The following is a 112,738-nucleotide window of genomic DNA, read 5'->3' on the forward strand; positions in this document are numbered from 1 at the left end:
ACGCTGTTGAGTTCTCAAGGAACGGACGCTTCCTTTGGTGCGGAGTCAACCGCGCCCTCCGGGCGTTTAACGTTCAAGGTGTTTCAGTTTTTCGTTTTCCGTGTTTCGCTTTCGCGTTTCCAGCTTAGCACACCGTTTCGGCGGCTTCGCTTTCCTCGCTTTCGGCTTCCACCGCGTTTCCGCGTTTTCCGCCTCCCGGACTCTAGCAGATCTTCCGACCCGCTTTTCATCCGCTGCTTCGTGCTTTCCGCTTTCGAAACTCTCGTTTCTTCCGCTTCCGGCCCGCTGAGCTTAGCAGACCCGTTTTCCCGCCTACCCCGACCTCGCTTGATCACTCTCGCGATGTCGGCGGCCGACGAGCCGCGCGTCGTGCTCCGGATCTCTCCGGCACTCGATGCTTCAACCCTAGCAGGTTTCCCCGGTAAAGCCGAATCACATTCCGAGAATGCGATTCCCAGTAATAAATGGCAGCACAAATAAAACCCCCGGAATTTGGATGATCAAATTCCGCGCGCTTCACAAGGGCTGTGTCGATAACTGGTTACACTGGGTCACACCCACGGAGACACCACAGGGACGGAGCAGCCAAAGGCCGTCCGCTTCAGGATGGATCGTTTGGGGTGTCAGTCGCGATGGGATCGGCCATCGCGCCGGTGTTGAGGGCGCGCCTGTCCGGATCTCCCGAAGTTGCGACTCGTACGAGCTTAAACCACCGTCTTGGACGGGTCAAGCCGGTCCCCTATACCCAGTGAAACGGGTCGGGAACCGGCTCGACGAGTGAACCTTCGGGGTGGCTGACGGTGCATCAACTGCCTTGTGTCAGGCGGTGATCTCCGCTGCGGCAAGGTTGCGCTTGCCGCGGCGCAGGAGGGCCCAGCGGCCGTGCAGCAGGTCGGACGCGGTGATCATCGCGTCCTCGTCGGTCACCTTGGCGTTGTTGAGGTAGGCGCCGCCCTCCTTGATGGTGCGCCGGGCACCGCCCTTGCTCGGGGCGAGGCCGGTGGCCACCAGGGCGTCGATCACCGTCGGGCCCTCGGGCAGTTGTGCGCTGGGGAGTTCGGCGACGGCGGAGCGCAGGGTCGGCTCGTCGAGTGCGGTCAGGTCGCCCTGGCCGAACAGTGCCTTGCTCGCCTCGACGACCGCGACGCACTGGTCGGCGCCGTGGACCAGCGTGGTCAGTTCCTCCGCGAGGGCGCGCTGGCCGATCCGGGCGGCGGGGCGTTCCTCGCTGTCTCGTTCGAGGGTCTCGATCTCCTCGCGCGAGCGGAAGCTGAAGGTGCGCAGGTAGCGCGAGACGTCACGGTCGTCCGAGCCCAGCCAGAACTGGTAGAAGGCGTACGGCGTGGTCAGCTCGGGGTCGAGCCAGACCGTGCCGCCCTCGGTCTTGCCGAACTTGCTGCCGTCGGCCTTGGTGAGCAGGTTGGTGGTCAGCGCGTGCGCCTGGCCGTGCGGGTCGTTGCCGGTGATCCGACGGATCAGGTCCAGGCCGGCGGTGATGTTGCCCCACTGGTCGCTGCCGCCGATCTGGAGCGTGCAGCCGTACCGCTTGTAGAGCTCGACGAAGTCGTAGGACTGGAGCAGCACGTAGCTGAACTCGGTGTAGCTCATGCCCTCGCCGGAGAGGCGGGAGCGCACCGTCTCGCGGGCGAGCATCTGGTTGACGCTGAAGTGCTTGCCGATGTCGCGCAGGTACTCGACGATGCCGAGCTGCGCGATCCAGTCGTGGTTGTTCGCCATCACGGCGGTGTTCGGGTCGGTGCCGTCGAAGTCGAGGAACGCGGAGAGCTGGCCTCGGATCCGGTCGGTCCAGGCCTCGACGGTGGCGACCTCGTTCATCGCGCGCTCGCCCGAGGGCTTGGGGTCGCCGATCAGGCCGGTGGCGCCGCCGACAAGGGCGATCGGTCGGTGGCCGAAGAGCTGGAGTCGGCGCAGCGTCAGGATCTGGGTGAGGTGGCCGACGTGCAGGCTGGCCGCGGTCGGGTCGAACCCGCAATACGCCGTGACGGGACCGTCCGTGAACGCCTTCTTGAGCGCGTCCTCGTCGGTGGTCTGGGCCAGCAGGCCCCGCCACCGCAACTCGTCGACGATGTCCGTCACAGTGCCTGGTCTCCTCGATCGATGCCGATGTGCGGCATGGGGGTGCGGCGTGTGCCGCGAGTGCGGCTGTTGCAGCCGTTACAGGGTGCCCGACGGTCCGCCCTCGGCGCTAACCGCTTTGCCGGGCCGCGCCGGCGTCGGGGTCGGCGGCGGGCTCGGCGGCCGGCTTGGTGGTGCGCTTGCGTGGCTGGTGGGCTCGGTACGGGCTGACCGTCGGGTCGCCCGCGATGTGGAAGCGCCAGGGCTGGGTGGCTCCGCCGCCGCCGACGCCGGTACGTGGGCCGGTGCGGATCGCGGTGCGGGCGGGGGGTGTCCCGTACAGGACGCGGACCGGGCCGGTGGGGTCGCAGACGTCGGTGCCGTCCTGGGTGCGGTCCAGGGCCATCGCCATGGCCAGGCGGGCGGGGCCGGCGGCGAGGTCGGTGTCCTTGCGGGTGGTGGGTCGACGGGCCCGGGCCAGGGCGGTCCCGGTGATGATCTCGCCGGCGCGCAGCAGTACCCCGGATGCGCGCTCGGGTGGGCCGCAGACCAGGTTGGCGCAGTAGTACATGCCGTAGGTGAAGTAGACGTACAGGTGGCCGGGCGGGCCGAACATCGTGGCGTTGCGGGCGGTTTTGCCGCGGTAGGCGTGCGAGCCGGGGTCGTTGGCGCCGTCGTATGCCTCGACCTCGGTCAGCCGTAGTTCGACCGGCCCGGCCTCGGTCTCGTGCACGACGATTCGGCCGAGCAGATCGGCGGCGACGGCCAGGACCGGGCGGTCGAAGAAGGAGCGCGGCAGCGGATCGTTCGGGTCGGCGGTGGGGGCACGCATGACGAGCCAGCTTACGGCCGGGCGCACGTGATGGAATGGGCGGCCGAGACGATCATCGGGGAGGACACATGGTTTTCAAGAAGCTGATGGCGAGCATGGGCGCGGGCGGCGCCTCGGTCGAGACCGAGCTGCACGGTGCGCACACCACGCCGGGCGGTGTGGTCGAGGGACACGTCCGGATCCAGGGCGGCAAGGTCGACCAGCGCATCGAGGGCCTGTATGTCGGGTTCCAGGCGGTCGTCGAGGTGGAGACCCAGGACGGCGAGCAGCGGCGGAACGTGGAGTTCGGCCGGCAGCAGATCGGCGGCGAGTTCGAGCTGCGCGAGGGCACGACGCACGACGTGCAGTTCCGGCTGCCGGTGCCGTGGGAGACGCCGCTGACCACGTTCCGCGGGGTGCAGCTCCGCGGCACCACGGTCGGGGTGCGGACCGAGTTGGCCATCGACCGGGCGATCGACAAGGGCGACCTGGACCCGGTCTCGGTGGACGCGTTCCCGGCGCAGGCGCTGATCCTCGACGCGTTCGGGAATCTGGGTTTCCACTTCAAGGCCGCCGACCTGGAGCAGGGGCACATCCGCGGGGTCGATCAGCGGCTGCCGTTCTACCAGGAGATCGAGTTCGCCCCGCCGCAGGCGTACGCGCGCGGTATCAACGAGGTCGAGCTGACCTTCGTGTCGGCCGAGCACGCGACCGAGGTGATCCTGGAGATCGACAAGAAGGGCGGCGCGCTCTCCGGTGGGAGCGACGCGATCCGGCGGTTCACCGTCGATCACGGTACGGCGCAGCAGACCGACTGGAACGCCTACCTGCACGGCTGGTTCCAGGAGCTCGGTCAGCGCCGCGGCTGGTTCTAGTCCGCGCGTAGTCGGGGACGGGCGGCGGCCCGGGTGTCAGGCGTCCAGGAGCACGCGTACCCGGGCCGCCCAGTCCGCCTCGAACTTCGCCCGGGACAGACCGGTGGCCCTGTCCAGCGCCGCGTCCACGGCGGCGGGCGCCGGGTCGGCGTAGACGGCGGTGACGAAGCCGTACACGGCCAGGCCGCCGCCGAGTTCCTCGATCCGGCGGATCGCGAGGTGGGCGAGTTCGTAGGCGGCGGCGTTGGCGACGGTGTCGGCCTGGTACAGCTCGTTGTCCGTGGGCAGCTTGCCGGTGAACCGGTTCGTGGCGACGTAGGTCCTGGCCTCGTACAGCTCGTCGGTGCCGAGCAGGGTGCGGCCGCGTAGTGCGAGCCAGTCGGCGAAGCCCTCGACGACCCACACGGGTTGGTCCTGGTTGGGCACCTCGGTGCGCAGCGGGGTGACCAGTGCGTGGGCCATCTCGTGGCGCAGCAGTTCGCCCAGGCGTCGGGGGTTGGGCGAGGTGAACCAGCCCGAGGTGGTGTCGAGCACGATCCGCGAGCCGCCGAAGCGGCCCTTGCCGGCCGGGTCGATCGTGCGCAGCGCGTAGGTGAGGCCGGATTCCTCGCCGTGTTCGCCGGTGCGCCCGCCGTACAGCCGGTAGAAGGTGTCGCGGTCGGCGACCGGGACGATGACGAAGCCGGGGGCGGTGCCGGGTGGGCCGCCATCCGCCCATGTCTCGATGTCGGCGCGCGCGGCCTCCTCGGCGTCGTCGGCCAGTTGTTCGGCGCCGGCGGCGGTGGTCGGGTCGGCGAGCACCACGACGTGGTCGCGGCGGACCACGGTCAGGTCGGCCTGGTCCCAGGGCGCGGGATAGTCGCGGGCGTACGCGTAGCCGGCTCCGTCGTAGGGGGTGCCGTCGACGGCCTCGATGACCAGTGGGGCGCCGGGTTCGGCGCGGACCACGGTCCAGCGGTAGCCCTCGCCGACGGTCGCGGTGTCGGCGGCGGAGATGCGGTGGTCGAAGGACACGTCCACGTAGGCGGTGATCCGCTCGCCGGCCCCGGGCATGGTCTGCACCGTCTCGACGCGGTAGCCGAGGTGGTCGAAGGAGACGCGGCCGAGGTTGTGGAACAGGCGCTGCTGGCCGCTGACCAGTTCGGGGATGTGCGGGTCGAGGTCGGCGGTGAAGCCCTGCGCGTCCCGGCCGATCAGGGCCTTGGTGCGGCGGCCGACCAGTTCTTGGATGTCGGAGCTCGCGATGGTGGGACCGTGTGCGGGGGCGACCGGTGTCGCGGTGCCCGGGCGGGGGCCGCCGATCGCGCCGTCGGCGCCGCGCGGCTTGGCGCTGCCCGGGTCGCTGAGGGTGACGCCGAAGACGATCAGCGCGACGAGCGCCAGTACCAGCGCGGTCAGCGGCGCGGCGAGCCGGCGGACGGCGGATCGCGGCCGGGCCGGTGCGGGCCCGGGTGTCGCGCCGTCGGCGCCGCCCGCCCGATCGGCGGGCTCGGCGGATATGCCCGATGAGGCGTCGTCGGCACAATCGCCGGTTTCGTGCGTCGGCTGGGTCACGCCGGATGCCTCCCCCCTGTTGGCGCGAGGATACCTACGTGATCTTCGCCGGTTTGCCGGACGGTGAGAATAGGCTCGTCCGGACGAGGCGCCCGGCAGGCGGCCGGGTGCCGGTGAGCACGAGCGGAGTCTCGCGTGTCCGAGCCCATCAAGCCCTCGATGCCCTACGACTATCTGCCCGAGAAGCCGTCCTTCACGGTCACCAGTGGGGACCTGAGCGATGGTCTGACCCTGCCGACCGCCCAGGTCAGTGGCGTGATGGGCGCGGGCGGCGAGGACGTGTCACCGCAGCTGTCCTGGTCCGGCTTCCCGGCCGGCACCAAGAGCTTCGCGGTGACCTGCTTCGACCCGGACGCGCCCACGCACAGCGGGTTCTGGCACTGGGTCGTGGTGGACGTCCCGGCGGACGTCACCGAGTTGGCGAGCGGCGCGGGCGCGGCCGACGGCAAGGCGCTGCCCTCGGGCGCGTTCCACGTGCGCAACGACACCGGCGGCCCGGGCTACGTGGGCGCGGCGCCGCCGCCGGGGCACTACCCGCACCGGTACGTCTTCACGGTGCACGCGCTGGACGTGGACAAGCTCGGCGTGGACGAGAGCGCGACGCCCGCGTTCGTCGGCTTCAATCTGTTCTCGCACACGCTCGCGCGCGCGGTTCTGGTCAACACGTACGCGCGGTGATCGCCGTGCCGCGGGCCCGCCGTTCACAAACGGCCGGCCCGGCACCGATTCCCGTCCGGTAATTGCGTTGTCCCGGTGATCGATCAAAAGGCACAGTGGTCGAGTTGTCCGTACTGACGGTTCGTCGAGTCGAAGGGTGCGCATGAGCGTCGCAGCACCGCCCCAACGCTGAGCGCGTGGTCGCGCCCGGCCGGTTCGGTGCGCGTCCGGGTGTGCTCGCTTCTCCCCTCGTCGACCAGGTGAGGGGAGGTCGCATGCGGGAGACGTTGGTGCTGAACGCGACGTATCAGCCGCTGGCGACGGTGTCGTTCAAGCGCGCGCTCGTGTTGGTGTTGCAGGAGAAGGCGGTCGTCGAGCATGTCGATCCAGGCCGGGTGGTGCGGGCCTCGACTCTCGAGTTGCCGCTGCCGCGGGTGATCCGGTTGCTCAAGTTCGTCCGGGTACCGTTCCGACAACAGGCCGCTTGGTCTCGCCGGGGCGTGTTGCTCCGGGACAATCGGCGCTGCGCCTACTGCGGTGGGCGGGCGACCACGGTGGACCACGTGCTGCCGCGTTCGCGTGGTGGCGCGGACTCGTGGCTGAACACCGTCGCCGCGTGCGGGAGCGACAATCAGCGCAAGGCGGCCCGGACGCCGGCCGAGGCCGGGATGCGGTTGTTGTTCCAGCCGTACGAGCCGTCGGCGACCCGGGCGCTGGTGCTCGCGTTCGGCGTGGCCGACGTCGAGGGCGCGCAGTGGCTCGCCGAGCCGGCACGGGCGCCGGTGCTCGCGATGGGCGCCTGATCGGCCGCTCGGATGGGTGACGAGGCGTACAGGCCGCCGGGGTTCCTCACCCCGGCGGCCTTCGGCGTTTCGCGGCGTCCCACGGGTGCTTCGGGCGCGGGTGGCGGTCCGGATGTCAGACCGTCTTGCGGACCCAGGCCGCCCAGTCGGCGCGGAGCCGGTCCGGGGTGCTGTCGAAGGCGGCGGTCAGGGCCTCGTCGACGGAGTCGTACCGGCCGGTGACGACGTCCGTGTAGAACGTGCACACCCGTTCCGCGCCGTAGGTCCGGGCCAGGTAGCGCAGCATCAGGTGGGCCAGGTTGTAGGCGGTCTCGACCCGATCCTCGTCGGTGGTCTCGAAGTCGCTCTCGGCGGGCAACTCGCCGGTGAAGCGGCCCCGGTCGATCAGCGCGCGAATATTTTGGGTGATCACCGGCTCCAGCGGCCGGTCGGCCTCCGCCTGCCAGTCGGCGAACCCTTCGGCGAGCCAGGTGGGCAGGTCCGCGGCTCGGGCCGGCCGGGACAGCGGGGCGACCAGGGCGTGTGTCATCTCGTGGCGGAGCAGGATCGGCGCGAAGGCCGGGTCGCTCGCCAGTTGCCCTTCGTCCACCACCATCCGCACGCCGCCGATGGGCCGGTCGGTCCCGGGCAGGCCCAGCGCGTAGCCCGCCGCCCAGTCCTGCACCTCGCCGCTGTTGTACAGCTTGTCGAAGCCGGCCCGCGACGAGGTCAGCACGAGCGCGAAGCCGGGTGAGGTGCCGGGGCCGCCCTTCCACGCGCCGAGCGTGTAGACGGCGGCCCGTTCGGCCAGGTCCGCGTTGCGGCGCAGCGCGGCCGGGTCCGACCCGGAACCGATCAGCACGACGTGCGGGCGCCGTTCGACCCGGATGTCCCACAGGTCCCACGCGGCGGGATACCCGGCGAAGCCGGAGGTGGTGTCGGCGTCGGCCGCGCCGTCGGCGCCGACGAGGGTGCACGGGTCCTCGGGGCCGGCGCAGCGCGCCTTCCAGAGGTAGATCTCCGGGACCGGGCCCAGGTCGACGCCGGTGATGGCGTGCTCGAAGCGCACCTGCGCGGTCACCGTGACCGGCCACGCGGCGGCGGTGCCGGCGTGCTTCGGGTCGGAGCCGTCGGCGGTGACCACCTCCTCGGTGCCCAGGACGCGCCAGCGGGCGGTGTCGAACGGCATCTTGCGCAGGTTGCCGAAGAGTCGGCGCTGACCGTCGACGAGGGCCTTGTCCTGCTGGTCCACGCCGGCCAGGAAGCCCGTCTCGTCCCCGCGTTCGAAGGTTGTCGAGCGGTTCGCGGCCAGGGCCCGCATCCGGGCGGACACGCGCGAGTCGATCCCGTCCGGGGTCGGGGTCGCGGCGGCGCCGGGTGCGCCCGGGACGCGGGAGGCGGTGCGGTCCGGGAGGCGGCCCGGTGTGGGCCGGTCGTGGTCGAGCACCCGTTGGGCCGTGTCGAGTCCGACGAGGCGACCCCCGGCGGACACCGCGCCGACGACGAAGGAGAGCGAGAGCAGGGCGCCCAGCAGGGCGACGCAGATCGCCCACGGTCGGGACCGGCGCGGCTCGACGGCGTCCGGCCACGGCCCGGACGGGTCGCCCGAGCGCACGTCAGTTGCCCACCTTGGTCTTGACGTACTTGGCCCAGTTGCTCTCGAAGGTGTCCCGGTCCTGGCCGGTGGCCTCCTTGAGCGCGGCCTCCAGGGCGGCCGGGGTGGAGTCCTTGTACACCGCGACGACGAAGTCGTCGGCCTTGGCCGCGCCGTACTTCTCCGCGATGTAGCGGATGGCCAGCATGCTGTAGTGGTAGCCGACCGTGGAGGTCTTGGCGTCGGCCGAGTTGACCTCGGTGTCGGTGGGCAACTTGCCGGAGAACTTGCCCGCCCGGACCTGCGCGCGGGCGTCGGGCTGGAACCACTCGGCCAGCGAGAGGTCGGTCCAGGCCAGGTATTCGGCGAAGCCCTCGGAGACCCACAGCGGCGGCCCTTCGCCGCCGCGCTCGAACTCGGCGACCATCGCGTGCCCGAGCTCGTGCCGGAGCAGGTGCATCTGCTGCTCGCCGTCGCCCTTGGCGAACATCTCGTCCGAGCCGTCCAGGGTGATCCGGCTGCCGGCCATCGGCTGGTCGCTGCCGGTGGGGCGGGCGGGCGGCATGGTGCGGCACACCCCGGTGACGTTGGGCAGGTCGTTGCCGGACAGCGCGCGGGTGAAGGTCTCGTGGTCGGGCGTGATGTAGATGACGTAGCGCTGCGGCGTGATGGCCGGGCCCTTCCACACCGCCAGGTTCTTCTTCAGCGCGCTCTCGGCCCGATCGGCCCAGGCGGCGCCCTTGCTCTTGTTCTTCGCCGGTACGGCGACCAGCACGTGCGGGCGTTCGATCAGCGCGAGTTCGTCCTCGTCCCAGGGCGCGGGGTAAGCGTTGCCGCCGCCTCGGGTCGAGCCGCCGGTGATCTTGGTGATCAGCAGCGGTGCGTCCACCGCGGCGCGGGAGAGGGTCCAGATGTAGCGCTCGGCGATCGGCTCGCTGTCCACGCCGGTGATCTGGTGGGCGAACACCACGTTCACGTCACGGGTGAGCGGGCCGGCGTCGGTGCCCGGGTCGATGCTCGCGTTCGGTGGCCGGAACTCGACGCTGGTGAACGGGAAGAGCCGCAGGTTGCCGAACAACCGACGCTGCGCGGCCACGAGTTCGGTGGCGGCGGGGTCGATCCCGGCGACGAACGCGTCGGCGTTGCCGGACTTGAGGGCCTGGGTGCGGTTGTCGGTCAGGAAGGCCACGTCGGACGTCGCGATCCGGGTGACCGGCGGCTTCGTGTCCTCGGGCTTCGCGGAGGTTTCGGCGTCGTTCCGCTCGGCGATGGGCGCGGTGGCCGGGGAGGAGGGTGGGTCGAAGACGCCGCCGACGGCGAGGGACGCGAGCAGCGCCAGGATCGCGACCACGCCGCCGACCGCGGCCAGCCGGCGCCGGCGGGTGTTGCGGCGCTGCTGGTCGGCGGGTGGTACGTACGGGAGGGGGCCGAAGAAGCCGACCTGGGTGGGGAACTCGGGTGCCGCGAGGCCCTGTGGAGGGCCGTAGGGGGTGCCGGCCGGCGGTGCGGCGGGTCTGGGGGGTGCGGCGGGCAGCGCGGGCTCGGTGCGCGCGGTCGGCGCGGCGGGCTCCGCCGGCGCGCTCGGGGATGGGGCCCCGGCGGATATGGCGCCGGCGTCGACACCGTCGCCGCCGGGTATCGCCTCCGGCCGGGGTGCGGAGATCACGTGCCCGGTCGAGGCGGCGGGCGGCGGCGCGACCGTCTCGGACCCGCCGGGCGCCGGCGCGGCCTCGGGCCGGTGCGGCTCGGGCACGGCGGGATCCGCACCGCCGGGCTCCGCCGGTGCGGACGGGCTCGCGGACGGGCGTTCGGACGTGCCCATGTCCGGGCGCTCGGGCCGCTGTTCGGCTTCGGACTCGGTGGGTCCGGTGGTCGAAGCGTCGGTTGGCGGGTGTGTGCCGCCGTCGTTCGCGTTTTTGGGCATGTCGGACATGCCAGTCCTCCCCTGGACCGCCGGCCCGATGATTCCGCCCCCGGCCCCGGATCGGCGATCCGATCATGTGTTCGCCGAGGTTATCGACGTGCCCGGACACCGTCGGCACGGGGTCCGCACGCTGTCGTGTGCGGTGCTCGCGGGTGGTCGGCCGGCCGACTCGGCCCGTACGTAGTCTGCCCAGTCGGCCTCGAACCGAGGCCGGTCGAGTCCGGTCGCCGCCTTGATCGTCTCGTCCGCCGAGGCCGGGTCCGCGTACATGGCGACGACGAACGCGTCGGCCTTGGCGGCCCCGGGCGTGGGCGCGGAGCCGGGCGCAGGGGCGGGCAGTTCGTTGGCGGTCGGCGGTGATTCGCTCACGCGTGCGAGCCGAGGTTATCCGGCTCCCCCGGACCCGTCGAGCCGGTATCGCACGTGGTGACGAGCGGTCGGTCAGGAGGCGGTGCCGGCCTCCACGGTGTCCGTGTCGGGGCCCGGGGTGGGGGTCGGCGTCGGGTCGGACAGGTCGAGGACGTGCCACGAGTCGGGGACCAGGTAGCCGGGCACGTCGTAGGAGGCCATCGGGTCCGCGGCCAGGCCCTCGACGCGCGTGGACGAGCCGTCCGGGTGGGCGAGTTCCTCGGTGTAGCGGAAGTGCAGGTGGCCGTGTGCGGCCAGCGCGGGGCGGTAGGCGTCCACGAGGCGCTGGACGCGGCGCTGGTTGGGCAGGCAGCGCGGGTCGCCCTTGCGGTTGAACTCGGGCGCGGTGCGCAGCGGTTTGTCGTGCGTGAACAGCACGTCGACGGGCGAGGGGTCGGCCAGGATCGCGTCCACGTCGGCGTCCGTGGCCTCCTCCTCGGGGAACCACAGGGCGCCCGCGAAGTCCGGCACCTCGCCGGGCGGGCGGCCCGCACCGCGCCGGAAGCCCTCCTTGCGCAGCGCCCTCTCGTACCGCCGACGCTCCTCGGCGAGCCGCTGTTCGCGATCCAGCGAGAGCGCGCCGCCGAACGCGAGGAAGTTCCTCCCGTGCCAGGACCAGCGGTGTCCGCGCGGCGCGTAGCGCACCCGGGTGCGCACGATCAGGAAACCGTGCTCGTCGCGGTCGTCGCCGTAGGACTCCGTCAGCAGCGAGGTCTTGTCGTGGTTCCCGTCCAGGAAGTACACGTCGATGCCGCGCGAGCGGGCCGAACGGTTGACCGCGTCCAGGTAGCGGACGCCGGACGCCTCGTGCTCCCAGTAGCCGAAGTCGCCGAGCTGGAAGATCAGATCGACGTCGAGCTGCACGGCGGCGTCGAGCAGCCGCCGCACGTGCCCGGTGTTGCCGTGCGTGTCACCGGCCAGCAGGATCCGCATCGTGAGTCCCCGCCCTTCCACCCCGTTTTCGCGTGCGTGTACGCCCGCCCCCGAGGTCCATCATCGGTGATCGGGCGACGACCCGTCCGGGGTATCTCCCCAGGACTCGGGTGTCGGGCCCGGACAGGACCTAGGCGCCGGGGGGTACGAATGGCAGGCCGGGGGGAGCGCCCGCGGTGATGAGGCGGTCCACCGCGGCGTTGTCGAGGTGGTCGGCGACCAGATCGCCCAGCGCGTCCAGGCGGCTCTGCCGGGCCGCCTCGAACGAGGTGTCCGGCGACACGACGAACCGACGGCCCGTCAGCTCGGCCGTCCGGGCCAGGAAAGCGCGGCGGAAGCCGTCGTTCTCCAGCGCGCCGTGCCACAACGTGCCGGTCACCGCGCCGACCCGACAGCCGTCCAGCGCACCGCCGTCGGCGGCGGTGAACAAGGGCTCGCCCGCCTCGACGTCGACGACGCCGTGGTGGATCTCGTACGCGCTCACCGGCTCGCCGTCGGCGAAGCCGCGTGGACGGGCCAGCGTCTTGGCGGCGGCGAAGCGTATCCGGACCGGGAGCAGGCCGAGCCCGGCCACGGTGCCCGCGCGGCTCTCCACGTCGTCGTGGATCTCGTGCCCGAGCATCTGGTAGCCGCCGCAGATCCCGAGCATGGGCCGGCCCTCGGCGGCGCGTCGGGCCAGCGCGGTGTCCAGGCCGCGCTCGCGCAGCCAGGCCAGGTCGGCGACGGTGGCGCGGGTGCCGGGCAGGACCACCAGGTCGGCGTCGGCGATCTCGCCCGGTGTGCTCACGAATCGGACCACGACGCCGGGTTCGACGGAGAGCGCGTCGATGTCGGTGAAGTTGCTGATCCGGGGCAGCCGGACCACCGCGACCCGCAGGACGTCTTCGCCGAGCGGCGGTTCCGGGGTGCCGCGGTCGGCGTCCAGGGCGAGCGAGTCCTCCACGTCCAGCCACAGGCCGCCCAGGAACGGCAGCACGCCCAGGACCGGACGCCCGGTGAGTTCGCGCATCCGGGTCAGCGCCGGGTCGAGCAGCCGGGCGTCGCCACGGAACTTGTTGATCACGAAGCCGCAGACGAGTGCCTGGTCCTCGCGCGAGAGCAGCGCGAGGGTGCCGAAGAAGGACGCGAAGATGCCGCCCCGGTCGATGTCGCCGACCACGAGCACCGGCAGGTTCGCCGCCCGGGCCAGACCCATGTTGGTGATGTCCCGGTCGCGCAGGTTGATCTCGGTGGGGCTGCCCGCGCCCTCGCACACCACCACGTCGTAGCGCGAGCGCAGATCGGCCAGCGACTCGAGCACGGCCTCGAACAGACGCGGCTTCAGGTCGCGGTAGTTCAGCGCGCCGACCTCGGCGATCGGCTTGCCGAGCAGCACGACCTGACTGCTCATCAGCCCACCGGGCTTGAGCAGTACCGGGTTCATCACCGCCTCCGGCTCGATCCGCGCCGCGGCGGCCTGCATCGCCTGCGCGCGCCCGATCTCCGCGCCGTCGGCGGTGACCATCGAGTTGAGCGACATGTTCTGCGCCTTGAACGGCGCGACCTTGACGCCCTCGCGCGCGAGCCGTCGGCACAGTCCGGCGACCACGACGCTCTTGCCCGCGTCGGAGGTGGTGCCGGCCACCAGGAGGGCGCCGTTCATCGGGTTGCCTTTCGGGTACGCGGTGCCGTGCGGCCGGCGACGTCCCGGCCGGTGTCGGCGACGGGGTCGACGATCGGCGCGGCGCGGGTCATCGAGGTGTCCTGCGGGTGCGCCACGCGGCGCGGGCGGCGACGAAGGCGACGGCCATCGCTGCGGCGCCCAGGCCGACGGTCGCGGAGAGCCGGTTGGCGCGATCGATGTCGGTGGGGCTCGGCGGCGGGCCGTCGCCCAGTCGCGGGCGGTCCTCGGTGCGGCCGGCGTAGACGTTGCGACCGCCCAGCGCGACGTCCAGCGCGCCGGCGGCGGAGGCTTCGCAGCGGCCCGCGTTGGGGCTGGGGTGACTGCCGCCGTCACGGCGCAGCACGGCCCACGCGCGGGCCCGGTCGCCGCCGACGACCGGGGCGACGGCGACGGTGAGCAGGCCGGTCAGGCGCGCGGGCAGCCAGTTGGCGGCGTCGTCCAGGCGGGCCGAGGCCCAGCCGAAGTTCTCGTGCCGCGGGGTGTGGTGGCCGACCATCGCGTCGAGGGTGTTGATCGCGCGGTAGCCGAGCAGGCCCGGGATGCCCGCGACGGCGCCCCAGAACAGCGGGGCCACGACGGCGTCGGAGGTGTTCTCGGCGACCGATTCGACCACGGCTCGGGCGATGTCCTTGTCGTCCAGGCGAGCCGGGTCGCGGCCGACTAGGCGGGGCAGCGCGGCCCGGGCTGCGGGCAGGTCGCCGGCCACCAGCGGCGCGGCGATCACTCGGGCCTCGCGACGCAGGGTGGTGCCGCCGAGGACGGCCCACGTGCAGCCGGCGGTGACCGCGATGGTCGCGAGCGGCCGGCCGGCGATCGCGCGGCGCAGCCCCAGGCCGAGGGTGGCGGTGGCACCGACGCACAGCGCGGTGTAGGCGACGCCGCGCGCGCGGTCGTCGGCGTGCATGGCCCGTTCCAGCCGGCCGGCCACGGCGCCGAAGCCGGCCACGGGGTGACCGCGCCGGGGGTCGCCGAAGGCGGCGTCGAGGAGGACGCCTGCGGCGAGGCCGACAGCGGTGGAAGTCGCGTGCGCGGGCATCCCGGCATCGTTTCACGGGGGCGTGACGTCACCTCGACGGGGTGCGACCACCGGGCGCCGGGCTTCGAGGCTCCCGGGCTTCGACGCTCCGGGGTTCCGGAACGACGTGGGACCACGCGTGCGTTGGGCTAGCCCAGCGCCGGTTCCGCGCGGCGCGGCCGGGGCACCAGTTCGCCGCCGCAATTGGGGCACGTGTCGTCCATCGTGGCACTGCACGGTTCGCAGAAGGTGCACTCGTACGAGCAGATCCGAGCCGGGCTCGTCGCGGCGAGCGCCACGTCGCATCGTTCGCACTGCTCGCGCATCTCCAGGGCCATCGGGCCGCCTCCCCGGTAGTGCCGTTCGGGAGGATCAGGGTATCCAAAGCGGCCCTCGCGGCAGCGGCGGAACGACCTCAGAGCAGCAGTCGGACGACCGCGATCAGACCCACCACGACGATCACCGCCCGCAGCACGGTCGGCGGGAGCCGGCGGCCAACCTTGGCGCCGACCTGCCCGCCGATCACCGAGCCGAGCGCGATCAGTAGGACCACCCACCACGCGACGTCGGCGACGAGCATGAACACGATCGCGGCGACGCCGTTGACGATGCCGGCGAGCACGTTCTTGACCGCGTTCATGCGTTGCAGGTTCTCCGCGATGAACACGCCGAACAGCGCGAGCAGCAGCACGCCCTGCGCGGCCCCGAAGTATCCGCCGTAGACGCCGGTCGCGAACACGGCCACCCACAGCAGCACACCGCCGTGGCGGGGGCCCTCCTCGCCCGCTCCGCTGTCGGCACGCCGGGCTGCGAGTCGCTTGGCCAGCCGCGGTTGCAGCACCACCAGCACCAACGCCAGCACGATCAGCGCGGGCACGATCGCCTTGAACGCGTCGTCGGGCAGGGTCAGCAGCAGGATCGCGCCGGCCAGCCCGCCGAGCAGCGAGGCCGCCCCGAGTCGGATCAGCCTGGGCCGCTGGCCCGCGAGTTCGCGGCGGTAGCCGATCGCGCCGCTGATCGACCCGGGTACCAGGCCGATCGTGTTCGACACGTTGGCGGTGACCGGCGAGTAGCCGAAGGCGAGCAGTACCGGGAAGGTGATCAGCGTGCCGGATCCGACCACCGTGTTGATCCCGCCGGCCGCGATGCCCGCGGCGAAGATCGCCAAAGCTTCCAACCAGCCCATGTCCACCCGCTTCGCCGCGATGATCCTGGCGTCGGGAGGACATCGAGCTTCCCCCCGTGGCCGTAACGCCAGTGATCATCGCAGCCCGCGACTCGACCTCAACGTTGTGGTCGGTGACCGCGCTCGATGTGCGGGGGTTCCACGTCGCCGGCCGGCGGGGTGCCGCGGCGCTGCGGCTCGATCGGCGGCTGGGCCGGAATGGTCGGCGGGTCGGCGGGCGGGCGCGGCGGCGTGGAGGCGCCGTTGCCGGCCGGCGGCTTGCGGACCGGCGCCGTGGAGGTACCCGAACCGGGCCAGGCCGGCTCCTCCTCGACCGGCACCTGCGGTACCCGGTGGGCCGGGCCGGAGCCGTTCTGGGACAGGTTGCCGACCGCGTCGCCGATGCCCTCCAGGGCACGGGTGACCTCGCTGGGCAGGATCCACAGCTTGTTGGAGCTGCCCTCGGCGATCTTCGGCAACATCTGGAGGTACTGGTAGGCGAGGAGCTTGTTGTCCACCTCGCCGGCGTGGATCGCCTCGAAGACGGTCTCGATCGCGCGCGCCTCACCCTCGGCCCGGATCACCGCGGCCTGGCGCTCACCCTCGGCGCGCAGCACGGCGGCTTCCTTGTCGCCTTCGGCGGTGAGCACCTGCGAGCGCTGGTGGCCCTCGGCGGTCAGGATCGCCGCGCGCTTGTCCCGCTCGGCGCGCATCTGCTTCTCCATCGAGTCCTGGATGGAGGGCGGCGGCTCGATCGCCTTGAGCTCGACCCGGTTGACCCGGATGCCCCAGCGGCCGGTCGCCTCGTCGAGCACGCCGCGCAGCCCCGCGTTGATCTCCTCGCGCGAGGTGAGCGTCTGTTCGAGGTCCATGCCACCGATGATGTTGCGCAGCGTGGTGATGGTGAGTTGCTCGATCGCCTGGATGTAGTTGGCGATCTCGTAGGTGGCCGCGCGCGGGTCGGTGACCTGGAAGTAGATGACGGTGTCGATCTGAACGACGAGGTTGTCCTCGGTGATCACCGGTTGCGGCGGGAAGGGAACGACCTGTTCACGCAGGTCGATCATCTGCCGGATGCGGTCGATGAACGGTACGAGGATGTTGAGTCCGGCGTGCAGCGTGCGGGTGTAGCGCCCGAATCGCTCCACGATGGCGGCACTCGCCTGGGGGATCACCTTGACCGTCTTGACCAGGGCGACGACCACCAGCAGTACGAGTACGACCAGGACGATGACGGCGGTGGCCTTCACGATCTCTCCCGAGGTCCTGCTTGCCTGTGGCTGCCTTCGAATTCCAAGGCTGGTTCGAGCGTAGGGGTTCGCGGGCCGGCGTGGGGCGTCAACACGGTTGGCGCAACGATCCGGGTCTCACATCACCACGGCGGTCGCGCCCACGATGTCCGCGACGTCCACCCGGCTGCCGGGCTCGAACACGGCGGTCGCGTCCAGGCTGCGGGCGGACCAGACCTCGCCGTTGAGCTTGATCCGGCCACCGTGCTCGTCCACGCGTTCCAGCACCACGGCGCTGGTGCCCTTGAGCGCCTCGATGCCGGTGCGTGCTCCGGGCGTGTTGTCGTGCCGGACCACGATCGGTCGCACGAACACGAGCAGCGCGATCGAGACGACCGCGAACACGACGGACTGGATCAGGAAGTTGCCGCCGAGTCCGGCCGCCGCGGCGGCCGCGGCGGCGCCGACCGCGAACATGCCCATCTCCACGAAGGAGGTGAGCACGCCGAAGATGCCGAACGCCCCGACCGCGATGAGCCACCACATCCATGCGTCCACGTGTTCATCGTAGATCGTGGGCGCGTCGGGCAGCAGGCGGTTCTCGGCCGAAACGATCAGCGCCGAACGCGCGCCCGGGGTCAGCCCTGCGCTTCCGGCGCCTCCGGCATCGGCAGGCCGCGCGCGGACCAACGCCCGTACTGCTGCTCGACGATCAACGGCAGGCCGAAGCAGTGCGAGAGGTTGCGCGAGTTGAGCGTGTCGGCGATCGGGCCGGCCGCGAGCACCCGTCCCTGACTGATCATCAGGATGTGCGTGAAGCCGGGCGGAATCTCCTCGACGTGGTGGCTCACCAGGATCATCGACGGCGCGTACGGGTCGGCGGCCAGCGTGCCGAGCCGGCGGACCAGGTCCTCGCGCCCGCCCAGGTCCAGACCGGCGGCCGGCTCGTCCAGGAGCAGCAGTTCGGGGTCGGTCATCAACGCGCGGGCGATCTGTACCCGCTTGCGCTCGCCCTCGGACAGGGTGCCGAAGCGGCGGTCGACGTATTCGGCCATGCCGAGTTGGTCGAGCAGTCGGCGGGCGCGCTGCTCGTCCTCGGCGTCGTAGCGCTCGTGCCACTTGGCGGTCATCCCGTAGGCCGCGGTGAGCACGATGTCCAGCACCCGCTCGCGCCGGGGCAGCTTGTCGGTGAGCGCGGCCGAGGCCATGCCCACGCGCGGGCGCAGTTCGAACACGTCGACCGTGCCGAGCTTCTCGCCCAGTACCGCGACGGCGCCGGTGGTGGGGAACAGATAGGTGGACGCCAATTGCAACAGGGTGGTCTTGCCCGCGCCGTTGGGTCCGACGACGATCCAGCGTTCGCCTTCCGCGACCGACCAGGTGACCTGGTCCACCAGAGGGCGACCGTCGCGCACCACCGATACGTCAACCAGTTCGAGAACGTCGCTCATCGCCTGCCAGCTCCCCATCGTGCGCTACGCCGCCGGGCGGCATCCCCTTGTGTGGGATCGCCGCCTCGCTCCGTGGTCCGCGTTGTTGCACCCGGTCCGGGAGAAACCTATGACACCGAGCCGCCTCCGGTCGTGTCCGGGAGCGTTGTGACGCCCCTTAGGCTTGTCCGCATGCTTGCCGAACCTCGCTCCGGACTTCTCGTCGCATGGGGCAATGCCCTGTTGGCCGGGCACGTTCCGCCGGACGACGCGGTGTCCGAGATCGTCGGAACGGACGAACCGCATCGGGTGACGGGTGTGCCCGGCGAGAGTGTGCCGGTCGGCCTGTCGCTGGCCCTGGGTCGGCTGCGCGCGCTGGGCGTGACCGGTCTGCGATTGGCCCTGCCGGTGGCGGGCGATCCGCTGGCGCTGCCCGGCCCGCCCGCGTTCAACGACCTCGCCCTGGACGCCGGCGAGACGGCCATCACGGTCGGCGCGCCGGACGTCGCGTACGGCCTGGTGCCCGAGGTGACCCGGCACGGCACCGACGGCGACGCGACGGTGCGGGTCGCGTGGCGCATGCTCGAGGTGAGCGACCGGCCCGCTCAGGGGCCGTTCCTGGCCGAGGCGGAGCGCGAGCTGGCCGAGGCGATGCGGGACGCCGTCGAGGACCTGACCCGGCTCGACGTGGCGGGCAGCGGTCCGGCCGCGCAACGTGCCCTGGCCGGGCTGTACCGCAAGGACTCGGACACCCGGGTCGCGCCGGGGCATCCCGGTCGGGCCGGCCGGGTGCTCGACCAGGCCCGCCGGATCCACGCGGTACTGAGCGTGGCCTGCGCCGAGGACGGCGCGGCGGTCAGCGCGGCCGAGATGTCCGCGCGGCTCGGCGCGCTCGCGCCGCTGGAGCGGGCCTGCCGCCGGGCGATGGTGGCGGCGTACGGCGCGGCCCTGGAGCCCGACCGCGCCTGAGCGGACACGAGACGCGCGCAGCGCGTGGAGCACGCTTCAGCTGCCGCGCTTGCGCTTGGTCTTCGGGTCGAGGCGGCGGAGCATCAGCAGGGCGATCAGGCCGTAGACCGCGATCTGGCCGGCCAGGATGCCGATGTTGCGGTACCAGACCTTCGGGTCGTGCTTCCACAGCGGATCCGGGGACTCGCCGGGTTTGCGCGGCAGTTGGGTGGCCAGATCTATCGTGCTGCCGGCCGCGGCGAAGGCCCAGCGGGCCGGGGCCAGCCAGGAGACCTGCTCGATGCCGGCCTTGCCGTTGAGCGGGAACAGGCCGCCGCACAGCACCACTTGCACGATCGCGATGACCACAAGCAGCGGCATCGCCAGCTCCGCGCTGCCGATCGACGCGGAGACCACCAGGCCCACCGCCATCGCCGCTATCGCGGACAGCACCACCGCGATGCCGATCTCGATGATCGGCGGGCTGATCACCACACCCTCGGCGGGCAACTTCTGACCGACCAGCGCGACCGCGGTGAGCACCACGCCCTGGATCGCGGAGATCAGTCCGAGCACGATGATCTTGGAGCCGAGATAGGCGGACACCGAGAGCCCGGCGCTGCGTTCGCGCCGGTAGATCGCGCGTTCCTTGATCAGCTCGTTGACCGCCGTGGCGGTGCCCATCAGACCGCTGATCACGAACAGCACGAGCAACTTGGTGGTCGCCTCCTGGTTCGAGCCCGGCGGCGATCCCTCCGGGCTGACCAGCTTGCCGGGGATCACCCGGCACAACATCCCCAGGAACAGCGGTGCTATCGCCAACAGCGCCAGGTACTTGCGGTCCGAGGAGATCACCGCGAGGTAGCGCCGGGACAGCGTGGTCAGCTGAGAGAACCAGCCCTGCGGCTTCGGCGGCTTGGCCTGGGGCCGATCGCCCTGCACGGCGTGCGCGCGATCGCGGCCGACCTCTATGTACCGCCCGTACAACTCGGAGCGCCGGAACGGACCCTCGTAGTCGCGGTCCGGCTCGTCGTCGAACATCTTGAAGACCTCGGGCCAGTCGCCCTTGCCGAAGAACGGCAGCGCCTCGTCCGGCGGTCCGAAGAAGGCGATCCGACCGCCCGGGGCGAGCACCAGCACGCGATCGCAGACGTTCAGGCTGCGGGTGCTGTGGGTGACCACGATGACCGTACGGCCGTCGTCGGCGAGTTCGCGCAGCTTCTCCATCACCGAGCGTTCCAGGCCCTCGTCCAGGCCGGACGTCGGCTCGTCCAGGAACAACACGGAGGGCTTGGTGAGCAGTTCGACGGCGACGCTCACCCGCTTGCGCTGACCGCCGGAGAGGCTGCTGACCTTGGTGTCGGCGTACGGCGCCGTGGCGCCGCGCGGCATCTTGTCCAGGCTCAGCTCGCCGATCACCTCCTCGACCCGGCGCTCGCGCTCGGCCGCCTCGGTGTCCTCGGGGAAGCGCAGTTGCGCGGCGTAGCGCAGCGCGGTGCGCGCGGTGAGTTGGGCGTGCAGGATGTCGTCCTGCGGAACCAGGCCGATCCGCTGGCGCAGTTCGGCGTTGTTCGCGTACAGGTCGCGGCCGTCGTAGAGGATCTTGCCGCTGGCGGCTCGCCGGCTGCCGGTGAGCGCGCCGAGCAGGGTGGACTTGCCCGCGCCCGAACCGCCGACGATGGCAAGCAGGTTGCGCTCGGCGAGCGGGAAGGAGACGTTGTCGAGCAGGACCCGCTTGCCCGCCGTGACGGTGAGGTTCTGCACCTCCAGCGAGACCTCGCCGGTGTCGATGAACTCGCGTAGTTCCTGCCCGTCCAGCCGGAACGTGGCGTGCCCGATGCCGACCAGGTCCGCCTCGCCCAGCAGCGCGCGCTCGATCGGCTGACCGTTGAGGAAGGTGCCGTTGTGGCTGCCGAGGTCGACGATCTCGCGCCGGCCGCCGGGCGTGGTGCGCAATTCGGCGTGGTGCCGGGAGACCATCAGGTCGGTGAGCACCAGGTCGTTGTCCAGCGCGCGGCCGATCCGCAGGGTGCGCACCGGGAGCGGGATGACCATGCTCGGCGCCCGGTCCACGCTCGGGCGCGGATCCGCGTGCGGCCCGGCGCCGATCTGCGCGCGGCCCAACGGGCGTGCCGGCTCGGAGACTTGCCGGGGCGGCTCGGGCACATACGGCGGTTCGACCCGGCGCGGGGGTTCGGCGCGGCGCGGCGGCGGTTCGCTCCGGCGCGGCGGCTCGGGGATCTGTACGTGGTCGTGGTGGGCCGGCCGCGGCGGCACCACCTCGGTGACGCTCGACTCCGGGGCCAGGCGCAGCGGGTCGCCGTCGTCCGGGTCGCCGAGCAGCACCTCGCAGCCTCGGCCGACGACCACGCGGTGCACCCGATTGCCGCGCACCCACGAGCCGTTGACGCTGTTGGTGTCGACGAACTCCCAGCCGTCGGGCCCCACCCGCAGGATCGCGTGTTGGCGCGACACCCGGCGGTCGTCGAGCACGATCGCACAGGACGGGTCGCGGCCGACGACGTGTTCCCGCCCGGGATCCAGGATCACGGGTGCTCCGGCGCTGGTGCCGACGGTCAGGTGCGGCACTGCCGGTCCTTCTGGCGTATAGCTGTCCCCCACTCTTCGAGAGTGTAGGGACGCGCGGGCCTCGCGGGCAGCCTTTCTCATCCGGAAGGGCACCGAACCACTCCGAAGGGGGATTACAACATCAACTTCTCCGAATCGGGTGTGATCTCCTCCGATCATCCATCGATCGGATCTTTGCATTCATATCGTCGAGTCGAAGATCTGCCGCAATCGTGACCATCCGCCACTGAAACATGGCCGTGCGTAACCGCCGGTCGGGCGCCGACTTCCGCCGTCCGCACGGGTGGCAGTCCGGCCGAATCCGTTGACGCGCGGGTCGGGGCGCTCGATAGTCGAGTTTGTCCCGCTCAACCGGCAGCCGGGTCGCACGTGACAGGAGCGGTCGTGTCCTGGAACCAGCAGCAGCACAACGCACCGCGGCAACACGATCCGCCTCCGGCCCGACCACCGGCCGGACCCGCCCCCTGGGGCGGCGTGGCGCCCTGGCTGCACGCGCTCGGCGCGGTGCTCGCGGCGTTCGTCGCGATGGCCGTCGCCGCGTGGGTGGCGCTGTGGCTGCTCGGCGCGGACGACCTGGGGTCGGGCACGATGCCCGCGCTGGTCGCGGCGGTGATCGCGCTGGCCGTCGGCGGCACCGTCGACCTCGAGGGGACCGAACAGGGCACCCCTGGCAACGACATCCTCAGCCAACTCACCGGCGACATCTCACTCGCCCAGGGCAGCGGCAAGGTCGACATCATGCTGCTCGGCATCGGCCTGATCGGCGCGCTGGTGCTGGGCTGGTTGTTCCTGCGCCCGCTCCGCCACCGGTTGGTGATCGGCGCGCTGGACCTGGTCGTGCACGGTGTGCGGGTCCTGGTGTTCACCATGGCCGCACTCGGCGTGGTGGTGTCGACGGGTGAACACTCGCTGCCGATCCAGCAGTTCGTCTCTCAGGTCGGCGGCGCCCAGGACCTGATGGGCATCTTCGACCTGGGCGCGGCGGCCAGGTTCGAGACCGACGTGAGCGGCACCCTGGTCTTCGGCGCACTGTGGTTGCTGATCACCCTGGTGGCCGCCGTCGCGGTGTCCGCGCGCGGGCCGCTCCCGCTCAAGTGGCTGCGGCACCGCGCGGTACTGCGGGCCCCGGTCGCCGGTCTGCTCGCGGTGCTGATCACCGCGGTGGTCGCCGGGATCGTGGGCACCCCGTTCGTGGCCGCCGCCGCGCCCGCGCCCAAGCGGATGATCGGCGGCATGTTGTTCGCGCTGCCCAACGCGGTCTGGCTGCTCGCCTCGCTCGGCCTGGGCATCCCGTGGAAGGCCACCAGCAGCGCGCCCACCGAGTTCGGCGGTTTCTCCTTCGGTCTGCCCGGCCCGCTGGGCAAACTGGTCAAGGCCTCCGCCGGGGAGGGCCTGCCGATCCGAATCGACCGGCTGGCGGAGCTGGACTCGCGCGCGTGGTTCGTACCGCTGTTCTCCGCGCTGCTCCTGCTGCTCGGCGCGACCGTGATGGCCATGCGCGCGCCGGCCTCGGTGCGTCCGCATCAGCACGCGTGGCGCTTCGCGGTCGCCCTCGCCGGCGGCCTGCTGGTGATCTCCTACCTGATGGAGCTCCAGCTCAAGGTCGCGGTGACCGTCCTCGGCGGGGTGATGTCCCCGGGCGCGTCGGTGTCGCTGCACGCGGACTACCTGTGGACCGTGCTGCTCGGGCTGCTGTGGGGTGCGTGCGCGGGCTTCATCGGCGGCGCGGTCGCGGACTGGGTGCGCTACCGCAGGACCGACCCCGCCGGCGCGCCGCCGGCCGCGGGTCCGCCGCGACCCACCCACGCCGCGCCGCCCGGCTCGCCTCGGCCGTACCCGCAGGGCGCGCCATACCCGCAGGACCGACCCGCCTCCCGGCCCCCGTCGACACCTCCGCCCGCCCCCGGCGCACCCGCGCCGCCCGGCCCGCCGCACTCGAACAGACCCGCCCCGGCGTACCGCCCGCCGTCCCCGCCCGATCCGCAGGGTCCGACCCGGTCGGGCCCCTGGCCTGGGTAGATCCGACCGGCGCGGGCCCTGCGCCGGTGTTCGTACCGTGGACCGGCGACGCGTGTGCCATCGAACGGCCGGTACCGTGAAGCATCATGAATGCGCCGCGCACTCTTCTCGTCAAGATCTTCGGCAAGGACCGGCCGGGGGTGACGTCGAGCCTCTTCGAGATCCTGGCCGGCCACTCCGTCGAGGTCGTCGACGTCGAGCAGACCGTCACCCGGGGCCGGCTCACGCTGTGCGTCCTGATCACCACGCCGGCCGACGAGGGCCGGCTGCGGGCCGGCGTGCACCGCTGGGCGGACGGCGAGCGGCTGGAGGCGGAGATCCTCTCCGGCGTCGGCGACAACCGCCCGCGCGGCGAGGGCCGCTCGCACGTCACCGTCCTGGGCCACCCGCTGGAGGCCACCGCCTTCGCCGGGATAGCGCACCGGATCGCGGCCACCGGCGCCAACATCGACCGGATCTTCCGCCTCGCCAAGTACCCGGTGACCGCGATCGAGCTCCAGGTCTCCGGCGTCGAGACGGACAAGCTGCGCCTGGAACTGGCCACCGAGGCCGCCGAGCGCCGGGTGGACATCGCGGTCCAGCCCGCCGGGCTGCGCCGCCGGGCCAAGCGGCTGATCGTGATGGACGTCGACTCGACCCTGATCCAGGGCGAGGTGATCGAACTGCTGGCCGAACACGCCGGCTGCCTGGACCAGGTGGCCGAGGTGACCGCCGCCGCGATGCGCGGCGAGTTGGACTTCGCCGAGTCGTTGCACGCTCGGGTGGCACTGCTGGCCGGGCTGGACGAGGACGCCATAGACAAGGTCCGCGAGCAGGTCGTGCTCACCCGCGGCGCGCGCACCCTGGTCCGCACGCTCAAGCGGCTCGGCTACCAGGTGGGCATCGTCTCGGGCGGGTTCACCCAGGTCACCGACGCGCTGGTGGAGCGGCTCGGGCTCGACTACAGCGCGGCCAACACCCTCGAGGTGGTGGACGGCAGGCTCACCGGGCGCGTGGTCGGCGAAATCGTGGACCGGGCGGGCAAGGCCCGACTGCTGCGCCGCTTCGCGGCCGAGGCGGGCGTCCCGCTGACCGCGACGGTGGCCATCGGCGACGGCGCGAACGACCTGGACATGCTCAACGCCGCGGGTCTGGGCGTGGCCTTCAACGCGAAGCCGGTGGTCCGCGAGGCCGCCGACACGGCGGTCAACGTGCCGTTCCTGGACACCGTGCTGTTCCTGCTCGGCGTCACCCGCGACGAGATCGAGGCGGCCGACGCCGCCGACGTGTAGCGCCGAACCGGGACACGCGTCCCGCGACGTCGAACGCCGGACGGGCCGAGTGCGGCCGTCCGGCGTTCGAGGCGGTGCTTCGAGGCGGTGTCTCGAGGCACCGCTTTTTTCGCGGCGGGTCAGGACTCCGGCGTGGTGAACCTGGTCAGGTGCGCCGAGCGCTCCCGAAGATCGGCCCACGGAGTGTGCAGGCTCAGCACCGACACGGCCGAGGTCGGGTACTTCTCCCGGAGCCGGACCAGCGTGTCGTCCTCGCCGCTGCCCGCCAACGCGTTGACCAGCGTGGCCACGCCGGGGTTGTGCCCGATCAGCAGCAGCGTGTCGACCTCGTCGGGGGTCTCCTGGACGAGGTACAGCAGCGCCTGCGCGCTCGCCTCGTACACCCGCTCGTCGTAGATCGTGTGCGGCTTGTGGTCGTAGACCTTGCCCACGAGACGCCAGGTCTCCCGGGTGCGTACGGCCGGCGAGCACACCACCAGATCGGGGGTGATGCCCTGGTCGAGCAGCCGGTGCCCGGTCTCGGCGGCGTCCTTGCGGCCGCGTTCGGCGAGGGGTCGCTCGTGGTCCGGCCCGTCGGGCCACTCGGCCTTCGCGTGCCTCATCACCACAAGATTGCGCTGTCGGTGGGATGCCATGGGTTCAGCCTCTCAGACATCGGCCTTTGTGCACTGCGGGTCGGCGCCTCGGTACACGATTGATTCGGCACCTGGGCACACCATCGACGGGACCGCCGGCGCCGGCCGGATCGCGTCGGTGGAGCCGACACGCACGACGGGTCGGGACCGAGTATCCGGTCCCGACCCGCGCTTTGCTCGGATCTACAGGGTGGTCACCGCCAGGATCCCTCCAGCGGCGGTCCGGTTCGGGTCAGCCGACCGGCGGCTGCGGGATCCGGCGCGACCGGGACACGCCCTCGTCGTATCCGGTCGTCCCCGGGTGCGCCGGCTCGTAGCCCGGCGAGGCGTAGCCGTTCGCCCCGGCGTACGCGGGAACCGGCCGGCCGGCGGGGGCCGGCACCTCGACCGCCTCGTCGCCGTGGTCCATCTGCGGCAGCCAGTTCAGCCAGCGGGGCAGGTACCAGTTGTGGTCGCCGAGCAGGCTCATCACGGCCGGGAGCAGCAGACCGCGGATGATCGTCGCGTCCAGCAGGACCGCGACCGCCAGACCGACACCGAACTGCTTCATCGACTGCATCGACAGGGTGCCGAAGACCGCGAACACCGCGACCATGATCGTCGCCGCACTGGTCACCACGCCCGCGGTGGTGCGGATGCCGTGCGACACGGCCGACTTGGTGTCCATGCCCTTGTCGTAGGCCTCACGGATGCGCGAGACCACGAACACGTGGTAGTCCATCGACAGGCCGAACAGGATCACGAACAGGAACATCGGGATCCAGGAGACGACCGCGCCGGGTGCGTCCGTGCCGACCAGGAAGTCGCCGTAGCCGTGCTGGAAGACCAGCGTCATCACACCGTAGGCGGCACCCACCGACAGCAGGTTGAGCACGATCGCGGTGACGGCGATGGCGATCGAGCGGAACGAGACCAGCATGAGCAGGAAGGCGAAGCCGAGCACGAAGGCGAAGATCGGCAGCCGCGCGTCGGCGAGCTTGTCGTTGAAGTCCTTGGAGCCGGCGGTGTTACCGGTCACCGGGGCGTCCACGCCGTCCAGCTTGCCCAGCGTGTTCGGGATGATCTTGTCGCGCAGCGTGGACAGGGCCTTGTCGCTGGTCGAGTCGTTGCCACTGCCGGCGAGCGGGACCGAGACCTTGAAGACGTTGGTGGTGCCCTGGCGTTCGACCTCGATCGGCTCGTGCATGCGACCGCTGGCGACCGCCTCGCGGCGCAGGTTGTCGAACGCGGCGGCGAGCTTGGGGTCGTCCGGGTTCTGCGCCTTGACCACGATCTGGGCGGGCGCCGGACCACCGGGGAACGCCTTCTCGATGTGCTGGTAGGTCTGCACGATCGACAGCGAGGTCGGCAGTTCCTTGTCGATCGGCAGCTCGGAGGTCTTCATGGCGAACATCGGGACGGTCAGCGCGACGAGCAGACCGCCGGCGAGCACCGTGGTGGCCCTGGGGCGGTTGAGCACGACGCCCAGGATCTTGCCCCAGATCTTGCTGCCCTCGGTGGGACGGCGCATCTTGGCCAGCCCGGGGATCTTGCCCAGGTCGACCCGGTCACCCAGCATCGACAGGATCGCGGGCAGCACGGTGAGCGAACCGAGCACCGCGGTGAGCACGACCAGGATGGTCGCGGAGGCCATCGACTTGAACTCGCTGATGCCGGACAGGAGCAGGCCGGCCATCGCGACCATGACGGTGATGCCGGAGATCAGCACGGACCGGCCGGAGGTGGCGGCGGCGATCCGCAGCGCGGTCTCCGGGTCGCGTCCCTTGGCCCGCTCCTCACGCTCACGGCGCAGGTAGAACATGCAGTAGTCGACGCCGACGGCCAAACCGATCAGCAACATCACCGACTGCGCGTTGTCGCCGACGGGCATCAGGTGGCTGCTCAGCGCGAGCAGGCCGCCGGCCGCGATGAACGCGGTCAACGCGAGGGCCACCGGCAGGAGGGCGGCGACGACGGCGCCGAACGCGACGAGCAGGATGCCGAGCGCGAGCGGAACGGCGGTCCATTCGGCCCGGGTGAAGTCCTTGGCGATGGTGTCCTCGAACCACTTGTCGCCACTGGCGTCACCGAACTGTTCGATCGCCACGTCGGGGTGCGCCTTGCGGGCCTCGGCCACCGCGTCCAGCACGGGCTGGATGTTGTCGACGGCCTTGTCCTCCTCACCCGCCATGTCGAACTGGATGAGCGCCGAGTGCTTGTCCGCGGACAGGCCCCCCTCGGCCTCGTACGGCGAGCGCATGTGCTCCGTCGCCGGACCCTTGTTGCCCTTGATCTGCACGGCGTTGACGCGGTTGATCACGTCGTCGACGGCGGCCCTGAACCTCGGGTCCAGGGCGGGCAGCGTGTCGCTGCGCACCAGCACCATCTCGCCGGCGGGTTCCTTGATCCCCGCCTCGTCGATGATCCGCGCGGCCCGCCCGGACTCCCCCACGCCCTGGTCGACCTTGGTGATCTCCTGCGACCCCGCCATGTTGCCGATGACGACGGCGAGCACCACGAACAGCAGCCACCCGAATACCGCCGTCTTGCGATGCTGTGCACTCCAGCCACCGATCGAGGCGGCGAGATTACGCCTGGATGCCATTGGTCCCCGCTCCTGTGTTCTCCGTCGGCCGAGGGTTTCCTCGACACGGAAAAAGGTATTGGCGGGCAACCGGGGGTCACATCCTGCGGACAGGTGTCTTGATCGGGGGGCAGGCACCCCTGCGTAGTAGGGCTGGCCCTACCCCTGAGAACGAGCCTCGTGGTGACCAGTCGGGGCAAATCGGGATGCGTGTAAGGGGAAGCTTCCGCGATCAATCCGCTGACCTGCGCAAACGCGGGCAACGCCAGTCGGGGGAAGGACACATCGGACGAGGGTCGACACGTGTGCACAACGCCCGGGGCGAGGTGGGGAGTTCCCCACCGCCCGGCCGGCTCCGCGCCGACGGGCGTTCACCCGCCGGGGCACGGCCGCGCCCCGCCGGTCGGTCCGACGGGGCGGGTCTGCGAAACTCGGTCCCATGGCTGCTACATCTGGCGAATCCTCCAAGGAGCGGTACGAGCGGGCCATGGCCGCTCGCAAGGCCCGCGAGGAGCGCACCCACGCGGAGGAAGTCGCGCGGTCGAACGCGCGCAACGAGATCCTCGCCCGCAAGGCCGCCGAGGCCGCCGCGTCCGGCGCGGACGACGAGATCCGCCAGACGGTGCTGGCGCCGCCGGACCCGAACAAATCCTCCGCCAAGCAGCTCGGCGGCATCCTGGGCATCATGCTGCTGATCACCGTGCTGATCGGCATCGCCGCGACGATCGCCGCCGCCACCGGCTGATCGGTTTTCCGTCCGCCCACCCGTGCCGCTCCCGAACAGGGCCGCGGTCCCACCGGCGGCGACGCACCCGTCCCGATCCCGCGGCCCCTACGACACAGCCCGACCGCCGCGACCCTGTCGGGTCGGGCGATCGGGCTGCGGAGTGGATCGGTTGCGCCGCCGAGGATGATGCCCGGCGGCGCGGCCGCGCGGTGATCCGGCTACGCGCCGATGGCGTGCAGGCCGCCGTCGACGTGGATGATCTCGCCGGTGGTCTTGGGGAACCAGTCGGACAGCAGCGCGCACACGCCCCGGGCGGCCGGGTCCGCGTCGCGCAGGTCCCAACCCAGCGGCGCCTTCTCGTTCCAGACACCCTCGAACTTCTCGAAGCCGGGGATGCTGTTCGCGGCCATCGTCTTGACCGGGCCCGAGGAGATCAGGTTGACCCGGATGTTCTTCTCACCCAGGTACTTGGCCAGGTAGCGCGAGGTCGACTCGAGCGCGCCCTTGGCGACACCCATCCAGTCGTAGCCCGGCCACGCCACCTGCGCGTCGAAGTCGAGGCCGACGACCGAGCCGCCGGCGCCCTTGTTCGCCTCGATCAGCGGCAGACAGGCCATCGTCAGCGACTTCAGCGAGTACGCCGAGACCTGCACGGCCGTGGCCACGTCGGCCCACTCGGTGTTGAGGAAGTTGCCCCCGAGCGCGTCCTTGGGTCCGAACGCGATCGAGTGCACGACGCCGTCGAGCGAGGGCACGTGCGCGCGCACGTTGTCCGCGAGCGCCGCGAGGTGTTCGGGGTTCTGCACGTCGAGCTCGATCACCGGGGCCGGCTTGGGCAGCCGGTTCGCGATCCGGTTGACCAGCGAGAGCCGGCCGAATCCGGTCAGTACGACCTCGGCGCCCTCCTCCTGGGCCCGCTTGGCGACGTGGAAGCCGATCGAGGCGTCGGTGATGACGCCGGTGACGAGAATGCGCTTGCCCGCAAGCAGGTCGCCCATGAGTTCAGTGCCCCATTCCAAGTCCGCCGTCCACAGGGATGACGGCTCCGGTGATGTACGACGCGGCGTCCGAGGTCAGGAACTTGACCACGCCGGCGACCTCGTCCACGTCCGCGTACCGCGCGAGCGGGATCTCCTTGAGGATCTGCGCCTTGCGCTCCTCGCCGAGCACCTCGGTCATCGCGGTGTCGACGAAGCCGGGCGCCACCACGTTCGTGGTGATGTTGCGCGACCCCAGCTCGCGCGCGATCGAGCGGGCGAAGCCGACCAGACCGGCCTTGGAGGCCGCGTAGTTGGCCTGGCCCGCCGAGCCGAGCAGCCCGACCACGGACGAGATCAGCACGATGCGACCCTTGCGGGCCCGCAGCATGCCCTTGCTCGCCCGCTTGACCACCCGGAACGTGCCGGTCAGGTTGGTGTCGACGACGCTGGTGAAGTCCTCTTCGCTCATCCGCAGCAACAGCGTGTCGCGGGTGATGCCCGCGTTGGCGATCAGCACCTCGACCGGGCCGTGCGTGGCCTCGATCTCCTTGAACGCCTGCTCGACCTGCTCGCCGTCGGTGATGTCGCACCGCACTCCGAGCAGGCCCTCCGGGGGCTCGCCGGAGCGATACGTGATCGCGACCTTGTCGCCGTCGGCGGCGAAGGCCCGGGCGATGGCCAGGCCGATGCCCCGGTTTCCTCCCGTGACCAGTACGGACCGGCTCAACGGATCACTCCTTTGTCCTCGGACGTCCTGTGGATGCGCGCGCGCAGGCCGTCGGCTTGCGTCACGATGACGCTATCGGGCTACCCCGGGGTAAGGGGAATCCGGTCCGGGACAGCGTCCGCGGACCGATAGTTGTGGGAACCCGACAAGAGCCGGCGGGAAGCGGAATCATCGGCTCCACCGACCGAATCCGGCCGGCCTGCGCGCGGCAGGTTTCGTTCCGGTTGTCCGGGCGCAAGACCCGTCCGACCAGCGGACCGGTCCGACCGGCAGACCGGAATGCCGGCGACGTCGTGTCTGGTTGACTGAACGACGCGAGCCGACAGGCCGAACGTATGGAGGAATGGGTGCCCAACGAGATCGATCCGACGTTCCTCGCCTATCCCCTTCGGGAGCTGGCCGCCGCGGCCCTGTCCCGAGCCGGGGAACTGGGCGCCGAACACGCGGACTTCCGCTTCGAGCGGGTACGAGACGCGTCCTTCCGGTTGCGCGACGGGAAAACCGACTCGGCCGCGGACACCACCGACGTGGGCTTCGCGGTCCGGGTCGTGCACGACGGGGCGTGGGGCTTCGCCGCGGGTGTCGACCTGACCCCGGAAGCGGTGACGTACGTCGCCGAACAGGCCGTCGCGGTGGCCCGGGTGTCCCGCTCGGTGAGCGAGGCGGCCGGGGCGGGAGAGCGCGTCGCGCTGGCCGACGAGCCGGTGCACGCGGACGAGACCTGGATCTCGAAGTACAAGATCAACCCGTTCGACGTACCCGAGGCCGAGCGCATCGGACTGCTCGCGCGGTGGAGTCGGGAGCTGCTCGCCGCCGACGGCGTGGACCACGTGGACGCCACGTGCATGGTGGTGCAGGAGAACAAGTTCTACGCCGACTCGGCCGGCACCACCACCACGCAGCAGCGGATCCGGATACACCCCCAGCTCACCGTGATCGCGGTGGACCGCGACTCCGGCGCGTACGAGACGATGCGCACCGTCGCGCCGCCGGTCGGCCGCGGCTGGGAGTACGTCAAGGGCGAGGGCTGGGACTGGGACGAGGAGCTGGCGTCGCTGCCGGGCCTGCTCGCCGAGCGGCTCAAGGCGCCGAGCGTCGAGGCCGGCGAGTACGACCTGGTGATCGACCCGAGCAACCTGTGGCTGACCATCCACGAGTCGATTGGGCACGCCACCGAGCTGGACCGCGCGCTGGGCTACGAGGCCGCCTACGCGGGCACCTCGTTCGCCACGTTCGACCAGCTCGGCAAGCTCGAGTACGGCTCGCCGGTCATGCACGTCACCGGCGACCGCACCGTGCCGCACGGCCTGGCCACCATCGGCTTCGACGACGAGGGCGTCGCGACGCAGAGCTGGGACCTGGTCACCAACGGCGTGCTCACCGGCTATCAGCTCGATCGGCGGATGGCGCTGATGCAGGGCCTGGGCCGGTCCAACGGGTGCGCGTTCGCGGATTCCCCCGGCCATGTCCCGGTGCAGCGGATGGCCAACGTCTCGCTCCAGCCGGGCGAGGACAACCTGTCCACCGCCGAACTGATCGGCCGGGTGCACCGGGGCCTGTACATCGTCGGCGACAAGTCGTGGTCGATCGACATGCAGCGGTACAACTTCCAGTTCACCGGCCAGCGCGCCTACCTGATCGAGGACGGCCGGATCGTCGGCCAGGTCAAGGACTTCGCCTACCAGGCGACCACGACCGACTTCTGGGGCTCGATGGAGGCCGTCGGCGGTCCCGGCACCTACGTCCTGGGCGGCGCCTTCAACTGCGGCAAGGCGCAGCCGGGGCAGGTCGCGGCGGTCAGCCACGGTTGCCCCTCGGCGCTGTTCCGCGGCGTGAAGGTCCTCAACACGGTTCAGGAGGCGGGTCGATGAGCAGCGGGCAGACCGTGGTGACGCGGCCGAACGAGACGGTCGAGCGCGCGCTGGCGCTGTCCAAGGCGGACGGCTGCGTGGTGATCGCCGAGGAGACCTCGGCGGCCAACCTGCGCTGGGCGGGCAACGCGCTGACCACCAACGGCGAGACGCGCGGCCGGCGGATCACCGTGGTGGCCACCGTCGCGGGGACCGAGGGCACCGCGTCCGGGATCGTCTCGCGCGGCGGCGTGACGATGGATCGGCTGGAGGGCCTGGTCCGGGCCGCGGAGGCGGCGGCGCGCGACGCCGGACCGGCCGAGGACGCGCGACCGCTGCTCGGGGCCGGCGGCGGCCCGGACGGCGGCTTCGACCAGGCGCCCGGGCAGACCTCGATCGGGGTGTTCGCGGACTTCGCGCCCGAGTTGGGCGCCGCGTTCGGGCGGGCCCGGGAGAGCGACCGGCTGCTGTACGGGTTCGCGTCGCATCAGTTGACCTCGACCTACGTGGGCACCTCGGCCGGACTGCGACTGCGGCACGACCAGCCCACCGGGCACGTCGAGTTGAACGCGAAGTCGGCCGACCTGAGCCGGTCGGCGTGGGCGGGCGTGCCCACCCGCGACTTCCGCGACGTGGACCTCGCCGCGATGGACGCGGACCTGGGCACGCGACTGTCCTGGGCGACCCGCACGCTCGACCTCCCGGCGGGCCGCTACGAGACGCTGCTGCCGCCCACGGCGGTCGCGGACCTGATGGTCTACATGTACTGGCAGGGCGGCGCCCGGGACGCGCACGAGGGCCGTACGGTCTTCAGCAAGCCGGGCGGCGGCACCCGGATCGGCGATCGGCTCAGCAAGCTGCCGCTGACGCTGTACAGCGACCCGACCTACCCGGGCCTGGAGAGCGCGCCGTTCACCATCGCGCACGCCTCCGGCGACGCGTCGTCGGTGTTCGACAACGGGCTCGCGCTGGAGCGGACGAACTGGGTCACCGACGGCGTGCTCACGTCGCTGCTGACGAATCGGCACACCGCCGAGCTGACCGGGCTGCCGGTCGCGCCGGAGATCGACAACCTGATCCTGGACGGGCCGGCCGACGGCCCGAGCATCACGGACATGGTCGCCTCGACCGAGCGCGGGCTGTTGCTGACCTGCCTGTGGTACATCCGCGAGGTGGATCCGCAGACGCTGCTGCTGACCGGGCTGACCCGGGACGGGGTGTACCTGGTCGAGGGCGGCGAGGTGGTCGGCGCGGTGAACAACTACCGCTTCAACGAGTCGCCGGTGGACGTGCTCGGGCGGGCGGTCGAGGTGGGGCGTACGGAGCGCACCTACCCGCGCGAGTGGGGCGACTGGTTCACCCGCGCGGCGATGCCGCCGTTGCGGGTCCGCGATTTCAACATGTCGTCGCCGAGCCAGGCGCAATGACCCCGGGGTCGGAGCGGGCGGCCCGCGGCCCGCTCGTCCTCGGGCGCCGGACAGGCTGAAGCTCCGGCCGGCGCGGTACCGGCCGCGGTCCGCGGGACGCCGGGTGGGCCCGATCGGGCCCACCCGGCGTTCGGCGTCCCCGGGGAAAACCGCTGTCCCCGCGCGGGACTCCGTGCTTTCGTTGGGGTTCATCATGAACATCGTCAAGATTTCGAAGTATCTGTCCCGACACCTGCGGCATCAGCCGGAGCGGCTCGGGATCACCCTGGACGAGGCCGGCTGGGTCGACGTGGACGTGCTCCTGGCGGCGTGTGCCGCGCACGGGGTGGCACTGTCCCGGGCGGGGTTGGAGCAGGTCGTCGCGGAGAACGACAAGCGGCGCTTCGCCTTCTCCGCAGACGGCACCCGGATCCGGGCCAGCCAGGGGCACACCGTCGTGGTGGACCTGGGTCTGGTCGAGGCCGTGCCGCCCGCCGTGCTCTACCACGGCACGAGTCCCAAGAGCGTGGCCGCGATCCTGGTCGAGGGCCTGCGGCCGATGGACCGGCACGACGTGCACCTGTCCGCCGACACCGAGACGGCCCGCCGGGTGGGCGCGCGGCGCGGGAGGCCGGTGCTATTCGTGGTGCGGGCCGAGCGCATGGTCGCCGCCGGGCATGTGTTCCGCCGCTCGGACAACGGCGTGTGGCTGGTCGCGGCGGTGCCGCCGGAATTTCTGGAGCCGCTCGGCTGAGCCGGTTCCGGCGTCCGCCACTCGGGTCGGTTTGTGGCAAAGGTCCCGGCCCCGGTCTCGGTGTGGCCGGCTCGCGGGCGTACCGTGAAGGGCCGGACGAGTGTGTGGACACGTGGTCGGAGACGGTGAGGTCGTGAAGAACGCCAAGGGCTCGGTGTACCGGATCAGTGGTGCGCGCAAGGGACTGACCGAGGACGTGGCCGGGCGCCAACGCCGGTACGTCATCTCGATGTCGATCCGTACCGTGTGCTTCGTCGCGGCGGTGTTCACGCCGTCGCCGTGGCGGTGGATATTGGTCGCGGGCGCGCTGTTCCTGCCCTACATCGCGGTGGTGTTGGCCAACGCCGGGCGCGAGCCCACCTCGAACACACCCGTGCAGGCGCAGTTCGTGCCGCCGCTCCCGCCCAAGGCGCTGGAGCCGCCGCCCGGCGCGGTGCTCACCAGCGCCGAACGACAGACCGTGCACACCCACGCGGAAGACTCGTGGACGATGCCCGCCGGACCTGCTCCGACCGCCGGCGCGGAGCCCACCGACCGTTCCTCGCACACGAATTCGGATACGCACGGTGACACCGGGGGTGCCGACCGGGGCCATGCGGGCGACCCGGCGGGGGCCCCCTCTCACAGCGTCAAAAATTAGCGGTAAGCGCTACGCGGGTTGGTGCTTCAACCGCATGCAGGACGTGCCATACTTCGAAACGTGCTCCGTATCCCCCGTCGGAGCGACCGACGCGATGCCGGGCGGCTCCCCCCGTGGCTGCCCGGCATCGCCCGTGTCCGGGTCGTTTGACTGTCAGGCAAGTCGACACTCGCGCGGTTACCGCACCAGCCCGTTGCTTACTGAGAGCAGCGCTCCGGTTGGTGTCTGACGCCAAGTCAGCTTCCCGTCCGACGCATCGCGTCCGGTGTGCCGACCTCGTCTGAGACACTGGTGGGCATGTTCCCCACCCCCGCCGATCCCGTCCGGCCGATCTGTTCGGCGAAGGGCTGTCGTGCCGACGCCCGGTGGGTCCTGGCCTGGAACAACCCCAAGCTGCACACCCCGGAACGGCGCAAGACGTGGCTCGCGTGCGACGAGCACCGTGAGCACCTGTCGCAGTTCCTGGCGATTCGCGGATTCCTCAAGGACACCGTGGCGTTCGCGGACTGGCACGACCCGCAGGCCGCCGCCGGTCCGGCCACCGAGGGTTCCTGACCCCTGCCGGGCAATCCGCGCCGCGCTCGCCTGCGCCGTGGCGAACTCCCTTGCCCACGAGGAAGGTTGATCGAGCCCGCGGCTCCCCCGCACGAACGCCGGGTCGGCCGCGGACAACGACGCTCGGTCGCCGACGAGGGTCGGCAGCGGACGACGCTCGGTCGCCGACGAGGGGCCGGTCGCCGAGAGCGGATCAGCCGCCGATGGCCGACATCGGTCGGTCCGGCTGGAGGAACTCCGGGTCGTCGATGCCCGCACCGGCCTTCTTGCCCCACATCGCGGCCCGCCAGCGGTCCGCGATCTCCGCGTCGTCCGCGCCGCCGCGCAGGGCGGCCCGCAGGTCGGACTCCTCGCGGGCGAACAGGCAGTTCCGGATCTGCCCGTCGGCGGTCAGCCGGGTCCGGTCGCACGCGCCGCAGAACGGGCGGGTGACCGAACCGATCACGCCGACCGTGCCCGGACCGCCGTCCACGAGCCAGCGCTCGGCCGGATTGCTGCCCCGGGCGTCCTCGGGGTCGAGACGGAACGCGCCGCGCAGCGAGGTCAGGATCTCGCCCGCGGTGATCATCTCGGCGCGCTTCCAGCCATGCTGCGCGTCCAGCGGCATCTGCTCGATGAAACGCAGTTCGTAGCCGCGTTCGAGGCACCACGCCAGCAGCGCGGCGGCCTCGTCGTCGTTCACCCCGCGCATCAGCACGGTGTTCACCTTGACCGGCCCCAGGCCGGCGTCGACCGCCGCGGCGAGTCCCGCGAGCACGTCGGCGTGCCGGTCGCGCCGGGTCATCGCCTTGAACCGGACCGGGTCGAGGGTGTCCAGCGAGACGTTGACCCGATCCAGCCCGACCTCCTTCAGCGTGCCCGCCAATCGGGCCAGACCGATCCCGTTCGTGGTGACGGAGAGGGTGGGGCGCGGCTCCAGGGCCGCGGCGTCCCGCACGATCTCGACCAGTTCGCGGCGCAGCAGCGGCTCGCCTCCGGTGAACCGCACCTCGCGCACACCGAGCACGGTCACCGCGATCCGGACCAGGCGGGAGATCTCCGCACCGGTCAACAGTTCGGGCTTGGCCAGCCAGTCCAGGCCCTCCTCGGGCATGCAGTACGTGCAGCGCAGATTGCAGCGGTCGGTCAGCGACACCCGCAGGTCGGTCGCCACGCGGCCGAAACCGTCAACGAGTCCGCCGGTGCGGTGGTGCGTGCTCACCTTCGACCCCCTTTTCCTGGTTCCGGCAAGTTTCCCAGGTTACGCGGGTCACTCCGACCGCCGGGGTCCCCGGGGTACGAGTGGGGCGGTCGATCGGTTGCAGTGGCGTATCCCACACCGGCATCGACAACCGTGAGTCGAATACCGGACGTGATCCACGAGAGGATCCAGGCTCACTACGAGGAGGCTTCACCGGTGAGACACGCAGCGGGCAGCGGTGCACAGCCCGACGAAGGGGGTACACCCGACGGAGCGCACTTCCTGGACACCTCGTGGCAACAGCACACCATGGGCCCGGCAGGCACATCCGGCACTTCCGGCGCATCGGGCCCACCGGGCCCACCCGGCGCGTTCGACGCGGCGACCACGCCGGTCCCGGCCGACTGGTACCAGCGTGATCAGCAGTCCGTGCCCACGTCCACGCCGGAGGCCCCGGCCGCGCCGGCGAGGCCCGCGCGCACGGACGAGCCCGAGCCGCCGCGGCGCGGCCGACGCAAGCTGGTCGTCTGGTCTCTCGCGGGCGCGCTGGTGCTCGCCGGAGCCGGGGCCGGAGCAGTGCTGTTCCTCGGGAGTGGAGACGACAACGACAAGAAGGACCGGGCTGGTTCGGTGGGCGCGGATCTGACGCCCGGCGCCACCACCGCTGCGTCCACGCCACCGGCGGCAGCCACGACCGCGCCGCCCACCGGCGCCCCGTCCTCGTCCCGACCGCCGTCGTCGAGCAAGCCGCCGAGTTCGTCCTCGTCGGCGTCCTCGACCGCGAAGGCGCCGGCCAACGACGTGGACGCGCCCAAGGATCCGAGCGCGCTCAAGCCGGCCGCCTACGCCGCGTGGAAGAGGATCGACGCCGCGATGGCGGCCGAGGGCATCAAACTGAACCTCAACTCCGGCAAGCGCGGCTGGGCGCATCAGCAGCGGCTGCTCGACGACAAGATCGCCGAGGTCGGCTCGCGCCAGGAGGCGCTGCGCTGGGTGCTGCCGCCGGAGAAGTCGATGCACGTCCAGGGCGTCGCGGTGGACATCTACCCGGCCAACGCCCAGGCCTGGCTCCAGGCCAAGGGCAGCAAGTACGGCTGGTGCCGGATGTACGACAACGAGGCGTGGCACTTCGAGTACAACGCCTCCTACACCTCCGGCTGCCCGAAGCGCCTCCCGAGCGCACTGGACTCGTAGCCGAAGAGGCTCGATCGGGGCCGGGTACGCGGGGCCATGGGAGTGACCTCGCGACACCCGGCCTCGACCCGCTCGTTGTACGCCGTGTCCGCCGACGAGTCTCGGCGGGCGCGGCGTCGGGGCGTGGGATCTCGGGGCCGTCGTAGCGGAGAGGCTCTCCTGTGCGAGGTTCGGCCCTGATCGCCCCCAACCCCGATCCCAACCACCGCCGCCCGTTCGGCATGGTGCCGCTGCCGTACCCGGTGCCGCGGGCGGCCCGCCCGGCACCCGCGATTCCGCCGCCGGCGCCATGGGCTTCGCCGGCCCCACCGCAGCCCTGGTACCGCGCCGACTGGCGCTAGTGCCGCGCCCCGCGACGTTTGCCCCGTCGCGGCGCCCGGCAGGGCACGACATGGCATGGCACCAAATACGTCCCCGGGTATCCACCCGTGCCGGCGCGGCCTACGGCCGACCGGTCACGGCTTGTACGGCAGCGACGGCACGTCGAAGCAGTTCTTGGTCATGTCCGGCACCTGGCCGACCCAGCCGCCCGGCGCGGCGTCCTGCCAGCGGGCCACGTCGAAGCAGGTCCGGGTGGGCGCGGCGACGCGGTCGACCGGTTCGGCCTTGAAGTCGACCGGGATCAGCAGCCCGTGCGCGTCGTAGCCCTCGGGACGGTTGACGAAGGCCTCCACACAGGCCCGGGTGACGTTCGCGCCGCACGAGGCGATCGCGTCGGTGAGCCACATCGCCGAGGCCCAGCCCTCCAGTTCCCACTGGGAGAGCTTGTCCTCGCGGTCGGGGAAGTACTTCTTCATCGCGGCCCGGAACTCGGCCACCGCGGGCTGCGCGGTGTCCGTGTAGCCGCGGCTGTTGCTCGTCGCGTAGATGCTGTCGCGGCAGGTCGGGGACGCCTTGAAGTCCTCGCCGACGCGCGCGTTCCAGTTCTGCACGTTGGTCACCTTGGCGGTGACCCGCAGGCCGGCGCCGTCCATCGCCTTGCACAGTTCCGCGTTGCCGCGCGTGTCCACGGCGTCGAAGACGATGTCGACGCCCTTGCTGCGCATGTCCACCACGGCGGCGGCGAAGTTCGGCAGCGCGAAGTCGACCTGCTTGTCCAGCACGGTGTAGCCCTCGGCGCGCAGGCCGTCGGCGACGGTCTGCGCGTAACGCGCGGAGTCGGCCTGGTTGTACGACACCACGGCGGCGGTGCGCGCGCCGAGCTTCTCCTTGAAGTAGCGGTACACCTCGGTGCTCGCGTACAACTCGCCGTTCCAGCCCACCTTGCCCGCGCGCGGGGCCCGCGAGCCGTAGATCGAGTACAGGTGCGGGTAGGTCTCGTACGCGGTCCCGATCGGCTGACCGCCGACGTCCGGGACGCCCTTGTCGCTGACGTACCCGGCGGCGGTGTAGCTGTAGATGCTGTTGCCCGCGAAGGCGAACACCTTGTCGTCCTCGACGAGTTTGCGGGCGCAGCGCTGGTTGGCCACGCCGTACCCGTTGTCGTCGCACGCGGACACCTTGACCCTGCGCCCGTTGACGCCACCGCGGTCGTTCAGCGCCCGGAACCAGGCCTGCGCGCCGTACATCGGCCCGGAGAAGGTCTCGTTGCCCAGGACGCCCTGGACGGTGTCGATCATGCCGACGGTGATCTCGGTGGAGGTCACGCCCACGTCGGACGCGGTGTTGGCGTTCGCCGCGGGCGCGCCGGTGCCCGCCGGGGCGGGCGTACGGTCCTGGAAGTCGCGCTCGGGCAACCGGGAGCCGCACCCGACCAGTACGCACAACAACCCGGCCAGCAACAGGGCCACCGAGGCGCACGGTACGCCCCGTCGGTGGAAACGACGATGCATGGGTGCTCCTCGGTGGCCCGGGTGCGGCGGACGTCCGCCCGTTCGGGGTGTGGATCAGGCCTTCGGGCAACCCTCGACGACGGTGCCCGGCTTGAGCGCGCCGACCAGCGTGCAGACGGTGCTCAGGCTGACCTTCCAGGTGCCGTCCTGCTTGACCGCCTGGCCGTTCTGGCCGGGCAGCGCCGGGGTGCCGGCGAGCAGGATGTCGAACGTCACGGCCGCCTTGTCACCGCTGATCTTCACCGCGGTGGTCTTGGACGTGACCGACTTGGCCATCGGGTCGTTCGCGAGCGTCTCCACGAGCGTGCCCATCTTGTCCGCGTTCTCCAGGACCGCCTTGCGGTCGGCGAGCGGCGCGGTGTTGTCGAACAACTTGTCCCAGTTGTCGGCGACCTTCTTCTCCTCGCCGGTCAGCGTGGTGCCACCGGCGGCCGGCGGAGCGCTGGTGGCGCCGCCGGTCGCGGACGCGCCCGTGCTCGGGGTGGTCGCGGCCGGCGTCGTCTGCTGGGCGGCCGGCGCGGAGGCCGACGGCGTCGACTTCGACTCGTCGTCCTTGTCGTCGTCGCCGCCACATCCGGACAGCACCAGCACCGCCGCCACCGGCAGGGCCAGCCATGCGCGGCGCGCCCCCTTGCGACGACCGACGCCGGTGCCCGTCTTCGCCCGCTCGTTGATCATGTCCACGCTCACGTGCGTTCACCACCCGTTCCGCCGGTCGCCCGGCGTCCTGTTGCTGTTGATGTAGCCAGGTAGTACCTGGGTTACCGGCAAGTCATGTTGCCACGTGCGACTCGGTATCCAATCGTGTTCCGGCCCGTATGACCAGATCCCGGAGAACTACGCTGAGGCACGGATGCGCGATCGGGCGGACTCGACGGGTGGACCCTATGGCAGGTTCGACGGACTCGGCAGGTTCCACGGGAAAGGCGAACTCCCCTATCGAACGACAGCGTACGACCGACGCCGCGACGACCCTGGCCGGTTTGCGTCGGTTGTCGCGCACGCACGGCGGTTGGCTGGTCGGACTGTGCGGCGCGCTGTTGTGCGCACTGGGGTGGTACGGCGTTTCGGGCGAACGGTATGAAGCGCGCCAATTGCCCTATCTGGCTTCGGCCACCATCCCGGGCGCGGCCCTGATCGTCGCCGGCGCGGTGCTCGTGGTGGGCACCCGGCGCGGCACGGCGGGCGAGTCCGGCGACGTCGACGCGGAACTGCGTTTGATGGTGGGGCAGTTGTACAGCCTTCTGGTCGAACCGGTGCCGGCCGATACGGCGGCGGAGGCACCCGTCGAGGGGCGGTGGGTCGCGGTGCCCGGCGGGGCGCGCTACCACCGGCCCGGATGTTCGCTGGTACGGGGCAAGGACGGCGTGCGTCGCGTGGACGAGACGACGGCGCGGGACAAGGACCTGCGGCCGTGCCGGTTGTGCGACCCGGGGCCCGGGTCGGGCGGGTCCGCCGGCTCCGAGGCCGGCCGGGGCGCGGGTGCGGGCGGTGCCCCGGCCGTCGGTGACGCGGGTCCGGACGGGCCGCACGTGCCCCCGACCGGCGGCTGAGCGTCGTGCTCACACTGGAACTGGCGCTGGCCGGACTGGGCGTGGGCGCGATCGCCGCGCTCGCGGCGGTCGGCATGATCACCTCGTACCGGGCGACCGGCGTGTTCAACCTGTCCTTCGGCGCGCTCGCGATGATCGTGGCCTACCTGGTCTGGCAGCAGGTCCGGGTGTGGGGCTGGCCGCTGTGGGCCGCGGTGCTGCTCGACGTGGGCGTGGTGGCGCCCGCGCTCGGCCTGGTGCTGGAGCGTTTCGTTTTTCGCGGGCTGCACCGCGAGGGAGCCGGTCCGGCCCGGATGCTGGTCGCCTCGCTGGGCGTGTTCGTCCTCCTGGTCGGCGTCGCGACGCTGACCTGGGGCACCCAGGCCCGCCTGGACCCGCCGTCGATCGTGCCGAGCGGCTCGGTCGCGCTGCCCGGTGACACCTCCGTGCCCACCGGCACGCTGGTCGAACTGGGCGTGGTGATCGCCGTCGCCGCGCTGGTCGCCGGCGTCACCCGGTACACCCGGTTCGGGGTCCGGCTGCGCGCGGTGGTGGATCGACGCTCGCTGGCCGAATTGGCGGGCGTGCCGGCCGACCGGGTGGCCGCGGCCGGCTGGGCCTTCGGTTCGATGCTGGCGGGCTTGACCGGCGTGCTGTTGGCGCCGCACCTGCGGCTGGATCCGTACGGACTGACCCTGCTCGTGCTGGAGACGATCGGCGTCGCGGTGGTGGCCCGGCTGGCCAGTCTGCCGGTGGCGATCCTGGCGGCGTTGGCGATCGGGGTGGGGCAGAGCGAACTGTCCCGGCTGGAACTGGACTCGTGGGGTCTGGTCCAGGCGCTCCAGGCGAACCTGTTCGTGGTGGTCATGCTGGTCGCGCTCATGGTGCTGCCCCGGATGGTCGAGGTGGGCGGCCCGGACACCGTGCGGGCGGCCGCTACCCGGATAGGGACCGGGCACGGGGAGAGCGCGCCGGCAGGCTGGTGGGTGCCGTTCGTCGCGGTCGCGGCGGCGCCGCTCGCGCTGGGCGCGGAACATCTGCGGATCGCCCAGCAGGTGCCGGCGATGGCGATCGTATTCGTGTCCCTGGTGATGCTCACCGGGTACGCGGGCCAGATCTCGCTCGGCCAGGCCGGCTTCGCGGGTCTGGGCGCGCTCTTCGCCGGACAACTGATGGGCCGGGAGGTCCCGGGCCTGGTCGCGCTGTTCCTGGCCGCGCTGCTGGTGGTGCCGGTCGGCCTGGTGACCGGGTGGCCGGCGATTCGACGGCGCGGGTTGACGCTCGCGCTGACCACGTTCGCGGTGGCCGCGGTGGTCAGCCGGTTCGTCTTCGCGCAGCCGCGCTTCACCACCGGCACCGCGCTCGACCACCCGTGGCCGTTCGAGGGCGAACGTGCTTTCTACGCACTGGAATTGGCCTGTCTCGGGCTGGTCCTGCTGGTGATCCGCCGGCTGCATGTGAGCCGGCTCGGGCGGATGCTGGTCGCCGTCCGCGACCACGAGGACGGCGCGGCGGCGTCCGGGGTGGACGTCTCCTCCGCGAAGGTCTTCGTCTTCGCCGTCGGCGCCGGCGTCGCGGCACTCGGCGGCGCGCTGCTCGGCATGGGCGGCCGGGCCTTCGACGCGGCGGCCTTCGACCCGGTCCTGGGCCTGGTCTGGTTCGCCGCGGTGGTGGTCTTCGGCGTGGACAGCGCGGCGGGCGCGGTTCTGGCCGCGGGCCTGGTGGTCGCCCTGGACGCGGCCACCACGGCGGGTATGTCCACGATCGTGATCGGCGCGCTGGCCGTGCTGCTGTCCCGGATGCCCGGCGGCGTCTCGGCCACCCTCCTGCGCCTGGTGGCGGGCCGCCCACCCGCTCCCGTGACACCTTCCCCGGTCCGCCTCACCCCACTGGGCCGGACCCTGCGCGCGCGGGTGCGCCCGTGAACGCGCGCCGGGAGTCGCCGACGACCGCGGACGCGGAGGGCGGGGAGCCGATGAGCGCGTTGCGGGCCGAGGGGGTGGTGCGCCGATTCGGTGGGCTGCGGGCTGTGGACGGGGTGGATCTGCGGGTGCCGGCGGGTGTGGTGACGGCGGTGATCGGGCCCAACGGGGCCGGCAAGAGCACCCTGTTCGACTGCCTCGCCGGCGGCCGGGTCGATGCCGGGCGGGTGTATGTGGGCGGGCGCGACGTCACCGGGCTGCCGGCGCATCGCCGGGCCCGGCTCGGGGTGGCCCGTACCTTCCAGGTGGTGTCGGTGTTCCCGAGCCTGACGGTGCTGGACAACCTGCGGGTGGCGGCGGAGAACCGGTCCGGCGCCTCCGCCCTGACCCGCCTGTTCGGCCTGCCCGACCCGGCCCGGGGGCGTACCGGGAGCGCCGTCGAGAGCGCGCTGCGCCGGCTCGCGCTGACCGAGCACGCGCACACCCCGGCGGGCGAACTCCCGGTCGGGATCCTGCGCATGGTCGAACTGGCCCGCGCGCTCGCGTCCTCGCCCTCGGTGCTGCTCCTGGACGAGCCGGCCAGCGGGCTGGACGACGCGCAGACCGACCGGCTGCGCCACGAACTTCGCGCGCTGGCCGCCGACGGCCTGGCGATCCTGCTGGTCGAACACGACATGGACCTGGTCTTCGGTGTGGCCGACACCGTGCATGTGATGGCGGCGGGTCGGATCGTGGCCTCGGGCACGCCGGCCGAGATCCGCCGCGACGAACACGCCCGGGAGGTGTACCTCTGATGGCGATCGCCCTGTCGGTCACCGGACTTCGCGTCCGGTACGGCCCGATCGAGGCGCTGCACGGCGTCGACCTGGACTTCCCCTCGGGCGCCGTGACGGCCCTGGTCGGCCGCAACGGCTCCGGCCGCAGCACGCTGCTGAACACGCTGGCCGGCCTGGTCCGCCCGAGCGCCGGTCGGGTGGTGTGGAACGGTACGGACATCACCGCGTGGCCCGCCGACCGACGCACCCGCGAGGGCCTGACCCTGATCCCCGAACGCGGCGGCGTGTTCGCGGGCCTGACCGTGGCCGACAACCTGAGGCTGTTCGCCGACGGCGCCGACGTCGAGCCCGCGCTGACCGCGTTCCCGATCCTCGCCGAGCGCATGTCCCAGCGGGCCGGCACGCTCTCCGGCGGCGAACAGCAGATGCTCGCGGTGAGCCGAGCCCTGCTCACGCCGGCCCGACTGCTCCTCCTGGACGAACTCAGCCAGGGCCTGGCCCCCCGGATCGCCGCCCGCCTCTACGAGGTCGTGACCACCCTGGCCACCGCCGACCGCACGGTGATCCTGGTCGAACAACACACCGGCGAGGCGCTGGAACGTGCCGAGGTCGTCTACGCCCTCAGCCGAGGCACCGTCACCTTCCGCGGCGACCCCACCGAATACCGCACCCACCCGGACACGGCCCACCGCAGCTAGGCCCTGTCCGGGTCGTACGGCGGTGAAGACCCGGAATGCGGCCACCGTCGTACCACTGCCCAGCACCGGCGGCACGGTTGCCGCGAACGACCGAACCGCCGTCATCGCGCCGAAGAGCCCCGGGGCGGTGGCCCGCGACCCGCTCCGGCAGCGACCGGAACAGGCCACGCCGGGCGGTCGAGCCACGCCCACCGGCGTTCGCGGGTGAGCGTCGGGCCGTACCGCTCGCGGCGGGGGCGGCCGTGCTCCCGATGGAACGCGTACGCCGCCTCGACGCCGTCGCCACAGCGAACGTGGCGTGGTCTTGGGCGCCGGGTCGTACATCCTGGAGTAACGACTTCGACGCCCGACGCGCGGCGTTCGCGGACCTCGCCCCGACCGGCCCGCCCTCGGGGGGTGAACCTCTCCTTCTCGGATGTCGCCGAGGCGGCCGACGCCGGGCGTCTTCCGGTGCTTCGGACGCCGATCCCTGGAGACGTCGACCCGACTCGGCGGCGACCGGCCGGTCAGCGGGGCATCAGCGCGCCGCGCAGCACCACCGCTCGGGGGTCGGCCAGGGTGGCGATGTCGGCGCGCGGGTCGGCCGCGTAGACGACCACGTCGGCGGAGGCGCCCTCGGTGATCGCGTCCCGGCCCAGCCACTTGCGTGCGGACCAGCACGCGGCCGAGAGCGCGTCGACGGCGGGGATGCCGGCCTCGACCAGCTCGGCCACCTCGTCGGCGACCAGGCCGTGCGGTAGCGAGCCGCCCGCGTCGGTGCCGACGAAGATCGGGATGCCCGCGTCGTGTGCCGCCCGGACCGTGGCATAGCGGTTCGCGTGCAGCGCCCGCATGTGCGCGGCGTAGGTCGGGAACTTGCCGGCCGCCTGATCCGCGATGCCCGGGAAGGTGCCGATGTTGACCAGCGTCGGCACGATCGCCACGCCGCGCTCGGCGAACATCGGGATCAGTTCCTCGGTCAGGCCGGTGGCGTGCTCGACGCAGTCGATGCCCGCCTCGACCAGGTCCGGGAGCGAGTTCTCGGCGAAGCAGTGCGCGGTGACCCGGGCGCCCTCGGCGTGCGCGGCGGCGATCGCCTCCTTGAGCGCGTCCAGTGGCCACAGCGGGGCCAGGTCGCCGGTGTCCCGGTCGATCCAGTCGCCGACCAGCTTGACCCAGCCGTCGCCGCGCCGAGCCTCCTGGATGACGAACGCGGTCAGGTCGCCGGGCTCGATCTCGTGCGCGTAGTTGCGGATGTAGCGCTTGGGCCGGGCCAGGTGGCGGCCCGCGCGGATCAGTCGGGGCAGGTCCTCGCGGCCGTCGATCCAGCGCGTGTCGGCGGCCGAGCCGGCGTCGCGCAGCAGCAGCGCGCCCGCGTCCCGGTCGGTGCGCGCCTGGCGTTCGGAGGTGGCGGCGTCGACGGCGCCGTGCTCGTCGATCCCGACGTGGCAGTGCGCGTCGACCAGGCCGGGCAGTACCCAGCCCTCCAGGGTCGCGTCGACGGCAAGCGACGTCGGCCGGTCGAACGTGATCCGCCCGCCCACCACCCACATCTCGTCACGAACTTCGTCCGGGCCGACCAGAACGCGACCCTTCACGTGCAACACGGTCATGCCGAGACCCTACGACCGCCCCACCGAAAACCGCCCCACCCCGCCCCGAACCCGCCGCTCCACGCCTCCGGTTCCACCCACGGCCACTCACCGCCGCCCCGACACCCCACGGCGCGCCACCGCCGCGCGCGAGTCGACGCCGAGCACCGCACCGCCCCGCCGCGAACCCCCAGCGCCCCGCCACCCCACACACCCGTTCCCACCCGCGCACCATCCGACCGCGCTCAGCGCCGGCCCGACCCCACGTCATACCGCCGCAACCCCCGCGACGCGCGAGTCGACGCCGAGCACCAACCCCCCGCACCCCGGCCCACCCCACACCAAGCCCACCCGCGCGCACCGCACCGCCTCACGCTCAGCGCCGACCGAGCACCCCGCGTTGTATCGCCGCCGCCACCGCCGCGGTGCGGGAGTCGACGTCGAGCTTTGCGTAGATGTGCACCAGGTGTGATTTGACGGTGGCCTGGCTCAGGAACAGCGCCTTGCTGATCGCGAGGTTGGACAGGCCGTCCGCGACCAGCGCAAGCACCTCGATCTCGCGACCGGTCAGCGTCGGGAGCGGATCGCGCAGCCGACTCAACAGCCGGCCCGCGATCCGCGGCGCGAGCGCGGATTCGCCCGCCGCGGCGGTACGCACCGCGGCGGCCAGTTCCTCGGGCGGGGCGTCCTTGAGCAGATAGCCCAGCGCACCCGACTCGACCGCCGCCAGGATGTCCGCGTCGGTGTCGTACGTGGTGAGCACCAGCACGTGCGGCGCGTCGGGCAGCGCCGTGATCGCCGCCGTGGCCGCGTTTCCGTGCATCCCGCCCGGGGCGAACCGCAGATCCATCAGCACTACGTCCGGCGCGAGCACGCGGGCCAGTTCGACCGCGCGTTCGGCGGTGCCCGCCTCGCCCACCACCGCGAAGTCCGGCTCCGCCGCCAGCACCGCGCGCAGCCCGGCGCGCACGATCGGATGGTCGTCGGCCAGCAACAACCGGATCATCGCGCCGACCCACCCGGTGCCGGCACCGGGAACGTCACCGCGATCGCCGCACCCTGCGCCGGCCCGGATTCCACCGTCAGCACACCACCGAGTTCGGCGGCCCGCGTCCGCATCGCGGCCAGCCCGAACCCGGTCCCGGCGGACCCGCCGGCGGCGGCCGAGTCCGCGCCGCCCCGCCCGACCCGCGCGGCCGGATCGAAACCGCGCCCGTCGTCGACCACGTCCAGCGTCACCGAAGCGTCCATGTGGCTGAGCGTCACCTCGGCCCGGGACGCAGACGCGTGCCGCACCGTGTTGCCCAGCGCCGACTGGGCGATCCGCAACAGCGCCACCTCGACGGCGGTCGGCAACCCGACCGCGTCACCGGTGTTGTGGAAGCGCACGTCCAACTGCCCCTCGGCGGCGGTCCGCGCGCACAACCGCTCCAACGCCGCCGGCAGCGAGGACCCGTCCAGCTCCGGCGGCGCCAGCGCCCGGACGAACCGGCGCGCCTGGGCCAGGCTGTCGGTCGCGGTGACCCTGGCCAGCCGTACGTGCCGCTCCGCGTCGAGGGCATCGCTCGGCAGCGCCCGCTCCGCCGCGCGCAAGAGCAGTTGGATGCTGCTGAAGCCCTGCGCGAGGCTGTCGTGGATCTCCCGGGCCAACCGCTCGCGCTCGGCGAGCACCCCCGCGTGCCGCTCGGCCGCGGCCAGCGACGCGCGTGCCGCGACCACGTCCTCCACCAGTCGGCGTCGCTCCTCGCTCTCCCGGTGCAGCGCCTGGTAGCCCAGTACGGTCGCCACCGCCACCGCCGCGCCCAGCACCGGACCGAGCAGCATGCCGGTCGTCACCGCGCCGCGATGCGCCGCGTAGCCCGCGATCGCGACCACCGTGAGCCCGGCCACCACCGGCAGCGCGACGCGCACCGGCAGCAGATGCGGGACCAGGAAGAACAACGGGAACGCGAACCAGATCCCCTCCGCCGTGAGCGCGTACAACCCGCCCCAGGCCAGGGTCAGACACCCCAGCCACAGCGCCGAGGCCCGCACCGAGGACTCCACCGAGGGCAGCAGGTTGCCGACCACGTACACCCCGACGGTGACCGCCACCGCGGCCACGATCAGCGCGGCCCGCGTGGCCGGTATGTCGGTACCGATCAGCGCGCGCAGCGCGGCGAGGGCCAGGAGCAGCGCCACGAGCCCGTGCATGCAGGCACGGAGCGCGCGGGGGACCCGAGTCGGGCCGGGCGGTGTGGGGGCGGGGGTGGGGCACATGTCGGTTCAAGGGTAGAGCGGGTGGATTCGGGCGGCATCGATCGAAAGGTTGAGTCGGGAACGGCCAGGTCGATCGATGATGCCGCTGGTGGTCGAGGAGCAGAGTCGGGTTGTCCTCGGACGCCGGACCGGCCGCTCTCACCGGCCCGGGGACGCGGCGCCGCGGGTCACGCGTGCCGCACATCTTCCAGCCAGGAGGCCTCGACCAGCCGTGTTCGTCGCAGTGCGGGACCTCGTGTTCGCCCGAGGGCGGTTCGCCCTGATGATCGTCACCGTGGCGCTGCTCACCGCGCTGGTCGGCCTGGTGTCCGGTCTGACCGTCGGGCTCGGGCGGGCCAACACCTCGGCGATCGACGCGCTGCCCGCCGATCGGCTCGCGTTCGCCGCGCCCGCGTCCGGGCAGGGGGTCTCGTTCGCGGACTCGGCCGTGGACGAGAGCCAGTGGCGGCGCTGGGCCGAGCAACCGGGGGTGCGCTCGGCCGCGCCGCTGGGCATCGCGACCACCCGGCTCGGCGCCGGCGAGCGCACGGTCGCCGCCGCCGCGTTCGGGGTCGAGCCCGGCGGGCCGCTCGCGCCCCGGGCGCTTGCCCCGGGCACCGTGGTGTTGTCCCGGGCGCTGGCCGAGGACCTGCGGGTCGCGGTCGGCGCCCGGCTGAGCGTCGGGTCCGGTACGTCGCTGACCGTGGCGGCGGTGGTGTCGGGGTCCTCGTACAGTCACACCCCGGTCGCCTGGACCACGCTGGCCGACTGGCAACCGTTGCGCCCGGCGCCGGCGCGCGACGGACCATACGCGACGGTGATCGCGCTCGACCTGGCCGGCGCGCACACCGGTGCGGGCGACCGGACGATCGGCACCCGCAGCACCACGATCGGCGCCGCTCGGAGCGCGATCGGGTCGTACACCGCCGAGAACGGGTCGCTGCGCCTGATGCGCGGCTTCCTGTTCGCGATCTCGGCGCTGGTGGTGGGCGCGTTCTTCACGGTGTGGACGATTCAGCGGGCCGGCGACATCGCGGTGCTCAAGGCGCTCGGCGCGCCCACCGGTTATCTCCTCGGGGACGCGCTCGGCCAGGCGTTCCTGGTGTTGCTGGTGGGGACCGCCGTGGGCACCGGAATCGCCGCGCTGTTCGGCGCGGTGACGCCGGCGGGGGTGCCGTTCGTGGTGGACCCGTCGACCACGGCGTTCCCGGCGGCGGTGCTGATCCTGCTCGGCATGGTCGGCGCCGGGCTGGCCGTGCGCCGGGTGACCTCGATCGACCCGCACACCGCGCTGAGCGGCACCCGATGACCGTCGGCCCGACCCGAGCCGGCGGCGGCCGGTCCGCGCCGCGCGCCACCCCCGGCGACCCCGAAAGGCACCCGATGCACCCGTCGCACCCGTCGCACCCGTCGCCCGGTCTCGAACTCGCCGACGTCACCCTCACCTATCCCGACGGCGACACCCGACTCACCGCCCTGGACCGGGTCGGCCTGCTCGTGCCGCCCGGCACGCTGACCGCCGTGGTCGGCCCGTCCGGGTCCGGCAAGTCCAGTCTGCTCGCCGTCGCCGCGACACTGACCGCGCCGGACCGCGGTCGGGTCTCGATCGCCGGCCGGGACGTCGCGGCGCTGTCCGCCGCCGAACGTGCCCGACTGCGCCGGACCACCATCGGCATCGTGTTCCAACAGCCCAACCTGCTCGCGTCGTTGACCTGCGTCGAGCAGCTCCAGGTGATGGCGCATCTGGCCGGGCGCAGCCCCCGTCGGGCCCGCGCGCGGGCGCTGGAACTGCTCGACCGGGTCGGCCTCGCGGACCGCGCGGGGCATCGCCCGCAACGCCTGTCCGGCGGCCAGCGGCAACGCGTCAACATCGCAAGGGCCTTGATGAACGAGCCGAGCGTGCTTCTGGTGGACGAGCCCACCGGAGCGCTCGATCACGATCGCGGCGCCGCGATCGTCGCGCTGCTCGCCGAACTGACCCGTGCGAGCGGCACGGCCACCGTCCTGGTCACCCACGACCACAGCCATCTCCCGCACGCGGACCACACGATGGAGCTGGTCGACGGCCGCCTGGGCACCCTCGCCACGAGCCGTTGACGCGGCGGACGACATGCTTGGCCCACCGAAGCGACGGACGGCCGACGGCCGGGCCGGCGAAACGGCGACCGCCGGCCGGGCCCACCGAAACCCCCACCGAAATCGCCTACGCGCCCTCCCCCGGCCGCCACGCGCTCGACCCCGACCGCTCCCGATCGGCGTCCGGGTGCCACGCACTCGACCCGCCGGGGCCGGCATCCGGCCCGCCGGGCGACCCCGCACCGTCCGAACCATGTGGAATCACCGGCCAGTTCGGGTCGACCACCTCGCCGCCGTCCGGGTTGCGGCGGTCGAAGTACTGCTGCAGCGAGGCCGCCTGCTCGGCGTACCAGCGGACCTGCTTCTCGTGCAGCGTGCGCAACGAGTCGGCGGCCAACTCCGGGAAGCGCGCGCCCAGATCCCGGGCGAGCAGCAGGCACGCGAGCGCGTCGCCGTCGGCGGTGTGCGCGTCGGTGAGCACCACCTCGTAGAACGCGCTGGTCGCGGCCAGCGTGCGCTTGCCCTTGCGGTACCGGTCCAACTGCTTGTCGATCACCAGCGGGTCGATGATAGGTGCGGTGTACGGGAGTTGCGGCAGATTGTGTCGACGCAGCTCGGTTTGCAGGATGGTCAGGTCGAAGGGCGCGTTGTAGATCGCGATCGGCGTGCCGGCCTCCAGGTACGCGGTCATCGCCGCACCGATCTCGGCCAGGCAGAGCGCGGGCGCGCGCCCCTGGGCCCGGGCCCGCTCGGTGTCGATCCCGTGGATCGCGGTCGCCTCGGCGGGAATCTCCCGCTCGCCCGGGTCGAGCAGCCAGGACCGTCGGGTGCCGGTCGCGTCGACCAGGGCGGCGGTGACCACGAAGTCCGTGTGCGGGTCGACGCCGGAGGTCTCCACGTCGAACGCCGCCATCGGACCGCGATGCCAGCCGTCGTGGTTGCCTCTCGGTGGCGCGGCCGGCTTGGGCTCACCGCAGGTCGCGCAGTACGTCACCCATTTGCCGTCCTTGCGGACCAACAGGCCGTCGCCTGCCTTGACATAGGTCGTGCACGTGGCACAGGTCGCGCCGAACTTGTTCGTAGCCATGGGGTGCTCTTTTCCGATCGCGGATCAGATTCACGTCGTCACTGCGCGAAACGCTAGTGCCCGGGTACGACGCGATCCGCGCGCCGGGTGGCGACCCGGCGCAGCAGTGGGCGTTCGACGGTGGTCCACGCGGTGCTCGTGAGCAGGTACAGGGCGGCCGCGAGCGGTACCAGGGCCGCGGTGAGCACGGTGCCGAAGGGCATCCAGCGGATCAGCGCGGGCGCGTCCGGGACCGCGCGGGCGGCGCGGTATTGCGCGTAGGCCACGCCCGCGAGCAGCACCAACAGGCCCACCAGCACAAGCGTGTGCGGCCCGCCGAGCCCGGTCACCGGATGCAGGCCGAGCGGTGCGCCGGCCAGGGTGTGGCCCAACAGCGCCGGGTCGCCGCTGAACAGACGGTACGTCAGGAACAGGAACGGCAGACCGGCCAGGGCCGGGAGCATGCCGGCGAACATCGAGGTGCCGGACTCCCGGTGCAGCGCGCTGAGTTCGCGGGCCAGGCGCTGCGGGTCACGCGCGTGCCGGTCGCGGAGCCGGCGGACCTGCGGGGCGAGCCGGGCGCGGGCCACCTCGGCGCGGGCCTGGGCGTAGCCCAGGGGCAGCAGGGCGAGTCGCACGCACGCGGTGAACACGACCACGGCGCCGGCCACCGAGCCGGTGCCGAGCAGCGGCGCGAGGGCGTCGGCGAGAGTGAGCAGGACGTCGTGCGCGACGCCGAGAACGGGGATGCCGAACATGGGAAGGGCCTTCCGTGACGCGGGAATCAGGGCTGCGTCAGGCGGCCGTGCCGAACCTGTGGAACAAGGTCGTCGGGGTCAGCAGCGGGCCGCCGGGCCCGCTCCCGGTGCTCTGGGCCGCGATCGGCCCGGCCCGTCGGGATCCCGCGAGGGCAGGAAGGCCAGCCGATCGGCTTGCCTGCGCAACACCGCGCCGCGAACGTGCGCGCGCTCGGCGGACGGCGCGCGTGCGGCGGCGGTACAGCAGGCCAGCGCGAGCACCGCGGTCACCGCGACGGCGACCAGACCGGGCAACGCCCCGTCCACGAACAGCCCGAAGCCGACCAGCGCGAGCAGCGTCGCGCACAGCGACGTCGACGCGGTGGCGGGGCCCGAGCGGTACATGCGCCCCACCCTAAACCGACACCGCACCGCACCGCATCGCATCGCTCCGTGCCGACTCCGACTCCGACTCCGCGCGCCACCCTTGCCGGATCCACGCTCACCCGACCCCGGCTCCACGATCCGCCCGCGCCCGACACCGCACCGCACTGCTCCGCACCACACCGCACCGCGCCGGCTCTGATTCCGCGCCCCACCCTTGCCAGATCCACGGTCGCCCCGCCCCGGCTCCACGATCCGCCCGGCCCGACTCCGCACCCCCGCGACCCGGCCCCACGCCGCACCCGGACGGGACGCTCCGGTCTCGCTCCCGCCCGGGTCCGAGGCCGCCCGAGCCGAGGATGCGAACCCGCACCGGCCGTGAGGTGAGCACGCACGCACGTTCGTGCCAGGATGACCCCGTGCGCGTGCTGCTAGGGGACGGCTTCGGGGTGACGTCACGTCAGATCGCGATGGCGATCGGGCGGTCGGGGCAGGACGTGGCGGTGCTCGCACCGCCCGGTCGGCCGGTTCACGCACGCCCTCGCTCGGTCACGGCGGTGCACGAGGTGCCCGCGTTCGGCGCCGATCCGTGGGCGTGGCTGGCCCGGACCGAGGCGGTGTTGCGGGCCGAGCCGCACGACGTGCTGCTGGCCACGAACGAGCATGTCGCGGTGCTCGCGCGTGAGCCGGAGCGAATCACCACACACGGTGTGGCCCTGGCCGTACCGCCGTTCGCGGCGCTGCGCCGAGTGGCGGACCGGGCCTCGGCGGCGAGCACCCTCACCGAGATCGGGATGCCGCAGCCGGCCGGGACGGTGGTGGTGCGCTCCGCCGAGGAGTTGCGCCAGGTCGCCGATCCGCCGTTGTACGTGAAGACCCTCGCGGGTTCGCACCGGGTCGAGCGGCGCGAGCAACTGCTGCGGCTGGCCGACTCGTTGGAGCAGGGCGGTGCGTTCGTGGACGGCGCCGGCGTGCTGGTGCAGGAGCCGGCCCAGGGCCCGGTCCTGTCCGCCCAGGCGGTGTTCGAGCACGGCCGACTGGTCGCGGTGCACGCGTACGAACACCTGCACGGCAGCGCGGTCAGGCGCAGCGTGGTGGTGCCGGAGGTGCGCGAGCAGGTCGCGATGCTCGGCGGCCACCTCGGCTGGCACGGCGGCCTGTCGCTGGACGCGGTGCGCACCGCGCACGGCGGCCCGGCCTGGCTGGATGTGCGCCCCTACCTCGCCGAACCGGGCAACGCGGGCGCCGCGGGCACCGATCTGGTCGCGGCGCTGATCGCGGTCTCCCGGGGCGAGGCGCCGGCCTCGATGCCGTGGGGCCGGCCGGACGTACGCACCCGGCAGGCGCACGGCGGGCTGCTGACCGCCGCCCGGGCCGGGCGCCGCCGGGCCGGCCGCGAACTGCTGCGGATCGTGGTGCGGGCAATTCCGTACCGGGACGCCGTCGAGGAGACCCTGAGCCTGCGTCGCGAGCCGCGTCGGATCGCCGGATCGTTGTGGCTGACCACGACCGTGCTCACCGTGCCGGCCCGCGTCCTGGCCCGGATCGACGCACAGGAGGCCGGGGGCACGCTGTCCCCCGCGGCATGGCGCCGCGTCCTGGCCGGCGCCCCACCGCGGGTGCCCTGACCACCTCACCGAAGCGGCGTTTTCATCACCGCGCGTGCCTTGATCGCCCGCACCCGAGCGGCGACCGCACCAGCGCGCGTGCCCTGACGTCCCTCACCCGAGCAGCGACTCCACCAGCGCTCGCACCGACAGCACGAACAGCCGGTCACCGTCGGTGACGTTGCTCAGACTCGCCGCCAGTTCCGGATCCTTCAGCGCCAACTCGCCGCGCCACCGGTCCACGGCCGGCGGTTCGGCCGCGCTGTTCTCCAGGGCACGCTCCAGCATCACGAAGCCGGCGATCTGGTACTGCACCGCCTGCACCGCCTCGCCCGCCCGTGCGCCGCGCAGGCCGGCCGCCGTCATCTCGTGTACCAGCGCCTTGCGGGCGGGCAGCATCATCAGCGACTCCAGGCCGCGCTCGCGGACCAGGCCGACCAGGTGCGGGCGCTCCAGGATCAATCGCCGACACGATCGCGCGATCGACACCACCCGCTCGACCGGCGTGCTCCCGTCCACCGAGATCGCGCCCATGTCCGCGATCACCCGATCCACCAGTTGGTCCACCAGCACGTCGCGGTTGCCCACGTGCCAGTAGATCGAGGTGACGGCGACGCCCAGTTCGGCGGCCAGTTTGCGCATGCTGAGGTTCTCGATACCGGATTCCATGACGAGACGCATGGCGGTGTCGAGCACGGTGTCTCGCGTGATCTTGTCCATCACGTCCCATTCTCGCGCCCGGGCGGGGTCGCCCGATACACGGGCAACCCCGCCACAGGTCTTTACCTCGCCGACCTACCGGTGTAACAGTGTTACAGAACACCCGGCACCACCGCGCACGGGATCGGGCAACCGGCCCGCGCGCAGCCCTCGCACGAGCGGAAGAGGTGAGGTACGTGGCACGCATTCGGTACGGCGCCCGGCCGGCGGAAACGTTGAAGAAATCCTCGCGGGAGCGGTCCAGCCTCCCGGAGATCTGGTCCACCGGCGTGATGGCGATCTGGGAGACCGACCCCGAGGTGATCGCGGCGATCCTGCCGCCGCCGCTGGTCCCCGTGGACCGGCCGCTGGTGCGGGTGAACATCTCCGCCTGCGACATCAACGGTCACCCGCTCGGCGCGGGCGCGGTCGCGGTGCGCTGCAAGCACGGCGACATCGAGGGCGACTACACGCTGACCATGCCGATGACCACCGAGCGGGCGGTGATCGGCGGTCGCGAGGTGTTCGGCGAGCCGAAGAAGCTGGCCGACGTCAAGGTCGAGCGGGACGGCGACGAGGTCGTGGCCACCGTGAACCGGATGGGCGTCACCTACGTCGAGGTGCGCGGCACCGTGGTCGAGGAGCTGGCCACCCCCGAGCCCCGACAGACGCTGAGCTTCTACTACAAGTTCCTGCCCGCCGTGGACGGCGACGGCTTCGACGCCGACCCGATGCTGGTGCACGTCACCCGCAACGAGCGCACCCGCAGCGCGCACCGCCTGGACGGCGAGGTGATCCTGCGCGACTCGGACTTCGACCCGGTCGCCGACCTGCCGGTGCGCAAGCTGATCTCGATCACGCTCAGCGAGCGCACCTCCGACCAGCAGGGCTTCGTCGCCGAGCACGTCAAGGCCGACCTGGTGCTGCCGTACATCCACCAGCGCTACGACGACGTGCAGCAGATCACCGACGATCCGCCGCCCGCGAAGTAGCACCCCGGCAGGCAAGGCAGCGACGACAGCAAGGGATCGACAGACATGCTGCAGGAATTCGACGGCAGAGTCGCCGTCGTCACCGGTGCCGCGAGCGGCATCGGGCTCGCGATGGCCGAGCGGTTCGGCGCGGAGGGCATGAAGGTCGTGCTCGGCGACATCGAACAGGGCGCGCTGGACAAGGCGGTCGCGCGGATCACCGACGCGGGCGGCGAGGCGCTCGGGCACGTCGTGGACGTGTCGGTGCGCGAATCGGTGTTCGAACTGGCCGACGCCGCGTTCGAGCACTTCGGCGCCGTGCACGTGCTGTGCAACAACGCCGGGATCGGCTCGGGCTCCGAGGGCAAGATGTGGGAGCACGACCCCAAGGACTGGGACTGGTGCTTCGCCGTCAACGTGTTCGGCGTCTTCAACGGCATCCAGGCGTTCGTACCGAGGATGCTCGCGCAGAACACCCCCGGCCACATCGTGAACACCTCCTCCGGCGACGGCGGCATCGCGCCGCTGCCGAACGCGTCGGTGTACGCGACCACCAAGGCCGCGGTGGTGACCATGACCGAGGCGCTGTACGCCCAGCTCGGCCAGGTGCACGCGCAACTCGGCGCGTCCGTGCTGTTCCCCGGGCCCAAGATGTTGCGCACCGGCCTGTGGGAGTCCTACCGCAACCGGCCCGAGCGGTTCGCCAAGTCGGTGCCGCGCAAGACGCCCTACAACACGCTCGACGCGTGGGAGAAGGCGATGCGCGACGCGGGGCAGGAGATCGAGTTCACCCCGGTCGAGTCGGTCGCGGCCGACGTGCTCGACGGCATCCGGGACAACCGGTTCTGGATCCTGCCCGCCAGTGAGCACAGCGACGGACAGATCACCGCGCGGTCGCAGAGCATGCTCGCCCGCAGCAACCCCTCGTACCTCGAGACCTTTGTCCTGGACAAGTGAGTGACCATGACCCAGAGCAGCGAACACCCCGAGCGGAACGAACTCACCACCCCCTACACGATCATCTCCTCGGACACCCACGCCGGGCTGCCGACCGAGTTGTATCGCGACTACCTGGCCACCCGGCATCACGCCGCCTTCGATCAGTTCATGTCCGAACGCGAGGCGCAGCTCAAGGCGATCACCGACCTGGGTGTGCGCAACGAGGACTTCGCGGCGAACTGGTTCGAGACCAACGAGGAGGTGCTGCGCAGCGGTTGGGAGGTGGACCGGCGCGACCTGGAGTTGGACAAGGACGGCGTGGTCGGCGAGGTGATCTTTCCGGACGCGGACGCCGTCGAGTCGCGCACGTGTGTGCCCTTCGGCGCGGGCCTGGGCCTGTCCGGGGACATGGATCCGGAGCTGGGCCTGGCCGGCGCGCAGGCGCACAACCGCTGGCTGGCCGAGTTGTGCAAGACCAGTCCGGAACGGCGGCGCGGGGTCGCGCTGATCCCGATCACCGCGGCGATCGAGGACGTGCTCGCGGAGATCCGCCGGATCAAGGCGGACGGGCTGGGCGCGGTGATGATCCCCGCGATGTGGATGAACCAGACGCCGTACCACGATCGCAAATACGACCCGGTGTGGGCGCTGTGCCAGGACCTGGAACTCCCTGTGGTCACCCACTCGGGGCCGGCCGACCGCGAATCGTACGGTAACCACCTGGGCATCTACGTCACCGAGGTCACCTGGTGGCCGTCCCGGCCGTTGTGGTTCCTGCTGTGGTCCGGCGTGTTCGAGCGGTTCCCGCGGCTGAAGTTCGGGGTGACCGAGGCGGGCTGCTGGTGGGTGGGCAACCTGCTGTGGTTCACCGACCGGCTGCTGCTGGGCTCGCGCGGCGCGGCCAAGTTGGCCGGGTTCGAGGAGATCAAGCTGCTCCCGAGCGAGTACTTCGACCGCAACTGCTTCATCGGCGCGTCCAACACCAAGCGGCGCGAGATCGGCATGCGCTACGAGATCGGTGTCGGCAACATCTGCTGGGGTAACGATTTCCCGCACCCCGAGGGCACCTGGCCGGAGACCCTCAACATCCTGCGCAAGACGTTCTCCGACGTCCCGATCGCCGAGACGCGCGTGATGCTCGGCGAGGCGGTGGCCGACGTGTACGGCTTCGACCTGGCCGCCCTCGCGCCGCACGCCGAGCGGGTCGGGGTCACCCCCGCCACGCTCGGTCAGGTGCACGAGGACGGTTCGGCGAAGGACCTGACGACCAAGTGGGCAGCGGCCGCCGAGATCGGCCGGCACTGGCTCACCGGACACGACACGGGCGCCGCGATCAACCCCAACGCGGAAGCCCTGGAGGTCTGATCCCCCATGACTGACAGCACCACCCCGCTCCCCGTCCCGAGCGGCCCCCCGTCCGGCGACCACCCCGAGCGGTACACCGTGATCTCGGCCGATTGCCACGGCGGCGGCGAGATCCACGGCTATCGCGACTACCTACCGACCCGCCTGCACGCCGAGTTCGATGCCTGGGTGGCGAACTACGAGATCCCATATCCGGACCTCAAGGGGGACCTCGGCCCGCGCAACTGGGACTCCGACCGACGCCTGCGCGACCTGGAGGCGGACGGGGTGGTGGCCGAGGTCATCTTCCCCAACACCGTGCCGCCGTTCTTCCCCAAGCCCTCGCTGACCGACCAGCCGCCGGCCGCGAACGCGGGCGACCTGGCGCTGCGGTGGGAGGGGCTCAAGGCGCACAACCGCTGGATGGTCGACTTCTGCGCGGCCACGCCCGGGCGCCGGGCGGGCATCGTGCAGATCATGCTGCACGACATCCCGGCGGCGGTGGAGGAGATCCGCTGGGCCAAGGATGCCGGGCTCACCGGCGGCGTGTTGCTGCCCGGCACCCCGCCCGGTTCCGGTCTGGTGCCGATGTTCGACTACGCGCACTACGAGCCGCTGTGGCGGGTGTGCGAGGAGTTGGGCATGCCGGTCAATCACCACACCGGCTCGGCCGCGCCGCCGGCCGGGGACACCGACGTGGACAAGGTGGTGTTCCTGACCGAGGTGTCCTGGTGGGCGCACCGCGCGTTCACCCACCTGGTGGTCTCCGGCGCGATGGATCGCCACCCGGAGCTCCAGTTCGTGTTCACCGAGCAGGGCACCGCCTGGATCCCGGAGGAGACCCGGCGGCTGGACTACTACTGGCACCGGATGAGCACCGCGGTCGGCTCCCAGGAGTACGAGTGGGGCAGCGCGCTGGTCGGCCGGATGGAGCTCAAGCCGAGCGAGTACTGGGCCCGGCAGTGCCACGTCGGGGCCAGCTTCCAGCGCCCGGCCGAGGCCAAGCTGCGCTATCAGGTGGGCGTGGACCGGATCATGTGGGGCAGCGACTATCCGCACAAGGAGGCCAGCCATCCGTTCAGCCGCGAGGCGCTGCAGTTGACCTACAACGGCATCGACCCGGTCGAGGTCGCCGCCATGGTCGGCGGCAACGCGGCGAAGCTGTACGGCTTCGACCTGGACGCGCTGGCCCCGATCGCGGCGAAGGTGGGCCCCCGGGTCGACCAGGTGTGGGCGCCGCTGGCGCCCGAGGACATCCCGGTCGGCGCGGACAAGTGCCCGGCGTTCGTGGGCGCGGTCGGCATCAAGCCGTAGCCGCGTCGAGCCGTGGCCGCGTCGAAACCGTGGCCGCGGGCAACCGCGGCCGCGACCACCGCGTGCGGACCTCGGCGTCGAGGGGCCGGAACCCGCCGTTCCGGTCCCGTCGACGCCGAGGCCGTCGCGGCGGGCGCGCGGGTGTGACGCCTCGCACAGGGCTGCCAACCGTCGGGCCGGCGATTTCTCCGGTGAATCGTGGCGACACGCTTTAGAGTCCGATCCATGACTCGACCGGACTGGGCTCCAGAGCACATCGACATCACCCGCGCCAGCGTGGCCCGCGTCTACGACTACGCGCTCGGCGGCGCGCACAACTTCGCGGTCGACCGCGAGGCGGCCGAACTGGTCACCCAGGCGATGCCCGAGCTGCGCGACGTGCTGCGCGGGAACCGGGTGTTCCTCACCCGCGCCGTACACCACCTGCTGGACCTGGGCATCCGGCAGTTCCTGGACCTGGGCTCGGGCATCCCGACGGTGGGCAACGTGCACGAGATCGCGCACAAGGCCGACCCGGACGCGCGCGTGGTGTACGTGGACAACGATCCGGTCGCGGTCGCGCACAGCCAGGCCCTGCTCGCCGACAACCCGAACGCGACCGTGGTGGGCGCCGACCTGACCGATCCGGCCAAGGTGATCGACTCCCCCGAGGTGCGCAAGCTGATCGACTTCTCCCAGCCGGTCGGCGTACTGATCGTGTCGGTGCTGCACTTCCTCCCGGACGAGGCGGACCCCATCGGCGTGGTGCGCCAGTACATGGACGCGACCGTGCCCGGCAGCCACCTCGCGCTCTCGCACGCACACCGCAGCGAGGAGCGCCCCGCCGGGATGGACCGCGCACTCAGCGAGTACTCCTCCAACGTGCAAAAGATGCACGCCCGTTCGCACGACGAGATCCTGGCCGTCTTCGGCGGCCTGGAGCTGCTGCCCGCGCGGCTGGTCCCGGTGGACGTGTGGGGCCCGGGCGGCGCGCTCGGCGAGCCCGCCGTGAAGCTGCCTCAGTTGGCGGGCGTCGCGGTCAAGGCCTGAGCGGCCGGCACCGGATTGTAGAACTCGCGCTGGCCGACCACCAGACCGTCCCGGAAGGCCAGCACCGCGATGTAGGTGTTGGCGTAGGCGCGGTCGGTGGGCCTGGCCCGCCCCTCGCCGATGAACTCGACGATCACGGTGTCCGGGTCCACGCAGTCGTGGACCCGGGTCACCGTCAGCCGCAGCTCGAAGACGCCGAGCGCGATCGCCAGATAGGCGTCCACCGCGTCCTTGCCCTCGATCCGCACCGGCGGCGCGGCGTACGGGAACTCCAGGACGACGTCGGGGTGGTAGCAGGCCACCTGCGCGCCGCGGTCGCCCGCGCCCACCGCCGCCAACAGCCGCTCGGCGATCCGGACGTTGTGCGCGCGCCGCGCCCGGGCATGTTCGGGAACACCTGAGTCCATGGCCGCAGCCTGGCCCAGAACGGTTGTCGAGGGAAGATCACGCGGTGGCCGGTTGTCCCTCCCACGCCCGCACCGCACGGGTCTCCGGCAGCGCGGAGAAGCACGCCACGCTCAGCGCCGCGGCGGCCGCGAGATAGGCCGCGACGCTCCACGGGGTGCCGTCGCCTCGGGCCAGTTCGGTGGCCACGATCGGGGTCAGCGCACCGCCGAGCACGCCGCCCAGGTTGTACGCGGTGGACGCGCCGGTGCACCGCACGCGCGGCTCGAACAATTCGGACAGATAGGCCCCGACCACCGAGAACATCGCGATGAAGGCGACCAGGGTGCCCAGGCACGCGAGCGTCATCCACACCGGCTCGCCGGTGGCCAGCAGCCCCAGCATCGGGAACGCCCACAGGCCCATCGCCGCGCAGCCCGCCACACACAGCGGCTTGCGACCGTACCGGTCGCCGAGCAGCGCGAACAACGGGGTGGCCACGGCCTTGCCGACCACCGCGATCATGATGCACGCGAGCATCGTGGTGCGCCCGACCCCCAGCCTGCTGGTGGCGTAGTGCAGCGACCAGGTGGTGGTCAGGTAGAAGCCCACGTAGCCGCAGGTCAGCGCCCCGGCGATGAGCAGGATAAGCCGCCACTGGTCACGCACCACCTCGCGGAACGGGCTCGCCGAGAGTTCGTTCGCGACGGCCAGTTCGCGAAACGCGGGGGTCTCCTCGATCGAGGCGCGCAACATCAGTCCGACGCCCGCGAGCACGCCCGCGAACAGGAACGGCACCCGCCAACCCCAGGAGTGGAACTGGGCGTCGGTCAGCACCCCGGACAGGGTCAGCATGATGCCGTTGGCGAGCAGGAACCCGATCGCCGGCCCGGCCTGCGGAAAGCTGCCCCACAACGCGCGACGGCCCGGCGGCGCGTGTTCGGCCGCCAGCAGCACCGCGCCGCCCCATTCGCCGCCGACCCCGAGCCCCTGACAAAAACGCAGCAGCACCAGCAGGATCGGCGCGGCCAGGCCGATCCGGTCGTAGGTGGGCAGCAGTCCCACCAACACGGTGGCGACGCCGGTCAGCAGCAGCGAGACGACCAGGACCGGCCGACGCCCGCGCCGGTCGCCCAACCGGCCGAAGAGCACCGAGCCCAGCGGCCGCGAGACGAACCCGACCGCGTAGGTGGCGAACGCCGCGAGAGTGCCCGCGATCGGCGAGAACCCGGGAAAGAACAGCGGGCCCAGCACCAGGGCCGCGGCCGTGCCGTAGACGAAGAAATCGTAGAACTCGATCGACGTGCCGGCGAAGGACGCCGCCGCGATCCGGACCATGGAGACATTTCGCGTCACACCCGGCCCAACGATCGGGTCGAGGTGTGGTCACCCGTGCGGGCGTCACCCGTCCGGGGCGGTCTGTCGCGCCTTCCCGTGCGTCTCGGGTCGGCCGGGAGTACGCGCCTCACCCAGATCGGCCAGCCACGGCGCACCCGCGTCGTCGCCCACATGACCCAGCGCCCAGGCCGGGTTCCGGCACATCGCGGTCTGCACGATCTGGGTCCCCGGCAACGTCACCGGCCAGCACAGCAGATGACCCGCCAACCACCAGAACTTGCCCAGCACCGCGACCGAGAGGTCGTCCTCACCGGGCGGCCGGTCCCGGTACTCGTGCCGGTACCAGGTGCGCACCACCTGCGACCAGGACTGCTCGGCGATCACCGTGCCGTCCCGATCGCGCAGCGGCCCGTTGCGAAACGCCACGTCGCGCGCGATCCGGTGGGTCACCCGCAGGCCCAGCGCACGCCGCACCGGAGTGAGCACGATGGTCACCCCGCCGCACACCGACCAGGTCACCATCGACGGCCACAACCCGAACACCAGGAACAACACCGCACCCGCGGCGCCCAGCGGCAGGCCGACCGCGCGCGCCGCGACCGGCTCCGCGTACACCTTCAGCGGTGTGATCGGCACCCGGAAGACGGTGTCGGGCGCGGTGGCGTAGCGCGACTCGTCGAAGTCGAGCGCGCGCGCCCGGCGATACGTCCGGGTCTGGAACCACGGCAGGGTCAGGGACAACACCGCGCCTGCGACACCCAACACAAACCAGGGCAGGGACACCTCGGGCAGTTCCATCGCCACGTCACCCCTTAGCGCGTCGATGTCTCCACGGTCGCCCATGGCGGCCTCCGGCGGAAGAGCACAGCCGCCACAAGTGGCAGAAAATGTGCGCCTTCGCCCACCTCGGCACCCGCCGCGGTCGTCACACCCGGATCATCCGGATCATCCGGTCCAGCGCGGGGACGCCGCCATCGTCTTCAACTGCTCGATGGAGAGCAGCGGTTCGGGCAGTGGGGCCGACTCGGCGCTCCGGCCGTCGCGCACCTCCAGGGAGACCGCCAGGCCGCCCGGGCGGATGACCAGGAGCGAACGCGACTCGACCCGGCCGTCGTTCGCGACCACCTGATGGGTCACTCCGGGCGTTCCGTCCGCCAGCGTCACGTTCACACAGAAGTCCTCCTTCGTACCGACCGGGCAAGGCGTCACAGCCGGGTCCCGGGTCGAGCGCAGCCGCACGGTCAGGTCCGACATCGCCTCATGGAGGCCGCCGAGGACGAAGTTGCCCACGGTCGTCTTCACCGCGCTCCGTACCCGGATCCCCTTGGGCAGCACGGCCGACACCGGCTCGAACGCCGCGGGGGGCACGTCGGACGGGTCGACCCCCACCACGGTCCACGCCTGGCTGTGCGCGATGGCGGTCAACTCCTCGGGCCCCAGGACCTGGCGCGTTCCCCTCGGCGTGTCCACGAGCTCGCCGGCCCGGACCTGGACGCCGTCCGGCCGCGTGTACACGACGGCGTAGGACTGCCGTTCGGCCCCCGGCGGCCAAAACCCGGAAACCATGAGCACGCCCCCGTCCGGCTCCACCGTGCGGACACACCGGAGTCGCGAACCGCCATCCGATGACGGGCAATGCGGGCCACGCCACAGATCCTCGACCGAACCGAACAGCGGACGGGAGAGTTCCACCTCGAGCCCCGTGGAGCCGTTGTGTCCGGTGTAGGTGCCGGCGATCCGGGTTTGGCCCGGCACCGGGCCCTCGCGGCTCGGCTCGAAGCGGTCGGTACGACCACCGTCCGGCAGCGCCGCGCGCACGTACGGGACCAACTCCCTGCCGACGGGAAGTCTCGCCATCGCTTCGAGCCGCCTCGCGGCAGGGCCCGAATCGGCGCTCGACCCGGCGAGCACCCCGTCGGGCAAGCCCAGCCCGCCGCTTCCGCCCAGCACCAGTACGGCGGCCACCGCCGCGCCCACCGCCAGCCGCGCCCGGCGCTGCCGCCTGCCGAGCCGGATACCGCGCTCGATCAGATCGGGGCTGGGTCCGCGGAACTCGGCGACGGCCGAACGCATCGCGCCCGGCAGATCCCGCTCGAACCTGTCGTCGGCGTCCACGCTGATCAGCTCCCTTCCGTCGATGCGAGGCGATCCGGGCAACGGCGCCGCCCGGCCCCCGGGCGATCGCGGCGACCGGCCCCCATCGCCGGTCAACATGCCATGCCCAGGTCGACCAGTTCCGCGCCGAGCATCGCGCGCAGCCGATCCAACGCCCGCTTGGACCGCACCCGGACCGCCCCGGGCTTGATCCGCAGGACGTCCGCGGTCTCCTCGACCGACCGGTCCTCCCAGTAGCGCAGCACCAGCACCGCGCGATCGGCGGGCGAGAGTCGGGCCAGGCCCTGAAGCAGGGTCAGGCGCAGCTCGATGTCCTCACCGGGGGCCGGCGGCGGCTCCGGCAGCGCGTCGCTGGGGCGTTCCGAGGAACGCCTGAGCCGACGCACGGACAAGAAGGTGCGCACCAGGGTGGTGTGCGCGTACGCGATCGGCGACTCCATCTCGCGGATCCGCCGCCAACGCCGGTACAGCTTGCCCAGCGTCTCCTGGACCAGATCCTCCGCCGTGTGCCAGTCGCCGGTGAGCAGACAGGCCGTGCGCAGCAGTTGGCCGCTGCGGGCCCGCGCGAACTCGTCGAAGCTCGCGCCCCCGTTCCCGCTCATGGTGCCTCCGCGCCTCGGTGTCGTGCGAATAACGCCGCGACCCGCCAAGCGCGTTACACCCCCGCGTCACCGACGCCGGTAGCCGGTCGCGCCGTGGATGCGGCCCAGGTGTTGGCGCAGCGTGGACACCCGGGGATGTTGCGGGCCCAGCCGGTGCTCCTGCTCGGCCAGCAGCGGCACCAGCACGCTCTCGGACCGGTACGGGTCGCCGAGCGCGGCGAGCAGCAGCCCGATCCGCTCGCGCAGGTCGAAACCCTGGTAGACGTCGGCCTCCGGGATCCGCCGGTGCAGGTCGAGCAATCGCCGGTACTCGCCGAGCGCGGCGGGCAGTTCGCCCAGTTCCTCCAGGCACGCGGCGACCTGCCGGCCGTATTCCATCGCCTCCGCGTCGGTCGGCCCGCCGGACGCCGCGAACACGCCCGCGATGTATTGCAACTCGGGGAGCGCGCGCCGGAACTGACGGTCCGCCAGCAATGTGTCGGCGAGCGCCTGTCGCAACCCCAGGACGAGCGGGTCGCGTTCGCCGTGCCGGGCGATGGCCACCGGCAGGGCGGCACCGAGCACGTCCACGGCCTGGGTCAGCGCACCCTCGCCGAGCAGCCGGTTGGCCTCGTCGAGCGCACTGCGCACGTCCAACGTGGGCGGCGCGGCGGAGGGCACCGCCGCCCAGTCCGGATCGGCGCGCGGCACGTGTGCCGAGGGGCCCGCGCTCATCGCCCACGGCGGCGTGGGCGGGGCCGGCACCGACGCCCGCACCGGGCCGGGCACCCCCGGCAACGGCTGCGGCGCGGCCGGGAAACGCAGCGGGCGGGTCGGGTCCATCGGCGCGGTCGGCGCGAGCGCGTCGCCGCGACTCGCGGGCAGCAGCGGAACGAGCCGCCGGTAGACCTCCTGCGCGTTCGCGGGCCGCTGGTCGGGCTGCTTGCCCAGCAGGTCCAGCACGAGCCGTTCCAGCCCGGCGGGGATGTCCGGGCGGTGCGCGCCCAACGGCTCGGGCGTCGCGCTGAGGTGCCCGAGCATCACCGAGGCCATCGTCGGCCCGGCGAACGGCGCCCGCCCGGCCAGCATCTCGTACAGCAGGCAACCGAGCGCGTACAGGTCGGTGCGCGGCTCGACGATGCCGTTCATCTGCTCGGGCGCCATGTACGCGGGCGAGCCGGGCATCGCGCCGGTCGTGGTGAGCTTGGTCGACTCCGGGTCGAGCACCGCGGCCACGCCCAGGTCGAGCACCTTGACCGTGCCGTCGCGCCGGACCATCACATTGCGCGGCTTGAGGTCGCGGTGCACCACCGGCACCGCGTGCACGGCGGCCAGCACCGAGCAGATCTGCGCGGCCACCGCGACCGCCCACTCCCACGGCACCGGCCGGTTCTCCGCGATCAGGTCGGCCAGGTCGCAACCGTCCAGGAGTTGCATCACCAGATACAGGTCGCCCTCGTCGGTGCCACCGTCGAACACGGTGACCAGGCCCGGGTGATCGATGCCCGCGGTGACCCGGCACTCGCGCAGGAAGCGCCGTTCCATCGCGCCGCGGCCGCCGCCCCCCTCGACCAGGTCGGTGCGCAGCAACTTGACCGCGACCCGGCGCTGGAGGGTCTGGTCGTACGCCTTCCAGACCTGGCCCATGCCGCCGCGGCCGATCGCCGCGGACAGTTCGTAGCGGCCCGCGATCACCCGTCCGGGAGCGCTCATCGGGGCCCTCCGGGGTTGCCGCCGTCCTGCTCGCGCAGCCGCTCGCTGAGCCCTTGCAGTCGGGCCCGGGCACGCGCGGCGGGATCGTCGACCGGCACCGGCCCGGCGACGGGCGGCGGGGCGACCGGTCCGCGCGGGGTACCGGGCCCGACCGGCGGGCCGGGCACCAGGTAGCCCGGCGGGGCCTGCGGCGGGGCCGGGGGGTAGGCCATGGGATGCGGTCCGACGGGCGCCTGCGGCCACGGCGTGTACCCGGCCGGCCCGTACGCGCGCATCGCCCGGGCCCAGCGGGCGGATCCGACACACCACCAGACCGGCACCGCGACCATCAGCACCAGCAGCATGACGGTGCCCACGTCGTCCAGGATCGTCTGGGGTTCGGGCGCGCCCAGCGCCTCGCGCGCGGCCTGCTCGCCGCTCGACTCGCTGCCCATCACCAGGAACACGAAGGCGAGGACCACGCTCACCGAGGTGACCGCCAGGACCACCCAGTCCCAGTGCTTGCGGGTGCGAACTCCCGCCACGAGCGGGGGAATCCACGACAGCAGTCCGATCGAGAGGAACGCGACCGCGGCGAGGCCGACAAGCCCGAACCAGTGACCGGCGGTACCGCGTCTACCGGGCACCGGATCGCGCGACGGACCTTGCATGCTGTGTGACTCCCGAGGCTGTGGGACTCCCGAGGCCGGACGACTCCCCCGCGGGGCGAGCCGATGCCGCGTCCGCACCCGGTCTGCCGGGAGTCGCGGGCGATGGGCCGGGAGACGGCGTGCCGGAAGCCTATCGGCGGGACCGGCCGGCCGGCTGCCGACCTGGACAAGCGCCCACCCACAGACCGTTCGCCCACCGGTTCGGGTCCGGGGCGCGGGCGCGCCGGGGCACCGCGAACGCCGACACCGCGCACCCGGCGGGACACACCGGGCGCGGCGAGGGGTACCGTGCTCGGGTGTACCGCTTCCTGCTGACCCCGCGCTGGATCGCGATGGCGCTGCTCGTCCTCGTGCTGGTCCCGATCATGGTCGAGCTCGGTTTCTGGCAGTTCCACCGGCACGAGAACAAGGTCGCGCACAACGACCTGATCAGCGCCAACAGCAAGCGCGAGCCGGTGCCCGCGCAGGAGATCCTCGCGGTGGGCCGGAAGCTGCCCGGCGACCTCCAGTGGCGTCGGGTCACGGTGACCGGCACCTACGACACCGAGCACGAGATGCTCGCGCGCAACCGGTCGCAGAACAACGTGCCCGGCTTCTACGTGGTCACCCCGCTGATCACCGCCGACGGCCGCGCGCTGCTGGTGGACCGGGGCTGGGTGAAGAACCCGCCCACCGCCGCCGAGCGCCCCGAGGTGCCGCCGGCGCCGGCCGGGCAGGTCACGGTGACCGGTCGGCTGCGCCCGGACGAGACCCGCAAGGACTCCGGCATCCGCGACCTCGAGGTGCCCCAGGGCCAGGTGATGCGGATCTCCTCGTTCGAACTGGCCGCGAAGTTGCCGCATCCGATCCTCGGCGGCTATGTCGAACTCACCGAACAGACCCCGATGCCCGCCAAGGCACCGGCGCTGATCCCCGAGCCGGACGACGAGGACCTGGGCCCGCACCTGGCCTACGCGGTGCAGTGGTGGATCTTCGCGTTCGCGCTGCTGGCGATGCTCGTCAAGCTGGTTCGCAGCGAGGCCAAGGAGTTGGAGGCCGAGTTGGCCGCGCTGGACGAGGCCGACTCGGCGCCCGCGCCCGAGGAAGCGGCCAAGGTCTGAGGTGTCCCGGCCGGGACAACGCTCACAACCCCGCGACCAACTCCGGCAGCACCTCGCCGATCGGCTCGCGGATCACCGCGTCGGCGACCCGGTCGTAGGGCGTCTCCCCGGCGTTGACGATCACCAGCTTGGCCCCCGCCTCCTGCGCCACCCGGCACAACGACGCGGCGGGCTCGACCTGGAGCGAGGTGCCGATGGCCAGGAACACGTCGCCGATCTGCGCGGCGATCGCGGCCCGCTCCAGCACGCCGTGGTCGAGCCCCTGCCCGAACATGATCGTCGCGGTCTTCTGGATCCCGCCGCAGCGTAGGCAGCGCGGGTCGTCCTCACCCATCGCCACCCGCTCCAGCGCCGCGTCGAGCGTGGTGCGCGCGTCGCAGTCGGTGCACAACACGTAGAACATCGTGCCGTGCAACTCGATGATCTTCTCCGCGCCGGTTCCCGCCCGCAGGTGCAGCCCGTCCACGTTCTGGGTGATCAACGCGTTGAGCCGACCGGCCCGCTCCAGCGCGACCAGCGCGGCGTGTCCCGCGTTCGGCCCGGCCAGCCGCGCGGGGTTGTCCCGGCGCAGCAACCACGAGCGGCGGCGGATGTCCTCGTCGCCCATGTAGTAGCCGTAGGTGACCAGCTTCTCCGCGTCCGGGTCCTTGGTCCACACGCCCTGCGGGCCCCGGTAGTCGGGGATCCCGGAGTCGGTGGAGATGCCTGCCCCGGTGAGCACGGTGACCCCGTCCTCGGCCGCCCGGATCCACTCCCGCACCACGTCGATCTGCTCGGTCATGCCACCGAGGGTAGCGACCGGCCGAGCTGACGACCTGTCAATTACCGCGCGTCGGGGCCGGCACGAGGCAGGATGGTGGCATGGATCTTGGACTGCGCGATCGCGTGTATCTGGTCACCGGCGGCACCCGCGGCCTCGGCTTCGCCACCGCCCGCGCGCTGGTGGACGACGGCGCCCGGGTGGTGGTCACCGGGCGGGACGAAAAACGCGCGACGGAGGCCGTCGCCGCGCTCGGCGGGCCCGAACAGGCGTTGGGGATCGCCGCCGACAACGGCGACAGCGGCACCGCCGAGCGGCTGGTCGCGGCGGCGCTGGCCCGCTTCGAGCGGCTGGACGGCGCGTTGGTGAGCGTCGGCGGACCACCTCCGGGCGAGATCACCGCGATCGAGGACGACCAGTGGCGGGACGCGTTCGAGTCGGTGTTCCTGGGCGCGGTCCGGCTGGCCCGGGCGACCGCCTCGGCGCTGGGCACCGGCGGCGGATCGATCGGCTTCGTGCTGTCCTCGTCGGTGCGTCAACCGATCCCCGGCCTCGGCGTCTCCAACGGTCTGCGGCCGGGCCTGGCGATGGTGGCCAAGACCCTGGCCGACGAGCTGGGCCCGCGCGGCATCCGGGTGTTCGGACTGCTCCCCGGCCGGATCGACACCGACCGGGTGCGCGAACTGGACGATCTCAGCGGCGACGCGGAGGCGACCAGGGCCGCGCACACCGGAAGCATCCCGCTGGCCCGCTACGGCACCCCGGAGGAGTTCGGCCGGGTGGCCGCCTTCACACTGTCCCCGGCCGCGTCCTACCTGAGCGGCGTGATGATCCCGGTCGACGGCGGCCTGGCCCGCTCGTTGTGACACCCGTGCGGCTCGGGGCTCGACACCGATGTGGCCCGAACCCCGACGCGAGTGCAGCCGGAGCCCGACCCCGGTGACACCCGGGGCCCGACAGGAGTGGCGTCCGGGACATCACCCGGGCCCGAGACACGGGTGGGGCCCGGGACACGTCCCGGGCCCCACCGCCGTCCATCCGCGCCGCTCAGTCCAGGTGCCGCTTGGGCAATCCCCGGCTGGTCCGCAGGGTCATCATCGTGGGCAGTGTGTCCAGGCCCACCGCCTCGCGCGCGTTGGGCAACACCCGATCGCGCACCGCGCTCAGCAACGCGCGCGGCTCGGCGCCGGGTTCGGCCCGGACCATGACCCGCAGCGTCGGACCGTGCCGGCGGCGGATCAGATGCGCCGAGACGTGCTCGACGCCGTCCACGTACGACAGGTCGTCCTCGATCGCGTCGGCGAGCGCGTGGCCGGTCACCGTCAGCGTGTCCGCCTCGTCGCCGACCATGCCGAAGCCGGTGCCCAGACCGGACGGACCGTCGCCGGCCCCGTCCGTGGTGTCCTGCACCCGCAGCGAACGCACCGCCCGCCGGCCGAACTGCGCGAGCAGCCACCACAGCGCGAGCACCAGGATCAGCCCCGGCGCACCGAAGGCGACCCACCACCACCAGCCGTGGTCGGTGAGCCGCTCGGCCTGACTCGTGGTGACGAACGGCTTGTCCGCGGTGTGCAGCAGGTCGGGATACCAACCCCGCCCCCGGGCGGCGACGGCGAGCCCGCCGCCGATCAGGCCCAGACCGACGAGGAACAACAGGATCCGGTTGCAGACCGTACGCATGCTCGCCTCACCTCCCGCTCACGGGCTGAAGGCGCAGATCCACCCGTGGCACCCGGGCCAACGTGAGCGCGTTCGCGCGTTGCTCCAGTCGTTCCATCAACTCGTCGTGCAGGTCGTCCGGGTCGCGGAAGTGGTAGTCCACCCGCAGCACTGCCTTGCGCCGGCCCATCCGCACCCGCGCGTCCAGTACGCCCGAGGACGCCAGCGCGGTGTGCCGCAGGAACGAGGCGGCGGTGCGCCGGGTCATGTACACGGTCATCGCGTCGCCCGGCGAGCGCAGTCGCAGCAGGCTGCGTCGCCCGGGGGTGACCGCGAGCACGATCAGCCACAGGCCCAGCACCGCGGCGATCAGCCCGGCGGCGATGGTCGCGTTGTCGCGCCACACGTGCGTCTGGGCGCGCTCCAGGAGTTCGCGCGACCAGCGCGGGGCCCGGTCGATCCGGGCCGTGACGCCGATGTACAGCGCGGTGCCCGCGACGCCGCCGACGAGCAGCGCGACCAGCCCGGCCGGGAAGCCGCGCGTCGACCAGGCCCGGCGCACCTTCGCACCGTCGCCCCAGTCGTCGATCGCACCCGCCGATGTCTCGGCCGGCGAGGCACCGGAAGGCGCCTTTGGCGAAGCCTCCAGGCTCACTCGACTCTCCTCTTGCCGTGCCCCCCACGGGTCAACCGGCCGACCGTGACGTCCACCCGCACCACCGGCATCCCGGTCAGGTACTCCACGTCGGCGCGCACCCGCCGGCGAATCGTCCGGGCGATCTCGACCACGGGCCCGGGGTAGGGCACGTCCACGTCGAGAGTCACCGTCGCGTGGTCGTGGTGCATGGTGGCGCCCGCGCGCGGCGCGCGCAGCACGGTCTCCGGCGCGGCCTCGACGGTGGCCTCGCGTGCCGCGCGGGCGGCGATCTTCTCCACCACGCGCCCACCGATCTGCAGTACTCCGCGGTGCGCGGCCGGCGCCAGGCCCTCCGCCGGTACCGCGCGCATCAGCGCCGCCGGTTGCGCGAGCTGAACAGCTCGCCGAGGTCCAGGTCGCCGTCCAGGAAACGACCGACCAGGAAGCCGACCACCCCTAGCGCGGCGACCAGGAGAAAGGCCCCGAACCCGCCGAGCGCGGCGGCCAGGCCGAGGGCCATGCCGACCAACAGGCCGACCATGGGTGTAGTCATTGGCGAACGACTCCTCACTGAACCGACCATCGGTTGTTGTCGACCCTGTCGGGTCGGGTATCGAGAGACCGTGCGGATCCTTCGCGGATTCCACCGGTCCTCGCCCCGCCCGCTACTCGACGCGCGGGTTGTTGCGCCGTCGATGCCGCTCCGTCAACTGGCGCCAGAGCCGACCCGGCAGTCGGCCGCGGCGGTAGACCGTGGTCTCCGCCGCGGCCCCCGAACGAACCGGCGCCGATGGCCCGGCCGCGTCGATCAGCGCTCTGAACCGCTCCAGCCCGGCGACGAATTCCTCCGGGTCACCCCCACGATCGGGATGACTCGCACGGATGAATTCCCGGTATTCGCGCAGCAGTCGTCGCCGCGCGTCGTCGCCGGGCCCGACCGTCACTGAAGCTGGCGCTCCTTGGAGTCGTCTCCGTCGTACTCGATGTGGATGTCGTCCACCGCGATGTTGACCTCGACCACCTCGAGCGCGGTCATCCGCTCGACGGAGTCGATCACATTCTCTCGGACGGCCTGCGCCAATTCGGCGATGGGCACGCCGTAATCCACCACGATGTTGAGATCCACGGCACACTGCCGCTCGCCCACCTCGACGCTGACACCCTGCGCCACGTTGGGCTTGCCCCCCGGAATGCGCTGCCGCACCGCGCCGAACGCCCGGGCCGCGCCCCCGCCGAGCGCGTACACGCCGGGGATCTCGCGGGCGGCGATGCCCGCGATCTTGGCGACCACACCGTCCGCGATGGACGTGCGGCCCTTGTCCGTGGCCAGCTTGACGACCTCGGTCGAACGAGCCCCGCCCGCCGGCGAGCGCTCCTCGTCCTTCTCGAGCGCCTGCGTGCCGGTCTTGCCCTGGGTCGTTGTGTCCGCCATCGGCGCACTTCCTTCCTCGACTGCCCGAACCATGCGACCGGAACCCCACTCGGTCCCGCCTGACATCGGTGCCCCTTGCCGGGTCCACCACACCTGTACGACACACACACCGGGCGAACGTCACGCGTCGATCGGCGAATGTTTCGCCGAATCCGACGTTATCGGGCCGGACGGTTCCCGGCGTGGACCCACGCCCGCGCCTCGCCGTGGGGGTGGCGGTTCTCGTGTTGCGACCCCGGGCGCAGTACGGTCGCCGGGTTGGGACGAGGAGGGAAGCCGATGGCCGACGAGGCCGAGCTCGACGAGGGCACCCTGGTGGTGCGGGCTCAAGAGGGCGACGCCGAGGCATTCGAGGTACTGATGCGTCGGCACGGTCGATCCCTGTACACGCTCGCGCTGCGCATCCTGGGACGGCCCACGGACGCGGAGGACGCGGTGCAGGAGGCGTTCATCAGCGCGTGGCGCCGACTGCCCGGGTTCCGCGCCGAGTCGTCGTTCCTGACCTGGATGTATCGCATCGTCACCAACCGCGCGTTGAACATCGCCCGGACCAGACGGCCCACCGTCGGCCTGGACCAGGTACCCGATCGGGCGATAGAGCAGATGGCGGACAATCCGGAGCGGCGGGCGGAGGGGTCGGCGGCGCTCAAGGCGCTTCAGGAGGCGATGACCACGCTCACCGAGGAGCAGCGGGCCTGCTGGGTTCTGCGCGAGTTGCACGGGCAGAGCTACGACGAGATCGCGGCGGCCGTGGGGATCGGGGCGAACGCGGTCCGGGGCAGGATCTTCCGAGCACGACAGACCCTGGCGGAGGCGATGCGGCCGTGGACGTGACGAACGAGGCGGGCGACGCGCCCGACGCGCTGCGGCTGCCGTCCGCGGCGGAACTGCTCGCGACGACCCGGCACGCCCCGGTGGGGGCGACCACCTCGGCCGACCCCGACCCCGACCCGGATCGGGAGCTGCTGCCGTGCGGGCGCGAGCCCGAAGGGGTGCTCGAACACGCCGCCGAGGGCGGGCTGGACGAGCACGAGCGCTCGTGTCCGGAATGCCAGGCGGTGCTGCGCGACCACTCGGTGCTCGATCAGGTCACCCGCGAGTGGGCCGAGTTGCCGGTCCCGGTGCCGGACGACCTGGGCGCGCGGGTGATGCGCCTGGTCCGCGCCGAGTTGCACACCGGTCGGCTGCTGCCGCTGGGCGAGCCGGACGAGCAGTTGACGCTCACCGAGACCGCCGCGGCGCGTACGCTGCGCGCGGCGGTGGACGCCGAGCCCGGCGTACAGGCCCGCAGTTGCCGGATCCGGCCGTACGAGAACCGGGCGGGCGCGGCGGTGCCGGGTCCGGTCACCGTGCGGCTGTCGGTCGGCGTGCCGTACGGCGAGCCGATCCACGCGCTGGCCGAACGACTGCGCGAACGGGTGCGCCGGGCCGCGAGCGAACGACTGGGGTTGGAAGTGGCGAAGGTGGACGTGGACGTGGTCGGCCTGGAACCGGCTGCCGGGAATCGGGAGGCGAGCCGATGAGGCAGCCCGCGACGGGCACCTCGCGCGAGATGTCCGTCCTGGCCCGGACCACCGCGGGCGGCGCGGCGCTGACCGTGCCGGGCGTGGTGGACCTGCAACCGGGACTGCTCGACGCGGTCGCCCAGGTCTCCGGCGGCCTGATCCCGGGCCGGGTCCCGGGGGTGACCACGCGCGTGCTCGACGGAGTCCTGCACGTGGACGTGCAGTTCCGCGCGGCGGCGGACCGCCGGGTACTGGACGTGGCGCGCGAGGTGCGCGCGGCGGTCACCGAAGCGGTGCGGCAGCGGACCGGACACAAGCACGTGGTGGTACACATCCTGGTCACCGACGCGGGACCCTGAGCACGGTGGCCCCGAGCCCGGACGTCCCGAGCCACGTCGTCGTGAGCCGTCGTCCCGAGCACCGTGCGCGCCCCGCGCGTCCGACGCGCGGTCAGACCCTCGCGAGGCTGTACGAGGGCCGCTCGTTCAGGGCCGCCGCGTCGTGCCCGGGCAGGTGGCCGTAGGCGCCGATGATGCCGCCGATTTCCTCGGTGGCGGTCAGCGGCCCGCTCGCGTCGGCGGCCCGCGGCACCCGGCCGTGGCCGATCAGTTGCAGCCACTTGTTCAGCGGCAGCCGGGCCCGCTCGTACATCTCCAGGGCCTCGGTCGGATCCTGGTACGAGGCCAGCGAGCGGGCCAGCACGCGCGCGTCGACGATCGACTCGGACGCGCCGCCGAGCACGTAGGGGTACATCGGGTGGGCCGCGTCGCCGAGCAGCGTGACCCGGCCGAACGACCACTGGTCCAGCGGCGGTCGGGTCACCAGCGGATAGCCGGAGGCCTCGGTCGGCGTCTTGACCATCGCGCCGACGTCGGCGCCGGCGATGCTCCAGCCGCGGAACACCCGGGTGAGCCGGCGCAGGTCCGCGGGTCCGTTCCACCCGGTGTCGCCGAGTTCGCCGGCCGACTGCCGATCGGGCAGTTCGGCGAGCCAGTTGGTGAGCGTGGTCCCGTCCCGCGGATCGATCGGCTTGATCGGGTGCGCCATGAAGCGCGCCTCGCCGTGCGCGGTCATGATCATCGTGTGCCCGTCGGCGAACGGCGCGCAGCGGGTGGTGCCGCGCATCAGGATGCGCGGCTGGGCCACCGGCGAGCCCTCGTCCGGCAACAGCGTCGCGCGCGTCGCCGAGTTGATCCCGTCCGCGCCGATCAGCACGTCGGCCCGCTCCCGCCAGGGCCGCCCTTCGCCGTCGACGAAGTAGCCGGTGACCCCGTCGTCGTCCTGGTCGAACCCGGTCAGCCGGGACCCGGTGCGCACCGCCGGGCGGCCGAGCCGCTGGTAGACCGCGCGCAGCAGGGCCACCTGCAATTCGCCGCGATGCACGGACAGATGCGGCCACAGGAAGCCGGCCCGCTGCCCGCGCGGTTCGAGCACCACGCGCTTGGCCGCCCGGTCGGGATAGGCCACACCGGACAGCGGCACGCCCAGGTTGGCGATCGGATGGTAGAGGTCGAGTTCGGCGAGTTCGCGCACCGCGTGGGGCAGGAGGCTGATACCGAGCCCGAGGGGCCGGATTCTCAGTGCCGCGTCGACCACCGTCACCTCGGTGATGCCCGCGTCGTACAGGCTCAGTGCCACAGCCAGTCCACCTATGCCGCCGCCGGCGACGAGAACACGCACGTAGAAGCCCCTCTTGCCAACCGTTTGGAATATCACCACACTACCCGCCGCCCCGGGCTTTGGTCGGTCAACTCGCGAGGGCCCGATCTTGTTCCTGGTCCCGGAACTGACGGTGGTACAGGTCCGCGTACAGTCCGTCCCGGGCGAGCAACTCGGCGTGTGTGCCGCGCTCCACGATGCCGCCGCCGTCCACCACCAGGATCAGGTCGGCGTCGCGCACGGTGGACAGCCGGTGGGCGACCACCAGCGCGGTACGACCCTCCAGGGCCGAGGCCAGCGCGTGCTGCACGGCCGCCTCGGACTCGGAGTCCAGGTGCGCGGTCGCCTCGTCGAGCACCACCACACGCGGTGACTTCAGCAACAGTCGGGCGATCGCGAGGCGTTGCTTCTCGCCGCCGGACAACCGGTGTCCGCGCTCGCCGACCACCGTGTCCAGTCGGTCCGGCAGCTCGGCCACCTGCTCGCCGATGTTCGCCGCGTGCAACGCGGCCCACAACTCGTCGTCGCTCGCGTCCGGCTTGGCGTAGAGCAGGTTGCCGCGGATCGTGTCGTGGAACATGTGCGAGTCCTGGGTGACCACGCCGACGGTGTCCCGCAACGACGCGAGCGTGACATCGCGCACATCGTGGCCGCCGATTCGCACCGAGCCCTCGGTGGCGTCGTAGAGCCGGCCGACCAGGGAGGTGATCGTGGTCTTGCCCGCGCCCGAGGGGCCCACCAGGGCCACCACCTGACCGGGCTCGGCCCGGAACGACACGTCGCGCAACACCGGCTCGGAGCGCCGCCGATCGAGCACCGCGACGCTCTCCAGCGAGGCCAGCGAGACCTCGTCCGCGCCGGGGTAGGCGAACCCGACCGCGTCGAACTCGACCGTGGCCGCGTCCGCCGGCAGCGGCTCGGCGTCCGGCTTGTCGGCGATCATCGCGGGCAGGTCGAACACCTCGAAGACCCGCTCGAAGCTGACCAGCGCGGTCATCACGTCCACCCGCACGTTCGCCAGCGCGGTCAGCGGCCCGTACAGCCGGCCGAGCAGCACGGTGAGCGCGACCAGCGTGCCCACGGTCAGTTGCCCGTCCACCGCCAGGTGCCCGCCGATCAGGTACACCAGCGCGGTCGCCAGCGAGGCGACCAGGGTCAGCGCGGTGGCGAACACCCGGTTCACCAGGGCGATTCGGATGCCGATGTCGCGCACCCGGGCGGCCCGCCCGGAGAACAGCGCGTCCTCCTCCTCGGGCCGGCCGAAGATCTTGGCCAGCATCGCGCCGGACACGTTGAACCGCTCGGTCATCACGGTCGACATCTCCGCGTCGAGCTGCATCTGCTCGCGCGTCATGGCCTGCAACCGACGACCGATCCATTTGGCCGGCAGCAGGAACAGCGGCAGCAGGACCAGCGAGATCAGGGTGATCTGCCAGGCCAGGTAGAACATCGTGCCGGCCACCAGGACCAGGCTGACCAGGTTGGACACCACACCGGCCAGGGTCGAGGTGAACGCGCGCTGCGCGGAGAGCACATCGTTGTTCAGGCGCGAGATCAGCGCGCCGGTCTGGGTCCGGGTGAAGAACGCGATCGGCTGTCGCTGCACGTGCGCGAACACCTGGCTGCGCAGTTCGTAGATCGAGCCCTCGCCGATCCGCGCCGAGTACCACCGTTCGGCCAGGCCGAACCCGGCGGCGAGCAGCGCGATGCCCGCCACCACCATCGCGAGCACGGTCACCAGGTGACCGTTGCCTTCGAGCACCCCGTCGTCGACGATCCGCTGCGCGAGCAGCGGCGGCACGACGGTCAGCACCGCGCCGATCACGACCAGGATCAGATACACGGTGATCTGCCGTGCGAAGGGTCTCGCGAACTCGCCCACCCGCCGCACCGTGCCGGGCGCGAGCTTGCGCTCGACCACCGACGCGTCGCGGGTGTAGGAGCGCAGGTTCATTCCCATCGGGCCGCCGCCACTCATCACGCCTCGCTCCCGTACATATCGAATGATGAAATGAAATCCTGAGTCAACCTCAGCACTTCGTGTACGGGAACACCGACGTGGGCCCGCTTACTCCCGGGAGTCCCGGGCCCGACACGGCTTCGCCGGCCGTCGGCGGCGGCCGGATGTGACGTGGGTCTCACTACTCGCCGATGCCCGCGAGGTCACGCAGGCGGCGGGCCTGGGCGGCGCGTTCGGCGGCGCGCTGTTCGTCGTAGGTACGCCCCGCGGCGCCCGCGAGCAGGGCCTTCGTCTCGATCACCGCATCGCGCGGCGCGGCCAGGAGCGCGGCCAACAGGTCGCGCGCGGCGCCGTCGAGTTCCTCGCGCGGCACCGCGAGCGTGGCCATCCCCATCGACACGGCCTCCTGGGCACTCACCCAGCGGCCCGTGACGCAGATCTCCAGGGCACGGGCATAGCCCACGAGGTCGGTCAACGGCTTGGTCCCGGCCAGATCCGGGACCAGACCGAGCGCGGTCTCGCGCATCGAGAACCGCGCGTCGTCGGCGCACACCCGCAGATCGCACGCCAACGCCAGCTGGAACCCGGCGCCGACGGCGTGCCCCTGCACCGCGGCGACGGTGAGCAGGTCGGGGCGGCGCCACCACGTGAACGCCTCCTGGAACGAGGCGATGGTCGCGTCGAGTTCGTCGTCGCTCGCCCCGGCCAGCGAGACGAGATCCGACTCCCCCGAAATGCCCCCGCCGCCCGGGAACATCCGCCGATCCAGGCCCGCGGAGAAGGAGGCGCCCTCCGCGCGCAACAACACGGCTCGGACGTCACCGGGCAGGTCGCGGCCGACGGCGGCGAGCGCGCGCCAGAGCGCGGGAGTCTGCGCGTTGCGCCGATCGGGATTGGTGAGGGTCACCACCGCGAACGAACCTTCGATCACGACCGAAAGATCCTGCCGTGCGGCGACGTCGGCACCGCCGACCTCACCGCCGTTGCCGTCCGTACCGCCATTGCCATTCGTACTGTCGAGCTGATTCGCCACCACGTCCACGGTCCCTCCCGTGTTCGGGTCGCTTCCGTCGAACGACCACGCGCCCGACGTTACCGGTCGGTCACATGGTCGTTCGACGGACGGTACGGTGATGCGGATCCTCCGGAGCTCGACCTCAGGCCGAGGACGACGCGGCGGTCTTGGCCTTGCCCCGCGTTGCCCCACCCCTGCCTCGGAGGGTCACCCCGGATTCGCTGAGCATCCGGTGCACGAAGCCGTAGGAACGGCCCGTCTCCTCCGCGAGGGCGCGGATGCTGGCACCGGAGTCGTACTTCTTCTTGAGGTCAGCCGCGAGCTGCTCGCGCGCGGCACCGGTCACCCGGCTGCCCTTCTTCAGAGTCTCGGCCACACGTGCCTCCTCATAGGAAGTGCGCTCTGGAATCCCATGATCACCCCTGGGGCATGGCATGGCCAGTGATTCCACCAGGCCCGATGGCTTGATCATCGCGGCGCGTGGCCCGTTGCACACAAAGATCACCCGAGCGGAATCACGCCTTCCCGTGCCGAATGCTTGACCGAATCCTGTGTCCGCCGACAAAGGCCCTGGTCACCCATGAGATTCGCGACCTTGCTCTGCGTCGCCGTCGAGCCTGGTGACCGGCATCACGTGCGGACCGGAAGGATGGCTTCCCCTTGTGAGGGTTTCGTGGTGAAAACCGGTCGGGGGACGAAAGCGAACACCCCGTCGGGTTGCCGAGGACGGCAACCCGACGGGGTGTCGGTGGTTCGGGCTTCCCGGGCGCGCACGCCCGAACGATCAGGCGAGCGCGACCAGGTCGGCGTAGTCCTCGTTCCACAGGTCCTCGACGCCGTCCGGCAGCAGGATGATCCGCTCCGGCTGGAGCGCCTCGACCGCGCCCTCGTCGTGCGTGACGAGCACGACCGCGCCCTCGTAGGTGCGCAGCGCGTCCAGCACCTCGGCGCGGCTGGCCGGGTCGAGGTTGTTGGTCGGCTCGTCCAGCAGCAGCACGTTCGCCTTGGAGACCACCAGCGTCGCCAGCGCGAGCCGGGTCTTCTCACCGCCGGAGAGCACCCCGGCCGGCTTGTCCACGTCGTCGCCGGAGAACAGGAACGAACCGAGCACCTTGCGCACCTCGACCAGGTCGAGGTCGGGCGAGGACGAGCGCATGTTCTCCAGCACCGTGCGCTCCGGGTCGAGCGTCTCGTGCTCCTGCGCGTAGTAGCCGAGTTGCAGCCCGTGGCCGGGCTCGATCTTGCCGGTGTCCGGGTCCTCGACCCCGCCGAGCAGGCGCAGCAGCGTGGTCTTGCCCGCGCCGTTGAGGCCCAGGATCACCACGCGCGAGCCCTTGTCGATGGCCAGGTCGACGTCGGTGAAGATCTCCAGCGAGCCGTACGACTTGGACAGGCCGGTCGCCATCAGCGGAGTCTTCCCGCACGGGGCCGGCTTGGGGAAGCGCAGCTTGGCCACCTTGTCCGACTTGCGCTCGCTCTCCAGTCCGGACAGCAGCTTCTCGGCACGACGGGCCATGTTCTGCGCGGCCACCGTCTTGGTCGCCTTGGCCCGCATCTTGTCGGCCTGCGTGAAGAGTTGGTCGGCCTTCTTCTCCGCGTTGGCCCGCTCGCGCTTGCGGCGCCGCTCGTCGGTCTCGCGCTGGAGCTTGTAGGCGTTCCAGCCGACGTTGTAGATGTCGATGGTGGTGCGGTTGGCGTCCAGGTAGAACACCTTGTTGACGCACGCCTCCATCAGGCCGACATCGTGACTGATCACGATGAAGCCGCCCTTGTAGGTCTTGAGGAACTCGCGCAGCCACCCGATCGAGTCGGCGTCGAGGTGGTTGGTGGGCTCGTCCAGGAGCAGCGTGTCGGCGTCCGAGAAAAGGATCCGGGCCAACTCGACCCGGCGGCGCTGGCCGCCGGAGAGGGTGTGCAGTTCCTGACCCAGGATCCGATCCGGCAGACCCAGGCTGGCCGCGATGGTGGCCGCCTCGGCCTCGGCCGCGTAGCCGCCCTTGGTCAGGAACTCGGTCTCCAGGCGCGAATACCTGCGCATCGCCTTCGCGGCGGTCTCGCCGCTCGCGCTGGCCATCAGACCCTCGGCCTCGCGCATCCCGGAGAGCGCCACGTCCAGCCCGCGCGCGGACAGGATCCGGTCCCGGGCGAGCACGTCCAGGTCACCGGTGCGCGGGTCCTGCGGGAGGTAGCCGACCTCGCCGGTACGGGTGATGGTGCCGGACGCGGGCTGGGTCTCCCCGGCCAGCGTCTTGGTCAGCGTGGTCTTGCCGGCGCCGTTGCGGCCGACCAGCCCGATCCGGTCGCCGGCCGCGACCCGGAAGGAGGCCGGCTCCAGCAGGATGCGGGCGCCGGCGCGTAGTTCGACGTTGGTTGCGTTGATCATGAAGGACTGGACTCCCGGTCGGGGACTGACGAAGACGGACGGTCGCGCGGGGCTCGCGGGGAAGCCGCACCGCTCTAAGGCCGCTCGCGGGGATATCCAGAGAAACCGACCATGCCCACGAGTCTACGGGAGGGCTCGCACCGGATTCCCGGGCGTCCCGCGGCGACGAACGGGACGCCGGCGATAAAAACCCGGAAAAGGGATATCCGTCACCCGACATCTTTCGTCTGGCCCTGTTCCCCAGCCCGCAGGCGGTGCCGTGATGCAGTTCAACGACGACGCGGATCTCGACACGTCACAGATCGAGGACCGTCGCGGCTCGGGCGGCGGCGGTCTGCGCCGGCCTGGCCTCGCGGTGGGCGGCGGGGCGGCGGGCCTGATCGCGGTGGTGCTCGGCCTGATCTTCGGCCTGAGCCCCGACCAGCTCGGGCTGAGCGACGACGGCGGAGGCAACTCGGTGCCGGCGGACAACCGGGTACTGCGGGACTCGTGCCGCAAGGGCACCGACGCCAACGCGCGCGACGACTGCCGAATCGTGGGCGTGGTCAACAGCGTGCAGGCGTATTGGACGGACGAGTACCGGCGCCGGGGCGCGACCTACAAGCCGGCGCCGACCCAATTCTTCACTGGCAGCACCTCGACCGCGTGCGGCGGGGCGACCTCGGCGGTGGGCCCCTTCTACTGTCCGGGCGACCGCAAGGTCTACATCGACCTGGGCTTCTTCGACGACCTGCGCACCAGGTTCGGCGCCAAGGGCGGCCCCTTCGCCGAGGCATATGTACTCGCCCACGAATACGGCCACCACATCCAGGACCTGACCGGCCAGATGGCCAAGGTCGGCAACGACCGCCAGGGCCCGCAAAGCGGCTCGGTCCGCCTCGAACTCCAAGCCGACTGCTACGCGGGCGTCTGGTCCCACCACGCCACCACCACCCCCCAGGCCGACGGCCAACCCCTGATCACCGCCCTCACCGACCAGGACATCGCCGACGGCCTGGACGCCGCGGCCGCGGTCGGCGACGACCGCATCCAAGAACAATTCCAGGGCCGAGTAACCCCCGAATCCTGGACCCACGGCTCCGCAACCCAACGCCAACAATGGTTCCGCCAGGGCTACACCACCGGCGACCCCACCAAATGCGACACCTTCACCTCCCGCATCTGACCCACCCAACGCATAACGCCACCCCACCAGAACCAACGCCAACCGAGCACCAAATCAGCCCGGCCGGCGCTTGAGGCCACTCAGCCCGTGCGGCGCTTGAGCACACTCAGCCCGGCCGGCGCATGAGGCCACCCCAACAGAGCCGACGCCCAACGCCAACCGAGCACCAAATCAGCCCGGCCGGCGCTTGAGGCCACTCAGCCCGTGTGGCGCTTGAGCACACTCAGCCCGGCCGGCGCATGAGGCCACCCCAGCGGAGCCGACGCCCATCGCCGGCCGAACCAATTCAGCCCGTGCGGCGCTTGAGCACACTCAGCCCGGCCGGGCGCATGAGGCCACCCCAGCGGAGCCACCGCCCAACGCCACCCGGCGCGCGAGGCCCACCAGCCACCGACCGCCCGATCGCGCAAGAGGCCAACTCGCCCCCGCACGAACCGAGTTCAGCCGACCGCAACCCGCGCCCGATCCACGATGTCCTCCGCATCGGCAACAGCCGAAAGATGCCGCGCCAACCGAGACCGGACCTCGCGCCCCCCACCATCGGCAACAACCAGCGAGACCCACGCCGCCGAAGCCTCCAGCGCCGCCCGCGCGCTGGCCGCCGCAGCCGCGAGATACGGAAGCACGTCCTCGTCCCCGCCATCGCGGACCGTACCCGCCAGTCCGATCAAATCCGCCGCCAACGCCGCGATACGCAAAGGCACTTCGGCCTCGCCCACGGCAACGGAATCCACCCCGGCCGCATGGCCAACCCGCATCGCCCGCTCCCGCATCCGCCCCGCCTCGGCCCGCGCCGCCCGCATCGTCTCCTCGGCGTCGGTCGTGTGCAGCGCCAGCGCGGCCGCCCGCTCGATCAGCGCCGCGGCCTGCGCGGCCTGGAGCGCGGCGGCGGCCCCTCGTACCGCGACGTCGGGACTGGCCAGTCGGTCGAGGTGTTCCCCGATGGTCTGTTCGCGCAACGGATCCTCCTTGCACAGCATGGACAAACAGTCGAACCGTCCCTGCCAGAGTGCACGCCGAGATCCAATTACGCCATTTTTCCGCCGTGTTGGTTTAAACCCGCCCCAACTCCGATCACCAACCGCGCACACCCGCACACCGCACGCGCACGCGCAGCCACCGAGCCCCACGGACCAAACCCCACGCGCCCCACGCATTTCCGCGCCCGAGTTCACTCCACGGTCTTCACGTCACACCAGACAACCTTCCCGTCCGGCACGGGATAGCTCCCCCACTCCTCCGCCATCGCGTCCACAAGCAACAACCCGCGCCCGTGCTCGTCGAGCAGATCCACCGCGTCCCCGGGCTCGGGGAGCGCCGGGTCGTTGTCCACGACCGCGATCCGAATCGAGTTCTCCCGACGCAGAATCGCCACCGCGACCGTATGACCCCGCACCGAGTGCTTGACCGCGTTGGTCACCAGTTCCGACAGCAACAGCTCCAGAGTGTCCACGGGCGCGTCCGGAACCCGTTCACCCAGCACCCGCCGCAGCGCGTGACGCGCCCGAGGCACCGCCTCCACAGTGGCCGTCAGCCTCAGCGACAGGAGCAGTGGGCCGGCCGAAGACTCCCCGGATCGCGGCGATGATGCGATTTCGCCCACGTCTCCCCCTGTATCCCCTGTATCCCCTGGTGGCGCGGATGAGGCGGCCGGAGGCATCGGCAACCTTTGTCCAAACTAGCCGCCCTTGTCTCCACTGTTGGTGAGATCGACTTCTTTCCCCCTGGTGAAACGTGGCGCGGGCCGGCGGTGGACGTGCGACCGGCGCTCGATCGGCGCTCGCGGTCGATGCGAGCGCCGTCGGGCGCCCGGGGCGCGGTTCCCGGCCCGCGTCGCGGGGTAGCGATCTGCGACGACAACGCTCCGAGCAGCACGTCGAGGCCGACACGTGACCGGTATCGCAGGGCCCGAGAGGGCGCTCGGGGAACCAACCGATCCGCCGCTTCGTCCCGCAAGCAGATGGCAACGGCCCGGGACACCCGGTGCCGGCTCGCCACCCGGCCGCTAACGTCGGGGGTACCGACCGCGTCACGGAGGACCTGCATGCAGCCCCGGCTCCAGGCCACTCTGGCCGATTTCGTCCCAGCCCTGCGCTTCGTCGCGCCCGAACTCGTCGCCGACTACCTCGAACACGAGGACCTGCCCGCGGCGTGGTGGATGAGCGTGCCCGTGGTGCGGGCCGCGGACACCTTCGGTCGCGACGAGCTCCCGGGGCGGCTCGCCGATCTGGCCTACACCGAGCTTCGCCACCTGCGCCTGGGCGACCTGCTGCCGGGCGCGTGGCTGGCCCGCAACGGCTTCCGGCTGTCCCAGTGGCCGGACGGCGCCCGGACGAACGTGATGGTGCGTACCCCGGACTGGGCGGACCTGCTGACCACGACCGTGCGCGAGGTCGGCGACTGGACCCAGATCGGCACCTCGACGGTACGACCGCTGGTGGCCCGGCTGTTCGAAGAGGTGCTCGGACTGCTGCCCGCGGACGACGAATCGGTGGACGTGGACGCGGTGTTCGGCACACCGGAGACCGCCGCGAGCGCGCCGGCCGTCGCCTCGACACCCGAGCCGGATCCGAACCCGGCCGAGCCGGAGCCGCATCCCGAACCGGAACCCGAGCCGGAACCCGAGCCCGAGCCGAAGCCGGTTCCCGCCGCGTCCGTCGCGATCCCGGCAGCGCCGCCCGAAGGTGACTGGGACACCCCGGACGAGTGGGGCGACCTGGACGAGGACGAGCTGTACCCGGTCAAGATGCCCGAGCCGTTGACCGCCGAACTGGGCACGGTGGTGCGCTGGCTGGCCGCCCAGGCGCCGGATGTTCCGCTGATGGCCCAGCTCGCCCAGGTCACCCTGGAGACCGCCGCCGTGGTCGGCCTGGAGGACGCCACGGACGAGGTCCGGACGGCACTGACCGCGCTGCTCACCCAGGTCCCGTCCGGCCTGCGCGCGTCGCTCGCGATGCCACCCGCACCGGTCGCGCCCGAGTCGGACGAGGCGGAGTCCGCGTCGACCGCCGGCACCGCGGCGGGCCGGGACGCGTACGGCGAGGTCCCGCCGCCCACCCGGGCGGACGTGGCCCCGGCCGCCCCAACCGGACGCAAGCAGGCCGAACCGCGCCCCGAGCCCGTACCCGAGCCCGCGGCCGAGTCGACGTCCACCGGAAAGCGGCAGCCGCGGGTCCGGACCGAGGACACCTCCGAGGACGCGCCGCCGCGCGCCGTGTCCGCCGAGCTCGCGACCGAGGGCGACCACCCGGGTCTGGACGCGTACGGCGAGACACCGCCGATGACCGTCGCGGACATCCCGATCCGCACGATCAAGGACCGCGGCCGGGCCGACGCGCCCGCCACCCGATCGCCCAAACAGGCCCCCAAACCGGCCAAGGACGAGGACGAGGACCCCGGGCAGGACGCGTTCGGCGAGGTCCCACCGCCCACCGCCGGCGAGTTGCCCGTCGTCGCCGAGTCGAACGTGCCGCGCACTCCCGAGGGACTGCGCATCCCGCCGCGCCCGAGCCACCCGCCGCGCACCGCGACCGCCGCGAGCCCGAGCACCCCGAATCCGACCACGGCGACGCCCGCCGCCGAGGCGGCCGCGACCGCCGCCGAGATGCCGTCCGTTCCCGCGCCGCCGGACCACTCGGTGGTGCCGCGGACGAACCGGGGTACGAAGGCCGCCGCCGACCCGGAGGCCACCGTCGAGATGGTGCCGGGCACACTGCCCGGGACCCAGGACGTCACGATGCTCGTCGACCGGCCGCTGCCCCGCGCCGGCGAACCCGGCGGCGGTGACCTCGTCGCGATCCTGACCTCGTGGTTCGCCGCTGTCGAACCGCAGCGCAAGGTGCTCGCCCGGGATCGGCTGTTCACCGACGCGCCGCGCGAACTCGAGTCACTGGCAGCCGAGTTCGGCACCTCGCCGGCCGAGGTCAAGATCATGGAGCGGGACCTGCGGCGCACCCTGGACGAGCGGATCGCCCGCTCCGACGGCGCGCCGGTCCGGGTCCACCTGAGCTTCGTCCGAGACCGGCTCGGCGTGCTCACCACGGTGTCCGAGCTGCGCGCGCTGCACCCCAAGCACACCGAGACCGTGCCGGGTCTGGAGATCCAGGTCTGGCAGGTGCTGCGCGGCCTGCTCGGGCTGCACATGTCGGTGGACGGCTGGCTGTCGAGCGCCCCGCTCGGCGAGCTGTCCGACCGCACCCAGAGCACCCTGGACGCGGCCTGCGCCCACGGCCCGGTTCCGCTCGAGGCGTTGGAGCGGGACCTCGCCGCGATGGGCATCCGCAAGCCGCTCCAGACCGCCTGGGTCGGCCGGCTGGACGGCTTCCAGGTGGAGAACGGCCACGTGCTCTCCCGCTCGGCGGACACCCTGGAACGGCCCGCCCGGAAGCAGCAGTCGGCGCCGATCGGCGACCCCTCCTGGACGGCGGGCTGCTTCCGCGAGGACACCGGCGCGTGGGCGTTCCGGGTGGACGTGTCCACCGCGATGCTCGAAGGCGAACCGGTGAAGCTGCCGCCGGCGTTCGCACAGTCCCTGGGGGTCACCCCCGGCGGCCAGGTCCGACTGCACCACGGACACGGCCCCGCCGCGCTGCGCTGGTCCGACACGCCCTACCTGGTGTCGATGCGGGCGATCCTGACCGGTCTGGCCGCGCACGAGGGCGACATGGTCTTCATCTCGTCCATCCACCAGGGCCGCCTGGAGGCACGCCTGGTCCGCGGCGACGCAACCGTACGCCTCCCCCGCTGGGCCCGCGCGCTACGCCACACCGGCGTCGACCCGGTCCCCGAGCAGGTCAACCTCCCCGAACTCCTCGGCGCCCGGATCGGCCTCGACCCCGGCATCGACCTCAAGGCAGTCCTGCACCGCCTCCAGCAACGAGGCGACACCGACGTCCTCGAACTCCTCGGCGTAAGCCAACCCCGCCCCTGACCCAACAAAAAAGCGCCGGGCGGACCGACCCGAAGTCGACCCACCCGGCACCCAACACCGCCCAAGCCCCAACCACCCCAACCGGCACCCGAGCCCACTCAGCCCAGCAGGCGCTTTGAGGCCACCCCAACCAAACCAAACGCCAACGCCGGCCAAAAGCCAAAAACAGCCGGGCCGGCGCTTGAGGCCACTCAGCCCGGCCGGCGCTTGAGGCCACCGAGCCCGCAGGCCAGGCAACCAAGCCCGGCCGGCGCTTGAGGCCAAAGGGCCCAGCCGGCCCGGAAGGCTACAGGTTGAACCCGAGCGCCCGCAGTTGCTCACGCCCGTCATCGGTGATCTTGTCCGGCCCCCACGGCGGCATCCAGACCCAGTTGATCCGCATGTCCGCGACGATCCCCTCGGTCGCGGTCCGCGTCTGGTCCTCGATCACGTCCGTCAACGGACACGCCGCGCTGGTGAGCGTCATGTCGATGGTCGCGATGTTCGCGTCGTCGACGTGCACCCCGTACACCAGGCCCAAGTCGACGACGTTGATCCCGAGCTCCGGGTCGACGACGTCGTACATCGCCTCGGTGACGTCCTCCGGCGTAGCCGCGGGACGCGCCTGCGTCTCGGTCATTTCTGCCCTTCCGTCGTCTGCAGCGTCTGCAGCGCCTGCGCGGTGGCGTCCTTGAAGGCCATCCACCCCAGCAGCGCACATTTCACCCGCGCCGGGTACTTGCTGACGCCGACGAACGCCACGGCGTCCTCCAGGACGTCCTCGTCCGGCTCACCCTGCCCCTTGGACTGCATGAGCGCGAGGAACTCGTCCCCGGCGTGCAACGCGTCCTCGATGGTGTGCCCGATCACCAGATCGGTCATCACGGACGCGCTGGCCTGGCTGATCGAACAGCCCTGACCCTCGTAGCTGACGTCGAGAACCTTCTCGCCGTCCAGCTTCACCCGCAGCGTGACCTCGTCCCCACAGGTCGGGTTGACGTGGTGGACCTGGGTGTCGAACGGGTCGCGCAGCCCCTTGTTATGGGGGTGCCGGTAGTGGTCCAGGATGATCTCCTGGTACATCCCGTCAAGCTTCATCTCTTCGCCTCCCGCCCCACTCAGCCGGAACCAGTGCTAACCGAAAAACTGTCGGACATGTTCCAGCCCGGCCACCAGCGCGTCGACCTCGGCCGGCGTGGAGTACAGGTAGAACGAGGCTCGCGTGGTCGCCGGCACTCCGTAGCGCAGGCACACCGGACGTGCGCAGTGGTGACCCACCCGCACCGCGATGCCCTGCTCGTCGAGCACCTGACCCACGTCGTGCGGGTGGATGTCGCCGAACGTGAAGGAGATCGCCGCACCGCGCGCGACATTGTCCGCCGGGCCGATGATCTTCAGGCCCTCGACGCCGTTCAGCGCGTCGATCGCGTAACCCGTGATCGCGTGCTCGTGCGCGGCGACGCGGTCCATGCCGATCGCCGACAGGTAGTCGATCGCCGCACCGAGCCCGACCGCTTCCGCGATCGGCGGGGTGCCGGCCTCGAACTTGTGCGGCGCGGGCGCGTACGTGGACGCGCTCATCGTCACGGTCTCGATCATCTCGCCGCCGCCCAGGAACGGCGGCAGCTCCTCCAGCAGACCGAGCCGGCCCCAGAGCACGCCGATGCCGGTCGGACCGCACATCTTGTGCCCGGTGAACGCGACGAAGTCGGCGCCCAGGGCCTGTACGTCCAGCACGGTGTGCGGCGCGGCCTGCGACGCGTCGACCACGACCAGCGCGCCGACGTCGTGCGCGCGGCGCACGATCGGCTCCAGATCGTTGACCGTGCCGAGGATGTTCGAGGTGTGCACCACCGAGACGACCTTGGTCTCCTCGGTGATCACCTGCTCGATGTTCGACAGGTCCAGCCGGCCGTCGTCGGTGAGCCCGAACCACTTGAGCTGCGTGCCGGTGCGCTGCGCGAGCAACTGCCACGGCACGATGTTCGAGTGGTGCTCCATCTCGGTGATCACCACGTCGGCGCCCACGCCGACCTTGAACGGTTCGTCCGCCCAGGTCAGCATGTTCGCCACGAGGTTGATCGCCTCGGAGGAGTTCTTGGTGAAGATCACCTCGTCCCGGCTGGGCGCGTTGATGAACTCCGCGACCTTGTCCCGGGCACCCTCGTACAGCGCGGTGGCCTCTTCGGCCAGCACGTGCACGCCGCGGTGCACGTTCGCGTTGCTGTTCGCGTAGTAGTGCGTCATGGCGTCGATCACCTGGCGCGGGGTCTGCGACGTGGCCGCGTTGTCCAGGTAGACAAGCGGTCGGTCGCCGTGCAGGAGCCGTTCGAGGATCGGGAAGTCCTTGCGGATCGCGTCCGTGTCGAGCAGCCCCGGCAGGTGCACTGTCATGCAGTCTCCCCCTTGCCGGTGTAGGCCTCGTAGCCTTCGTCCTCGAGCTTGTCCGCGAGTTCGGCGCCGCCGGATTCCACGATCCGGCCGCCCGCGAAGACGTGCACGTGGTCGGGCTTGATGTACTTCAGGATGCGGGTGTAGTGGGTGATCAGCAGGGTGCCGATCTCGCCGGTCGCCTGCACCCGGTTGACACCCTCGGACACCACGCGCAGCGCGTCGACGTCCAGGCCGGAGTCGGTCTCGTCGAGGATCGCGATCTTCGGCCGGAGCAGTTCGAGCTGAAGGATCTCGTGCCGCTTCTTCTCACCGCCGGAGAAGCCCTCGTTGACGTTGCGCTCGGCGAAGGCGGGGTCCATCTGGAGGCGCTCCATGGCCTCCTTGACCTCCTTGATCCACAGCCGCAGCTTGGGGGCCTCGCCACGGGTGGCGGTGGCGGCGGTGCGCAGGAAGTTGGACACCGAGACGCCGGCGACCTCGACGGGGTACTGCATGGCCAGGAACAGGCCGGCGCGGGCCCGCTCGTCGACGGTCATGGACAGCACGTCCTCGCCGTCGAGCAGCACAGTGCCGCCGGTGACCTTGTACTTCGGGTGGCCCGCGACCGAATACGCGAGGGTCGACTTGCCGGAGCCGTTCGGGCCCATGATGGCGTGGGTCTCGCCCTGCTTCACGGTCAGGTCGACGCCGCGCAGGATCTCGCGCGGACCGTTCTCGGCGTCCACACTGACGTGCAGGTCGCGGATCTCAAGCGTTGCCATAACGGACTCAGGACTCCTGGTTCACTTCGACGAAGACGGCGCCGCCGTCGATCTTCACGGGGTACACGGGGACCGGCAGGTTTGCCGGGGGGCCCGAGGGGCGGCCGGTGCGCAGATCGAAGCGCGAGCCGTGCAGCCAGCACTCGATCGCGCAGTCCTCGACCTCGCCCTCGGAGAGCGACACGTTGGCGTGCGAGCACACGTCGTTGATCGCGTACACGTCGCCCTCGGTGCGCACGAGGGTGACCGGGATGTCGTCGAGCACGACCCGCAGGGGCGTGTCCTCGTGCAGGTCGGTCTCGGCGCAGGCCTTGAGGTAGCTCATCGGGCGCCGCCTTCGAGGCGTGCCTCGATCTGCTTCATCAGGCGCTCTTGGAGGTCGGTGATGCCGACCCGGGCGATCACCTCGGCGAAGAAGCCGCGCACGACCAGGCGGCGGGCCTCGTCCGCCGGGATGCCGCGCGACTGCAGGTAGAAGAGCTGCTCGTCGTCGAAGCGCCCGGTCGCGCTGGCGTGCCCGGCGCCGGCGATCTCGCCGGTCTCGATCTCCAGGTTGGGCACCGAGTCGGCGCGGGCGCCGTCGGTGAGCACCAGGTTGCGGTTGAGCTCGTAGGTGTCGGTGCCCTCGGCCGCGGCTCGGATGAGCACGTCGCCGATCCACACCGTGTGCGCGTCCGCGCCTTGGAGCGCGCCCTTGTAGGTGACCAGGCTGCGGCACTGCGGCACGTCGTGGTCGATGAACAGGCGGTGCTCCAGGTGCTGGCCGGCATCGGCGAAGTACACGCCGTACAGCTCGGCGTCGCCGCCCGGGGCGTCGTAGACCACGCGCGGGAAGAGCCGGACCAGGTCGCCGCCGAGGGTGACCACGACGGAGGCGAAGGACGCGTCCCGACCCACCCGGGTCAGGTGCGAGCCCACGTGCACGGACTCGGCGTCCCAGTCCTGGATCGAGACGACCTTGAGCCGGGCGCCGTCGCCGACGATGAACTCGACGTTCTGCGCGTAGGTCGCCGAGCCGCTGTGGTCGAGCACCACGGTCGCCTCGGCGAACCGCTGGACCTCGATGGTGACGTGCCCGAACGCGGTGCCGCCGGTGCCGCGCAGGTCGACGACGACCGGCTCGGCGAGTTGCGTGTCCTTGCCGACCACGATCAGCGTGGCCTTCTCGAACGAGCTGTACGCCTGGGCCGCGACCCGGTCGACCGGGCGGCCGGCCCGGCCGATCCGCGCGTCGGTGCGGTCCACCGTCTCGACGGTGACGCCCTCGGGCGCGGTCACCGAGACGGTGACCTCGCCCCGGTCGCCCGCGGCGGCGGTGCCGTCGTGCAGACCGCGCAGTCGGGCCAGCGGGGTGAACCGCCAGTCCTCCTCGCGGCCGGTGGGCACCACGAAGTCGGCCACGTCGTAGGACGCGACGGCGACCTGGCGGGCGTCCGCGGGCTGGGCGACCGAGCGGCCGGTGCCGGGGCCGGCGAGCACGTTCGCGGCCCCGGCCTCGCGCACGGCGATCGATCCGGCGGTCGTGCTACCGGGAGTGTTGGTGTTCGCAGCCATGGACTAGCCCACAGCCCCTTCCATCTGAAGCTCGATCAGGCGGTTCAATTCGAGGGCGTACTCCATCGGGAGTTCGCGCGCGATGGGCTCGACGAACCCGCGCACGATCATCGCCATGGCCTCGTCCTCGGTCATGCCGCGGCTCATGAGGTAGAAGAGCTGGTCGTCGGAGATCTTGGAGACGGTCGCCTCGTGACCCATCGACACGTCGTCCTCGCGGACGTCGACGTACGGGTAGGTGTCCGAGCGGCTGATCGTGTCGACCAGCAGCGCGTCGCACTTGACCGACGACGTCGAGCCGTGCGCGCCCTCCTCGATCTGCACCAGTCCGCGGTAGGACGTGCGGCCACCGCCGCGCGCGACCGACTTGGACACGATGTTGGACGAGGTGTTCGGGGCGCAGTGCACCATCTTCGAACCGGCGTCCTGGTGCTGGCCCTCGCCCGCGAAGGCGATCGACAACGTCTCGCCCTTGGCGTGCTCGCCGAGCAGCCACACGGCCGGGTACTTCATGGTGACCTTGGAACCGATGTTGCCGTCGATCCACTCCATCGTGGCGCCCTCGTGGGCCACCGCGCGCTTGGTCACCAGGTTGTACACGTTGTTCGACCAGTTCTGGATGGTCGTGTAGCGCACCCGGGCGTTCTTCTTGACCACGATCTCGACCACGGCCGAGTGCAGCGAGTCCGACTTGTAGATCGGCGCCGTGCAGCCCTCGACGTAGTGCACGTGGGAGCCCTCGTCGGCGATGATCAGCGTGCGCTCGAACTGGCCCATGTTCTCGGTGTTGATCCGGAAGTAGGCCTGGAGCGGGATCTCCACGTGCACGCCCGGCGGGACGTAGATGAACGAGCCACCGGACCAGACCGCGGTGTTCAGCGCGGAGAACTTGTTGTCGCCGGTCGGGATGACCGAGCCGAAGTACTCCTTGAACAGCTCCGGGTGCTCGCGCAGCCCGGTGTCGGTGTCCAGGAAGATGACGCCCTGCTCCTCCAGGTCCTCGCGGATCTGGTGGTAGACGACCTCCGACTCGTACTGCGCGGCGACACCGGCGACCAGGCGCTGCTTCTCCGCCTCCGGGATGCCCAGTCGGTCGTAGGTGTTCTTGATGTCCTCGGGCAGGTCCTCCCACGAGGCGGCCTGCTTCTCGGTCGAGCGCACGAAGTACTTGATGTTGTCGAAGTCGATTCCGGAGAGGTCGGAGCCCCACGTCGGCATCGGCTTCTTGCCGAAGAGCCGAAGGCCCTTCATGCGCTGCTTCAACATCCACTCGGGCTCGGACTTCTTCGCCGAGATGTCCGCGACGACCTCTTCGGAGATGCCCCGGCGCGCGGAGGCGCCGGCGGTGTCCGAGTCGGCCCAGCCGTACTCGTAGGTGCCCAGACCCTCAAGCTCGGGGCGAGCGTCGGTGGTCATGAAGTAGTCCTCCCGGAAGCCGGGGTGGCGTCGGTCGATTCCCGCGAACGGGAAGGGCCCCGGCGCGGCGGATTGTGTTCGGTGTTCAGGCCGGAGGAAACGGCCTTCGGGCCGGACGAGCCGACCCTGCGGCCGGTGGACCCGGCCGATTCAGCCTGCACAGCAGGAACGTGCGTGGTGCAGACGCCGTCGCCGTGGGCGATCGTCGCCAGCCTTTGCACGTGCGTACCGAGAAGGCGCGCGAACACCTCGGCCTCGGCCTCGCAGAGCTGCGGGAACCGCTCGGCGACGTGAGCCACCGGACAGTGGTGCTGGCAAAGCTGCTCTCCGCCGGGTGCGGGCCGCGCACTCGCGGCATACCCGTCGGCGGACAGCGCCTCGGCCAGCGCTCGGGCCCGCTCCCCGGGGGGCGCGGACTCGACCGAGGGACGATACCTCTCCTCGCGGGCGGCAAGCCGCTCGCGGGCGAATTTCGTCACGGCCTCGTCGCCGAGATGCTCGGCGACGAAGTTCAGCGCCTCGGCCGCCAGCTCGTCGTACTCCTGGTGGAACCCGGAGCGGCCGACGTCGGTGAGCGCGAACACCTTGGCCGGACGACCCCGGCCCCGGCGTCCGTAGACGCGCTGCTCGGTGGCCTCGACGACCCCCTCGGCGACCAGTGCGTCCAAATGGCGACGCACGCCCGCCGGGGTCAGCTCCAATCGCTCGGCCAGGTCCGCCGCGGTGGACGGGCCGTGGTCGACGATCGAGCGGGTGACCCGGTGCCGGGTGCCCTCGTGACCGTCATGCTCGGGCGTGCCGGCAGCCGCTGCGGTGACCCGCCGCGGTGCCTCTTCGCTCGTTCGCATGTTTTCCACAACACCATTGTTGCGTTAATCGCGCCCCAGGCCAAACGGCGATCGCGTGCGGTCCGTCACTTAGGTGTGCCTAACAACACACGCCCGTCGACACCCGTTCCGACCTGCGAGTTCTCCTGACACACCGTCAGATGAACCGATCCGGACAACCCCCGCACCGGGGGCGCCGAGACCTTTCTAGACTGACTCGTCATGGACTCCTCGCCGCCGGCAGTCGCGATCACGGGCCTGGTCAAGCGCTACGGCGACAAGACCGCCGTGGACGGGCTCTCGCTCACCGTCGAACGCGGTCTGGTGACCGCGGTGCTCGGTCCCAACGGCGCCGGGAAGACCAGCACGATCGAGATCTGCGAGGGATACCGGCGCGCGGACGCGGGCGAGGTACGGGTGCTCGGCCTGGACCCGCGGCGCGACGCCGCCGCGCTGCGGCCCCGGATCGGGGTGATGTTGCAGGCGGGCGGCGTGTACTCGGGGGCGCGCGCCGAGGAGATGTTGCGACACGTGGCGAAGCTGCACGCCCACCCCCTGGACGTGTCGATGCTGATCGAGCGGCTCGGCCTGGGCTCGTGCGGGCGGACCACCTACCGGCGGTTGTCCGGCGGCCAACAGCAGCGGCTCGCGCTCGCGCTCGCCGTGGTCGGCCGCCCCGAGCTGGTCTTCCTGGACGAGCCGACCGCCGGACTCGACCCGCACGCCCGGCACGCCGGCTGGGACCTGGTGCGCGAGCTGCGCGCCGACGGGGTGAGCGTGGTGCTGACCACCCACCTGATGGACGAGGCGGAGAAGCTCGCCGACGAGGTGGCGATCGTGGACCACGGTCGGGTGATCGCCTCCGGCTCGCCCGAGGCGCTGTGCCACGACGGCGCGGAGAACTCGCTGCGCTTCGCCGGGCCGCCCGGCCTGGACCTGGGATCGCTGCTGAACGCGCTGCCGGTGGGTGCCAAGGCGCTGGAGGTCTCACGCGGCGCGTACCGGATCGAGGGCGAGATCGACCCGCAACTGCTGGCCACGGTCACCTCGTGGTGCGCGCAGCACGGGGTGATGCCGGAGCGGCTGACCGTGGAACGACGCAGCCTGGAGGACGTGTTCATGGAACTGACCGGACGGGAGCTGCGCAGTTGAGCACGCCGACGCGGGATTCGGTGGCAAAGGAACGACACCGCGGTACGTTCGCGCCCGCCCCCGGGGCCGCGCCGATGTCCCGGATGATCGGGGCGCAGACCGCGTTGGAGACGCGGATGTTGTTGCGCAACGGCGAGCAACTGTTGCTGACGGTGATCATCCCGACGCTGCTGCTGGTGGTCTTCGGGTCGGCGGACATCGTCGACACCGGGGACGGCGAACGGGTGGACTTCCTGGCGCCGGGGGTGCTGGCGCTGGCGGTGCTGTCGACCGCGTTCACCGGTCAGGCCATCGCGACCGGGTTCGAGCGGCGCTACGGAGTGCTCAAGCTGCTCGGTTCGACGCCGCTGCCCCGCTGGGGGCTGATGGTCGCGAAGACGGCGTGCGTGATCCTGGTGGAGATCCTCCAGGTGGCGCTGCTCGTGGTGATCGCGCTGGCGATGGGCTGGTCGCCGCACGGCAATCCGGTCTGGGTGATCCTGCTGCTCGTGCTGGGTACGGCGGCCTTCTCCGGACTCGGCCTGCTGATGGCCGGGACGCTGCGCGCCGAGGCCACCCTCGCCGCCGCGAACCTGGTGTTCATCCTGCTGCTGCTGGGCGGCGGGGTGATCGTGCCGCTGGACAAGTTCCCCTCCGGGGTCGAGCACACGCTCGCGCTGTTGCCGATCTCGGCGCTGTCCGACGGACTGCGCGACGTGCTCCGGGACGGATCGGGACTGCCGCTGGGCGACTTGGCGATCCTGGCGGTCTGGGCGGTTTTGGGCCTGGGCGCGGCGGCGCGCTTCTTCCGCTGGGAGTGAGGTCCGCGAGTAGTCCGGGGGGCGCGGCCGGCCCGGCGTCGGCCGACACCCCTGGTGCGCTTGTGAATTCATTCACGACGTAGCATGTCGCGCATGAGTCTGCAGGCCGTCTCCCCCCTCGTCGCCCGCCGCGTGTTCCTCGCGAACCTGGTGGCGCAGATCGGCATCGTCGTCACGGGCGGTCTCGTCCGACTCACCGACTCGGGCCTGGGGTGCGACACCTGGCCCCGGTGCGACAGCGACACCAGCAACTGGACGCCGCACGAGGCGATCAGTCACCACGCGTACATCGAGTTCGGCAACCGCATGCTGGCCTACGTGGTCGGCGCGATCGCGGTGGCCTGCGTGGTGGCCGCCTACCGGCTGACCGTGCGCCGCAAGGACATCACCACGCTGGCCTGGATCCAGATCGGCACGGTCGTCGGCCAGGCCGTGCTGGGCGGGATCACCGTGCTCACCGACCTGCACCCGATGGCGGTGGCGAGCCACCTGCTCCTGTCGATGTTGCTGATCGCGTCGGCGGTGATGCTGTACGAGCGCGCCGGCGAGGGCGACGCGCCGGCCCGGCTGCTGGTCCGCCCGGAGATCCGCTGGTTCGGCTACGGCACCCTCGCGGTGGCCGGCGCGCTGATCGTGGTCGGCACCGTGGTCACCGGCTCCGGGCCGCACGCGGGCGACCTCAAGGCCAAGCGCTTCGACGTGGACATCGACCAGACGGCCTGGCTGCACGCGGACCTGGCGTTCCTGCTCCTGGGCGCGGCCGTCGCCCTGGCGCTGGCGCTGCGCGTCACCGACGCCCCGCTCGCCGCCCAGCACCGCGTGTGGTGGCTGCTCGCGGTGCTGATCCCGCAGGGCCTGATCGGCTACGTCCAGTACTTCAACGGCCTCCCCGAGTGGATGGTCCTCACCCACATGTTCGGCGCCGCCCTGACCGTGGTCACCGCCACCCGGGTCCTGTTCGCCCTGCGCATGCGCGGCGACACCCCGCCCGAGGGGGCCGACGACCTCGACGCCGAGCTGCGCGAGCCGGTCGCCACCCGTTACTGACCGCCCGATGCCGGGCCCGAAACGGGTCGAACCCTCGCGGGTCCGACCCGTCTCGGCGTTCCTGGTCCCGCCTCGATCAGCGGCTGGGGACCGCCAACAGGAGTGCGAAGCGCTCCTGCGGGTCGGTCCACCACTGGCGGACGGTGAAGCCCGCCTCGGCCAGCTCGGCGAGCAGGGCCTCGCGGCGGAACTTGGTGGAGATCTCGGTGCGCAGCAGCTCGCCCTCGGTGAAGTCCACCGACAGGTCCACCGCCGGGATCTTCACGGTCTGCCCGACGCGGGAGCGCAGGTGCATCTCGATGCGCTCCTCCCCGGCGTTCCACACGGCCACGTGGTCGTAGGCGTCCGGGTCGAAGTCCGCGTCGAGTTCGCGGTTGAGCACGTGGAGCACGTTCTTGTTGAAGGCGGCGGTGACGCCCTGGCTGTCGTCGTAGGCCGCGACCAGGACACCCGGGTCCTTGACCAGGTCCACGCCGAGCAACAGGGTGTCGTCGGCGCTCAGGGCGCGCCGCAGGATGCGGTAGAAGTCGGTGCGCTGGGCGGGGCCGAGGTTGCCCAGCGTGCTGCCCAGGAAACTGAGCAGTCGAGGGCCGGGTTCGTCGGCCAGTGCCAGGTCGTGTTCGAAGTCGGTGACGGTGGCCGCGACCCGCAGGCCGGGATAGTCGCGGCAGAGTGCCTCGCCGGCCTGGGTCAGCGCCGAGTCGCTCACGTCCAGCGGCACATAGCGCTCCAGCGTGCCGGCCGCGGTGAGCGCGTCCAGGAGCAGCCGGGTCTTGCGGGAGGAACCGGAGCCGAGCTCGATCAGCGTGTGCGCCCGGGTGGCGGCGGCGATCTCGGCGGCGCGCCGGGTGAGGATCTCCTGCTCGGCGCGGGTGGGGTAGTACTCGGGCAGGTGGGTGATCTGTTCGAACAGTTCGCTGCCGCGCGCGTCGTAGAACCACTTGGGCGGCAGCGACTTGGTCGGTGCCGTGAGGCCCCGGAGCACGTCGGCACGCAGCGTGGTGTCGAAGTAGTCGGCCGGCAGCCGGTGGTCGAGGGTGAAGCGGCTGTTCATGGGACGCCGTTCCTGTGGGGCGGATGACGGACGTGCGGCGACGGCCCGTACCGGGCGGATCGCGGCGATGCGGACCCCGCTGCGGGTAGCCAGCAGGAGGGAGCGTTCGGGTACCTCGAGCCACTCGCCCCAACCGCCTCCCGTGTTCGCGTCGGGCTCGGAGGCGACCAGGACCCGGCCGGGGGCGGTGCGGTACCACAGGGTGTCGCCGTACCGGGTGGCGAAGACGGTCCGGCCGTCGGTGAGCAGCAGGTTGAGCCGGGCGTTCGGACGCACCTCGGCGATCCGCCGGACCAGGTCGGCCAGCGCGCCGCCGACCGGCTCCCGCTGCCGGAGTCGGCGCGCGAGCATGGCCCAGAGCAGCGCCGAGTCGCAGCGCGACTCCAGGGCGAGCAGGTCGGCCGGATCGAGCGCGGGCCCGATCGGCAGCCGGGTCCATTCCGGGATCGCGCCGTTGTGGCTGAACAACCAGCGGCCGTCCCGAAACGGCGCGGCAGCGGCCTCGTCCTGACTGGTGCCCGCGGTGGCGCTGCGGACGGCGGCCAGGAAAGCGCCGCTGCGGATGGTGCGCGCCAGGTCGGGCAGGTTGGGATCGGCCCAGATCGGCAACGCCCGCCGGTAGCGGGCGGGTTCGACGTCGGCCCCGGCACCGGCCTCGGCTTCGGTTTCGTCCCGGGACGCCGAGGCCGGCTGGTCCGGATACCAGCCGAAGCCGAAGCCGTCCACGTTCACCGTCCCGTACCGCTGCCGACGCGGCGCCCAGGACTGCTCGTACAGGCCCTGCGCCGGGTCCACCAGGACCTCGGCGAGGGTGATCTCCGGTCCCAGATAGGCCAGATGACGACACATCAGCGCGCCTCCCGGGGCGCAGCGTCGCGGGCGGTCCGGAAGCCGGCGAAGATCTGCCGGCGGATCGGCAGATCCCAGTTGCGGAACGTGCCCCGGGCGACCACCTCGTCCACTCCGAACGCGCCGCCGCGCAGCACCTTGTGCCCGGGGCCGAAGAACACCTCGGAGTACTCCCGGTAGGGGAACGCGGCGAATCCCGGATAGGGGGTGAAGTCGGAGGAGGTCCACTCCCAGACGTCGCCGATCAACTGCCGCGCCCCGCACGCGGCGGCTCCCGCCGGGTAGGCGCCGGCCTGCGCCGGTCGCAGGTGCCGTTGGCCCAGGTTGGCGTGCTCGGGCGTGGGGTCGGCGTCACCCCACGGATACCGCCGCGAGCGGCCCTCGGCCGGATCGTGCCGGGCCGCCTTCTCCCACTCCGCCTCGGTCGGCAGCCGCCGCCCGGCCCAGCGCGCGTACGCGTCGGCCTCGTACCAGCACACGTGCAGGACCGGCTCGTCGAGCGGCACCGGCTCGGTCCGGCCGAACCGCCGAATCAGCCACGTGTCACCGTCGCGCCGCCAGAACAACGGGGCGGTGAGCTCGGCGTCCTGTCGGTGCCGCCGACCCTCCGGGCTCCACCAGCGGTCGTCCGCGTAACCGCCGTCGGCGATGAACTCCAGGTAGGCCGCGTTGGTCACCGGCGCCGTGTCCAGCCAGAACGCCGGTACGTCCACCATGTGCGCGGGTCGTTCGTTGTCCAGTGCCCACGGATCGTCCGTGGTGCCCATCTCGAACGGACCGGCGGGGATCAGGACTTCACCGTCGCGCGCGTCCGCATCGGCCGCGCCCGGCGGCTCCGGGGCATCCAACACCGCTGCCCCGTCCCGCAGTTGATGGGTCGCCAGCATGGTCTCGTCGTGCTGCTGCTCGTGTTGGGCGAGCATGCCGAACACGAATCCGTCGGCCAGGAGCGGATCGCCGCCCGTGCCGAGATCGGCGGATTCCAAGACGTCGAAGGTGTGTTCACGCACCCGCCCGACGTACTCCCGGGCCTGCTCCGGCCCGAGCAGGGGCAGCGCGGGCCGGTCGGCGCGCGGATGCCGGAACGCGTCGTACAGCGGATCCAGGTCCGGGCGCAGCGCGGGTCTCCCGCCGGCGCGGCGGACCAGCCACAACTCCTCCTGGTTGCCGATGTGGGCCAGGTCCCAGACCAGCGGCGACATCAGCGGGGAGTGCTGGGCGGTCAGTTCCTCGTCGGTCAGGCAGTCGGTCAGGGCCAGGGTCCGACGTCGGGCCCGAATCAGCGCGGCCCGGGCTATCGCACGGCGATCGGTGGTCGGGGGTTCCGGATGGGATCCGCCGGATCCCGCGGACCCCGTGGCCCCAGTGGACGGTGTGGATGCTGTGGGCTGCGACGTCTTCGTCGACGCCGCCCGGCCGGACCGCTTCGACGGCTTCGGCGCCTTCGGCGGCTGCGATGGCTTCAACGACTTCATCGACGGGTCCTTTCCAGCAGGTCGTCCGCGGGACATCGGCCCCGTTCGGCGTAGCGCCGGGTGAATTCGGCGACGGCCGCGCGCAGCGGGCCGGGGGCGCCGCCGTCGGCCAGGGCGTTCTCGGTGGCGGCGAAGCACGCGCGGACCACCTTGCCCAGCACCGGGTCGGCGGGACCGAGCCGGGCGGCCCGGGTCCACATCGACTCGTCGGGCACCGCCGCGCCGTTCGGGCACAGCGGCTCGGTCGCCGCCCAGGCCGCCTCGGCCGCGACCGGGTCGTCCAAAAGGGTGGCGGCCATCGCGGCGGGGACGACCCAGTCGTCGCCGCACTGGGCGTCGATCATCCGCAGCTCCAGCCAACCGCGCGGGCGGACCGGCGGGAAGAGCGTGGTCAGGTGGTAGTCCAAGTCCTCCAGGGTGGGTGGGCGCACGCCGGGTGCGCCGCGCAGCCAGGAGCGGAAGGTCAGCCCCTCGGGTGCGGTCCAGCAGTCCTCCTCACTGCCGCGTACGCACAGCAGCGGGGCGTCCAGCGCGTAGCACGCCCAGGCGGCGCGCGGATCCGGGTCGGCTCCCGGCTGCGGCTCCGGCGGCCGGGTGCGGCCGGGGTCCATCCGGGTCCAGACGAGTTGTCGGGTCGACCGCCAACCGGTCGGCCTGCCCTGCCACAGCGGCGAGTTGGCGAACGCGGCGACCAGTACCGGGCCGAGTCGGTGGGTCAGTTCCCAGCGCGACCGATAGCCCTGACGGCCCTCGCCATCGTCTCCCGCGTCCAGGTTGACCTGGACGGACGCGGTACCGCGCATCATCATCCGGCCCCACGAGCCGGCACGGTCGAAGTACGCCTCCATCGCCCGATAGCGGGGATGGTCGACGATCCGTGGTGGGTTTTGGTACGGCTCCAGGCCGTGGCCGGCGAGCACCAGTCCGCTCGCGGCCAGCGCCTGTTCCAGGGCGACCTTGTCGGCCCGGAGGTCCTCGGCGCATCCGGCGAGCGTGGCGGCGGGTGGTGAGCTCAGCTCGACCTGCCCACCCGGCTCGCGGGTCAACCTACTGCCGAACGGCAGCCCATCAGCCTTCAGCGGGGCCAGGGCCTCGTCCAGCCGCTCCGGCGCCACCTCCCGGCGGGCGTCGGCGCCGTCGTGCACGATCCATTCCAGCTCGATCCCCACCCGTGCGGGTGGGCCGGTCTTGAAGCACACCCCGTGTACGTGGGCCTGTGCGTCGTCCTCCCTCAGAGCGGCAGCCATCGCCCTCACTCCTTCGGTCCATCGTGTGGGCCCGTGGCCGGTCCCACGTGTGGCCCCATTTTGGTCCCTCACGTCACTTTCCCGCTCTGCTGTACCCGGCGGATGGGACCGGAACACCCGTACCCCGATGAACCCGGAACCACGCCCCGGTGACGCCGGGGGGGGGACCCCACGGCCGGACGATCCGGTTGCCCATCGGGGCCCGAATGCGCCGCCGCCGTCCCGCGGCCGGGTCGCAAAGGACGCCACTCCGACCGGTCGACCGCCGTCGTCCACGACCTCGGTGCGCAGGTCGGCCGGTTCGCTCCGCCGCGCGCCGTCCACGCTCGACCGACCGGCCAACGCCTCGGCCGACGTCGACTCGGTGGCCGGGGGTTGGCCGAGTATGCGATCGGCCTCGACGAGCGCGAGCACGGCGGCCCGATCGGTTGGGCGGTAGGCGCGTGTTGCGTACCGCTCCACGCGGGCGGGCGAGTCGTCGGCCATCCGGTCGGTCTGCGAGTCCGGGCCCGTCTCGGCCGGCGAATATTTGGGCCCGCGCGCCGCTGCGGCCGGGCTGGACAACGCCGTACGGGTGCCCTGTCATGGTGCGATGACCGCCGCGCAGCCTACGCCGACACCGATGTCGCCCATCGACCTGGACGGCTACACCGGCACGCACGCCCATGACTTCCCGCTGCACCGAGAACGCGGCTTCGCCTTCTTCGCCCCGCCGCCCGAGGGCACGACAGCGGACCCCGGTCGGCAATTCGAGTCGGCCCGGCGAGACAAACTCCTCTTCGACCTCGCCTCCTGGCACCACGACATCGCGCCGACCCACGCCCGGGCCCGCGCGACGGCGGAGCACGCACACGAGGCACTGCGAACCGGAAGGTGTCGCGAGGAGGCGCTGCAAGCGGTCAGGACATATGCCTGCGCCCGCTCCGCCCTCCTCACCCTCCTCGACCGCCGACCCATGCCCCGGGGCGCCGAACCCCTCTACGAGCACTACGTCCCCGCCCCCACGCGTATCGACCCGACCACCCTCCCTCCGGAAGCCGACCTCCGCCGCCGCGCCGGTCTGCTCCGGCCGTGACGCACAGCACCGCGTGGGCGAGGCCGTCGTCCCGCCGCCCGACGGCCGCGAGATCGGCACTCGAAGCGAGGATCCGGCCTGATTCGAGTGCGGGGCGAGTCGGCGCACGGCGTGCCGACCGGAGCGGAGCAGCGGATCGGTATCCGTCGTGACCGTCGCCCGCCGCCGCGGTGGGCCGATGCTCGGCCGCCTTCGGGTTGTTCACCGCCGTGGCCGGAAGTCCCGGCTCTTGGTTACGTCGGTGTCCCCGCGCGCAAGGCGTGGATGGGCCAGGCGAGTTCGGGGGTGGGGTCGATCGGGGCGGGCCAGCCGTTGACGAGTGCGAGGAGGTGGAAGTAGCGGTGGCGGCGGGGGTCGTTCGCGGAGTGCAGGCGGGTGAGTAGGCGGCGGCGCAGGTGGGCGTCGTCGGGGAGGCCGGTGGTTCGGGCGCAGTCCGCTGTCAGCGCGGCGACGATCGGGGCGGCTTCGGGTGCGGTCGGGGCGATGCCGGCTGCCAGGGCCGCTGCCGCGTGGGTGCGGGCGACGGCGATGGTGTCGCGGCGCGGGACCGTGGCTCCGGACCGGGTGCGTTCGGTGCCGTGTTGCTCGGCCAGGTTTCGGAGGGCGGTGCGGAAGTCCGGGTCGCGGGTGAGTTCGGCCAGTTCGACCCACGCCTCGACCTGTTCCGGCTCGGGGTGGTCGGGGAGCTCGGGCGTCATCGAGCGGATGATCCCGGCGAACGCGGGATCGGCGTCCGGGTCGCCGAAGATCGACGTGAGGAAGTCGGCGATCAGGTGTCGACGTTCGTCCTCGGAGAGCTTGGCCAGGGTGTGCAAGAGATCCATCTCCTCGGGGCCGGCCCCGCGTCGAGCCGCCACCGTGAGCACCGCGCGACGCAGACGCAGCGTGTGGATCTGCGCCGCCAGCGCCTCGGCATGTGCCGCCGCGACCTCCGGGAGGGACTGCTCCCGGTCCACGACCCGGCGGATCGTGGGCAGGTCCAGTCCCAGGTCGCGCAGTGTGCGGACGAGGTCCAGGCGGGCGACGGCGTCCGTGTCGTAGCGGCGGTGGCCGGCGGGGCTGCGATCGGTGGGCGGCACGATCCCCGAGTCGGAGTAGAACCGAATGGCCTTGACCGTCAGCCCGGTCCGCCGAGCCAGGTCCCCGATCGTGTGGAGCGCGTCGCCGTTCATGCCCCCACCCTCACGGCTCCCCCTACCGGAGGCGCAAGTCCCCGCGTCGCGGCGGACACACTTCACGCCCCGACCGGGTGAAGCGCCGACGGGTAGTCGGGTACGCGTTCGCGCTCGGCCGGGCCGTCCACGACCGCCGTGTCGAACTCGGTTTGTCGCAGAGCGAACCGGCGGGGCGCGCGGGAAGGACCCAGCCGCGCCGCGGATCTCCGACATCGAGGGCGGCGACTCCGTGCCGACCCTGCCGCTGCTCACGCGCCTCGCGAAGGCCCTGGATGCGTCGCTGACCATCGACCTGGACGGTGATGCCTCGGCTTTCGTGTTCACCGCGCACGACAGCCGCGATCCCGACGAAGCCCGTCCGGGCGGACACGACGAAGTGGCCTGACCCGCGCCGGCCGGCGCGCGCGGGCCGATGCCACGCCACGGTCCGACCGGGTCAGCCCTGCGAGCCGCCCAGTTGCATGCCCGCCATGCGGTTCCACTCGTACTTGGTCGTGCGTACCTTCGCCGCGAGGTCGTTCGGGAACTCCTCGTGCAGCGTAACGCCCGCCTTGACGATGGCCGCGCGCGCGATGTCCGGGTTGCGGACGACCTGGTCGCCCCATGCCCCGTCGGTCCCCACGAGCACGATCCGGGTCGCGTCGCGCCCGACGTACTCGACGATCGCGTCGCCTCCGCCGCCGTGCGCGGCGGTGAAGCGCTCGATGTGCTTGGCGATCCTGCGCACCTGTCGCTCGACCCGCGTGTCCGGGGTACCCGGGTCCGGCGTGGCCGTCGTGGTATCGGTGTCCGTCATGGCGCCCACATTACCGAGGGCGCGTCGCCGGATCCGAGTGAACCCACGTGGTCCGGATCACGTCCCCGGAGCCGACCGACGAGGGGGTCGACTCAGAACACCAGCGGGTCCACCGCCACCGCGACGAACAGCAGCGTCAGGTAGGTGATCGACCAGTGGAACAGCCGCATCTCCTTCAGCTTGCCACCGGTGACCTCGGCCTTGGCCCGACGCTGGAGACCGTGCGCCTCCCACAACCACGCGATGCCGAGCAGCGCCGCCGCGATCGGGTAGAGCGGGCCGGTGTCGGCGGCCGGCCACAGCAGCATCGAGACACCGACCATGACCCAGCTGTAGGCCACGATCTGGTTCGCCACGACCTTGTTGCCCGCCACCACCGGCAACATCGGTACGCCGGCGTTGGTGTAGTCGTCGGTGAACTTCATGGACAGCGGCCAATAGTGCGGCGGCGTCCAGAAGAAGACCACCGCGAAGAGCACCACCGGCGCCCAATCCAGCGAATTCGTCACCGCGGTCCAGCCGATCAACACCTGCATACAGCCGGCGATGCCGCCCCACACGATGTTCTGCGGCGTGCGCCGCTTCAGCAGCATCGTGTACACGACCACGTAATAGAAGATCGCGAAGACCGAAAGCGCCGCCGACAGCGGATTGACCAGGAACCAGAACCACGCGGTGGAAATCACCCCGAGCGCGCTCGCGAACACGATCGACTCGCCCGGGGACACCATCCCGGTGACCAGCGGTCGCCGCTCGGTGCGGTGCATCAACCGGTCGATGTCCCGGTCGATGTACATGTTGAAGGCGTTGGCACTGCCCGCCGAGAGGTAGCCGCCGAAGACGACCAGAAGCACCAGACCCAGGTCCGGCAGCCCGTCGGCCGCGAGGAACATCACCGGAATCGTGCTGATCAGCAGCAGTTCGATGATGCGCGGCTTGGTGAGGGCCACGAATGCGAGAACCCGGGCCATCGGCGGGCGGGCGCCGGCGGGCGCATTTCCCACCAGCCCGGCCGGTCGGGATTCGACGGCTGTCACGAACACCCCATCAGCAGCGTTTTCGGCCGGGCCCGGGTGCCGCCCGGAAGCCGGTTTGCTCGTCAATATGTAAGCGGTATCGAGCGGCGTCGGGATGTCGAGGCCCGGACCCACTAGCAGGAAACTGTAGTCCCTCACCAGGGGCACAAACCCTCCGGGGCATGCCCGCCGCATGCCGGGGTAGCCGAGCCGAAGGCAGCCGCGCGTCGAGTCCCGCGCCCACCGCGTGTCCCGCCTCGTCCCGCCCGCACCTCCCGTCCTGTCCACCAGGTGAACGTCACCACCCGGGTGGCCGTCCTCCGAGCGAGCGGGCAGGTCGCCCCCGGTAGGCTCGGCCACGTGCCTGAGGCGCCGGGGCGTAGACCCCGAGCCGGCCGCTTTTTTTCGGCCTACACCGGAAGACCCCGGAAGGAGCCCTGACCAGGGTGAGCACCAAGCCGACCCCCGACAACAGCTCTCTCGACTGGAGCGACCTCGACAAGCGAGCCGTCGACACCGCTCGCGTGCTGGCGATGGACGCCGTTCAGAAGGTCGGTAACGGCCACCCCGGAACGGCCATGAGCCTGGCCCCCGCGGCCTACCTCATCTGGCAGAAGTTCCTGCGCCACGACCCGACCGACCCGGACTGGACCGGCCGCGACCGCTTCGTGCTGTCCCCGGGTCACACCAGCCTGACCCTGTACACGCAGCTCTACCTGTCCGGCTACGGCCTGACCCTGGACGACCTCAAGTCGTTCCGCACCTGGGGCAGCCGCACCCCCGGCCACCCCGAGCACGGCCACACCGCCGGCGTCGAGACCACCACCGGGCCGCTCGGCCAGGGTGTGGCCAACGCGGTCGGCATGGCGATGGCGGCCCGCTACGAGCGTGGCCTGTTCGACCCCGACGCCGCCCCCGGCACGTCGCCGTTCGACCACACCATCTGGGTGATCGCCTCCGACGGCGACCTGGAGGAGGGCGTCTCCGCCGAGGCCAGCTCGCTCGCCGGCCACCAGAAGCTGGGCAACCTCGTCGTGCTCTACGACGACAACCACATCTCGATCGAGGGTGACACCGAGACCGCGTTCAGCGAGGACGTCCTCGCCCGCTACGCGGCCTACGGCTGGCACACCATCCGCGTCGAGCCGCAGGCCGACGGCGACATCGACATCGCGGCGCTGAACGCGGCGCTGGAGGCGGGCAAGGCGGAGACCGGCCGGCCGACCATGATCGGCATGCGCACGATCATCGCGTGGCCCGCGCCGAACGCGCAGAACACCGGCAAGGCGCACGGCTCGGCGCTGGGCGCCGAGGAGGTCGCGGCCACCAAGCGGATCCTGGGCTTCGACCCGGAGCAGAACTTCGAGGTCGCCGCGGACGTACTGGCGCACGCCCACAAGGTGGTCGACCGGGGCCGTGCCGCGCACGACGCCTGGAAGAGCGCGTACGCCAAGTGGGCCGAGACCAACCCCGAGCGCGCCGCCGAGCACGCCCGGATCTCCGCCCGTCGGCTGCCCGACGGCTGGGAGAAGGTGCTGCCGGAGTTCGAGGCCGGCAAGCCGGTCGCCACCCGCAAGGCCTCCGGCAAGGTGCTCGCCGCGCTCGGCGCGGTCATCCCCGAGCTGTGGGGCGGCTCGGCCGACCTGGCCGAGTCCAACAACACCACCATCGACGAGGGCAGTTCGTTCCTGCCCGAGGGCAACCCGCTCAAGGGCGCGAGCCCGTACGGGCGCACCGTGCACTGGGGCATCCGCGAGCACGCCATGGGCTCGACCATGAACGGCATCGCCCTGCACGGCGGGACGCGCATCTACGGCGGCACGTTCCTGGTGTTCAGCGACTACATGCGCCCGGCCGTACGGCTCGCCGCGCTGATGAAGCTGCCCACGACGTACGTGTGGACGCACGACTCGATCGGCCTCGGCGAGGACGGTCCCACCCACCAGCCGATCGAGCACATCGCCGCGCTGCGCGCGATCCCCGGCCTGGACGTGGTCCGCCCGGGGGACGCGAACGAGGTCGCGGTGGCCTGGCGCAAGATCCTGGAGACCACCGACCGCCCGGCCGGCATCCTGCTCACCCGCCAGGACGTACCGACCTGGGACCGGGGCGAGTTCGGTTCGGCCGAGGGCACCGCGCGCGGTGGCTACGTGCTGGCCGAGGCGTCCAGCGGCACCCCGCAGGTGATCCTGATCGGCACCGGCTCCGAGGTGCAGATCGCGGTCGCGGCGCGCGAGGTGCTGGAGGCCGAGGGCGTGCCGACCCGGGTCGTCTCGCTGCCGTGCCTGGAGTGGTTCAACGAGCAGGACCAGGCCTACCGCGAGCAGGTGCTGCCGCCGTCGGTCAAGGCGCGCGTGTCGGTCGAGGCGGGCATCGCGCAGGGCTGGCGCGAGCTGGTCGGCGACGCCGGCCGGATCGTCTCGCTGGAGCACTTCGGCGCGTCGGCGGACTACAAGAAGCTGTTCGCCGAGTTCGGGCTGACCCACGAGGCGGTCGTTTCGGCCGCCCGGGAATCCCTGGCGCAAGCCGGTAGCTGAAGGTCACGTAACCCTGTGGGCGGTGTCGGGTGGGAACACCCGCCCGACACCGCCCACGACGGGCGCCGGTCCGGCACCCAAGAGCGATCCGGACCCGGCCGCCGACTCGAGAAGGAGCAAAGTGTCATGACGGAACCCCTGCGTCGCCTGTCCGCCGAGGGCGTGGCCGTGTGGCTCGACGACCTGAGCCGGACGCGGCTGGAGTCCGGCAACCTGCACGAACTCGTCCGCGACCGCGAGGTCGTCGGCGTGACCACCAACCCGGCGATCTTCCAGAAGGCGATCACCGGCAACGACGTCTACGACGCGCAGGTACGCGACCTCGCGGTGCGCGGCGTCACCGTCGAAGAGGCCGTGCGGATGATCACCTCCGCCGACGTGCGCCAGGCGTGCGACGTGCTGCGCCCGGTCTACGAGGCGACCGACGGTGTCGACGGCCGGGTGTCGATCGAGGTCGACCCGCGGCTGGCGCACAAGACCGAGCCGACCATCGCCGAGGCCCGCCAGCTCTGGTGGCTCGTCGACCGGCCGAACCTGTTCATCAAGATCCCGGCCACCAAGGCCGGCCTGCCCGCCATCTCGCAGACGCTCGCCGAGGGCATCAGCGTCAACGTCACGCTGATCTTCTCGCTGGCCCGCTACCGCGAGGTGATGGAGGCCTACGTCGAGGGCATCGAGCGCGCTCGCGCGGCCGGTCTGGACATCTCCAAGATCGAGTCGGTGGCGTCCTTCTTCGTCTCCCGTGTGGACACCGAGATCGACAAGCGGCTGGCGGCCCTGGGCACCGACGAGGCCAAGGCCGCGGCCGGCAAGGCGGCGGTCGCCAACGCGCGACTGGCCTACCAGGCGTACGAAGAGGTCTTCGGCACGGAGCGGTGGCAGGCCCTCGCCGCTGCCGGCGCCCGGCCGCAGCGCCCGCTGTGGGCCTCCACCGGCGTCAAGGACCCGGCGTACCGCGACACGATGTACGTGGACGACCTGGTCGTCAAGGGCGTCGTGAACACGATGCCCGAGGCCACCTTGAACGCGGTCGCCGACCACGGCGCCATCACCGGCGACACCGTGCACGGCACGTACGAGTCGGCCCAGGCCGACCTGGACGCGATCGCCAAGCTCGGCATCTCCTACGACGAGGTCGTCGACCTGCTCGAGGAGGAGGGCGTCGAGAAGTTCGAGACCTCCTGGAACGAGCTGCTCGCGTCCGTGCAGGGCGAGCTGGACCGGCTCGCCAAGGGCTGACGCCCGCCGGACCGACGAGCAGTCGCTCGAGACCGCAGGACCCGGTCGGCCTCCCTCGCCGACCGGCGCAGCACCCCTTCGTCCCGTCGCCGCCGAACGTGACCCGTTCGGCGGCGACGGGACGGATACTCCACGCAATCAGGGCATGATTTCAGCACACTCCCACCCCATTAATAGGAGGGCTGACCGCCCGTGGTACACGCAAACGACGAACGCGTGACCGCCGGCGGCGTGGACGTCACCGTTTCCGGTGACCTATCGCACGCCGCCGCAGTCGCCGAAGTCATCACCGCCTGCGTCGTGGACAAGGTGCCCGCGCGCCTGGTCGCCTCCGACGCCACCCTGTGGGGTCCGGAGGCCGAGTCGTTGGCCGCGATCCGGCTGGGTTGGGTCGATCTGCCCGCCTCCTCGCGCGCGCTCCTGCCGCAGCTCGCCGAGCTGCGCGAGCGGCTGAGCGCCGAGGGCCTGGACCACGTGGTCCTCGCCGGCATGGGCGGCTCGTCGCTGGCGCCCGAGGTGATCGCCGCCACCTACGGCAAGAAGCTCACCGTGCTGGACACCACCGACCCCGCCCAGGTCCGCCGCGCGCTCGGCGAGGACCTGGAGCGCACCGTCGTGGTCGTCTCCAGCAAGAGCGGCGGCACGGTGGAGACCGACAGCCACCGCCGCGCGTTCGAACAGGCCTTCCTGGACGAGGGCTTGACCAACGACCAGCTCGCCGGCCGGATCGTGGTCGTCACCGACCCGGGCTCGCCGCTGGAGAACACCGCACGCAACGCCGGCTACACCATCGTGCTCGCCGACCCCAACGTCGGTGGCCGCTACTCGGCGCTGACCGCGTTCGGGCTGGTGCCCAGCGCGCTGGCCGGCGTGGACGTCGAGCAACTCCTCGACGACGCCGCCGCGCTCGCGCCCGCGCTGGCCGGCGACCGGGACAACCCGGGGCTGCTGCTGGGCGCGGTGCTCGGGGCCGCGGCCAACCACGGCCGGGACAAGCTCGTACTCGCCGAGACCGGCGACATCGTCGGCTTCGGCGACTGGGCCGAGCAGTTGATCGCCGAGTCCACCGGCAAGCAGGGCCGGGGCATCCTGCCGGTCGTGGTCGAGGGCGTGGACGCGCCCGGGTTCGGCCACAAGGTGGGCATCGACGCGGTGCGCACCATGATCGGCGCCGAGGAGATCGAACGACCCGACGTCGACCTGCGCGTCAGCGGACCGCTGGGCGCGCAGCTGTTGCTGTGGGAGTACGCGACGGCGATCGCCGGTCGGGTGATCGGCATCGACCCGTTCGACCAGCCGAACGTGCAGGAGTCCAAGGACAACACCGGCGCGCTGCTGACCAAGGCGGGCGACGACGGCCCGCTGCCGGTGGGCACGCCGGCCTTCGTCGAGGGCGCGGTCGAGGTGCACGGCGACGCCGCGCTGCTGGAGGGCGCGAGCGACCTCACCGGTGCGCTGCGCGCACTGCTGGCGACGGTGCCCGACAACGGCTACCTCGCGGTGATGGCCTACCTGGACCGGCTCGGCGACACCGACGCGCCCAAGCTGCGGCCGCTGCTGGCCGAGGCTCTGGACAGCGCGCAGGTCACCTTCGGCTGGGCGCCGCGATTCCTGCACTCCACCGGCCAGTTCCACAAGGGTGGCCCGCCGGTCGGGGTGTTCCTCCAGATCACCGGCGCGAACGCCGAGGACCTGGACGTGCCGGCCAAGCCGTACAGCTTCGGCCGACTGCAACTGGCCCAGGCCCTGGGCGACCTCGGCGCGATCACCTCGCGCGAGCGCCCGGTGCTGCGCCTGCACCTGACCGACCGCGCGGCCGGACTCGGGCAACTGCTCGACGCCGCCCGCGCCCTCGTGGACGGAGCGGCTCGATGAGCCCCAAGGCCGCCAAATCCAAGCCGGCCGTGTGGCCGGAGAACCCGCTGCGCGACCCGCAGGACCGCCGACTCCCGCGCATCGCGGGCCCGTCCGGTCTGGTCATCTTCGGCGTCACCGGCGACCTGTCCCGCAAGAAGCTGATGCCGGCGATCTACGACCTGGCCAACCGCGGCCTGCTGCCGCCGGGCTTCGCGCTGACCGGCTTCGCCCGACGCGACTGGGAGAACCAGGACTTCGCCCAGGTCGTCTACGAGGCGGTCAAGGAACACGCCCGGACCCCCTTCCGGGAAGAGGTCTGGCAGCAGCTCTCCGAGGGATTCCGGTTCGTCCAGGGCGAGTTCGACGACGGCAAGGCGTTCGACCAGCTCCGCCAGACGATCGACGAGCTGGACGAGCAGCAGGGCACCCAGGGCAACCACGCGTTCTACCTGTCGGTGCCGCCGAAGGCCTTCCCCGAGGTGGTGCGCCAGCTCAAGGAGCACGGCCTCGCCGATCCCAAGGCCGACTCGTGGCGCCGCGTGGTGATCGAAAAGCCCTTCGGGCACGACCTCAAGAGCGCACGCGAGTTGAACAAGGTCGTCGACGAGGTCTT

The 112,738-nt window shown here is 71.8% G+C and carries 105 protein-coding genes and 2 pseudogenes (1 of these 107 cut by a window edge); 42 read left to right on the plus strand and 65 right to left on the minus strand.

The window, feature by feature from the left end; all coding sequences use genetic code 11:
* Positions 1-480: hypothetical protein (locus ACIRL2_RS10645; protein WP_402231565.1), on the plus strand; the 480-nt coding region annotated here is incomplete at its 5' end.
* Positions 481-819: 339 nt separating this feature from the next.
* On the opposite strand, the gene tyrS is transcribed toward ACIRL2_RS10645, so the two are convergent.
* Together tyrS and ACIRL2_RS10655 are read right to left on the minus strand one after the other, a co-directional pair.
* The gene (tyrS, locus tag ACIRL2_RS10650) at positions 820-2,097 is read right to left on the minus strand and encodes a tyrosine--tRNA ligase (protein ID WP_402231567.1); all 1,278 of its coding nucleotides are present in this window, start codon (positions 2,095-2,097) and stop codon (positions 820-822) included.
* A 109-nt stretch (positions 2,098-2,206) separates the two neighbouring features.
* The gene (locus ACIRL2_RS10655; protein ID WP_402231569.1) at positions 2,207-2,908 is read right to left on the minus strand and encodes a DNA-3-methyladenine glycosylase; all 702 of its coding nucleotides are present in this window, start codon (positions 2,906-2,908) and stop codon (positions 2,207-2,209) included.
* A gap of 68 nt (positions 2,909-2,976) precedes the next feature.
* Here ACIRL2_RS10655 and ACIRL2_RS10660 point away from each other — a divergent pair, with 68 nt between their 5' ends.
* Positions 2,977-3,762 carry a sporulation protein gene (locus ACIRL2_RS10660; RefSeq protein ID WP_402231571.1) on the plus strand — a complete coding sequence of 262 codons (786 nt, stop codon included), beginning with the start codon at positions 2,977-2,979 and terminating at the stop codon, positions 3,760-3,762.
* 36 nt (positions 3,763-3,798) lie between these two features.
* On the opposite strand, the gene ACIRL2_RS10665 is transcribed toward ACIRL2_RS10660, so the two are convergent.
* On the minus strand, positions 3,799-5,316 hold the full coding sequence (locus ACIRL2_RS10665) for a hypothetical protein (protein ID WP_395862770.1): 1,518 nt from the start codon (positions 5,314-5,316) through the stop codon (positions 3,799-3,801).
* A 135-nt stretch (positions 5,317-5,451) separates the two neighbouring features.
* Between ACIRL2_RS10665 and ACIRL2_RS10670 the strand changes: the two genes are divergently transcribed.
* The gene (locus tag ACIRL2_RS10670; RefSeq protein ID WP_402231573.1) at positions 5,452-5,994 is read left to right on the plus strand and encodes a YbhB/YbcL family Raf kinase inhibitor-like protein; all 543 of its coding nucleotides are present in this window, start codon (positions 5,452-5,454) and stop codon (positions 5,992-5,994) included.
* Positions 5,995-6,248: 254 nt separating this feature from the next.
* Positions 6,249-6,776: an HNH endonuclease gene (locus ACIRL2_RS10675; protein WP_402231575.1), complete on the plus strand. Its 528-nt coding sequence runs from the start codon at positions 6,249-6,251 to the stop codon at positions 6,774-6,776.
* Positions 6,777-6,891: 115 nt separating this feature from the next.
* Here ACIRL2_RS10675 and ACIRL2_RS10680 read toward each other — a convergent pair whose 3' ends face one another.
* The 11 genes from ACIRL2_RS10680 to ACIRL2_RS10730 form a co-directional block, all read right to left on the minus strand.
* Positions 6,892-8,370, minus strand: a complete 1,479-nt coding sequence (locus tag ACIRL2_RS10680) for a peptidase MA family metallohydrolase (protein ID WP_402231576.1) — start codon at positions 8,368-8,370, stop codon at positions 6,892-6,894.
* 1 nt (position 8,371) lies between these two features.
* Positions 8,372-10,282 (minus strand): hypothetical protein, encoded by a 1,911-nt coding sequence (locus tag ACIRL2_RS10685; protein ID WP_402231577.1) that lies wholly within the window; start codon positions 10,280-10,282, stop codon positions 8,372-8,374.
* Between the two features lie 63 nt (positions 10,283-10,345).
* Entirely contained in the window at positions 10,346-10,642 is a 297-nt protein-coding gene (locus tag ACIRL2_RS10690) for a hypothetical protein (RefSeq protein WP_402231579.1), read from the minus strand.
* 72 nt (positions 10,643-10,714) lie between these two features.
* The gene (locus ACIRL2_RS10695; RefSeq protein WP_395862758.1) at positions 10,715-11,614 is read right to left on the minus strand and encodes a metallophosphoesterase; all 900 of its coding nucleotides are present in this window, start codon (positions 11,612-11,614) and stop codon (positions 10,715-10,717) included.
* A 130-nt stretch (positions 11,615-11,744) separates the two neighbouring features.
* Positions 11,745-13,256: a cobyric acid synthase gene (locus ACIRL2_RS10700; RefSeq protein WP_402231581.1), complete on the minus strand. Its 1,512-nt coding sequence runs from the start codon at positions 13,254-13,256 to the stop codon at positions 11,745-11,747.
* Between the two features lie 88 nt (positions 13,257-13,344).
* On the minus strand, positions 13,345-14,313 hold the full coding sequence (locus ACIRL2_RS10705) for a cobalamin biosynthesis protein (protein ID WP_402231583.1): 969 nt from the start codon (positions 14,311-14,313) through the stop codon (positions 13,345-13,347).
* 128 nt (positions 14,314-14,441) lie between these two features.
* Positions 14,442-14,630, minus strand: a complete 189-nt coding sequence (locus tag ACIRL2_RS10710) for a DUF1272 domain-containing protein (protein ID WP_395862751.1) — start codon at positions 14,628-14,630, stop codon at positions 14,442-14,444.
* A 77-nt stretch (positions 14,631-14,707) separates the two neighbouring features.
* Positions 14,708-15,478, minus strand: coding sequence for a sulfite exporter TauE/SafE family protein (locus ACIRL2_RS10715; protein ID WP_395862749.1), 771 nt, complete (start codon positions 15,476-15,478; stop codon positions 14,708-14,710).
* 98 nt (positions 15,479-15,576) lie between these two features.
* Positions 15,577-16,707, minus strand: a complete 1,131-nt coding sequence (locus ACIRL2_RS10720) for an SPFH domain-containing protein (RefSeq protein ID WP_395862747.1) — start codon at positions 16,705-16,707, stop codon at positions 15,577-15,579.
* 117 nt (positions 16,708-16,824) lie between these two features.
* Positions 16,825-17,232 (minus strand): NfeD family protein, encoded by a 408-nt coding sequence (locus tag ACIRL2_RS10725; RefSeq protein ID WP_395862808.1) that lies wholly within the window; start codon positions 17,230-17,232, stop codon positions 16,825-16,827.
* 92 nt (positions 17,233-17,324) lie between these two features.
* Positions 17,325-18,137 (minus strand): ABC transporter ATP-binding protein, encoded by an 813-nt coding sequence (locus ACIRL2_RS10730; RefSeq protein ID WP_395862745.1) that lies wholly within the window; start codon positions 18,135-18,137, stop codon positions 17,325-17,327.
* 171 nt (positions 18,138-18,308) lie between these two features.
* Here ACIRL2_RS10730 and ACIRL2_RS10735 point away from each other — a divergent pair, with 171 nt between their 5' ends.
* Positions 18,309-19,085: a hypothetical protein gene (locus tag ACIRL2_RS10735; protein WP_402231586.1), complete on the plus strand. Its 777-nt coding sequence runs from the start codon at positions 18,309-18,311 to the stop codon at positions 19,083-19,085.
* Between the two features lie 36 nt (positions 19,086-19,121).
* On the opposite strand, the gene ACIRL2_RS10740 is transcribed toward ACIRL2_RS10735, so the two are convergent.
* Complete coding sequence (locus tag ACIRL2_RS10740; protein ID WP_402231588.1) at positions 19,122-21,653, minus strand: FHA domain-containing protein; 2,532 nt, start codon at positions 21,651-21,653, stop codon at positions 19,122-19,124.
* Positions 21,654-22,037: 384 nt separating this feature from the next.
* On the opposite strand from ACIRL2_RS10740, the gene ACIRL2_RS10745 reads away from it, so the two are divergent.
* Entirely contained in the window at positions 22,038-23,672 is a 1,635-nt protein-coding gene (locus ACIRL2_RS10745) for a streptophobe family protein (RefSeq protein ID WP_402231590.1), read from the plus strand.
* A gap of 86 nt (positions 23,673-23,758) precedes the next feature.
* Complete coding sequence (gene serB, locus ACIRL2_RS10750; protein ID WP_395862737.1) at positions 23,759-24,943, plus strand: phosphoserine phosphatase SerB; 1,185 nt, start codon at positions 23,759-23,761, stop codon at positions 24,941-24,943.
* A 119-nt stretch (positions 24,944-25,062) separates the two neighbouring features.
* Here serB and ACIRL2_RS10755 read toward each other — a convergent pair whose 3' ends face one another.
* Positions 25,063-25,578, minus strand: coding sequence for a SixA phosphatase family protein (locus ACIRL2_RS10755; RefSeq protein WP_395862735.1), 516 nt, complete (start codon positions 25,576-25,578; stop codon positions 25,063-25,065).
* 232 nt (positions 25,579-25,810) lie between these two features.
* Positions 25,811-28,162: an MMPL family transporter gene (locus ACIRL2_RS10760; RefSeq protein ID WP_395862733.1), complete on the minus strand. Its 2,352-nt coding sequence runs from the start codon at positions 28,160-28,162 to the stop codon at positions 25,811-25,813.
* A gap of 418 nt (positions 28,163-28,580) precedes the next feature.
* Here ACIRL2_RS10760 and ACIRL2_RS10765 point away from each other — a divergent pair, with 418 nt between their 5' ends.
* Positions 28,581-28,886 (plus strand): hypothetical protein, encoded by a 306-nt coding sequence (locus ACIRL2_RS10765; protein WP_395862731.1) that lies wholly within the window; start codon positions 28,581-28,583, stop codon positions 28,884-28,886.
* 200 nt (positions 28,887-29,086) lie between these two features.
* On the opposite strand, the gene fabI is transcribed toward ACIRL2_RS10765, so the two are convergent.
* Both fabI and fabG read right to left on the minus strand, forming a co-directional pair.
* Positions 29,087-29,866, minus strand: coding sequence for an enoyl-ACP reductase FabI (gene fabI, locus ACIRL2_RS10770; protein ID WP_395862729.1), 780 nt, complete (start codon positions 29,864-29,866; stop codon positions 29,087-29,089).
* 4 nt (positions 29,867-29,870) lie between these two features.
* On the minus strand, positions 29,871-30,575 hold the full coding sequence (fabG, locus tag ACIRL2_RS10775; RefSeq protein WP_395862727.1) for a 3-oxoacyl-[acyl-carrier-protein] reductase: 705 nt from the start codon (positions 30,573-30,575) through the stop codon (positions 29,871-29,873).
* A 347-nt stretch (positions 30,576-30,922) separates the two neighbouring features.
* Between fabG and ACIRL2_RS10780 the strand changes: the two genes are divergently transcribed.
* The 5 genes from ACIRL2_RS10780 to ACIRL2_RS10800 all read left to right on the plus strand — a co-directional run bounded on the left by ACIRL2_RS10780 (position 30,923) and on the right by ACIRL2_RS10800 (position 35,780).
* Positions 30,923-32,446 carry a TldD/PmbA family protein gene (locus ACIRL2_RS10780; protein WP_402231593.1) on the plus strand — a complete coding sequence of 508 codons (1,524 nt, stop codon included), beginning with the start codon at positions 30,923-30,925 and terminating at the stop codon, positions 32,444-32,446.
* Positions 32,443-33,852, plus strand: a complete 1,410-nt coding sequence (locus tag ACIRL2_RS10785) for a metallopeptidase TldD-related protein (protein WP_402231595.1) — start codon at positions 32,443-32,445, stop codon at positions 33,850-33,852. Before ACIRL2_RS10780 ends, ACIRL2_RS10785 begins: the two co-directional genes overlap by 4 nt.
* A 193-nt stretch (positions 33,853-34,045) precedes the next feature.
* Positions 34,046-34,585, plus strand: coding sequence for an RNA 2'-phosphotransferase (locus ACIRL2_RS10790; RefSeq protein ID WP_395862722.1), 540 nt, complete (start codon positions 34,046-34,048; stop codon positions 34,583-34,585).
* A gap of 133 nt (positions 34,586-34,718) precedes the next feature.
* Positions 34,719-35,225 carry a DUF3099 domain-containing protein gene (locus ACIRL2_RS10795; protein WP_402231597.1) on the plus strand — a complete coding sequence of 169 codons (507 nt, stop codon included), beginning with the start codon at positions 34,719-34,721 and terminating at the stop codon, positions 35,223-35,225.
* Between the two features lie 297 nt (positions 35,226-35,522).
* A complete protein-coding gene (locus tag ACIRL2_RS10800) occupies positions 35,523-35,780 on the plus strand; it encodes a hypothetical protein (protein ID WP_395862719.1) in 258 nt (85 codons plus the stop codon).
* A gap of 193 nt (positions 35,781-35,973) precedes the next feature.
* On the opposite strand, the gene moaA is transcribed toward ACIRL2_RS10800, so the two are convergent.
* Positions 35,974-36,981, minus strand: a complete 1,008-nt coding sequence (gene moaA / locus ACIRL2_RS10805; protein WP_395862717.1) for a GTP 3',8-cyclase MoaA — start codon at positions 36,979-36,981, stop codon at positions 35,974-35,976.
* A 195-nt stretch (positions 36,982-37,176) separates the two neighbouring features.
* Here moaA and ACIRL2_RS10810 point away from each other — a divergent pair, with 195 nt between their 5' ends.
* Complete coding sequence (locus tag ACIRL2_RS10810; protein ID WP_402231600.1) at positions 37,177-38,154, plus strand: D-alanyl-D-alanine carboxypeptidase family protein; 978 nt, start codon at positions 37,177-37,179, stop codon at positions 38,152-38,154.
* A gap of 455 nt (positions 38,155-38,609) precedes the next feature.
* Here ACIRL2_RS10810 and ACIRL2_RS10815 read toward each other — a convergent pair whose 3' ends face one another.
* Both ACIRL2_RS10815 and ACIRL2_RS10820 read right to left on the minus strand, forming a co-directional pair.
* Entirely contained in the window at positions 38,610-39,986 is a 1,377-nt protein-coding gene (locus tag ACIRL2_RS10815; RefSeq protein ID WP_402231602.1) for an ABC transporter substrate-binding protein, read from the minus strand.
* 54 nt (positions 39,987-40,040) lie between these two features.
* Positions 40,041-40,676: a hypothetical protein gene (locus tag ACIRL2_RS10820; protein ID WP_402231604.1), complete on the minus strand. Its 636-nt coding sequence runs from the start codon at positions 40,674-40,676 to the stop codon at positions 40,041-40,043.
* 293 nt (positions 40,677-40,969) lie between these two features.
* Between ACIRL2_RS10820 and ACIRL2_RS10825 the strand changes: the two genes are divergently transcribed.
* Genes ACIRL2_RS10825 through ACIRL2_RS10840 form a run of 4 tightly spaced genes read left to right on the plus strand, consistent with a single transcriptional unit; the run spans position 40,970 to position 44,914 of the window.
* Entirely contained in the window at positions 40,970-41,539 is a 570-nt protein-coding gene (locus ACIRL2_RS10825) for a hypothetical protein (RefSeq protein ID WP_395862709.1), read from the plus strand.
* 5 nt (positions 41,540-41,544) lie between these two features.
* Entirely contained in the window at positions 41,545-43,443 is a 1,899-nt protein-coding gene (locus ACIRL2_RS10830; RefSeq protein WP_402231606.1) for an ABC transporter permease, read from the plus strand.
* Positions 43,440-44,234 carry an ABC transporter ATP-binding protein gene (locus ACIRL2_RS10835; RefSeq protein WP_402231608.1) on the plus strand — a complete coding sequence of 265 codons (795 nt, stop codon included), beginning with the start codon at positions 43,440-43,442 and terminating at the stop codon, positions 44,232-44,234. Before ACIRL2_RS10830 ends, ACIRL2_RS10835 begins: the two co-directional genes overlap by 4 nt.
* On the plus strand, positions 44,234-44,914 hold the full coding sequence (locus ACIRL2_RS10840; protein WP_402231610.1) for an ABC transporter ATP-binding protein: 681 nt from the start codon (positions 44,234-44,236) through the stop codon (positions 44,912-44,914). The genes ACIRL2_RS10835 and ACIRL2_RS10840 overlap by 1 nt, the downstream gene beginning before the upstream one ends.
* Positions 44,915-45,420: 506 nt before the next feature.
* On the opposite strand, the gene ACIRL2_RS10845 is transcribed toward ACIRL2_RS10840, so the two are convergent.
* The 3 genes from ACIRL2_RS10845 to ACIRL2_RS10855 all read right to left on the minus strand — a co-directional run bounded on the left by ACIRL2_RS10845 (position 45,421) and on the right by ACIRL2_RS10855 (position 48,678).
* Positions 45,421-46,506, minus strand: a complete 1,086-nt coding sequence (locus tag ACIRL2_RS10845) for an amidohydrolase family protein (RefSeq protein ID WP_395862702.1) — start codon at positions 46,504-46,506, stop codon at positions 45,421-45,423.
* 355 nt (positions 46,507-46,861) lie between these two features.
* Positions 46,862-47,491 carry a response regulator gene (locus ACIRL2_RS10850; RefSeq protein WP_402231612.1) on the minus strand — a complete coding sequence of 210 codons (630 nt, stop codon included), beginning with the start codon at positions 47,489-47,491 and terminating at the stop codon, positions 46,862-46,864.
* Positions 47,488-48,678: a sensor histidine kinase gene (locus ACIRL2_RS10855; RefSeq protein WP_402231614.1), complete on the minus strand. Its 1,191-nt coding sequence runs from the start codon at positions 48,676-48,678 to the stop codon at positions 47,488-47,490. The genes ACIRL2_RS10850 and ACIRL2_RS10855 overlap by 4 nt, the downstream gene beginning before the upstream one ends.
* A 277-nt stretch (positions 48,679-48,955) precedes the next feature.
* Here ACIRL2_RS10855 and ACIRL2_RS10860 point away from each other — a divergent pair, with 277 nt between their 5' ends.
* Entirely contained in the window at positions 48,956-50,032 is a 1,077-nt protein-coding gene (locus ACIRL2_RS10860) for an ABC transporter permease (RefSeq protein ID WP_402231616.1), read from the plus strand.
* A 74-nt stretch (positions 50,033-50,106) separates the two neighbouring features.
* A complete protein-coding gene (locus ACIRL2_RS10865; protein WP_402231982.1) occupies positions 50,107-50,820 on the plus strand; it encodes an ABC transporter ATP-binding protein in 714 nt (237 codons plus the stop codon).
* A 106-nt stretch (positions 50,821-50,926) separates the two neighbouring features.
* On the opposite strand, the gene ACIRL2_RS10870 is transcribed toward ACIRL2_RS10865, so the two are convergent.
* From ACIRL2_RS10870 to ACIRL2_RS10880, 3 genes are all read right to left on the minus strand, one after another.
* Positions 50,927-51,886 carry an exonuclease domain-containing protein gene (locus ACIRL2_RS10870; protein WP_395862694.1) on the minus strand — a complete coding sequence of 320 codons (960 nt, stop codon included), beginning with the start codon at positions 51,884-51,886 and terminating at the stop codon, positions 50,927-50,929.
* A 53-nt stretch (positions 51,887-51,939) separates the two neighbouring features.
* Positions 51,940-52,623, minus strand: coding sequence for a YidC/Oxa1 family membrane protein insertase (locus ACIRL2_RS10875; RefSeq protein ID WP_402231618.1), 684 nt, complete (start codon positions 52,621-52,623; stop codon positions 51,940-51,942).
* A gap of 78 nt (positions 52,624-52,701) precedes the next feature.
* On the minus strand, positions 52,702-53,007 hold the full coding sequence (locus ACIRL2_RS10880) for a DUF6412 domain-containing protein (RefSeq protein ID WP_402231620.1): 306 nt from the start codon (positions 53,005-53,007) through the stop codon (positions 52,702-52,704).
* A gap of 398 nt (positions 53,008-53,405) precedes the next feature.
* Here ACIRL2_RS10880 and ACIRL2_RS10885 point away from each other — a divergent pair, with 398 nt between their 5' ends.
* Positions 53,406-54,614 (plus strand): hypothetical protein, encoded by a 1,209-nt coding sequence (locus tag ACIRL2_RS10885; protein WP_402231622.1) that lies wholly within the window; start codon positions 53,406-53,408, stop codon positions 54,612-54,614.
* A 93-nt stretch (positions 54,615-54,707) separates the two neighbouring features.
* On the opposite strand, the gene ACIRL2_RS10890 is transcribed toward ACIRL2_RS10885, so the two are convergent.
* On the minus strand, positions 54,708-55,313 hold the full coding sequence (locus ACIRL2_RS10890) for a TetR/AcrR family transcriptional regulator (RefSeq protein WP_395862687.1): 606 nt from the start codon (positions 55,311-55,313) through the stop codon (positions 54,708-54,710).
* Between the two features lie 176 nt (positions 55,314-55,489).
* Here ACIRL2_RS10890 and ACIRL2_RS10895 point away from each other — a divergent pair, with 176 nt between their 5' ends.
* From ACIRL2_RS10895 to ACIRL2_RS10915, 5 genes are all read left to right on the plus strand, one after another.
* Complete coding sequence (locus ACIRL2_RS10895) at positions 55,490-56,284, plus strand: acetoacetate decarboxylase family protein (RefSeq protein ID WP_395862685.1); 795 nt, start codon at positions 55,490-55,492, stop codon at positions 56,282-56,284.
* Positions 56,285-56,329: 45 nt separating this feature from the next.
* A complete protein-coding gene (locus ACIRL2_RS10900; RefSeq protein WP_395862683.1) occupies positions 56,330-57,220 on the plus strand; it encodes an SDR family NAD(P)-dependent oxidoreductase in 891 nt (296 codons plus the stop codon).
* 6 nt (positions 57,221-57,226) lie between these two features.
* Positions 57,227-58,567 carry an amidohydrolase family protein gene (locus ACIRL2_RS10905; RefSeq protein WP_395862681.1) on the plus strand — a complete coding sequence of 447 codons (1,341 nt, stop codon included), beginning with the start codon at positions 57,227-57,229 and terminating at the stop codon, positions 58,565-58,567.
* 6 nt (positions 58,568-58,573) lie between these two features.
* Positions 58,574-59,860 (plus strand): amidohydrolase family protein, encoded by a 1,287-nt coding sequence (locus tag ACIRL2_RS10910; protein WP_395862679.1) that lies wholly within the window; start codon positions 58,574-58,576, stop codon positions 59,858-59,860.
* Positions 59,861-60,085: 225 nt separating this feature from the next.
* A complete protein-coding gene (locus ACIRL2_RS10915; RefSeq protein ID WP_402231625.1) occupies positions 60,086-60,889 on the plus strand; it encodes an SAM-dependent methyltransferase in 804 nt (267 codons plus the stop codon).
* On the opposite strand, the gene ACIRL2_RS10920 is transcribed toward ACIRL2_RS10915, so the two are convergent.
* The 7 genes from ACIRL2_RS10920 to ACIRL2_RS10950 all read right to left on the minus strand — a co-directional run bounded on the left by ACIRL2_RS10920 (position 60,859) and on the right by ACIRL2_RS10950 (position 67,670).
* Positions 60,859-61,296, minus strand: coding sequence for a nuclear transport factor 2 family protein (locus ACIRL2_RS10920; RefSeq protein ID WP_402231627.1), 438 nt, complete (start codon positions 61,294-61,296; stop codon positions 60,859-60,861). The genes ACIRL2_RS10915 and ACIRL2_RS10920 overlap by 31 nt on opposite strands.
* 37 nt (positions 61,297-61,333) lie before the next feature.
* The gene (locus ACIRL2_RS10925; protein WP_395862673.1) at positions 61,334-62,611 is read right to left on the minus strand and encodes an MFS transporter; all 1,278 of its coding nucleotides are present in this window, start codon (positions 62,609-62,611) and stop codon (positions 61,334-61,336) included.
* Positions 62,612-62,674: 63 nt separating this feature from the next.
* Positions 62,675-63,454 carry a hypothetical protein gene (locus ACIRL2_RS10930; RefSeq protein WP_402231629.1) on the minus strand — a complete coding sequence of 260 codons (780 nt, stop codon included), beginning with the start codon at positions 63,452-63,454 and terminating at the stop codon, positions 62,675-62,677.
* Positions 63,455-63,556: 102 nt separating this feature from the next.
* A complete protein-coding gene (locus ACIRL2_RS10935) occupies positions 63,557-64,726 on the minus strand; it encodes a hypothetical protein (protein ID WP_402231631.1) in 1,170 nt (389 codons plus the stop codon).
* A gap of 92 nt (positions 64,727-64,818) precedes the next feature.
* Positions 64,819-65,328 carry a SigE family RNA polymerase sigma factor gene (locus ACIRL2_RS10940; protein WP_395862666.1) on the minus strand — a complete coding sequence of 170 codons (510 nt, stop codon included), beginning with the start codon at positions 65,326-65,328 and terminating at the stop codon, positions 64,819-64,821.
* Between the two features lie 66 nt (positions 65,329-65,394).
* Positions 65,395-67,020, minus strand: coding sequence for a protein kinase domain-containing protein (locus ACIRL2_RS10945; protein ID WP_395862664.1), 1,626 nt, complete (start codon positions 67,018-67,020; stop codon positions 65,395-65,397).
* Positions 67,017-67,670 (minus strand): hypothetical protein, encoded by a 654-nt coding sequence (locus tag ACIRL2_RS10950; protein ID WP_402231633.1) that lies wholly within the window; start codon positions 67,668-67,670, stop codon positions 67,017-67,019. The genes ACIRL2_RS10945 and ACIRL2_RS10950 overlap by 4 nt, the downstream gene beginning before the upstream one ends.
* 296 nt (positions 67,671-67,966) lie before the next feature.
* Between ACIRL2_RS10950 and ACIRL2_RS10955 the strand changes: the two genes are divergently transcribed.
* A complete protein-coding gene (locus ACIRL2_RS10955; RefSeq protein ID WP_395862660.1) occupies positions 67,967-68,770 on the plus strand; it encodes an SURF1 family protein in 804 nt (267 codons plus the stop codon).
* A 22-nt stretch (positions 68,771-68,792) separates the two neighbouring features.
* On the opposite strand, the gene ACIRL2_RS10960 is transcribed toward ACIRL2_RS10955, so the two are convergent.
* On the minus strand, positions 68,793-69,551 hold the full coding sequence (locus tag ACIRL2_RS10960; RefSeq protein ID WP_395862659.1) for an SIR2 family NAD-dependent protein deacylase: 759 nt from the start codon (positions 69,549-69,551) through the stop codon (positions 68,793-68,795).
* An 80-nt stretch (positions 69,552-69,631) separates the two neighbouring features.
* Between ACIRL2_RS10960 and ACIRL2_RS10965 the strand changes: the two genes are divergently transcribed.
* A complete protein-coding gene (locus ACIRL2_RS10965; RefSeq protein ID WP_395862657.1) occupies positions 69,632-70,396 on the plus strand; it encodes an SDR family oxidoreductase in 765 nt (254 codons plus the stop codon).
* 181 nt (positions 70,397-70,577) lie between these two features.
* On the opposite strand, the gene ACIRL2_RS10970 is transcribed toward ACIRL2_RS10965, so the two are convergent.
* The 6 genes from ACIRL2_RS10970 to ACIRL2_RS10995 form a co-directional block, all read right to left on the minus strand.
* On the minus strand, positions 70,578-71,210 hold the full coding sequence (locus ACIRL2_RS10970) for a hypothetical protein (RefSeq protein WP_395862655.1): 633 nt from the start codon (positions 71,208-71,210) through the stop codon (positions 70,578-70,580).
* Positions 71,211-71,217: 7 nt separating this feature from the next.
* Positions 71,218-71,844 (minus strand): DUF6286 domain-containing protein, encoded by a 627-nt coding sequence (locus ACIRL2_RS10975; protein ID WP_395862653.1) that lies wholly within the window; start codon positions 71,842-71,844, stop codon positions 71,218-71,220.
* Positions 71,841-72,197, minus strand: coding sequence for an Asp23/Gls24 family envelope stress response protein (locus ACIRL2_RS10980; RefSeq protein WP_402231637.1), 357 nt, complete (start codon positions 72,195-72,197; stop codon positions 71,841-71,843). The genes ACIRL2_RS10975 and ACIRL2_RS10980 overlap by 4 nt, the downstream gene beginning before the upstream one ends.
* Positions 72,197-72,379 carry a hypothetical protein gene (locus ACIRL2_RS10985; protein ID WP_078977717.1) on the minus strand — a complete coding sequence of 61 codons (183 nt, stop codon included), beginning with the start codon at positions 72,377-72,379 and terminating at the stop codon, positions 72,197-72,199. Before ACIRL2_RS10985 ends, ACIRL2_RS10980 begins: the two co-directional genes overlap by 1 nt.
* 112 nt (positions 72,380-72,491) lie before the next feature.
* Complete coding sequence (locus tag ACIRL2_RS10990) at positions 72,492-72,770, minus strand: hypothetical protein (protein ID WP_395862649.1); 279 nt, start codon at positions 72,768-72,770, stop codon at positions 72,492-72,494.
* Positions 72,767-73,258 carry an Asp23/Gls24 family envelope stress response protein gene (locus ACIRL2_RS10995; protein WP_395862647.1) on the minus strand — a complete coding sequence of 164 codons (492 nt, stop codon included), beginning with the start codon at positions 73,256-73,258 and terminating at the stop codon, positions 72,767-72,769. Before ACIRL2_RS10995 ends, ACIRL2_RS10990 begins: the two co-directional genes overlap by 4 nt.
* A gap of 279 nt (positions 73,259-73,537) precedes the next feature.
* Between ACIRL2_RS10995 and ACIRL2_RS11000 the strand changes: the two genes are divergently transcribed.
* From ACIRL2_RS11000 to ACIRL2_RS11010, 3 genes are read left to right on the plus strand one after another with little or no spacing between them, the layout of a single operon-like run.
* Positions 73,538-74,092: a sigma-70 family RNA polymerase sigma factor gene (locus ACIRL2_RS11000; RefSeq protein WP_360305297.1), complete on the plus strand. Its 555-nt coding sequence runs from the start codon at positions 73,538-73,540 to the stop codon at positions 74,090-74,092.
* Entirely contained in the window at positions 74,083-74,781 is a 699-nt protein-coding gene (locus ACIRL2_RS11005; protein WP_395862645.1) for an Asp23/Gls24 family envelope stress response protein, read from the plus strand. The genes ACIRL2_RS11000 and ACIRL2_RS11005 overlap by 10 nt, the downstream gene beginning before the upstream one ends.
* Positions 74,778-75,122, plus strand: a complete 345-nt coding sequence (locus ACIRL2_RS11010) for an Asp23/Gls24 family envelope stress response protein (protein ID WP_395862643.1) — start codon at positions 74,778-74,780, stop codon at positions 75,120-75,122. Before ACIRL2_RS11005 ends, ACIRL2_RS11010 begins: the two co-directional genes overlap by 4 nt.
* Before the next feature lie 91 nt (positions 75,123-75,213).
* Here the strand turns inward: ACIRL2_RS11010 and ACIRL2_RS11015 are convergent, their stop codons facing one another.
* The 5 genes from ACIRL2_RS11015 to ACIRL2_RS11035 all read right to left on the minus strand — a co-directional run bounded on the left by ACIRL2_RS11015 (position 75,214) and on the right by ACIRL2_RS11035 (position 81,780).
* Positions 75,214-76,443: an FAD-dependent monooxygenase gene (locus tag ACIRL2_RS11015; RefSeq protein WP_395862642.1), complete on the minus strand. Its 1,230-nt coding sequence runs from the start codon at positions 76,441-76,443 to the stop codon at positions 75,214-75,216.
* Positions 76,444-76,510: 67 nt separating this feature from the next.
* Complete coding sequence (locus ACIRL2_RS11020; RefSeq protein WP_402231641.1) at positions 76,511-78,400, minus strand: ABC transporter ATP-binding protein; 1,890 nt, start codon at positions 78,398-78,400, stop codon at positions 76,511-76,513.
* 163 nt (positions 78,401-78,563) lie between these two features.
* A complete protein-coding gene (locus ACIRL2_RS11025; RefSeq protein ID WP_402231984.1) occupies positions 78,564-79,313 on the minus strand; it encodes an enoyl-CoA hydratase/isomerase family protein in 750 nt (249 codons plus the stop codon).
* A gap of 226 nt (positions 79,314-79,539) precedes the next feature.
* Positions 79,540-79,773: a helix-turn-helix domain-containing protein gene (locus ACIRL2_RS11030; RefSeq protein ID WP_020553538.1), complete on the minus strand. Its 234-nt coding sequence runs from the start codon at positions 79,771-79,773 to the stop codon at positions 79,540-79,542.
* A gap of 408 nt (positions 79,774-80,181) precedes the next feature.
* Positions 80,182-81,780 (minus strand): ABC-F family ATP-binding cassette domain-containing protein, encoded by a 1,599-nt coding sequence (locus ACIRL2_RS11035; RefSeq protein ID WP_395862638.1) that lies wholly within the window; start codon positions 81,778-81,780, stop codon positions 80,182-80,184.
* A gap of 262 nt (positions 81,781-82,042) precedes the next feature.
* Between ACIRL2_RS11035 and ACIRL2_RS11040 the strand changes: the two genes are divergently transcribed.
* The gene (locus ACIRL2_RS11040; protein ID WP_402231643.1) at positions 82,043-82,945 is read left to right on the plus strand and encodes a neutral zinc metallopeptidase; all 903 of its coding nucleotides are present in this window, start codon (positions 82,043-82,045) and stop codon (positions 82,943-82,945) included.
* A gap of 440 nt (positions 82,946-83,385) precedes the next feature.
* Here the strand turns inward: ACIRL2_RS11040 and ACIRL2_RS11045 are convergent, their stop codons facing one another.
* Both ACIRL2_RS11045 and ACIRL2_RS11050 read right to left on the minus strand, forming a co-directional pair.
* Positions 83,386-83,925: a hypothetical protein gene (locus ACIRL2_RS11045; protein ID WP_395862634.1), complete on the minus strand. Its 540-nt coding sequence runs from the start codon at positions 83,923-83,925 to the stop codon at positions 83,386-83,388.
* 191 nt (positions 83,926-84,116) lie between these two features.
* Complete coding sequence (locus ACIRL2_RS11050; protein ID WP_395862632.1) at positions 84,117-84,605, minus strand: ATP-binding protein; 489 nt, start codon at positions 84,603-84,605, stop codon at positions 84,117-84,119.
* A gap of 384 nt (positions 84,606-84,989) precedes the next feature.
* On the opposite strand from ACIRL2_RS11050, the gene ACIRL2_RS11055 reads away from it, so the two are divergent.
* Positions 84,990-87,875, plus strand: coding sequence for a hypothetical protein (locus ACIRL2_RS11055; RefSeq protein WP_402231646.1), 2,886 nt, complete (start codon positions 84,990-84,992; stop codon positions 87,873-87,875).
* A 286-nt stretch (positions 87,876-88,161) separates the two neighbouring features.
* Here the strand turns inward: ACIRL2_RS11055 and ACIRL2_RS11060 are convergent, their stop codons facing one another.
* The 8 genes from ACIRL2_RS11060 to ACIRL2_RS11095 are packed head-to-tail and all read right to left on the minus strand — an operon-like array spanning position 88,162 to position 94,827.
* Positions 88,162-88,494 carry a metal-sulfur cluster assembly factor gene (locus tag ACIRL2_RS11060; RefSeq protein ID WP_355541487.1) on the minus strand — a complete coding sequence of 111 codons (333 nt, stop codon included), beginning with the start codon at positions 88,492-88,494 and terminating at the stop codon, positions 88,162-88,164.
* Positions 88,491-88,952 carry a Fe-S cluster assembly sulfur transfer protein SufU gene (gene sufU / locus ACIRL2_RS11065; protein WP_395862628.1) on the minus strand — a complete coding sequence of 154 codons (462 nt, stop codon included), beginning with the start codon at positions 88,950-88,952 and terminating at the stop codon, positions 88,491-88,493. Before sufU ends, ACIRL2_RS11060 begins: the two co-directional genes overlap by 4 nt.
* A 36-nt stretch (positions 88,953-88,988) precedes the next feature.
* Complete coding sequence (locus tag ACIRL2_RS11070) at positions 88,989-90,248, minus strand: cysteine desulfurase (protein WP_395862626.1); 1,260 nt, start codon at positions 90,246-90,248, stop codon at positions 88,989-88,991.
* Positions 90,245-91,009 carry a Fe-S cluster assembly ATPase SufC gene (sufC, locus tag ACIRL2_RS11075; RefSeq protein WP_395862625.1) on the minus strand — a complete coding sequence of 255 codons (765 nt, stop codon included), beginning with the start codon at positions 91,007-91,009 and terminating at the stop codon, positions 90,245-90,247. The genes ACIRL2_RS11070 and sufC overlap by 4 nt, the downstream gene beginning before the upstream one ends.
* Positions 91,010-91,016: 7 nt before the next feature.
* Positions 91,017-91,334 (minus strand): non-heme iron oxygenase ferredoxin subunit, encoded by a 318-nt coding sequence (locus ACIRL2_RS11080; protein WP_395862622.1) that lies wholly within the window; start codon positions 91,332-91,334, stop codon positions 91,017-91,019.
* Positions 91,331-92,563 carry a Fe-S cluster assembly protein SufD gene (gene sufD / locus ACIRL2_RS11085; protein ID WP_395862621.1) on the minus strand — a complete coding sequence of 411 codons (1,233 nt, stop codon included), beginning with the start codon at positions 92,561-92,563 and terminating at the stop codon, positions 91,331-91,333. Before sufD ends, ACIRL2_RS11080 begins: the two co-directional genes overlap by 4 nt.
* A 3-nt stretch (positions 92,564-92,566) precedes the next feature.
* Positions 92,567-93,979 carry a Fe-S cluster assembly protein SufB gene (sufB, locus tag ACIRL2_RS11090; protein WP_355541505.1) on the minus strand — a complete coding sequence of 471 codons (1,413 nt, stop codon included), beginning with the start codon at positions 93,977-93,979 and terminating at the stop codon, positions 92,567-92,569.
* Positions 93,976-94,827: a helix-turn-helix transcriptional regulator gene (locus ACIRL2_RS11095; RefSeq protein WP_395862619.1), complete on the minus strand. Its 852-nt coding sequence runs from the start codon at positions 94,825-94,827 to the stop codon at positions 93,976-93,978. The genes sufB and ACIRL2_RS11095 overlap by 4 nt, the downstream gene beginning before the upstream one ends.
* Positions 94,828-95,028: 201 nt before the next feature.
* On the opposite strand from ACIRL2_RS11095, the gene ACIRL2_RS11100 reads away from it, so the two are divergent.
* From ACIRL2_RS11100 to ACIRL2_RS11110, 3 genes are all read left to right on the plus strand, one after another.
* Positions 95,029-95,958 carry an ABC transporter ATP-binding protein gene (locus ACIRL2_RS11100; RefSeq protein ID WP_395862617.1) on the plus strand — a complete coding sequence of 310 codons (930 nt, stop codon included), beginning with the start codon at positions 95,029-95,031 and terminating at the stop codon, positions 95,956-95,958.
* A 74-nt stretch (positions 95,959-96,032) separates the two neighbouring features.
* Positions 96,033-96,758 (plus strand): ABC transporter permease, encoded by a 726-nt coding sequence (locus ACIRL2_RS11105; protein ID WP_395862802.1) that lies wholly within the window; start codon positions 96,033-96,035, stop codon positions 96,756-96,758.
* A gap of 93 nt (positions 96,759-96,851) precedes the next feature.
* Complete coding sequence (locus ACIRL2_RS11110) at positions 96,852-97,805, plus strand: heme A synthase (RefSeq protein WP_402231650.1); 954 nt, start codon at positions 96,852-96,854, stop codon at positions 97,803-97,805.
* 76 nt (positions 97,806-97,881) lie between these two features.
* Here the strand turns inward: ACIRL2_RS11110 and egtD are convergent, their stop codons facing one another.
* The 4 genes and pseudogenes from egtD to egtA form a co-directional block, all read right to left on the minus strand.
* Positions 97,882-98,859, minus strand: coding sequence for an L-histidine N(alpha)-methyltransferase (egtD, locus tag ACIRL2_RS11115; RefSeq protein ID WP_395862800.1), 978 nt, complete (start codon positions 98,857-98,859; stop codon positions 97,882-97,884).
* A gap of 120 nt (positions 98,860-98,979) precedes the next feature.
* Positions 98,980-99,708 (minus strand): annotated as a pseudogene (egtC, locus tag ACIRL2_RS11120) (ergothioneine biosynthesis protein EgtC); the annotation flags it as partial.
* The gene (egtB, locus tag ACIRL2_RS11125; RefSeq protein WP_402231652.1) at positions 99,708-101,183 is read right to left on the minus strand and encodes an ergothioneine biosynthesis protein EgtB; all 1,476 of its coding nucleotides are present in this window, start codon (positions 101,181-101,183) and stop codon (positions 99,708-99,710) included. The pseudogene egtC and the gene egtB, both read right to left, overlap by 1 nt.
* Entirely contained in the window at positions 101,180-102,430 is a 1,251-nt protein-coding gene (gene egtA / locus ACIRL2_RS11130) for an ergothioneine biosynthesis glutamate--cysteine ligase EgtA (RefSeq protein ID WP_395862611.1), read from the minus strand. Before egtA ends, egtB begins: the two co-directional genes overlap by 4 nt.
* 622 nt (positions 102,431-103,052) lie before the next feature.
* Between egtA and ACIRL2_RS11135 the strand changes: the two genes are divergently transcribed.
* Positions 103,053-103,505: a hypothetical protein gene (locus tag ACIRL2_RS11135; RefSeq protein ID WP_395862609.1), complete on the plus strand. Its 453-nt coding sequence runs from the start codon at positions 103,053-103,055 to the stop codon at positions 103,503-103,505.
* Positions 103,506-103,738: 233 nt separating this feature from the next.
* On the opposite strand, the gene ACIRL2_RS11140 is transcribed toward ACIRL2_RS11135, so the two are convergent.
* Complete coding sequence (locus ACIRL2_RS11140) at positions 103,739-104,677, minus strand: MerR family transcriptional regulator (protein ID WP_395862607.1); 939 nt, start codon at positions 104,675-104,677, stop codon at positions 103,739-103,741.
* Positions 104,678-104,781: 104 nt separating this feature from the next.
* On the opposite strand from ACIRL2_RS11140, the pseudogene ACIRL2_RS11145 reads away from it, so the two are divergent.
* Positions 104,782-105,065: pseudogene (locus ACIRL2_RS11145) on the plus strand (helix-turn-helix domain-containing protein); the annotation flags it as partial.
* A 51-nt stretch (positions 105,066-105,116) separates the two neighbouring features.
* Here ACIRL2_RS11145 and ACIRL2_RS11150 read toward each other — a convergent pair.
* Positions 105,117-105,476 carry a hypothetical protein gene (locus ACIRL2_RS11150; RefSeq protein WP_395862606.1) on the minus strand — a complete coding sequence of 120 codons (360 nt, stop codon included), beginning with the start codon at positions 105,474-105,476 and terminating at the stop codon, positions 105,117-105,119.
* A gap of 92 nt (positions 105,477-105,568) precedes the next feature.
* On the minus strand, positions 105,569-106,513 hold the full coding sequence (locus ACIRL2_RS11155) for a heme o synthase (protein WP_402231655.1): 945 nt from the start codon (positions 106,511-106,513) through the stop codon (positions 105,569-105,571).
* 425 nt (positions 106,514-106,938) lie between these two features.
* Here ACIRL2_RS11155 and tkt point away from each other — a divergent pair, with 425 nt between their 5' ends.
* The 4 genes from tkt to zwf form a co-directional block, all read left to right on the plus strand.
* Positions 106,939-109,029 carry a transketolase gene (tkt, locus tag ACIRL2_RS11160; RefSeq protein WP_395862602.1) on the plus strand — a complete coding sequence of 697 codons (2,091 nt, stop codon included), beginning with the start codon at positions 106,939-106,941 and terminating at the stop codon, positions 109,027-109,029.
* A gap of 126 nt (positions 109,030-109,155) precedes the next feature.
* Complete coding sequence (tal, locus tag ACIRL2_RS11165) at positions 109,156-110,268, plus strand: transaldolase (RefSeq protein ID WP_402231657.1); 1,113 nt, start codon at positions 109,156-109,158, stop codon at positions 110,266-110,268.
* 192 nt (positions 110,269-110,460) lie between these two features.
* Positions 110,461-112,143 (plus strand): glucose-6-phosphate isomerase, encoded by a 1,683-nt coding sequence (locus tag ACIRL2_RS11170; protein WP_395862598.1) that lies wholly within the window; start codon positions 110,461-110,463, stop codon positions 112,141-112,143.
* A protein-coding gene (gene zwf, locus ACIRL2_RS11175; RefSeq protein ID WP_402231660.1) for a glucose-6-phosphate dehydrogenase crosses the window boundary here: on the plus strand, positions 112,140-112,738 show its start. The gene runs 958 nt beyond the window's last position; the window shows 599 of its 1,557 coding nt (coding positions 1-599); the start codon lies at positions 112,140-112,142; its stop codon lies off the right edge, out of view. Before ACIRL2_RS11170 ends, zwf begins: the two co-directional genes overlap by 4 nt.

This window comes from Embleya sp. NPDC127516, assembly GCF_044765325.1.
GTDB lineage: Bacteria > Actinomycetota > Actinomycetes > Streptomycetales > Streptomycetaceae > Embleya.

Excerpts from the sequence above, each read along its gene's own strand:
- ACIRL2_RS10765 (WP_395862731.1), top strand. The coding sequence starts at position 28,581 with ATGGCTGCTACATCTGGCGAATCCTCCAAGGAGCGGTACGAGCGGGCC.
- ACIRL2_RS11135 (WP_395862609.1), top strand. The coding sequence starts at position 103,053 with ATGTCGCCCATCGACCTGGACGGCTACACCGGCACGCACGCCCATGAC.
- ACIRL2_RS10800 (WP_395862719.1), top strand. The coding sequence starts at position 35,523 with ATGTTCCCCACCCCCGCCGATCCCGTCCGGCCGATCTGTTCGGCGAAG.
- ACIRL2_RS10715 (WP_395862749.1), bottom strand. The coding sequence starts at position 15,478 with ATGGGCTGGTTGGAAGCTTTGGCGATCTTCGCCGCGGGCATCGCGGCC.
- fabI (WP_395862729.1), bottom strand. The coding sequence starts at position 29,866 with ATGGGCGACCTGCTTGCGGGCAAGCGCATTCTCGTCACCGGCGTCATC.
- ACIRL2_RS10950 (WP_402231633.1), bottom strand. The coding sequence starts at position 67,670 with ATGCAAGGTCCGTCGCGCGATCCGGTGCCCGGTAGACGCGGTACCGCC.
- sufU (WP_395862628.1), bottom strand. The coding sequence starts at position 88,952 with ATGAAGCTTGACGGGATGTACCAGGAGATCATCCTGGACCACTACCGG.
- ACIRL2_RS10920 (WP_402231627.1), bottom strand. The coding sequence starts at position 61,296 with ATGGACTCAGGTGTTCCCGAACATGCCCGGGCGCGGCGCGCGCACAAC.
- ACIRL2_RS11010 (WP_395862643.1), top strand. The coding sequence starts at position 74,778 with ATGAGGCAGCCCGCGACGGGCACCTCGCGCGAGATGTCCGTCCTGGCC.
- ACIRL2_RS10900 (WP_395862683.1), top strand. The coding sequence starts at position 56,330 with ATGCTGCAGGAATTCGACGGCAGAGTCGCCGTCGTCACCGGTGCCGCG.
- ACIRL2_RS10845 (WP_395862702.1), bottom strand. The coding sequence starts at position 46,506 with ATGACCGTGTTGCACGTGAAGGGTCGCGTTCTGGTCGGCCCGGACGAA.
- ACIRL2_RS11055 (WP_402231646.1), top strand. The coding sequence starts at position 84,990 with ATGCAGCCCCGGCTCCAGGCCACTCTGGCCGATTTCGTCCCAGCCCTG.
- ACIRL2_RS10910 (WP_395862679.1), top strand. The coding sequence starts at position 58,574 with ATGACTGACAGCACCACCCCGCTCCCCGTCCCGAGCGGCCCCCCGTCC.
- ACIRL2_RS10985 (WP_078977717.1), bottom strand. The coding sequence starts at position 72,379 with ATGACTACACCCATGGTCGGCCTGTTGGTCGGCATGGCCCTCGGCCTG.
- egtB (WP_402231652.1), bottom strand. The coding sequence starts at position 101,183 with ATGAAGTCGTTGAAGCCATCGCAGCCGCCGAAGGCGCCGAAGCCGTCG.
- ACIRL2_RS10695 (WP_395862758.1), bottom strand. The coding sequence starts at position 11,614 with ATGCGGATCCTGCTGGCCGGTGACACGCACGGCAACACCGGGCACGTG.
- sufC (WP_395862625.1), bottom strand. The coding sequence starts at position 91,009 with ATGGCAACGCTTGAGATCCGCGACCTGCACGTCAGTGTGGACGCCGAG.
- ACIRL2_RS10850 (WP_402231612.1), bottom strand. The coding sequence starts at position 47,491 with ATGATCCGGTTGTTGCTGGCCGACGACCATCCGATCGTGCGCGCCGGG.
- tal (WP_402231657.1), top strand. The coding sequence starts at position 109,156 with ATGACGGAACCCCTGCGTCGCCTGTCCGCCGAGGGCGTGGCCGTGTGG.
- ACIRL2_RS10755 (WP_395862735.1), bottom strand. The coding sequence starts at position 25,578 with ATGGCATCCCACCGACAGCGCAATCTTGTGGTGATGAGGCACGCGAAG.
- ACIRL2_RS10735 (WP_402231586.1), top strand. The coding sequence starts at position 18,309 with ATGCTTGCCGAACCTCGCTCCGGACTTCTCGTCGCATGGGGCAATGCC.
- ACIRL2_RS11020 (WP_402231641.1), bottom strand. The coding sequence starts at position 78,400 with ATGAGTGGCGGCGGCCCGATGGGAATGAACCTGCGCTCCTACACCCGC.
- ACIRL2_RS10855 (WP_402231614.1), bottom strand. The coding sequence starts at position 48,678 with ATGCACGGGCTCGTGGCGCTGCTCCTGGCCCTCGCCGCGCTGCGCGCG.
- ACIRL2_RS10815 (WP_402231602.1), bottom strand. The coding sequence starts at position 39,986 with ATGCATCGTCGTTTCCACCGACGGGGCGTACCGTGCGCCTCGGTGGCC.
- ACIRL2_RS11105 (WP_395862802.1), top strand. The coding sequence starts at position 96,033 with ATGTCCCGGATGATCGGGGCGCAGACCGCGTTGGAGACGCGGATGTTG.
- sufD (WP_395862621.1), bottom strand. The coding sequence starts at position 92,563 with ATGGCTGCGAACACCAACACTCCCGGTAGCACGACCGCCGGATCGATC.
- ACIRL2_RS10890 (WP_395862687.1), bottom strand. The coding sequence starts at position 55,313 with ATGGACAAGATCACGCGAGACACCGTGCTCGACACCGCCATGCGTCTC.
- sufB (WP_355541505.1), bottom strand. The coding sequence starts at position 93,979 with ATGACCACCGACGCTCGCCCCGAGCTTGAGGGTCTGGGCACCTACGAG.
- ACIRL2_RS10840 (WP_402231610.1), top strand. The coding sequence starts at position 44,234 with ATGGCGATCGCCCTGTCGGTCACCGGACTTCGCGTCCGGTACGGCCCG.
- ACIRL2_RS10880 (WP_402231620.1), bottom strand. The coding sequence starts at position 53,007 with ATGTACCGCTCGGGCCCCGCCACCGCGTCGACGTCGCTGTGCGCGACG.
- ACIRL2_RS10655 (WP_402231569.1), bottom strand. The coding sequence starts at position 2,908 with ATGCGTGCCCCCACCGCCGACCCGAACGATCCGCTGCCGCGCTCCTTC.
- ACIRL2_RS10905 (WP_395862681.1), top strand. The coding sequence starts at position 57,227 with ATGACCCAGAGCAGCGAACACCCCGAGCGGAACGAACTCACCACCCCC.
- serB (WP_395862737.1), top strand. The coding sequence starts at position 23,759 with ATGAATGCGCCGCGCACTCTTCTCGTCAAGATCTTCGGCAAGGACCGG.
- ACIRL2_RS10940 (WP_395862666.1), bottom strand. The coding sequence starts at position 65,328 with ATGAGCGGGAACGGGGGCGCGAGCTTCGACGAGTTCGCGCGGGCCCGC.
- ACIRL2_RS10705 (WP_402231583.1), bottom strand. The coding sequence starts at position 14,313 with ATGCCCGCGCACGCGACTTCCACCGCTGTCGGCCTCGCCGCAGGCGTC.
- ACIRL2_RS11150 (WP_395862606.1), bottom strand. The coding sequence starts at position 105,476 with ATGACGGACACCGATACCACGACGGCCACGCCGGACCCGGGTACCCCG.
- ACIRL2_RS11110 (WP_402231650.1), top strand. The coding sequence starts at position 96,852 with ATGAGTCTGCAGGCCGTCTCCCCCCTCGTCGCCCGCCGCGTGTTCCTC.
- ACIRL2_RS10980 (WP_402231637.1), bottom strand. The coding sequence starts at position 72,197 with ATGCGCGCGGTACCGGCGGAGGGCCTGGCGCCGGCCGCGCACCGCGGA.
- ACIRL2_RS10710 (WP_395862751.1), bottom strand. The coding sequence starts at position 14,630 with ATGGCCCTGGAGATGCGCGAGCAGTGCGAACGATGCGACGTGGCGCTC.
- ACIRL2_RS10970 (WP_395862655.1), bottom strand. The coding sequence starts at position 71,210 with ATGCGTACGGTCTGCAACCGGATCCTGTTGTTCCTCGTCGGTCTGGGC.
- ACIRL2_RS10915 (WP_402231625.1), top strand. The coding sequence starts at position 60,086 with ATGACTCGACCGGACTGGGCTCCAGAGCACATCGACATCACCCGCGCC.
- ACIRL2_RS11035 (WP_395862638.1), bottom strand. The coding sequence starts at position 81,780 with ATGATCAACGCAACCAACGTCGAACTACGCGCCGGCGCCCGCATCCTG.
- ACIRL2_RS10785 (WP_402231595.1), top strand. The coding sequence starts at position 32,443 with ATGAGCAGCGGGCAGACCGTGGTGACGCGGCCGAACGAGACGGTCGAG.
- ACIRL2_RS10945 (WP_395862664.1), bottom strand. The coding sequence starts at position 67,020 with ATGAGCGCTCCCGGACGGGTGATCGCGGGCCGCTACGAACTGTCCGCG.
- ACIRL2_RS11080 (WP_395862622.1), bottom strand. The coding sequence starts at position 91,334 with ATGAGCTACCTCAAGGCCTGCGCCGAGACCGACCTGCACGAGGACACG.
- egtD (WP_395862800.1), bottom strand. The coding sequence starts at position 98,859 with ATGAACAGCCGCTTCACCCTCGACCACCGGCTGCCGGCCGACTACTTC.
- ACIRL2_RS11045 (WP_395862634.1), bottom strand. The coding sequence starts at position 83,925 with ATGCTGTGCAAGGAGGATCCGTTGCGCGAACAGACCATCGGGGAACAC.
- ACIRL2_RS10700 (WP_402231581.1), bottom strand. The coding sequence starts at position 13,256 with ATGAACGGCGCCCTCCTGGTGGCCGGCACCACCTCCGACGCGGGCAAG.
- ACIRL2_RS10660 (WP_402231571.1), top strand. The coding sequence starts at position 2,977 with ATGGTTTTCAAGAAGCTGATGGCGAGCATGGGCGCGGGCGGCGCCTCG.
- ACIRL2_RS11070 (WP_395862626.1), bottom strand. The coding sequence starts at position 90,248 with ATGACAGTGCACCTGCCGGGGCTGCTCGACACGGACGCGATCCGCAAG.
- ACIRL2_RS10865 (WP_402231982.1), top strand. The coding sequence starts at position 50,107 with ATGCACCCGTCGCACCCGTCGCACCCGTCGCCCGGTCTCGAACTCGCC.
- ACIRL2_RS10675 (WP_402231575.1), top strand. The coding sequence starts at position 6,249 with ATGCGGGAGACGTTGGTGCTGAACGCGACGTATCAGCCGCTGGCGACG.
- ACIRL2_RS10995 (WP_395862647.1), bottom strand. The coding sequence starts at position 73,258 with ATGGCGGACACAACGACCCAGGGCAAGACCGGCACGCAGGCGCTCGAG.
- ACIRL2_RS11040 (WP_402231643.1), top strand. The coding sequence starts at position 82,043 with ATGCAGTTCAACGACGACGCGGATCTCGACACGTCACAGATCGAGGAC.
- ACIRL2_RS10965 (WP_395862657.1), top strand. The coding sequence starts at position 69,632 with ATGGATCTTGGACTGCGCGATCGCGTGTATCTGGTCACCGGCGGCACC.
- ACIRL2_RS10725 (WP_395862808.1), bottom strand. The coding sequence starts at position 17,232 with ATGTGGTGGCTCATCGCGGTCGGGGCGTTCGGCATCTTCGGCGTGCTC.
- ACIRL2_RS11050 (WP_395862632.1), bottom strand. The coding sequence starts at position 84,605 with ATGCCTCCGGCCGCCTCATCCGCGCCACCAGGGGATACAGGGGATACA.
- ACIRL2_RS11100 (WP_395862617.1), top strand. The coding sequence starts at position 95,029 with ATGGACTCCTCGCCGCCGGCAGTCGCGATCACGGGCCTGGTCAAGCGC.
- ACIRL2_RS10925 (WP_395862673.1), bottom strand. The coding sequence starts at position 62,611 with ATGGTCCGGATCGCGGCGGCGTCCTTCGCCGGCACGTCGATCGAGTTC.
- ACIRL2_RS10730 (WP_395862745.1), bottom strand. The coding sequence starts at position 18,137 with ATGAGCGACGTTCTCGAACTGGTTGACGTATCGGTGGTGCGCGACGGT.
- ACIRL2_RS11000 (WP_360305297.1), top strand. The coding sequence starts at position 73,538 with ATGGCCGACGAGGCCGAGCTCGACGAGGGCACCCTGGTGGTGCGGGCT.
- ACIRL2_RS11060 (WP_355541487.1), bottom strand. The coding sequence starts at position 88,494 with ATGACCGAGACGCAGGCGCGTCCCGCGGCTACGCCGGAGGACGTCACC.
- egtA (WP_395862611.1), bottom strand. The coding sequence starts at position 102,430 with ATGGCTGCCGCTCTGAGGGAGGACGACGCACAGGCCCACGTACACGGG.
- ACIRL2_RS10870 (WP_395862694.1), bottom strand. The coding sequence starts at position 51,886 with ATGGCTACGAACAAGTTCGGCGCGACCTGTGCCACGTGCACGACCTAT.
- ACIRL2_RS11140 (WP_395862607.1), bottom strand. The coding sequence starts at position 104,677 with ATGAACGGCGACGCGCTCCACACGATCGGGGACCTGGCTCGGCGGACC.
- ACIRL2_RS10790 (WP_395862722.1), top strand. The coding sequence starts at position 34,046 with ATGAACATCGTCAAGATTTCGAAGTATCTGTCCCGACACCTGCGGCAT.
- ACIRL2_RS10930 (WP_402231629.1), bottom strand. The coding sequence starts at position 63,454 with ATGGGCGACCGTGGAGACATCGACGCGCTAAGGGGTGACGTGGCGATG.
- ACIRL2_RS10760 (WP_395862733.1), bottom strand. The coding sequence starts at position 28,162 with ATGGCATCCAGGCGTAATCTCGCCGCCTCGATCGGTGGCTGGAGTGCA.
- ACIRL2_RS10960 (WP_395862659.1), bottom strand. The coding sequence starts at position 69,551 with ATGACCGAGCAGATCGACGTGGTGCGGGAGTGGATCCGGGCGGCCGAG.
- ACIRL2_RS10875 (WP_402231618.1), bottom strand. The coding sequence starts at position 52,623 with ATGTTCGGCATCCCCGTTCTCGGCGTCGCGCACGACGTCCTGCTCACT.
- ACIRL2_RS10685 (WP_402231577.1), bottom strand. The coding sequence starts at position 10,282 with ATGTCCGACATGCCCAAAAACGCGAACGACGGCGGCACACACCCGCCA.
- ACIRL2_RS11095 (WP_395862619.1), bottom strand. The coding sequence starts at position 94,827 with ATGCGAACGAGCGAAGAGGCACCGCGGCGGGTCACCGCAGCGGCTGCC.